107 protein-coding genes, 4 tRNA genes and 1 pseudogene (2 of these 112 running past the window's edge) are annotated in these 112,354 nt (G+C 62.9%); 73 read left to right on the plus strand and 39 right to left on the minus strand.

The genetic code is table 11. The annotated features are described in order from the left end of the window. A protein-coding gene (locus tag HCN50_RS24505; protein ID WP_171712451.1) for a Bug family tripartite tricarboxylate transporter substrate binding protein crosses the window boundary here: on the minus strand, positions 1-921 show its 5' portion. Its footprint begins 84 nt before the window's first position; 921 of the gene's 1,005 nt are visible here — the first part of the coding sequence; it begins with the start codon at positions 919-921; the stop codon falls past the left edge of the window. Positions 922-1,047: 126 nt separating this feature from the next. Further along, positions 1,048-1,533: an outer membrane protein assembly factor BamE gene (locus HCN50_RS24510; RefSeq protein ID WP_171712452.1), complete on the minus strand. Its 486-nt coding sequence runs from the start codon at positions 1,531-1,533 to the stop codon at positions 1,048-1,050. Positions 1,534-1,654: 121 nt separating this feature from the next. Between HCN50_RS24510 and HCN50_RS24515 the strand changes: the two genes are divergently transcribed. The 7 genes from HCN50_RS24515 to HCN50_RS24545 all read left to right on the plus strand — a co-directional run bounded on the left by HCN50_RS24515 (position 1,655) and on the right by HCN50_RS24545 (position 6,402). Next, entirely contained in the window at positions 1,655-2,206 is a 552-nt protein-coding gene (locus tag HCN50_RS24515) for a ubiquinol-cytochrome C chaperone family protein (RefSeq protein WP_171712453.1), read from the plus strand. Further along, positions 2,203-2,790 (plus strand): YceD family protein, encoded by a 588-nt coding sequence (locus tag HCN50_RS24520; RefSeq protein ID WP_171712454.1) that lies wholly within the window; start codon positions 2,203-2,205, stop codon positions 2,788-2,790. Before HCN50_RS24515 ends, HCN50_RS24520 begins: the two co-directional genes overlap by 4 nt. Before the next feature lie 301 nt (positions 2,791-3,091). After that, positions 3,092-4,144 (plus strand): phosphate acyltransferase PlsX, encoded by a 1,053-nt coding sequence (gene plsX / locus HCN50_RS24525; protein WP_171712455.1) that lies wholly within the window; start codon positions 3,092-3,094, stop codon positions 4,142-4,144. Then, positions 4,141-5,118 carry a beta-ketoacyl-ACP synthase III gene (locus tag HCN50_RS24530; protein WP_171712456.1) on the plus strand — a complete coding sequence of 326 codons (978 nt, stop codon included), beginning with the start codon at positions 4,141-4,143 and terminating at the stop codon, positions 5,116-5,118. The genes plsX and HCN50_RS24530 overlap by 4 nt, the downstream gene beginning before the upstream one ends. Positions 5,119-5,249: 131 nt before the next feature. Then, positions 5,250-5,579: an integration host factor subunit alpha gene (locus HCN50_RS24535; RefSeq protein WP_171712610.1), complete on the plus strand. Its 330-nt coding sequence runs from the start codon at positions 5,250-5,252 to the stop codon at positions 5,577-5,579. A 100-nt stretch (positions 5,580-5,679) separates the two neighbouring features. Continuing rightward, on the plus strand, positions 5,680-6,234 hold the full coding sequence (locus HCN50_RS24540) for a MerR family transcriptional regulator (protein WP_171712457.1): 555 nt from the start codon (positions 5,680-5,682) through the stop codon (positions 6,232-6,234). A gap of 90 nt (positions 6,235-6,324) precedes the next feature. Next, positions 6,325-6,402: transfer RNA gene (locus HCN50_RS24545), tRNA-Pro, on the plus strand. 32 nt (positions 6,403-6,434) lie between these two features. Here HCN50_RS24545 and HCN50_RS34300 read toward each other — a convergent pair. Continuing rightward, a complete protein-coding gene (locus HCN50_RS34300; RefSeq protein WP_283812120.1) occupies positions 6,435-6,563 on the minus strand; it encodes a hypothetical protein in 129 nt (42 codons plus the stop codon). Between the two features lie 276 nt (positions 6,564-6,839). On the opposite strand from HCN50_RS34300, the gene HCN50_RS24550 reads away from it, so the two are divergent. The 3 genes from HCN50_RS24550 to HCN50_RS24560 all read left to right on the plus strand — a co-directional run bounded on the left by HCN50_RS24550 (position 6,840) and on the right by HCN50_RS24560 (position 9,609). Next, positions 6,840-7,421, plus strand: coding sequence for a group I truncated hemoglobin (locus tag HCN50_RS24550; protein WP_171712458.1), 582 nt, complete (start codon positions 6,840-6,842; stop codon positions 7,419-7,421). 159 nt (positions 7,422-7,580) lie between these two features. Then, positions 7,581-8,486: a dihydrodipicolinate synthase family protein gene (locus HCN50_RS24555; protein ID WP_171712459.1), complete on the plus strand. Its 906-nt coding sequence runs from the start codon at positions 7,581-7,583 to the stop codon at positions 8,484-8,486. 154 nt (positions 8,487-8,640) lie between these two features. Next, on the plus strand, positions 8,641-9,609 hold the full coding sequence (locus tag HCN50_RS24560) for an SDR family oxidoreductase (RefSeq protein WP_171712460.1): 969 nt from the start codon (positions 8,641-8,643) through the stop codon (positions 9,607-9,609). Positions 9,610-9,663: 54 nt separating this feature from the next. On the opposite strand, the gene HCN50_RS24565 is transcribed toward HCN50_RS24560, so the two are convergent. Next, a complete protein-coding gene (locus tag HCN50_RS24565) occupies positions 9,664-10,152 on the minus strand; it encodes a GcrA family cell cycle regulator (RefSeq protein WP_171712461.1) in 489 nt (162 codons plus the stop codon). Positions 10,153-10,195: 43 nt separating this feature from the next. Continuing rightward, positions 10,196-10,396 (minus strand): hypothetical protein, encoded by a 201-nt coding sequence (locus tag HCN50_RS24570; protein ID WP_171712462.1) that lies wholly within the window; start codon positions 10,394-10,396, stop codon positions 10,196-10,198. A 259-nt stretch (positions 10,397-10,655) separates the two neighbouring features. Between HCN50_RS24570 and HCN50_RS24575 the strand changes: the two genes are divergently transcribed. Then, on the plus strand, positions 10,656-11,033 hold the full coding sequence (locus HCN50_RS24575) for a GrlR family regulatory protein (protein WP_235977190.1): 378 nt from the start codon (positions 10,656-10,658) through the stop codon (positions 11,031-11,033). Positions 11,034-11,042: 9 nt separating this feature from the next. Here HCN50_RS24575 and HCN50_RS24580 read toward each other — a convergent pair whose 3' ends face one another. Next, a complete protein-coding gene (locus HCN50_RS24580) occupies positions 11,043-11,984 on the minus strand; it encodes an acetamidase/formamidase family protein (RefSeq protein ID WP_171712464.1) in 942 nt (313 codons plus the stop codon). Positions 11,985-12,137: 153 nt separating this feature from the next. Here HCN50_RS24580 and HCN50_RS24585 point away from each other — a divergent pair, with 153 nt between their 5' ends. The 3 genes from HCN50_RS24585 (at position 12,138) to HCN50_RS24595 (ending at position 15,098) form a co-directional block, all read left to right on the plus strand. Continuing rightward, the gene (locus HCN50_RS24585) at positions 12,138-12,935 is read left to right on the plus strand and encodes a YdcF family protein (RefSeq protein ID WP_171712465.1); all 798 of its coding nucleotides are present in this window, start codon (positions 12,138-12,140) and stop codon (positions 12,933-12,935) included. Between the two features lie 71 nt (positions 12,936-13,006). Continuing rightward, positions 13,007-13,792 (plus strand): DUF169 domain-containing protein, encoded by a 786-nt coding sequence (locus HCN50_RS24590; protein WP_171712466.1) that lies wholly within the window; start codon positions 13,007-13,009, stop codon positions 13,790-13,792. 127 nt (positions 13,793-13,919) lie between these two features. Further along, entirely contained in the window at positions 13,920-15,098 is a 1,179-nt protein-coding gene (locus HCN50_RS24595; RefSeq protein WP_171712467.1) for a saccharopine dehydrogenase family protein, read from the plus strand. Here the strand turns inward: HCN50_RS24595 and HCN50_RS24600 are convergent. The 3 genes from HCN50_RS24600 to HCN50_RS24610 form a co-directional block, all read right to left on the minus strand. Next, entirely contained in the window at positions 15,049-16,359 is a 1,311-nt protein-coding gene (locus HCN50_RS24600) for an O-antigen ligase family protein (RefSeq protein WP_235977191.1), read from the minus strand. The two genes, HCN50_RS24595 and HCN50_RS24600, sit on opposite strands and share 50 nt — an antisense overlap. A 44-nt stretch (positions 16,360-16,403) precedes the next feature. After that, the gene (locus HCN50_RS24605) at positions 16,404-17,918 is read right to left on the minus strand and encodes an undecaprenyl-phosphate glucose phosphotransferase (protein ID WP_171712611.1); all 1,515 of its coding nucleotides are present in this window, start codon (positions 17,916-17,918) and stop codon (positions 16,404-16,406) included. A gap of 139 nt (positions 17,919-18,057) precedes the next feature. Continuing rightward, entirely contained in the window at positions 18,058-19,191 is a 1,134-nt protein-coding gene (locus HCN50_RS24610) for a glycosyltransferase family 4 protein (RefSeq protein WP_171712468.1), read from the minus strand. Between the two features lie 287 nt (positions 19,192-19,478). Here HCN50_RS24610 and HCN50_RS24615 point away from each other — a divergent pair, with 287 nt between their 5' ends. Beyond that, positions 19,479-21,749, plus strand: coding sequence for a GumC family protein (locus tag HCN50_RS24615; RefSeq protein WP_171712469.1), 2,271 nt, complete (start codon positions 19,479-19,481; stop codon positions 21,747-21,749). Positions 21,750-21,863: 114 nt separating this feature from the next. On the opposite strand, the gene HCN50_RS24620 is transcribed toward HCN50_RS24615, so the two are convergent. Continuing rightward, on the minus strand, positions 21,864-23,054 hold the full coding sequence (locus HCN50_RS24620; protein ID WP_171712470.1) for a GNAT family N-acetyltransferase: 1,191 nt from the start codon (positions 23,052-23,054) through the stop codon (positions 21,864-21,866). Between the two features lie 127 nt (positions 23,055-23,181). On the opposite strand from HCN50_RS24620, the gene HCN50_RS24625 reads away from it, so the two are divergent. Next, positions 23,182-24,234, plus strand: a complete 1,053-nt coding sequence (locus HCN50_RS24625) for a polysaccharide deacetylase family protein (protein WP_171712471.1) — start codon at positions 23,182-23,184, stop codon at positions 24,232-24,234. A 1-nt stretch (position 24,235) separates the two neighbouring features. Here HCN50_RS24625 and HCN50_RS24630 read toward each other — a convergent pair whose 3' ends face one another. Beyond that, on the minus strand, positions 24,236-24,448 hold the full coding sequence (locus HCN50_RS24630) for a DUF2842 domain-containing protein (protein ID WP_171712472.1): 213 nt from the start codon (positions 24,446-24,448) through the stop codon (positions 24,236-24,238). 106 nt (positions 24,449-24,554) lie between these two features. Here HCN50_RS24630 and HCN50_RS24635 point away from each other — a divergent pair, with 106 nt between their 5' ends. Next, complete coding sequence (locus tag HCN50_RS24635; RefSeq protein WP_235977192.1) at positions 24,555-25,646, plus strand: COX15/CtaA family protein; 1,092 nt, start codon at positions 24,555-24,557, stop codon at positions 25,644-25,646. A gap of 151 nt (positions 25,647-25,797) precedes the next feature. Then, a complete protein-coding gene (locus tag HCN50_RS24640; protein WP_171712474.1) occupies positions 25,798-26,610 on the plus strand; it encodes an FTR1 family iron permease in 813 nt (270 codons plus the stop codon). 9 nt (positions 26,611-26,619) lie between these two features. Here HCN50_RS24640 and nadC read toward each other — a convergent pair whose 3' ends face one another. The 8 genes from nadC to HCN50_RS24680 all read right to left on the minus strand — a co-directional run bounded on the left by nadC (position 26,620) and on the right by HCN50_RS24680 (position 34,810). Further along, positions 26,620-27,489, minus strand: coding sequence for a carboxylating nicotinate-nucleotide diphosphorylase (nadC, locus tag HCN50_RS24645; RefSeq protein ID WP_171712475.1), 870 nt, complete (start codon positions 27,487-27,489; stop codon positions 26,620-26,622). Continuing rightward, complete coding sequence (locus tag HCN50_RS24650) at positions 27,486-29,039, minus strand: L-aspartate oxidase (RefSeq protein WP_171712476.1); 1,554 nt, start codon at positions 29,037-29,039, stop codon at positions 27,486-27,488. The genes nadC and HCN50_RS24650 overlap by 4 nt, the downstream gene beginning before the upstream one ends. Continuing rightward, the gene (gene nadA / locus HCN50_RS24655) at positions 29,036-30,022 is read right to left on the minus strand and encodes a quinolinate synthase NadA (RefSeq protein WP_171712477.1); all 987 of its coding nucleotides are present in this window, start codon (positions 30,020-30,022) and stop codon (positions 29,036-29,038) included. The genes HCN50_RS24650 and nadA overlap by 4 nt, the downstream gene beginning before the upstream one ends. Before the next feature lie 54 nt (positions 30,023-30,076). Further along, positions 30,077-31,033: an NUDIX hydrolase gene (locus HCN50_RS24660; RefSeq protein ID WP_171712478.1), complete on the minus strand. Its 957-nt coding sequence runs from the start codon at positions 31,031-31,033 to the stop codon at positions 30,077-30,079. A 36-nt stretch (positions 31,034-31,069) separates the two neighbouring features. Continuing rightward, positions 31,070-31,651, minus strand: coding sequence for a hypothetical protein (locus HCN50_RS34830; RefSeq protein ID WP_376700317.1), 582 nt, complete (start codon positions 31,649-31,651; stop codon positions 31,070-31,072). Between the two features lie 206 nt (positions 31,652-31,857). After that, entirely contained in the window at positions 31,858-33,138 is a 1,281-nt protein-coding gene (locus tag HCN50_RS24670) for an O-acetylhomoserine aminocarboxypropyltransferase (RefSeq protein ID WP_171712479.1), read from the minus strand. Positions 33,139-33,292: 154 nt separating this feature from the next. Further along, positions 33,293-33,877 carry a CoA-binding protein gene (locus HCN50_RS24675; RefSeq protein WP_171712480.1) on the minus strand — a complete coding sequence of 195 codons (585 nt, stop codon included), beginning with the start codon at positions 33,875-33,877 and terminating at the stop codon, positions 33,293-33,295. Positions 33,878-33,985: 108 nt separating this feature from the next. Further along, positions 33,986-34,810 carry an enoyl-CoA hydratase gene (locus HCN50_RS24680; protein ID WP_171712481.1) on the minus strand — a complete coding sequence of 275 codons (825 nt, stop codon included), beginning with the start codon at positions 34,808-34,810 and terminating at the stop codon, positions 33,986-33,988. An 86-nt stretch (positions 34,811-34,896) separates the two neighbouring features. Here HCN50_RS24680 and HCN50_RS24685 point away from each other — a divergent pair, with 86 nt between their 5' ends. The 4 genes from HCN50_RS24685 to HCN50_RS24700 all read left to right on the plus strand — a co-directional run bounded on the left by HCN50_RS24685 (position 34,897) and on the right by HCN50_RS24700 (position 37,869). Further along, a complete protein-coding gene (locus HCN50_RS24685; RefSeq protein WP_171712482.1) occupies positions 34,897-35,325 on the plus strand; it encodes a PaaI family thioesterase in 429 nt (142 codons plus the stop codon). Positions 35,326-35,479: 154 nt separating this feature from the next. After that, on the plus strand, positions 35,480-35,944 hold the full coding sequence (gene rplM / locus HCN50_RS24690) for a 50S ribosomal protein L13 (RefSeq protein ID WP_171712483.1): 465 nt from the start codon (positions 35,480-35,482) through the stop codon (positions 35,942-35,944). Position 35,945: 1 nt separating this feature from the next. Continuing rightward, positions 35,946-36,422 carry a 30S ribosomal protein S9 gene (rpsI, locus tag HCN50_RS24695; protein WP_171712484.1) on the plus strand — a complete coding sequence of 159 codons (477 nt, stop codon included), beginning with the start codon at positions 35,946-35,948 and terminating at the stop codon, positions 36,420-36,422. Positions 36,423-36,654: 232 nt separating this feature from the next. Then, positions 36,655-37,869, plus strand: coding sequence for a GGDEF domain-containing protein (locus HCN50_RS24700; protein WP_171712485.1), 1,215 nt, complete (start codon positions 36,655-36,657; stop codon positions 37,867-37,869). Positions 37,870-37,898: 29 nt separating this feature from the next. Here HCN50_RS24700 and HCN50_RS24705 read toward each other — a convergent pair whose 3' ends face one another. Further along, the gene (locus HCN50_RS24705; protein WP_171712486.1) at positions 37,899-38,720 is read right to left on the minus strand and encodes an IclR family transcriptional regulator; all 822 of its coding nucleotides are present in this window, start codon (positions 38,718-38,720) and stop codon (positions 37,899-37,901) included. A 131-nt stretch (positions 38,721-38,851) separates the two neighbouring features. Here HCN50_RS24705 and HCN50_RS24710 point away from each other — a divergent pair, with 131 nt between their 5' ends. The 8 genes from HCN50_RS24710 (at position 38,852) to HCN50_RS24740 (ending at position 45,955) form a co-directional block, all read left to right on the plus strand. Continuing rightward, positions 38,852-39,775: a dihydrodipicolinate synthase family protein gene (locus HCN50_RS24710; protein ID WP_235977193.1), complete on the plus strand. Its 924-nt coding sequence runs from the start codon at positions 38,852-38,854 to the stop codon at positions 39,773-39,775. A gap of 21 nt (positions 39,776-39,796) precedes the next feature. Continuing rightward, on the plus strand, positions 39,797-41,260 hold the full coding sequence (locus HCN50_RS24715; protein WP_171712488.1) for an FAD-binding oxidoreductase: 1,464 nt from the start codon (positions 39,797-39,799) through the stop codon (positions 41,258-41,260). Between the two features lie 2 nt (positions 41,261-41,262). Next, entirely contained in the window at positions 41,263-42,375 is a 1,113-nt protein-coding gene (locus HCN50_RS24720) for a four-carbon acid sugar kinase family protein (RefSeq protein WP_171712489.1), read from the plus strand. Beyond that, positions 42,372-43,409: a 4-hydroxythreonine-4-phosphate dehydrogenase PdxA gene (gene pdxA, locus HCN50_RS24725; protein ID WP_171712490.1), complete on the plus strand. Its 1,038-nt coding sequence runs from the start codon at positions 42,372-42,374 to the stop codon at positions 43,407-43,409. The genes HCN50_RS24720 and pdxA overlap by 4 nt, the downstream gene beginning before the upstream one ends. A gap of 16 nt (positions 43,410-43,425) precedes the next feature. Then, on the plus strand, positions 43,426-44,556 hold the full coding sequence (locus HCN50_RS24730) for an iron-containing alcohol dehydrogenase (protein WP_171712491.1): 1,131 nt from the start codon (positions 43,426-43,428) through the stop codon (positions 44,554-44,556). A 55-nt stretch (positions 44,557-44,611) separates the two neighbouring features. Beyond that, the gene (locus HCN50_RS34305) at positions 44,612-45,274 is read left to right on the plus strand and encodes a Bug family tripartite tricarboxylate transporter substrate binding protein (protein WP_283812121.1); all 663 of its coding nucleotides are present in this window, start codon (positions 44,612-44,614) and stop codon (positions 45,272-45,274) included. Beyond that, positions 45,229-45,582, plus strand: coding sequence for a tripartite tricarboxylate transporter substrate-binding protein (locus HCN50_RS34310; protein ID WP_311968198.1), 354 nt, complete (start codon positions 45,229-45,231; stop codon positions 45,580-45,582). The genes HCN50_RS34305 and HCN50_RS34310 overlap by 46 nt, the downstream gene beginning before the upstream one ends. A 136-nt stretch (positions 45,583-45,718) precedes the next feature. After that, on the plus strand, positions 45,719-45,955 hold the full coding sequence (locus HCN50_RS24740; protein WP_171712492.1) for a hypothetical protein: 237 nt from the start codon (positions 45,719-45,721) through the stop codon (positions 45,953-45,955). A 9-nt stretch (positions 45,956-45,964) separates the two neighbouring features. On the opposite strand, the gene HCN50_RS24745 is transcribed toward HCN50_RS24740, so the two are convergent. Continuing rightward, a complete protein-coding gene (locus tag HCN50_RS24745; RefSeq protein ID WP_171712493.1) occupies positions 45,965-48,118 on the minus strand; it encodes a carboxypeptidase-like regulatory domain-containing protein in 2,154 nt (717 codons plus the stop codon). Positions 48,119-48,318: 200 nt separating this feature from the next. On the opposite strand from HCN50_RS24745, the gene HCN50_RS24750 reads away from it, so the two are divergent. Continuing rightward, on the plus strand, positions 48,319-48,621 hold the full coding sequence (locus tag HCN50_RS24750) for an antibiotic biosynthesis monooxygenase family protein (protein ID WP_171712494.1): 303 nt from the start codon (positions 48,319-48,321) through the stop codon (positions 48,619-48,621). A 7-nt stretch (positions 48,622-48,628) separates the two neighbouring features. Here HCN50_RS24750 and HCN50_RS24755 read toward each other — a convergent pair whose 3' ends face one another. Beyond that, positions 48,629-49,759, minus strand: coding sequence for an AI-2E family transporter (locus HCN50_RS24755; RefSeq protein WP_171712612.1), 1,131 nt, complete (start codon positions 49,757-49,759; stop codon positions 48,629-48,631). A gap of 295 nt (positions 49,760-50,054) precedes the next feature. Between HCN50_RS24755 and HCN50_RS24760 the strand changes: the two genes are divergently transcribed. Beyond that, positions 50,055-50,825, plus strand: coding sequence for a gamma-glutamyl-gamma-aminobutyrate hydrolase family protein (locus tag HCN50_RS24760; protein WP_171712495.1), 771 nt, complete (start codon positions 50,055-50,057; stop codon positions 50,823-50,825). A gap of 1,123 nt (positions 50,826-51,948) precedes the next feature. Further along, positions 51,949-52,878, plus strand: coding sequence for a TAXI family TRAP transporter solute-binding subunit (locus HCN50_RS24765; RefSeq protein WP_171712496.1), 930 nt, complete (start codon positions 51,949-51,951; stop codon positions 52,876-52,878). A 310-nt stretch (positions 52,879-53,188) separates the two neighbouring features. Here HCN50_RS24765 and HCN50_RS24770 read toward each other — a convergent pair whose 3' ends face one another. Further along, the gene (locus tag HCN50_RS24770; RefSeq protein WP_235977194.1) at positions 53,189-53,719 is read right to left on the minus strand and encodes a DUF992 domain-containing protein; all 531 of its coding nucleotides are present in this window, start codon (positions 53,717-53,719) and stop codon (positions 53,189-53,191) included. 362 nt (positions 53,720-54,081) lie between these two features. On the opposite strand from HCN50_RS24770, the gene HCN50_RS24775 reads away from it, so the two are divergent. Together HCN50_RS24775 and HCN50_RS24780 are read left to right on the plus strand one after the other, a co-directional pair. Next, positions 54,082-54,825: a C13 family peptidase gene (locus HCN50_RS24775; RefSeq protein WP_311968199.1), complete on the plus strand. Its 744-nt coding sequence runs from the start codon at positions 54,082-54,084 to the stop codon at positions 54,823-54,825. A 226-nt stretch (positions 54,826-55,051) separates the two neighbouring features. Continuing rightward, positions 55,052-56,167 (plus strand): TRAP transporter substrate-binding protein, encoded by a 1,116-nt coding sequence (locus HCN50_RS24780; RefSeq protein ID WP_171712497.1) that lies wholly within the window; start codon positions 55,052-55,054, stop codon positions 56,165-56,167. A gap of 50 nt (positions 56,168-56,217) precedes the next feature. On the opposite strand, the gene HCN50_RS24785 is transcribed toward HCN50_RS24780, so the two are convergent. From HCN50_RS24785 to HCN50_RS24800, 4 genes are all read right to left on the minus strand, one after another. After that, positions 56,218-57,753: a TRAP transporter large permease gene (locus HCN50_RS24785; protein WP_171712498.1), complete on the minus strand. Its 1,536-nt coding sequence runs from the start codon at positions 57,751-57,753 to the stop codon at positions 56,218-56,220. Between the two features lie 2 nt (positions 57,754-57,755). Further along, on the minus strand, positions 57,756-58,343 hold the full coding sequence (locus HCN50_RS24790) for a TRAP transporter small permease subunit (protein WP_171712499.1): 588 nt from the start codon (positions 58,341-58,343) through the stop codon (positions 57,756-57,758). A gap of 259 nt (positions 58,344-58,602) precedes the next feature. After that, on the minus strand, positions 58,603-60,012 hold the full coding sequence (glnA, locus tag HCN50_RS24795) for a type I glutamate--ammonia ligase (protein ID WP_171712500.1): 1,410 nt from the start codon (positions 60,010-60,012) through the stop codon (positions 58,603-58,605). Positions 60,013-60,152: 140 nt separating this feature from the next. Then, positions 60,153-60,491 (minus strand): P-II family nitrogen regulator, encoded by a 339-nt coding sequence (locus tag HCN50_RS24800; RefSeq protein ID WP_027537227.1) that lies wholly within the window; start codon positions 60,489-60,491, stop codon positions 60,153-60,155. Between the two features lie 378 nt (positions 60,492-60,869). Between HCN50_RS24800 and HCN50_RS24805 the strand changes: the two genes are divergently transcribed. Next, on the plus strand, positions 60,870-62,369 hold the full coding sequence (locus HCN50_RS24805) for an NAD(P)H-hydrate dehydratase (RefSeq protein ID WP_171712501.1): 1,500 nt from the start codon (positions 60,870-60,872) through the stop codon (positions 62,367-62,369). A gap of 107 nt (positions 62,370-62,476) precedes the next feature. On the opposite strand, the gene HCN50_RS24810 is transcribed toward HCN50_RS24805, so the two are convergent. Together HCN50_RS24810 and HCN50_RS24815 are read right to left on the minus strand one after the other, a co-directional pair. Further along, complete coding sequence (locus tag HCN50_RS24810) at positions 62,477-63,565, minus strand: enolase C-terminal domain-like protein (protein ID WP_171712502.1); 1,089 nt, start codon at positions 63,563-63,565, stop codon at positions 62,477-62,479. A 10-nt stretch (positions 63,566-63,575) separates the two neighbouring features. Continuing rightward, the gene (locus HCN50_RS24815; RefSeq protein WP_171712503.1) at positions 63,576-64,913 is read right to left on the minus strand and encodes a multicopper oxidase family protein; all 1,338 of its coding nucleotides are present in this window, start codon (positions 64,911-64,913) and stop codon (positions 63,576-63,578) included. 137 nt (positions 64,914-65,050) lie between these two features. Here HCN50_RS24815 and HCN50_RS24820 point away from each other — a divergent pair. The 6 genes from HCN50_RS24820 to HCN50_RS24845 all read left to right on the plus strand — a co-directional run bounded on the left by HCN50_RS24820 (position 65,051) and on the right by HCN50_RS24845 (position 72,360). Next, positions 65,051-65,135 (plus strand) — tRNA-Leu (locus tag HCN50_RS24820). A gap of 167 nt (positions 65,136-65,302) precedes the next feature. Continuing rightward, on the plus strand, positions 65,303-66,667 hold the full coding sequence (gene tig, locus HCN50_RS24825) for a trigger factor (RefSeq protein ID WP_171712504.1): 1,365 nt from the start codon (positions 65,303-65,305) through the stop codon (positions 66,665-66,667). A 295-nt stretch (positions 66,668-66,962) separates the two neighbouring features. Continuing rightward, positions 66,963-67,598, plus strand: a complete 636-nt coding sequence (locus tag HCN50_RS24830; RefSeq protein ID WP_171712505.1) for an ATP-dependent Clp protease proteolytic subunit — start codon at positions 66,963-66,965, stop codon at positions 67,596-67,598. Positions 67,599-68,028: 430 nt separating this feature from the next. Beyond that, positions 68,029-69,303, plus strand: coding sequence for an ATP-dependent Clp protease ATP-binding subunit ClpX (gene clpX / locus HCN50_RS24835; protein ID WP_171712506.1), 1,275 nt, complete (start codon positions 68,029-68,031; stop codon positions 69,301-69,303). A 310-nt stretch (positions 69,304-69,613) separates the two neighbouring features. Further along, positions 69,614-72,040, plus strand: a complete 2,427-nt coding sequence (gene lon, locus HCN50_RS24840; protein WP_171712507.1) for an endopeptidase La — start codon at positions 69,614-69,616, stop codon at positions 72,038-72,040. Between the two features lie 243 nt (positions 72,041-72,283). Beyond that, positions 72,284-72,360, plus strand: a tRNA-Val gene (locus HCN50_RS24845). Positions 72,361-72,531: 171 nt separating this feature from the next. Here HCN50_RS24845 and HCN50_RS24850 read toward each other — a convergent pair. Further along, complete coding sequence (locus HCN50_RS24850) at positions 72,532-73,197, minus strand: hypothetical protein (RefSeq protein ID WP_311968203.1); 666 nt, start codon at positions 73,195-73,197, stop codon at positions 72,532-72,534. 900 nt (positions 73,198-74,097) lie between these two features. Here HCN50_RS24850 and HCN50_RS24855 point away from each other — a divergent pair. Continuing rightward, positions 74,098-74,958, plus strand: coding sequence for a class I SAM-dependent methyltransferase (locus HCN50_RS24855; protein ID WP_171712508.1), 861 nt, complete (start codon positions 74,098-74,100; stop codon positions 74,956-74,958). Between the two features lie 12 nt (positions 74,959-74,970). On the opposite strand, the gene pepT is transcribed toward HCN50_RS24855, so the two are convergent. Continuing rightward, the gene (pepT, locus tag HCN50_RS24860) at positions 74,971-76,227 is read right to left on the minus strand and encodes a peptidase T (protein ID WP_171712616.1); all 1,257 of its coding nucleotides are present in this window, start codon (positions 76,225-76,227) and stop codon (positions 74,971-74,973) included. A gap of 100 nt (positions 76,228-76,327) precedes the next feature. After that, positions 76,328-76,627 (minus strand): HU family DNA-binding protein, encoded by a 300-nt coding sequence (locus HCN50_RS24865; protein WP_171712509.1) that lies wholly within the window; start codon positions 76,625-76,627, stop codon positions 76,328-76,330. A 319-nt stretch (positions 76,628-76,946) separates the two neighbouring features. Between HCN50_RS24865 and HCN50_RS24870 the strand changes: the two genes are divergently transcribed. Further along, positions 76,947-77,023 (plus strand) — tRNA-Asp (locus HCN50_RS24870). A gap of 99 nt (positions 77,024-77,122) precedes the next feature. On the opposite strand, the gene HCN50_RS24875 is transcribed toward HCN50_RS24870, so the two are convergent. Together HCN50_RS24875 and HCN50_RS24880 are read right to left on the minus strand one after the other, a co-directional pair. Then, complete coding sequence (locus HCN50_RS24875) at positions 77,123-77,317, minus strand: hypothetical protein (protein ID WP_171712510.1); 195 nt, start codon at positions 77,315-77,317, stop codon at positions 77,123-77,125. A 145-nt stretch (positions 77,318-77,462) separates the two neighbouring features. Next, positions 77,463-77,852, minus strand: coding sequence for a hypothetical protein (locus tag HCN50_RS24880; protein ID WP_235977195.1), 390 nt, complete (start codon positions 77,850-77,852; stop codon positions 77,463-77,465). 274 nt (positions 77,853-78,126) lie between these two features. Here HCN50_RS24880 and HCN50_RS24885 point away from each other — a divergent pair, with 274 nt between their 5' ends. From HCN50_RS24885 to HCN50_RS25010, 26 genes are all read left to right on the plus strand, one after another. Continuing rightward, positions 78,127-78,492 carry an NADH-quinone oxidoreductase subunit A gene (locus HCN50_RS24885; protein WP_171712511.1) on the plus strand — a complete coding sequence of 122 codons (366 nt, stop codon included), beginning with the start codon at positions 78,127-78,129 and terminating at the stop codon, positions 78,490-78,492. Further along, complete coding sequence (locus tag HCN50_RS24890; protein WP_171712512.1) at positions 78,483-79,073, plus strand: NuoB/complex I 20 kDa subunit family protein; 591 nt, start codon at positions 78,483-78,485, stop codon at positions 79,071-79,073. Before HCN50_RS24885 ends, HCN50_RS24890 begins: the two co-directional genes overlap by 10 nt. Before the next feature lie 11 nt (positions 79,074-79,084). After that, positions 79,085-79,696 carry an NADH-quinone oxidoreductase subunit C gene (locus HCN50_RS24895; protein WP_171712513.1) on the plus strand — a complete coding sequence of 204 codons (612 nt, stop codon included), beginning with the start codon at positions 79,085-79,087 and terminating at the stop codon, positions 79,694-79,696. Positions 79,697-79,698: 2 nt separating this feature from the next. Continuing rightward, positions 79,699-80,889: an NADH-quinone oxidoreductase subunit D gene (locus HCN50_RS24900; RefSeq protein WP_171712514.1), complete on the plus strand. Its 1,191-nt coding sequence runs from the start codon at positions 79,699-79,701 to the stop codon at positions 80,887-80,889. Next, a complete protein-coding gene (locus HCN50_RS24905) occupies positions 80,889-81,848 on the plus strand; it encodes an FkbM family methyltransferase (protein WP_171712515.1) in 960 nt (319 codons plus the stop codon). Before HCN50_RS24900 ends, HCN50_RS24905 begins: the two co-directional genes overlap by 1 nt. Before the next feature lie 11 nt (positions 81,849-81,859). Continuing rightward, the gene (gene nuoE / locus HCN50_RS24910; protein WP_171712516.1) at positions 81,860-82,471 is read left to right on the plus strand and encodes an NADH-quinone oxidoreductase subunit NuoE; all 612 of its coding nucleotides are present in this window, start codon (positions 81,860-81,862) and stop codon (positions 82,469-82,471) included. Then, positions 82,468-82,683 (plus strand): hypothetical protein, encoded by a 216-nt coding sequence (locus HCN50_RS24915; protein WP_171712517.1) that lies wholly within the window; start codon positions 82,468-82,470, stop codon positions 82,681-82,683. The genes nuoE and HCN50_RS24915 overlap by 4 nt, the downstream gene beginning before the upstream one ends. A gap of 21 nt (positions 82,684-82,704) precedes the next feature. Further along, entirely contained in the window at positions 82,705-84,030 is a 1,326-nt protein-coding gene (gene nuoF, locus HCN50_RS24920) for an NADH-quinone oxidoreductase subunit NuoF (protein ID WP_171712518.1), read from the plus strand. A 4-nt stretch (positions 84,031-84,034) separates the two neighbouring features. Then, positions 84,035-84,244 carry a hypothetical protein gene (locus HCN50_RS24925; RefSeq protein WP_171712519.1) on the plus strand — a complete coding sequence of 70 codons (210 nt, stop codon included), beginning with the start codon at positions 84,035-84,037 and terminating at the stop codon, positions 84,242-84,244. 14 nt (positions 84,245-84,258) lie between these two features. Further along, positions 84,259-84,747 (plus strand): hypothetical protein, encoded by a 489-nt coding sequence (locus HCN50_RS24930; protein WP_171712520.1) that lies wholly within the window; start codon positions 84,259-84,261, stop codon positions 84,745-84,747. Between the two features lie 7 nt (positions 84,748-84,754). Continuing rightward, a complete protein-coding gene (gene nuoG / locus HCN50_RS24935) occupies positions 84,755-86,830 on the plus strand; it encodes an NADH-quinone oxidoreductase subunit NuoG (RefSeq protein ID WP_171712521.1) in 2,076 nt (691 codons plus the stop codon). A gap of 10 nt (positions 86,831-86,840) precedes the next feature. Next, on the plus strand, positions 86,841-87,911 hold the full coding sequence (gene nuoH / locus HCN50_RS24940) for an NADH-quinone oxidoreductase subunit NuoH (RefSeq protein WP_171712522.1): 1,071 nt from the start codon (positions 86,841-86,843) through the stop codon (positions 87,909-87,911). Between the two features lie 7 nt (positions 87,912-87,918). Next, positions 87,919-88,413 (plus strand): NADH-quinone oxidoreductase subunit NuoI, encoded by a 495-nt coding sequence (nuoI, locus tag HCN50_RS24945; protein ID WP_028345787.1) that lies wholly within the window; start codon positions 87,919-87,921, stop codon positions 88,411-88,413. Between the two features lie 188 nt (positions 88,414-88,601). After that, positions 88,602-89,240, plus strand: coding sequence for an NADH-quinone oxidoreductase subunit J (locus HCN50_RS24950; protein ID WP_171712523.1), 639 nt, complete (start codon positions 88,602-88,604; stop codon positions 89,238-89,240). After that, the gene (nuoK, locus tag HCN50_RS24955; protein WP_171712524.1) at positions 89,237-89,545 is read left to right on the plus strand and encodes an NADH-quinone oxidoreductase subunit NuoK; all 309 of its coding nucleotides are present in this window, start codon (positions 89,237-89,239) and stop codon (positions 89,543-89,545) included. The genes HCN50_RS24950 and nuoK overlap by 4 nt, the downstream gene beginning before the upstream one ends. A 9-nt stretch (positions 89,546-89,554) precedes the next feature. Continuing rightward, entirely contained in the window at positions 89,555-91,618 is a 2,064-nt protein-coding gene (gene nuoL / locus HCN50_RS24960; RefSeq protein WP_171712525.1) for an NADH-quinone oxidoreductase subunit L, read from the plus strand. After that, a complete protein-coding gene (locus HCN50_RS24965; RefSeq protein WP_171712526.1) occupies positions 91,618-93,126 on the plus strand; it encodes an NADH-quinone oxidoreductase subunit M in 1,509 nt (502 codons plus the stop codon). Before nuoL ends, HCN50_RS24965 begins: the two co-directional genes overlap by 1 nt. A gap of 66 nt (positions 93,127-93,192) precedes the next feature. After that, the gene (gene nuoN, locus HCN50_RS24970; protein WP_171712527.1) at positions 93,193-94,629 is read left to right on the plus strand and encodes an NADH-quinone oxidoreductase subunit NuoN; all 1,437 of its coding nucleotides are present in this window, start codon (positions 93,193-93,195) and stop codon (positions 94,627-94,629) included. A 60-nt stretch (positions 94,630-94,689) separates the two neighbouring features. Continuing rightward, the gene (locus tag HCN50_RS24975) at positions 94,690-95,502 is read left to right on the plus strand and encodes a biotin--[acetyl-CoA-carboxylase] ligase (protein ID WP_171712528.1); all 813 of its coding nucleotides are present in this window, start codon (positions 94,690-94,692) and stop codon (positions 95,500-95,502) included. Then, positions 95,502-97,172: a ribonuclease J gene (locus tag HCN50_RS24980; RefSeq protein WP_171712529.1), complete on the plus strand. Its 1,671-nt coding sequence runs from the start codon at positions 95,502-95,504 to the stop codon at positions 97,170-97,172. The genes HCN50_RS24975 and HCN50_RS24980 overlap by 1 nt, the downstream gene beginning before the upstream one ends. Before the next feature lie 68 nt (positions 97,173-97,240). Next, entirely contained in the window at positions 97,241-97,645 is a 405-nt protein-coding gene (gene mce, locus HCN50_RS24985; protein ID WP_171712530.1) for a methylmalonyl-CoA epimerase, read from the plus strand. A gap of 6 nt (positions 97,646-97,651) precedes the next feature. Beyond that, the gene (locus HCN50_RS24990) at positions 97,652-97,939 is read left to right on the plus strand and encodes a DUF1467 family protein (protein ID WP_171712531.1); all 288 of its coding nucleotides are present in this window, start codon (positions 97,652-97,654) and stop codon (positions 97,937-97,939) included. Between the two features lie 12 nt (positions 97,940-97,951). Beyond that, positions 97,952-98,239, plus strand: coding sequence for a hypothetical protein (locus HCN50_RS24995; protein ID WP_171712532.1), 288 nt, complete (start codon positions 97,952-97,954; stop codon positions 98,237-98,239). A 144-nt stretch (positions 98,240-98,383) separates the two neighbouring features. After that, positions 98,384-98,992: a class I SAM-dependent methyltransferase gene (locus HCN50_RS25000; protein WP_171712533.1), complete on the plus strand. Its 609-nt coding sequence runs from the start codon at positions 98,384-98,386 to the stop codon at positions 98,990-98,992. A 139-nt stretch (positions 98,993-99,131) separates the two neighbouring features. Beyond that, positions 99,132-100,439: an S-methyl-5-thioribose kinase gene (mtnK, locus tag HCN50_RS25005; RefSeq protein WP_171712534.1), complete on the plus strand. Its 1,308-nt coding sequence runs from the start codon at positions 99,132-99,134 to the stop codon at positions 100,437-100,439. Between the two features lie 344 nt (positions 100,440-100,783). Continuing rightward, positions 100,784-101,233: a hypothetical protein gene (locus HCN50_RS25010; RefSeq protein WP_235977196.1), complete on the plus strand. Its 450-nt coding sequence runs from the start codon at positions 100,784-100,786 to the stop codon at positions 101,231-101,233. A gap of 90 nt (positions 101,234-101,323) precedes the next feature. Here the strand turns inward: HCN50_RS25010 and HCN50_RS33785 are convergent. Further along, a pseudogene (locus HCN50_RS33785) lies at positions 101,324-101,486 on the minus strand (ABC transporter permease); the annotation flags it as partial. An 85-nt stretch (positions 101,487-101,571) separates the two neighbouring features. Here HCN50_RS33785 and HCN50_RS25020 point away from each other — a divergent pair. Beyond that, on the plus strand, positions 101,572-104,961 hold the full coding sequence (locus HCN50_RS25020; RefSeq protein WP_171712537.1) for an adenylate/guanylate cyclase domain-containing protein: 3,390 nt from the start codon (positions 101,572-101,574) through the stop codon (positions 104,959-104,961). 25 nt (positions 104,962-104,986) lie between these two features. Here HCN50_RS25020 and HCN50_RS25025 read toward each other — a convergent pair whose 3' ends face one another. From HCN50_RS25025 to HCN50_RS25040, 4 genes are all read right to left on the minus strand, one after another. After that, on the minus strand, positions 104,987-106,024 hold the full coding sequence (locus tag HCN50_RS25025) for an ABC transporter permease (RefSeq protein ID WP_171712538.1): 1,038 nt from the start codon (positions 106,022-106,024) through the stop codon (positions 104,987-104,989). Between the two features lie 10 nt (positions 106,025-106,034). Next, positions 106,035-107,537 (minus strand): sugar ABC transporter ATP-binding protein, encoded by a 1,503-nt coding sequence (locus tag HCN50_RS25030; protein ID WP_171712539.1) that lies wholly within the window; start codon positions 107,535-107,537, stop codon positions 106,035-106,037. Positions 107,538-107,543: 6 nt separating this feature from the next. Next, positions 107,544-108,563 (minus strand): sugar ABC transporter substrate-binding protein, encoded by a 1,020-nt coding sequence (locus tag HCN50_RS25035; protein ID WP_171712540.1) that lies wholly within the window; start codon positions 108,561-108,563, stop codon positions 107,544-107,546. Positions 108,564-108,711: 148 nt separating this feature from the next. Then, entirely contained in the window at positions 108,712-109,314 is a 603-nt protein-coding gene (locus tag HCN50_RS25040; RefSeq protein WP_311968210.1) for a globin, read from the minus strand. Positions 109,315-109,575: 261 nt separating this feature from the next. Between HCN50_RS25040 and HCN50_RS25045 the strand changes: the two genes are divergently transcribed. Together HCN50_RS25045 and HCN50_RS25050 are read left to right on the plus strand one after the other, a co-directional pair. Continuing rightward, positions 109,576-109,947, plus strand: a complete 372-nt coding sequence (locus tag HCN50_RS25045) for a DUF2946 domain-containing protein (RefSeq protein ID WP_171712541.1) — start codon at positions 109,576-109,578, stop codon at positions 109,945-109,947. 93 nt (positions 109,948-110,040) lie between these two features. Further along, a protein-coding gene (locus HCN50_RS25050; RefSeq protein WP_171712542.1) for a TonB-dependent receptor family protein crosses the window boundary here: on the plus strand, positions 110,041-112,354 show its 5' portion. 71 nt of this gene lie beyond the right edge of the window; the window shows 2,314 of its 2,385 coding nt (coding positions 1-2,314); its start codon is at positions 110,041-110,043; its stop codon lies off the right edge, out of view.

The following is a 112,354-nucleotide window of genomic DNA, read 5'->3' on the forward strand; positions in this document are numbered from 1 at the left end:
CTGCGGCGTGCCCCAGTCGGCGGTGGCGCCCATATTGCCGATCGTCTTCTTGACGTCCTCGCGCGCCAGCATCGCCTTGATCTCCTTGTTGAGCGCATCAACGACGGGGGCGGGCGCTGCCTTCGGCAGAAAGATGCCGAACCATGATGAGACGTCGAACTTCGACAGTTCGGGCGCGGCCTCGCGCATGGTCGGGATATTGGGTGCCGCCGGGCTGCGTTCGGGCGTTGTCACGCAGAGCGCGTTGAGCTTGCCTTCCTGCGTCTGCGGCAGCGACGGATAGAGGTTGTCGAACAGGATCTGGATATCGCCGGCGAGAGCCGCCTGCAGCGCCGGACCGGCGCCGCGGAACGGCACGTGCACCATCTTCAGGCCGGTAAGCTGCAGGAACCAGGCACCGGTGAGGTGAGGGCTCTGCCCGACGCCGGAGGAAGCGTAGGTCAGCTTATCCGGGTTGGCCTTGATGTAGGCGATCAGCTCGGGGATCGACTTGATGCCGGTCGATGGATGCGCCGACACGATGTTCGGAATCCGGATCATGTTGCTGACCGGCTGCAACTGGTCGGGCTTGTAGGTCATATTCCGGAAGATGCTGTACGCGATCGCGTTCGGGCCGGGATTGCCGACCAGGATGAGGTGACCGTCCGATCTTCCTCGCACGACTTCGGCGGTACCGATGGTGCCGCCACCGCCCGAGCGGTTTTCCACGACCGCGGACTGACCCCAGGCGGTCTGCAGATGTGCGGCCAGCAGCCGCCCCATCACGTCAGTGCTGCCGCCGGCTGCTGCCGGCACGATGAGACGTACGGTCTCGGTCGGACGCCAGTCCGAGCCGAAGCTTGCACGCGGCAAGATGGCCGCCGCTGAAACGGCTGCAGCTCCGGTCAAAACGCGGCGTCGAGAAATAGCTTTAATCGTCACAACTTCACTCCCTGCTGAATCATTGTTTGCAGGAAAGCGTAGGCAGCGCGCATGCAGAGAGCAAGCGGGCGACTTGGCGCATGATTTCCGCGCCACGGAACAGAGTGAATCAGAACTGATCGGGTTCTAGTTAAAACTGAGCAGCTTGAAGAGCGGCGTGAGGTAGCTCAGCTCCTGGCCGGAGGTCGGCGTGGTGCGGCTGATGAAATCGAAGATCTTGCCGTCCTGCAGGCCGTAATTGGCGAGCCGCGTCACCTGGCGGTTCTTGTCGAAATAAATCGCGATCACGCGCTGGTCGACGACCTGCTGATTCATGAAAGCTACTTTGCGCTCGGAGCGTTGCGAGATGTAGTAGAACACCTCGCCGTTCAGCGTCGCGACCGTCGACGGCGTTCCCATCACGATCAGCACCTGATCCTGGCTGGCGCCGATCGGAATCTGCTCCAGCGCGTTGGGCGGCAGGATATAACCCTTCTGGAACTGCTCGCCGGTGCATCCGCCGAGTGCTGCGCAGATCAATGCAACGGCAGCAGCCGCGCGAAAACCGCGCCGGCGCGCAGTCAGACGGCGCCGCGAGGGCACGCAGGTGCTCGGCTGGCTCATCTCGGTCATATCAGGAATTGGTCCGTCCCCTTGCATCGCGCGGTGCGTTGACGTACCGGGCTGCACGCTGAATTGCAACACGCGTGGACTCCGGGCAAAGAATCTGGAGGGCTCGCTTGCGGAACCCACAATGCTTTGGCCGTTCAATCACTTCAGGAAACCCCGGACGCCGTTGCGCGGCACCATCGAGGCCATCTATGGCATGATCGTGACGCAGGCGCGAGAACCATCGCTTTATCGGGACTTTGGGGTTCCAGATACGGTTAATGGCCGTTTTGATCTGCTTTTGCTGCACTTGTGGCTGGTCCTGCGGCGGCTGAAGTCGGCGGAGGGCGGACCGGCCCTGTCACAGGCGCTATTCGACCATTTTTGCAACGATATGGACGATAATCTGCGCGAGATGGGGGTCGGAGACCTCACGGTGCCGAAGCGCATGCAAGCGTTCGGGGAGGCCTTCTATGGCCGGACCGCAGCCTATGATCTTGCGCTTACAGAGGGCCACGAGGCACTGGCGCAGGCGGTGTGCAAGAATATCCTGAATGGCGAGAACATCGAAAAGGCCCGGCTGCTGGCGACTTATGCCGAGGCGGCGATGGCCGCCCTGGATACCCTCGATGAGGCGACGCTGGTGAGCGGTTCGGCCGGGTTTCCCGTGCCGGAAAAGACAGGTACGCAGCAATGAGCAAGATCGGCGCCCCAGAGAAGCCCGACCCGTGGCGTGTTCCCGTTGCGGTCGCGCAAATTCCCGAGACAGGGCTCCACCGCGACATCGAGGCCGATCAGGGCATCCGCAGCGCGGTTGCCGATGTTGGCGGTCTGCGCGAGGTGCTGTCAGCGCAGGCTTCGTTCGACGTGACGCCAAAGAGCGGCGGCCGTTTCCATGTGGCCGGCAACGTGCGGGCGCGGATCGGGCAGACCTGCGTGGTGACGCTGGAAGAGATCGAGAACGACATCGACGAATCGATCGATCTGATCTTCGCGCCGCCCGAACAGATCCCGCTGATGGCTGCGCTGGTCGATGAGGCCGAAGAGAGCGATGAGGAGACGCCCGATCCGCCCGAGCCGATCGAGAACGGAATGATCGATCTCGGCAGGGTCGCCACCGATGCATTGTATCTCGCGGTCGATCCATATCCCCGCAAACCCGGCGCCGTATTCGAGCCGATGGTTGAAGGCCCCGATCCCGAGGATCATCCGTTCGCGGCGCTCAAGGCGCTGAAGGCAGCGCCGAAGAAATCCGGCCCCAGGAAGCCCAAAGGCAAGTAGCGGGCAGCCAAAGTCGTCCCTGAAGCCGCATTCGGGTTGAAGTAGTTGCAACATCTCGCCAGGAATCGTCGACAAGATATTGAATTATCTGGATATATTTCTTACTCTCGATTTCGGGCCACACCGCTTTGCTTTTGCCAAAAGAGCGTGGTCAAGAGGTTGTGTCGGGCCGGGGACACGCTATTGTCGCGGCCCGGCGGAGGTGCGGTATAGCGTTTCGCCGAGCACCGCCTAACGGTGCCATTCCAGTGCGCGGCCGAGCTCTACGAGGGCCGCAAGAGATCAGGTTTCCGGGACGTTCATGCCGCAGAAGGTTCGAATCGCGCTTGACGCCATGGGTGGCGATGTCGGCGCAGCGGTCGTCATTCCCGGCGCCGCCATCTCGTTGAAACGGCATCCCGACAGCGAATTCCTGCTTTACGGCGACAGCAAGCTGATCGACGAGCAACTTGCCAAGTACCCCGAGCTGCAAAAGGCGTCGCGCGTGATCCACACTGACGTTACCGTAAGCATGCACGACAAGCCGAGCCAGGCGCTGCGCCGCGGCCGCAAGACGTCGTCGATGTGGCTTGCGATTGATGCGGTGAAGAGAGGCGAGGCCGACGTCGCAGTCTCCGCGGGCAATACCGGCGCGCTGATGGCGATGGCGCGTTTCCATCTGCACACCATGCAAGGAATCGATCGTCCGGCCATTGCCGGCGTGTGGCCGACAGCGCGCGGCGATTCCGTCGTGCTCGACCTCGGCGCCACGATCGGCGGCGACGCGCACCATCTCGTGGCGCTGGCAGTGATGGGCAGCGCAATGGCGAGCGTGCTGTTGAACCGGGAACGCCCGACCGTCGGCCTCCTCAACATCGGGGTCGAGGAGATCAAGGGCCATGAGGAGATCCGCGAGGCCGCCGAGCTGCTGCGCGCGTCGCAGCTCAATTATATCGGCTTCGTCGAGGGCGATGGGATCGGCCAGGGCGCGGCCGATGTGATCGTGTCGGAAGGTTTTAGCGGCAACATTGCGCTGAAGGCCGCGGAGGGGACCGCGCGCCAAATGGCGGACTTCCTGCGCCAGGCCATGGCGAGCAGTTGGCTATCCCGGATCGGCTACCTGTTCGCCCGCAGCGCGTTCAAGGCGCTGCGGGATAAGCTCGACCCGAATAAATCCAATGGCGGTGTTTTGCTCGGCCTGAAAGGCGTGGTGGTCAAAAGCCATGGCGGAATCAGCGCCGAAGGCTTTGCCTACGCAGTCGATGTTGGCTATGAGATGGTCCGCTGCGATCTCCTCACCAAGATCAATCAGATGCTTAATCGCGACGGAAGTGCGCTGGCTCAAGCGCAGACCGCGCCGGAGGATGTCTCGTGACTGCTAAACGTTCGGTCGTGCTGGGCTGCGGCTCTTACCTGCCGCAGAAGGTGCTGACCAATGCCGAACTCGCCGCCCGGATCGATACGTCGGACGAGTGGATCGTTCAGCGTACCGGCATCCGCGAGCGTCACATCGCAGCCGAAGGCGAGTTCACCTCGCACCTGGCAATCAACGCTGCTCGCGCGGCGCTGGAACACGCCGGTCTCGACGCGCAGGCGATCGATCTGATCGTGCTGGCGACCTCGACGCCGGACAACACGTTTCCTGCGACGGCGGTTGCTGTCCAGAACGAGCTCGGCATCCATCATGGCGCCGCCTTCGATCTGCAGGCGGTGTGCTCCGGCTTCGTGTTTGCGCTCGCGACCGCTGATAATTTCCTGCGCTCCGGCGCCTACAAGCGCGCGCTGGTGATTGGCGCGGAGACGTTCTCGCGCATTCTCGACTGGAACGATCGCGGCACCTGCGTGCTGTTCGGCGATGGCGCGGGCGCAGTCGTGCTCGAGGCACAGGACCAGCCCGGCAAGCCTTCCGACCGCGGCGTATTAACGACGCATCTGCGCTCGGACGGCCGGCACAAGGCAAAGCTCTTCGTCGACGGCGGTCCTTCCACCACCCAGACCGTCGGTCATCTGCGGATGGAAGGCCGCGAGGTGTTCAAACACGCGGTCGGCATGATCACGGACGTGATCGTGGATGCCTTCAATGCCACCGGTACCACGGCCGAGGACATCGACTGGTTCATCCCGCACCAGGCTAACAAGCGAATCATTGATGCTTCGGCGCACAAGCTCCATATTGCGCCGCAAAAAGTCGTGCTGACCGTCGATCAGCACGGGAACACGTCGGCGGCATCGATTCCGCTGGCGCTTGCCGTCGCGGTCAAGGACGGGCGCGTGAAGAAGGGCGATCTGGTGCTATTCGAAGCCATGGGCGGTGGCTTCACCTGGGGTTCCGCGCTCGTGCGCTGGTGAACCTTGAGTAAAAATACCGACTAAAATTGCAGCCTTCTTCATGCTTCTGCATGATGGTCACTGTTGACCATTGCGAGCTAACCTCCTAATTTCAGGCAATAAATTTGTTCGCCGAGAGTGCGGGGCAGGCGATGACCGGGACCGGAAAAACAGTCACACGCGTTGATTTGTGCGAGGCGGTCTACCAGAAGGTGGGCCTTTCGCGAACGGAGTCTTCTGCGTTTGTCGAGCTCGTGCTGAAAGAAATCACGGATTGCCTGGAAAAAGGCGAGACGGTGAAGCTGTCGTCGTTCGGCTCTTTCATGGTGCGCAAGAAGGGTCAGCGTATTGGACGTAATCCGAAGACCGGTACTGAAGTGCCGATCTCGCCGCGTCGTGTGATGGTATTCAAACCATCAGCCATCCTGAAGCAGCGGATCAATGGACACGCGCCCGGCAACGGCGAAAGCAAGACCGAGTAACGACGTCGAGTAGAATGAATAACGACATCGGGTAGAACGGCCGCGTAGCAAGGCGAGTACCGCGTCTTCACCAACTAGATGAGTTGAGAGGAGCTGGCATTTGGACAAGGCGCCGGATGCGTTCCGCACCATCAGCGAAGTCGCTGAAGAGCTCGACATTCCCCAGCACGTGCTGCGGTTCTGGGAGACGCGATTTGCCCAGATCAAGCCGATGAAGCGAAGCGGCGGGCGGCGCTACTACCGCCCCGATGATGTCGACTTGCTCAAGGGCATCCGCCGTCTTTTGTACGGCGAGGGCTACACCATCCGCGGCGTGCAGCGGATCCTGAAAGAGCACGGCATCAAATCGGTTCAGGGACTTGCCGACCAGACTTCGGCCGTCACGTTCGGCGCGGTAGAGGAGGCGATCGGTCTCAGCCTGCAGGAGCCCGACGAGGTCGAGACGCCGGCCGCCGAGCCCGAGGACGAGGACTACGAGACCGACGACAAGGAGATCGACTACCGCTTTGTCGATACCGACGACGACGGCATTTTGCTGCCGTTCGTCAAGGGCAAGCCGGGGCCGTCGGATGCCGATCGCGAGCGCCTGGAGCGGGTGCTGCAGGACCTCATCGCCTGCAAGCAGTTGCTGGACAACGCGCTGAAGGACGGCTGACGGACAGGCGGAACCGGTGGTCTGCCTAGGCGTAATGAAGCCGCTATCCCGCCTTGCGCCGGGCCCTGATCACAGCTAATGGAACGGCATCGGAGCGTGGCGCAGCCCGGTTAGCGCACTAGTCTGGGAGACTAGGGGTCGAAGGTTCAAATCCTTTCGCTCCGACCATTTTCTGAATTGATTAGGGCCTTGGAGCGCCGCTAGATCCCGAGAAGCCAGACGGCAAGGACGGTGCCGAGAACGGCTGCGCCGCTGATGGTCCAGCCTGTCAAGTAGGCTGTGCCATCCGCCTCCGGTTGATCGACCATGGTATCACGCCACCGCGTCATGACGACCTCCCACATCTTGTTTCTCGATGAGTCGCGGCCAAGGGCTCCAGGTTCAAATGTCCCATTGCGGTCGTTGCGCCGGCTGCGGTGACCGAGACCTGGCGTTCACTTTTGCCGGGGACCTTTTTCTCCCAAGACCATCCAACTGCCAGCACAGAGCGCCAGCACGCAAGCTACTCGGCTGCAGCGATGCAATCCGGATCGAGCGGCGTCGGATTATGAGAAGCGCTCACACGCTTTGGAACGCTGATGCCGTTCGAACCATGGAGGGACCCAATGGCAAAGAATGTTTCAACCTCGATTACACGACGTGACGTGGTCGCCGGGATGGCGGTGGCCGCAGCTCCAGGTGTTTTGGCAGACGCGAATAACGCTCACGCGCAGGCCGAACAAAAGACAAAGCCTGAGAACCAGACCAAGTCCGATAAGAGTCTCTATGATCGGCTGGGCGGCGTCTTCGCGATCGCCGCGGTCGTCGATCACTTCAGCGACGCCGTCGTGAAGAATCCCATCGTCGGCCAGAAATCCAAAAATCCGCAACTGCGGGAATGGCACACCAAGAATCTGCAGAGGCTGCCGGGCCTCAAGTTCATGCGCACGCTGTGGGTCTGCAACGTTTCCGGCGGACCATTTCAGTTCACAGCGACCCGGCCCGGGGCGACACCGCTCGGCCTTGAGGAAGCCCACCGCAACCTCAAGATATCGCCGGCGGAGTTCGATGAGGTCGCGGCCGAGCTCGGGCGCACGCTGGATTTTGCGAAAGTGCCGAAACGCGAGAAGGCCGAAGTGCTGGCCGCATTTGCTGCGCATAAGGACGAGGTTACCGCCGGCTACGCCGCGGGCGCCAAGCGCGGCTGAAGCTTTTCGCAGGTGTCATGACTGAGCCGGCATAGCCCGGATCATGCGACCTGCCATGCCAATTCCGCAACTGGATCGCGGCGCTGACCTTCGCTAGGCTCAAAAGCGAGTAGGGGAAACACCCCACCGATCGCGGATGGAAACAGCGAGGGCAGCCCGATGAAAATACGCCCCACCGGCGTGATACCGCCTATGACGACGCCGTTCCGGAAAGACGGCGAGATCGATTTCAAGCAGGTCGCTCCCCAGGTCGACTGGCTGATCGGCGCCGGCAGCCACGGCATGGCGGCCGGCGGCTCGACCGGCGAGGGGCATACGCTTGATCACGACGAATACCGCGACCTTGTGGCGGCGACGGTGGAGGCCGCGAAAGGGCGCGCGCCCGTCATCGCCGGGATCATCGTCGATTCCACCCGCGATGCGATCCGGCGCGGCAGGCTGGTGCGCGACATGGATGTCGCGGCGCTCCAAGTGACGCCGGTGCACTACCTATTCAAGCCGGACGAGCAGGCGATGGTCGATCATTTCCGCCGCATGGCCGATGAAACCGGCATGCCGATCATCATCTATAACGTCGTGCCGTGGTCCTATCTGTCGCCGTCGCTCTTGACGCGGATCATGAACGAAGTGCCGCTGGTCGTCGGCGTCAAGCAGAGCGCCGGCGATCTGAAACTGTTCGCCGATCTGATGATGATGGCGCCGGACAAATTGATCTACAGCGCCGTCGATGCGCTGATGTATCCGTCCTATGCGCTCGGCGCGCATGGGTCGATTGCGGCGATCCTGAGTGCGGCGCCGCATGCTTCTGTCGAGCTCTGGAATGCGGTCAAGGCCGGCAACCACGCTCGCGCGCTGGAGCTGCACAGGAAGCTGCTGACGTTGTGGAATGCGATCGTCTCGGACAATCTGCCGGCGTGCACCCGCTACGCGCAGTCGCTGCAGGGATTGCCGGCAACATTCTCTCGCGCGCCGATGCCGGAAGCTTCCCCCGCGCAACAGGCGGCCATCAGGACGGCGCTGGAGGGACTGGGCACGCTCAGCGGCTCGCGCGAGGCGGCGGAGTAAATTCCGCCGCGCGAAACCATCCGCAAGACAATCGAGCCGCTCGTCTCGCGGGCGGCTTTACCGTCAGTTGCGAGCTGTTACTCTCCTGTCCGCAGGGCTCCATTTTCATGAACGTCCCAATTCAAGAACTGAAAAAACCGAGGTAACGATCTCAATGAAGGACTTTGCCGGAAAGTTTGCCGTGATCACCGGGGGCGGCACGGGCATGGGGCGCGAGCTCGCGCGCCAGCTCGTCGCCGAAGGCTGCAATGTCGCGATGTGCGACGTCTCGGCGGAAGCAATGGCCGAAACCAGGCGGTTGTGCGAGGCGGACAGGCTGCCGCAGGGGTTGCGCGTCACCACCCACGTCGCCGACGTCTCGATCGAGGCTCATCTGCAGCGCTTCCGCGACGAGCTGATCGAACAGCAGACAACCGACAAGATTCATCTGTTGTTCAACAATGCCGGCATCGGGGGCGGTGGCAGCCTGTTCACCAACACGCGCGAGCAGTGGGAGCGCACCTTCAACATCTGCTGGGGCGGCGTCTATCTTGGGGTCCGAACGTTCCTGCCGCTCATGATGAAAGCAGACGAGGCGCACATCATCAACACGTCGAGCGTCAACGGCTTCTGGGCGTCGGTCGGCCTGGGCGTGCCGCACACCGCCTACAGCGCCGCCAAGTTCGCGGTAAAAGGATTTACCGAAGCGCTGATGACGGACCTGCGCCTCAACGCGCCGCACATCAAATGCTCGGTCGTGATGCCCGGGCATATCGGCACCTCGATCGTGTCCAATTCGCGCAAGATTCAGACCGGTTCGGAATCCGACGAACTCAGCCCGAACGAAATCCTGGCGACGCGGCAGCGCCTGAACGGCATGGGCATCGACACCGCGCCGATGTCGGACGACGACATCCAGAAAATCGCGCTCGACCGGGCACGTTCCTTCCGTGAGGAGGCGCCGACCACCGCGGCAGCGGCGGCGAAGATTATCCTCGACGGCGTCAAGGCCGAGCGCTGGCGCATCCTCGTCGGCGACGATGCGCACCGGCTCGACGAGCGGGTGCGGCAGACCCCGGAAACGGCCTACACGGCGGAGTTCTACAAGAGCTTTACGGAAGAGGTCGGCTGGCGGCTCGGCTAGGGGCTATCGGTTCTGATTGAAGCAGAACCGACGCTTCCCTTGCTGACGCGTCTTTCACGCGAATCGATTGCCCGATCCTCGCGAGACGCGCTGGCGCGAGCCGGGGCGATAGGCGAGCCGGGTGTGTCCGGAGCAATAGGGCATGCCTTCCACCGGCGTATTGCCGCAAAAGCAAAAATCCTCTGCGCCCGGGGTGCTGATCGGCCAGCGGCACCGTTCGTTGCTGAGTTCGTATATCGAGCAACGGCGTTCGCTGATGATCGGCTCTTCCTGGAGCGGCTGTGCGTTTTCGTAGACCGCCTGCAGGATCTGGTACTGCAGCCTGGGAACGGATTTCCTGGAGCGCTCTCTGGCGACCTTGGTAGGACGCGGTTCGGCAGGGGCGGGCCCGCGCGTCAATTGAAGCCGGGAGAGCTTGCCGATCACGGCGTTACGGCTGACGCCGATGCTGGCCGCTATCTCGCGGCAAGTGAGGCCGGCTTCAAAATGGCTCTTCAGGAGTTCGACGCGATCGGTGGTCCAGGTCGGTACGTTCGTAAGCATTTTCTCGGTTCCACATTCTGTGAAAACCGCCGCGCTGCTCCCGTCAGGACGCCTTGCCGTTGTCGCGGATCGCAAGCAGCCCATCCTTGATGGCGAGCCGAATGCCTTCCTCGATCAGGGTCCTTGCAACGCCGGGAACACTAGTGCCGTGGGTGCCCTGTCTCACCAGTCTTTCCATGTAAGCGATGGTCGAGAGCGCCAAGGTCACGGGAACGCGGTCGGTTTCGGCTTTTTCTGTAGCCATGAGGAACGCTAACTTTTAAACGATGTACTGAAAAGTTACTATTTCGACTCTATTTAGTTTTGCACACATGAGTCAAACGACTTGTGGATAGCCGGCTATCCATTTGAAAGAATAGGTTAAAAACCGAAAGCGGGCTTGTGGATTGCCTGAGCGCGCCGTGACGCGCTGTTCGTGAGGTCTTAACGGCGGTTGCCGGCGTGGCGAAACGATCTAGCCGCGCGTCCATTTTCCCGATTGCTTCGCGCCGCAGGGAATGCCGATGATGCCCCGGGACGGCGGCAAGGGCGCGATGACGGTAACGAACGGTCTCTACACCATCCAGATCGAGATGACGGACGGCGGGCACGGCCGCGCGCACGGCGTGATTGTGCTGCACGACGGCAAGATCGCCGGCGGCGATTCGTACTTCTATTACACCGGCTCCTATACCGCCGATCGCGGCAAATGGCGCGGCGAACTGATCACCAATGAGCACACGAAATCAGCAGGCAGCCTGCCGTTGTTCGGCGGGCGCGAAGTCACCTGTGGCTTCAGTGGTTCGTACGCCGCCGATGGTGCCCAGGTGCAGGGCAGCGCGTTGGTCGGAAAGACCAGTGTCTTATTTTACGCCAGGCTGAAGCTTCGTTCGGAGTTCTGAACGGCGACGTCAGCCGTGCACCACCGCCTTCGAGATCATGCAGTGGATGCCCTTCGAGCCGTTGACAGTCTGCGTTACGCGCAGATCGGCGGCGAGGCTGCACAGCGTGTAGGCGTCCTCGCGCGACAGATTGCGCTTCTCGCCGAGCAGCACGATCATGTCGCGCAGCGCCCGCACCACGCATTGATCGAGATCAGGATCCATCGCCATCGTCATGTAATGATCTGACGTTTCCGCACGCGGATAATCGAGCCGCAGATCCTTGCGCAGCGTCAGGCGGAAGCGGCCTTGCAGCGCGGTCTCGATCGCGGTGACGCAGACTTCGCCATCGCCCTGCACGCCGTGGCCGTCGCCGCAGGAGAACAGCGCGCCCGGCACGAACACCGGCAGATACAGTTTCGCCCCGGAGCCGAGCTCCTTGTTGTCGAGATTGCCGCCCATCGCACGAGGGATCAGCGAGGTGATGCGGCCCCATGCGGGCGGCGGCGCTACCCCCATCACGCCGAAGAACGGTTTAAGCGGCAGGTCGAGCCCCCACGGCATCCGGCCGACCATACGATCGCGATCGAGCGGAATGTTGAGGATTCGCGTCTCGTGAAAGTCGTCGGGCAGGGTGCCCGCCAGCGGACGGATCAGATTGTAACCCCAGTCCTGCCGAAGCTGGACATCGAGAATATCGATTTCCAGCACGTCGCCGGGCTCGGCGCCGGCAATCGCAATCGGGCCGGTGAGAATATGGCCCGGCAGCATGCGTTCGCTCCGCGCGTGAATATCGGCAAGCTCGGGAGGCACGTGAAACTTGCTGCGGTCAGGCACCACATCGGGACCGCCGGTCACGGTGTCGATGGTGACTTCATCGCCGCTTGCGATGGTCAGGACCGGCTTCAGTTTCGCTTCGAAAAATCCCCAGTGGCAGGTTTCGGGGCCGGAATGCAGGTGATGATGGGCCATGAGCGGGCTTTCTTGCCGGGAATGTCGTGCTCAATTTGTCATTGCCGGATACGATCCGGCAATCCATCATTTTCGAACACGGCTTGTGCGAAGAAGGATGGATACACGCCTCAAGGCCGCGTATGACGAGATTGCTTATCCGTGAGGCTTCCCTTGTTTTTTGTCCTCTCCAAGACGCTCGGCTTTCTGTTGTTGCCGACGAATTTCTTGATCGGCGTGGGCTTCGTTGGAGCCATCCTGATGTTCACGCGGTTTGCGTCGCTCGGCCGCAAGCTGGTGATTGCAGCCGTCTTGCTGCTCGTGATCTGCGGGCTCTCGCCGCTCGGGAACCTGCTGCTCTATCCGCTCGAGCAGCGCTTTCCCCCTTGGGACAGCTCGCGCGGCGCGCCTGATGGCATCATCGTGCTCGGCGCATCGATTGAAGCCGATCTTTCCGCTGCGCACGCCATACCGGTGGTGCGCAGTTCGCCCGATCGTCTGATCGCGGCTGCTGCGCTGGCGCGCCGCTACCCGAAGGCCCGCGTCGTGTTCTCCGGCGGCAGTGCGAACCTGATCTCGAACGACGCCAGGGAAGCCGATTTCGCCGGCGTCATTTTCGAAAGCCTCGGCATCGACAAATCACGCCTGATCATGGAACGGGCCTCGCGCAATACGCAGGAGAACGCGGAATTCTCCAAGGCACTGCTCGCGCCCAAGGAGGGCGAGCGTTGGCTGTTGGTGACGTCGGCATTTCATATGCCGCGATCGGTCGGTCTGTTCCGGAAAGCGGGCTTTGCGGTCGAGCCCTATCCCGTCGACTGGCGGGTCGGTGCACGCAGCGACGCGTTCAATTTCACCAATATCGCGATCGATGGGTTGGGGCGGACCGACCTCGGGGTGCGCGAATGGATGGGCCTGATCGCCTACCGCGCCACCGGCAAAATCGACGAACTGCTCCCGGGCCCGAAGTAGAAGCGGGCCAACCGGCGGGCTACAATCGAAGCACAGGCCTTGTTCAGCGCGCCGATTTGGGAGTTTACGCCATGCAACAGCAGACGCCGCCGGAAGCATTCGATTTGGCCGGCATGGTGGCCGACCTGAACAGCCTGCTCAGACTGAAGACGACGGTCGTCGGCATCAAGATGTTCACCCGCGTCGAGGACATGATGGCGATCCCGAAGATCCGGCGCCCCTCGGCGGTGCATACCACCGACCAGATCGTCAGCATGGCCTCGCGGCTCGGCTGGACCGTCGGCATCACCGGCGATGATCTCGTTGGCGCGCAATGCCGCGCCGTGATTGGCTTGGCGCCGCAGGACGAAAAATGGCTCGCCGGCGAGAACTATGTCGGGGTCTGGCACGGCACGGCCGAGGACGCGCGCAAGCGGCAGGAAGCGCTCGATGTCGTTCCGTTCGGCCAATACCAGGCGATGGCGGTGAGCCCGCTCACCAGCGGCCGACTCAATCCGCCGGATATTTGCCTGGTCTACGCGACGCCCGGCCAGATGATCATTCTGATCAACGGTCTGCAATATACCGGCTACAAGAAGTTCGAATGGGGCGTGGTCGGCGAGACCGCGTGCGCGGATTCCTGGGGCAGGGCACTCAAGACCGGCGAGCCGTCGCTCGCGCTGCCATGCTTTGCCGAACGCCGCTATGGTGGCGTGCCCGATGAAGAGATGCTAATGGCGCTCAAGCCGGAGCACCTCGCCAAGGCCGTTGCCGGCATGAAGCAACTGGCGAAGAACGGCCTGCGTTATCCGATCGCGCCCTACGGCATTCAGGCCGACGTTCGCGCCGGGATGGGCGTGTCCTACGGCAAGAAATAGGCTTGCGAACTGCGGCCAAAGCCGCCATTGCGGGCGGAGCGAAGCAATCCACGCTGCCGCAAAACGAGAGATGGATTGCTTCGTCGCTTTGCTCTTCGCAATGACGAGCCTTGAGGAAAACAAGAACATGTCTTCGTCGAAATTCGACATCGTTATCTACGGCGCCACCGGCTTCACCGGCCAGCTTGTCGCCGAATATCTCGCCGAGCACTACAAGGGAGACGCCAATCTGAAGTGGGCGATGGCCGGCCGCAGCAAGGACAAGCTTGCTGCCGTCCGTGACGCGGTCGGCGCGCCCAAGGACACACCGCTGATCGTGGCAGACTCAAGTGATGTTGCGTCGCTGAAAGCAATGGTTGGGCAAGCCAAATGCGTGATCAGCACGGTCGGCCCTTACCAGTTCTACGGCAACGACCTGATCGCGGCCTGTATCGAGGCTGGCACCGACTATGTCGATCTCTGTGGCGAGCCGGTCTGGATGCGGCAGATGATCGACAAGCACGAGGCCGCGGCGAAAGCGAGCGGGGCGCGCATCGTATTTTCCTGCGGCTTCGACTCCGTGCCATTCGAACTCGGCGCGTTTTTCGTGCAGGAGGAGGCCAAGCGCGTATTCGGCTCGCCAGCACCTCGCGTCAAGGGCCGCGTGCGCGACATGCGCGGCACGCTCTCCGGCGGCACGGCCGCGAGCGCCAAAGCGACCTTCGACGCCGTCGCCAAGGATCTCAGCCTTGTCGCCATTCTCAACGATCCCTTTGCGCTGACGCCGGGATTCGCTGGGCCGAAACAGCCACGCGGCAACAAGCCCGCCTACGAGGACGATCTGCAATCCTGGACTGCGCCGTTCATGATGGCCTTGATCAACACGCGCAACGTCCACCGCTCAAACATGCTGATGGGATTCCCGTATGGGAAAGACTTCGTCTATGACGAGATGGTGCTGACGGGGGCCGGCGAGAAAGGCGAGGCCAATGCCAAGCTTGTGATGGCGGCGAACGCCGAGAAGACCGGCCCGAAAGCACCGAAGCCGGGCGAGGGTCCGTCAAAGGAAGAACGAGAGAATGGGCTCTACGATCTGCTCTATGTTGCGATTGCGCCCGACGGCCGGCACGTCCGCGCGGCAGTGAAAGGCGATCGCGATCCCGGCTACGGGTCGACCTCCAAGATGATCTCCGAATGCGCGATCTGCCTGTTGCGCGACACTCCCGACGTCCCGGCCGGCTTCTGGACGCCGGGTGCAGCGATGCAGCACAAGCTGATCAAGCGTCTGGTCGATCACGCGGGGTTGACGTTTGAGGTAGAGAAGTAGCTTCGGTGCGTAGATGGAGTAACGGCCCCCAGTCCGTCTTCCAGCGTTCGGCGGCGACGAACATGCCCCACATAGTGCCCAGCATCAGCCAGAAGTGCCGCCAATGGTCGGTATCGATGATGAAGCTCTCGCCCACGGTGCCGAGGAATGCGGCGAAGATCGCGAGATAAGTCGGCTGCCAGGGTACGCGGACAAAGACATAGCGGAATCCTGTCCATACGGTGACGAAGACCAGCGCCGGGTAGCACACGCCGGAAAGCCAGCCACCCGACATGAACGCGTTCAAATAGGAATTGTGAGTATCTTCCGGGAAAAAGCGGTGGAACTGTAACGGCCCGATCCCGAGTGGCAGCCCGAGCGCCATTTCGGCGCCGAGAACATGCCGGCCGAAACGTCCGAAGCGGCCTGTGTCATAACTCTGGTCGAAGCTGGCGCGCTGCTTGAACAAATCCGCGACCGAATCGAGCGATAGCAGCACCGCAACCAGCGCCGCCGCCACGACGGCGGCAATCAGCGCCATCACGACGATGCGTGAGCGCTGCGCCTGCGAGCGGCTGGTCAGCACCATCATCAGCAGCATGAAGCCGGCCGTAACGATCAGTTGGCCCCAGGCCGCGCGCGAGAACGAAAGCAGGATGGCCAGCGATATGATAGTGAATGCGACCGCGCTGCGGAGTGATTTGCCGAATCTGTCAGAGACGACGCTTTGCAGCGCGAGCAGCGCCGGCAGGATCAGGAACGCGCCGAGCACGTTGGGATCCTTGAAGGTGCCGCGGGCGCGGTCATACAGCGTCAGCAGGTCGCGCCCGCCGGGGATGAGGTTGAAATACCCGGCGATCCCCGCGAGCGACGCGATCAATGCGCCGACGATGAGCCCACGCCGGAGCATATCGAGCCGGGCGGCGGTATCCTCCGAGATTATCATCGCGAACAGGACGACGGTTACCGCCATGTACCAGGAGGTCGCGATCCAGTTCGGAACGTTAGGCCGGTCGAAAACGGCGACCGCGCTGATGGTATAGCCGATATTGATCAGGAACAAGAGCAGAAGCAGCGGCATGAACACGAGCCGCATTCGCAGGCCGGTTGCGAAAAACACCACCGTCGCCGCCAGCGTGGCCAGCTCATAGGGAGAAGGCTCGATGAAGACGATCGCAACCGATGCACCGACCAGCCACACCAGCGCACGCTGCAAAGCCAGTACGCCGGGCGCGGCCGTCGCCGATGGTAGGGAGCCCCCGGCTGTCGCCGCATAGGTCATCGAATACTCACGCACTCACGCAACGCAACAGTTATGACGCTACCTCAATACGCGTTCTCGCTTTTCGTCATCAGCGCGATCGGCGTCTTGAGCAGGATGTAGAGGTCGAACAGCACCGACCAGTTCTCGATGTAATAGAGATCGAACTCGACGCGCTTCGCAATCTTCTCGTCGGTGTCGACCTCGCCGCGCCAACCATTGATCTGCGCCCAGCCGGTGATGCCCGGCTTGACGCGGTGGCGCGCGAAATAGCCGTCGACGGCTTCGTCGAACAGGCGGCTCTGCAACTTGCCTTGCACGGCGTGGGGACGCGGTCCGACCAGCGACAGGTTCCCCTTGAACACCACGTTGAAGAGCTGCGGCAGTTCGTCGAGGCTGGTCTTGCGGATGAAGCGCCCGACGCGGGTGACGCGGGGATCGTTGCGGGTGACGACCTTGGAGGCGGTCGGATCGGCCTGATGGTGGTACATCGAACGAAACTTGAAGACGTCGATGCGCTCATTGTTGAAGCCGAATCGTTTCTGGCGGAACAGCACGGGCCCCGGGCTGTCGAGCTTGACCGCGAGCGCTACCAGACCCATCACCGGCAATGCCAACACCAGGATGACAATGCCGACGACGTGGTCGAACAGCCATTTCATCACCAGGTCCCAATCAGTGATCGGCGCCTCGAACATGTCGAGGGTGGGCACTTCGCCGACATAGGAATAGGAGCGGGGACGAAAACGCAGCTTATTGGTATGCGCCGAAAGGCGGATATCGACCGGCAGCACCCATAGCTTCTTCAGCATTTCGAGAATGCGGGTCTCGGCGGAGATCGGCAGCGCGAACAGCACGAGATCGATGCGGGTGCGGCGCGCGAACTCGACGATATCGTCGACCTTGCCGAGTTTTGGGCTGCCGGCGCAGGTGTCCATCGCGCGATCGTCGTTGCGGTCGTCGAACACGCCAAGCACCTTGATGTCGGAATCATCCTGGACCTTGAGCGCCTGGATAAGTTGTTCGCCGCTCTCGTCCGCGCCGACGATGATGGTGCGACGATCGAGCCGGCCCTGACGCGCCCAGCCGCGCACTAGCGAGCGCAGGAACAACCGCCCGGTCCCCAGCGCCGCCAAGCCGGTCACGAAAAACGCCGTGAGCCAGAGCCGCGAAATTTCGCTGCCGAGCTTCACGATGAAGGAAGCGCCGATGAACAGCAGAAACACGAATGCCCAGGAAGAAACCATTCGCGTCATCTGGCGAAGATGGCCGCGGAATAGCTGTACCTGGTAGATATCGGCGGCCTGGAAGCAGATCACGGCCGTTGCGGCCACGCCGAAAATCGCTGCGAGAAACTCCCAGTGAAGGCCGTTGAGCGGGACGACGTATCCAAAATAGAGCGCGATGCCGATCGCGCTCAGGATCGTGAAATCGATCACGCGAACCGCGCCCGCGATCACGATCGGCGAGTAGGCGCGGCCGACTTTCTGATCGGCGACGGCGAGCGCCGCTGAAGACAGCCTGCGGCGCCGCTCGACGGGTGGACGGTCCGCGGTGGCAGCCGCCGTGGCGTCGAGCATCGAGCGTGCGTTAATCAGTTCCACTGGTCCACGTCCGTTCTTGTGGCAGGCACATGGGCGTGCGCCTGCTGGTGCGGAATTCCCCACACCACGGCTTACGGGACAAATCGGAAGAAACAGTTACGTTGGTAAATAACGGTTAACGATTGGCAAACGCGTCGCGGTAGCCGGCAAACACACCCTCGACCATCGCCTTCTGCGAAAAATGCATGAGGATTCGTTCGCGCAGCGATTTCGCCCGTTCCTGCACCGCAGCCGGGTCCTTGAGCGCGGCTTCGATGGCGCCAGCCATGGCGGCAACGTTGCTGGGCGCAAACAAGCCGTCGCCATGCGGGCCGAAAATCTCGGGGATTCCGCCGACATTTGCGGCGACCATTGGAATGCCGGCGGCCGCCGCCTCGATTACGACATAGGGCATGGAATCCCCGCGCGAGGGAACCACCAGCAGCGAGCCCTTGGAGAAACCGAAGCGCGCCTTGACGTGGCCGATGAAGCGAACGGTCTCGCCGAGGCTGAGCCGCTCGACCTGGGCCTTCAGGCTCGCGCTCTCCTCACCGTCACCGGCGAGCGTGAGCGTCACAACGCGGCCGTCGGCGCGCAGCCGCGCCACGGCGTCGATCAGGAGGTCTGCGCCCTTGATGTGCCGGAACTCGCCGACATAGACCAGGTCGGTGGCGTCCTCGGCCTTGGCGACGGGATCGAATTCGCCGGCGATGACGCCGTTGAAGACGCATCGCACCAGTCCCTTCGGCGCGCCGATGGTGCGCTGATAGGTGTCGCGGGCAAACGCGCTTTCGAACAGGAACAGGTCGGTGTCGTTCATCAGCGCGCGTTCGACACGGGCGTAGATGTTGCCCTTCAGTGTCGAGAGCGGAAAATGCAGCGAGCCGCCGTGCGGGGTGTAGACGCGGATCCTGTCGCGGCTGGCGGTCCTGAGGCGCATGAAGGTGCCGGCCTTGGCGCCGTGACCGTGCAGCACGTCCGGCTTGAGTTGGTGGATCATGCGCTGGAACTGGGCCCATACCAAAAGATCGCTCGGCAGCGGCTCGCGGCGAATGGCCGTGCGGTGAACGCCGAGTTTTAGGCGCGGGGCGATTTCCGCCAGCGCCTGCTCGGCGCGCTCGCCGCCGGTGAGGCTGTCGGCAATGATGCCGACGTGATGGCCGCGGTCGGCCTGCCCGTTGGCGAGATCGAGGATGTGGCGAAAAATGCCGCCAACGGGCGCGCGCGTCGCGTGCAAAATCCGTAGCGGCTGACCGTCAACACCAGACATCGATGCCGCCTTCAGATGTCAACGCTGCCGGCATTGCCCGGCTCATGCAGCCCGCAAGCGCCAGCGCAGCAACCAGACATTGAGTTGGGAAAAATGCGCAGCGCATTACCTGAGCCCATGAAAAAGTATGCTGCGATTAAGGGCTTTGATGGTTAACAAAAAATGACTGGACGGGCACGGGGCGCCGGTCCGTAAGGCAAACAGGGCAAATTAACCCAGCGGCAACCATAATGAAGTGTAATCAGGCAGGTCGAGTGGACCGATAGTTGCGTCCGCGGGAGTGTGCGATGCGTTTGGCGTTCTGGCGGGCAGGCAACGGCAAGCCGGTGGTACAGCAGGCGAAGGTAAGGCGCGCTCTTGCCGCGCCGGAGGCCGTCGCTACATCCGCATCCGAATCCGGCGATCTTAATCTGCACGCGCTCGGTCAGGTGCTGATGCGCAAGCGGAACTGGATCATCGTTCCGACGGTGCTGGCGCTGGTCGCGTCGCTCGCCGCCGTCAACATGATCACGCCACGTTACAAGTCGGAAGCGCGCATCCTGATTGAGGGGCGCGAGAACGTTTTCCTGCGGCCGAATGGCGAGCGCAACGAGGAACGCAGCGCGCTCGATCCCGAGGCCGTCACCAGCCAGGTGCAACTGGTGCAGTCGCGCGATCTGGCGCGCGAGATCATCAAGAAGAACAGGCTTGCCGAGCTCCCCGAATTCGATCCGGTGCTGCGCGGCTTTTCGCCGATCAAGTCGCTGCTGGCTCTGGTTGGCATCGGCCGCGATCCGTTTTCGCTGACGCCGGAAGAGCGCGTGCTGGAAGCCTACTACGAACGCTTCACGGCCTACGCAGTCGACAAGTCCCGCGTCATCGTCGTCGAATTTCAGTCGCGCGATCCCGAACTCGCCGCGCGCGTCGCCAACTCGATTGCCGAAGGCTATCTGGTGCTGCAGCAGGATGCGCGCCAGCAGCAGGCCAAGACCGCCGGCCAGTGGCTGTCGCGCGAAATCGAGGACTTGCGCAAGAAGGTCGCCGAAGCCGAGGCGCGCGTCGAGGATTTTCGTTCCAAGTCGAGCCTGTTCGTCGGCACCAACAACACCACGCTTTCCAACCAGCAGATGGGTGAGCTCAACACGCAGCTCAACAACGCTCGCGCGCTGAAGTCGGATGCCGAATCCAAGGCACGGCTGATCAAGGAAATGCTTCAAAGCGGCAGGCCGATCGAAGCTTCCGAGGTGTTGAATTCCGAACTGATGCGTCGGCTGTCCGAACAACGCGTGACGCTGCGTGCGCAGCTCGCCGAGCAGTCTTCGACGCTGCTGGGCGGTCATCCCCGCATCAAGGAGCTGAAGGCGCAGCTCGCGGATCTCGATCGCCAGTTGCGCGAGGAGGCGGGCAAGGTGTCGCGCTCGCTGGATAATGATGCACACATCGCCAGCGGCCGGGTCGAGGGTCTGATGAACAGCCTCGAGCAATTGAAGAAGCAGGCTTCCTCGAGCAATGGCCAGGACGTGCAGCTCCGTGCGCTGGAGCGCGAGGCCAAGGCACAGCGCGATCTGCTGGAATCCTATCTCGCCAAATACCGCGAGGCGAATACCCGCGAGAACATCGAGGCAGCGCCGGCCGACGGCCGCATCATCTCGCGCGCCACCGTTTCCAACACCCCGGCCTATCCGAAGAAGCTGCCGGTCGTGTTGATCGCGACGCTTGCGACCCTGCTGCTCACGTCAGGCGCGATTGCGACTGGTGAATTGCTGCGCATGACCGCGCCGGGGTCCTCCGGCTCGGCGAGAGTTGTGCGCGAAGTTGCGCCCGAAATCGTACCCGACATGACCGTGGCTTCGCCGCCGCAAGTCGTGCTCGCACCAGCGATCGCGCCTGAACTTCCCGTTGCGGCCCACCGAGTTTCCGAGCCGACCCTGAGCGAGCCCCGCGCCGATGCGCCTCCCATGAATATTGCGGCAGAGCACGGCGAGATCGAGCAACTGGCTGATACGCTGGTTGGTGGAGGTCCTGCGGCGCGCAAGGTGACCGTGCTCGGCACGGCGCCAAGCGAGAGCATCACGCTGACCGCATTGGCGCTGGCGCGGGTGATGGCGCAGCAGGCGAGGGTCGTAGTCGTTGATCTCGTGGCGTCCTCGCCGGCGATCGCCGCGGCATCGGCCGATCCGATGGCGCCCGGGCTCGCCGAACTGATGCGGGGCGAGGCCTCGTTTGCGCAGATCATCACCAGGGATCGGCTGTCGCGCGCGCATCTCGTGAACGCCGGGCGCCTGGGCTTCGACCGAGCGCAGCTCCAATCGCCGCGGCTGACGCTTGCCATCGATGCGCTGCTGCGGGTCTATGACCATGTGCTGCTGGATGCCGGAACGGCCTCCGATCTGCCGGCCGAATTGCTGACGTCGCAGGCGCAGGCGGTCGTCGTGCCCGACGCGTCGATGGCATCGGATGCGCGCAGGCTGATGTGCGATCAGCTCAAGGCCGTTGGTTTTTCTGACGTGACGATGCTGAGCAAGCCGTGTCAGGCTTCCGATGCCGTCGAGCCGGGCCCGCGCGTGGTGGCGGCGTAAAGATTCTGTAGGGTGAGAAAAGCGTTCTTGCGCCGTGCCCACCATTTCACGACGTCATCTGGATGGTGGGCACGCTTCGCTTTGCCCACTCTACGACAGCAATGGCGGAGCAGCCTAGCTGAACGCGCCGCGCAGCCTTTGCGCCATCTCCAGCAGCGCCGGCTTCTGCTTGACCAGCCGCTTGGTGCGATTGAGGCCCGACATGACGCTGGCGGCAAGCTTGCCGCGTTGGCTGAGCGGGATGAAGCTGTCGAAGATCGGCTCGTCGCTCTTGCAGAACAGCCGCTTGTAGTCGTCGGATCCGATCCCGAGGTCGAGGGCGCGATAACCCTGCCCGGCATAATGATCGATGATATCGCGCATCAAGATCAGGCCGGGGCTGTATTTCGAGTTCGCCGACATCGTGTAGGTGTTGAACATCATCGAGAACCGATGGCCGTCGGCGACGCCGGCGAAGATCGCGAGCGCTTCCTCGTCGCATTCCAGGGCGTGGATATCGATGGCGTGTCTGCCGCCGGCGAGCGCCGCGGTGCAGGCAGTGCGGACAAATTCCTCGATGCCGGAATCGGCGAACACATTCGGCAGCTTCTGCTCGGCCATCCGCAGCGGCTTGACGCGGAAGAACCAGTCGAGCAGCCGCGTGATGTCGGCTTCCGACGACGCAACGTGGCTGCGATAGCCGGGCAGCGACTGCAGTTTGCGTTCCTTGCCCTTGAGGCGGCGACGGAACGAATTGCTGATCAGCGCGACGGGCGTGGCTGCCGGCTCGATCACCAGGAGCGGGCAATCATTGGCCGACGGTTGATGCGGCAGCAAGGCGAGCGGGTTGGGTAGATCGCGCCAGCGTACCGGCTGCTGATGCAGGGCGAGCACGTCGGCTTCAGATCGCTGCGATATCGCCGAGATCAGATGTTCGAGATCGGCCTGCGTTGCACTTGCGGCGAAATCACGGTCGAACAGCGCCATGTTGAAGGTGGAGTGCTTGCCACCCATGAAACTGGCGCAACGTGCGCCATAGGCGTGCCGGAGCGCGAGCGGGAGCAGCAGCAGCGGGCGGCGTTCGGCGTCGTAGGCGATCACGATGAAGGGAACGAGGCCTTCGCGTTCGCCGACGTGCCGCTGCCAGGGATTGAGAAAGTCGAACCGCTGATACGGCGTGAAGAAGGTTTGCGCGCCTTCCAGGCTGCGCCAGATACTTTCTGCCGCGGTGAGATCGTGAACGATGTCGAGGCCGGCGATTCGGCTCGTCTTCGACCACGTATTTCGATCCGCCGTACGGTCTTCAATCGCGGCAGCCATGGTCATCGCAGAGCCCGTGTTATATGAATGTTTACAATTTCGGCTTTGCCGACCTTCGCAGGGAAATGTCAACAAAGGGTAATACAATGCGGCTGCGGCGGGACAGCGCGACCGCATGTGAGAGGCGGGGACGTTGGCGTCGGATATCGGAATTTTGCGGCGGCTCCGGATGGAGCTCGCCTATTTCAGCGGCTATTTCAGACTGAGGCAGCGGGCGACCGGCGGCGCCGGCGTCATTTTGCGGTTCGAGCGCGTGCGCCCGCGCGATTCCCGCGCGTTTCAACCGAACCGGTGGCGTGAAATCTCGCCGCAATTTCTCGACCAGATAATTCGGGCGCTGAAGCGCTGGAATTTCGATCTGGTCACAACGGACGAAGTGTGCCGGCGGGCGGTCACGCTGCCAAAGGCTAACCGATTTGCCTGCCTGACTTTCGATGGCGGCAGCAAGGATGTCATCACGCAGGCTTATCCCGTGTTGTCGAAGCACGGCGTGCCCTTCACCGTCTATCTGCCGACGGCGTTTCCGGACAAGATCGGCGAAGCTTGGTGGCTCGCGCTCGAAGAGGTGATTGCGCGTGAAGAGCGCATCAGCCTGCTGATCGATCGGAAAGAGCGGCGTTTCGCAACGGGGAGCACGTCGGAAAAATATGACACGTTCGATTTTCTGACGAGCTGGCTGCGGACGCTGCCGCCGCCGGATCTTTCGTTCGCGATCCGCGACCTTTGCACGCGCTACTCCGTCGAGCTCGCGGCGCTGTCGCGCGATGCGTCGATGGATTGGGACGATCTCGTGAAACTCGCCGCCGATCCGCTGGTGACGATCGGCAGCGCGTCGGTGAATTATTTCGCGCTGTCCAACCTGAAAGCGCCCGACGCGCAGCGCGAAATGACCATGGGCAAGGCGGTCGCCGAGACCGCGTTGCGCCGCGCCGTCAGCCACTTCGCGTATCCGTTCGGCGATCGGCAATCCTGGCGCCGCGAGCACATGGTCATGGCGCAGGAGGCCGGTTTCGCCAGCGCGGTATCGACGATACCGGGCGTCGTAGAGGCCAAGGGATACACCAATCTGCACGCCCTGCCGCGGATCGCCTGGGACGGACGGCAAGAGTCGCTGCGCATGCTGCGCGTGATGTTATCGGGGATGATGTTTCCGCTGGTCAGGCCGAGCCGCGACAACTGGGTCTAATCTAGGCGGCGCGGTCGGGCCGCGACATCCAGCTCACGATTGGCATCGCCGGCAGCACCCATCCGAGCCCCGCCACGACATAGAAGACCGCCTGCAACAGGCCGGAATTGGCCAGCCACGGCGTCTGGGCGATGGTCATTCCCAGCAGCGACCACACCACGACCAGCGCCAGCAAGGCCAGAGTTCCGAAGAATTTGCGGGTGCGGATCGTCATGGCGGATATGTCGGGCTCGTGGCGGGTTGCGCGCGGGAAGGGGCGGACTATAAGGGGCGCGCCAATTCAATCAAGCGTGTCGCCCCGGCGTGCCAAGATGGGTTTTATGTCCGCTAGTTCCGCACAACAGGCCCCGCATGCCGGCGCTATCCGGTGGTGGCTGATCGCCGTCGCCGCGCTGATCGCGGTCATGGTCGTGGTCGGCGGGGCCACGCGGCTGACGGAATCCGGGCTGTCGATCGTGGAGTGGAAGCCGGTTACCGGCACGCTGCCGCCGCTCAACGAGGCGCAATGGGCGCAGGCGTTCGAGGGCTACAAGGCCATCCCGCAATACCGCGAACTCAACGCCGGCATGACTCTGTCGGAGTTCAAGACCATCTTCTGGTGGGAGTGGAGCCACCGCCTGCTCGGGCGCGTGATCGGCGCGGCCTATCTGCTGCCGTTCCTGTACTTCCTGTGGCGCGGCGCGTTCAGCGCCGAGCTGAAAAAGCGGCTGTGGCTGATCTTTGCCCTCGGCGCGCTGCAGGGCGCGGTCGGATGGTGGATGGTCGCCTCTGGCCTGTCGCAACGGACAGAGGTCTCCCAGTATCGTCTGGCGACGCATCTGGTGCTGGCGCTGATTATCTTTGCGTCAATCGTCTGGACGCTGCGGCGGATGACGGCGCGTCCGCAGCCCGACTTTCCCCAGCGGCTGAAGGTTTCCGGGGTGGCTTTGCTCGCCCTGACGTTCGTCCAGATCTATTTCGGCGCGCTCGTCGCGGGCCTGCGGGCGGGCAGGGTGTATAACACCTGGCCCGAGATCGACGGCGCTTTGATTCCGTCGGCGGCGCGGCTGTGGTTCGAGGAGCCGTGGTGGCGCAATCTGTTCGACAACACGCTCACCGTGCAGTTCGAGCATCGCATGACCGCTTACGCGCTGTTGGCGCTGGCGGTCCTGCATGCGATCGACGCGATCCGGTCGCGGGCCGGCGCGGCCGTGATCAGCGGCGCTTGGTCGCTGGTGGCGGCGATCACGCTGCAGGCCGGGCTCGGTATCCTCACGCTGCTGAATCAGGTGCCGATCGATCTGGCGCTGGCGCATCAGGCGGTCGCCATCCTGGTGCTGGCGCTCGCGGTGCTGCAGACCGAACGTCTCGTTTCACGTCACGCCGCGTACGACCGGCGGAAACCGATTCTGCCACTCGGCCAACCTGGCTGAAAATTGAGCAATTCTAATCTGCCGCCATTTCGGGAAGTGCCCGATTTGCGGGGCTTTCTTGCCGCGCGCTCGCCCTGACGCGTTTGTGTCCGGCTACACCGCTTTACTTGGATGGGCCGGGCGATAAAACGAAGCAAAACGGGTTCGCTTCATGTCGTCTGCATTCATCCAGGCCGCCGTCATCCTGCTTCGCGAGGGGCTCGAAGCCATGCTCGTGATCGCAGCATTGGCGGGCTATTTGACGAAAGCCGGTGCCGGCCATCGCATTCAGGCACTGTATGGCGGCGCGCTCGCGGCCGTCGGCGCCAGCATTGTCGCGGCCTGGCTGTTCGCGGTGCTGAACTCCGGCGAGCACAGCGACGTTCTCGAAGGCATCATCATTCTCTGCGCCGCCGCCCTGATGCTCTATGTCAGCGGCTGGCTGATGGTGAAGCAGGACCCGCGCGGCTGGCAGGAATATCTCTCCCACAAAGCTGACCAGGCGCTGTCGCAGGAGACGGTGTGGGCGGTCGGCGCGCTGGCGTTCCTCGCGGTGTTCCGCGAGGGCGCCGAAACCGTGCTATTCATCAATGCGCTAGCGACGACCGAAGGCGGCTGGAGTGCCGGGCTGTTTGCCGGCCTTGCCGCGGCCACGGCCGGGCTCGCCGTGCTGTTCTATTTCATTAACCTGATCGCGCGGAAGCTGCCGCTACGGCCGCTGTTTATCATCACCTCGGCCTTCCTGTTCGTGATGGCGATCAAGTTCATCGGCGAAGCGGTGCAGGAGTTCCAGGAGCAGGCGATCATTACAGTCACCGAGGTCAAGGGCTCCGCCTTCCTGGCCGCGATCGGCCTCAACCCGTCCATGGAAGCGCTGTCGATCCAGGGCTTGGTGATCCTGTTCGCGTTCGCGACCTATTCGGTGTTCCAGCGTAACAGCCGGTTGACCCGTGAGGACAAGTCCGCCATGCGCGCGGCCGAGTAGCTCGTCGCGCTACGCCGCCTTTTGATTAAGCCCAAGGTAATCGAGCCCGATATCGAGGGCGGCGGAGCTGTGCGTGAGCCAGCCGGCGGAGATCAGGTCGACACCCGTTGCGGCGATTGCCTTGGCGGTTTCGGCTGTAATACGGCCGGAAGCTTCGGTGATCGCACGGCCGCCGGTCATGGCAACCGCTTGCCGCAATTCCTCGAGCGTCATGTTATCGAGCAGGACGGCGTCCACGCCGACCGCAAGGGCCTGTTCAAGTTGAAGCAGTGTGTCCACTTCGACCTCGATCTTGACGAGGTGGCCGGCAAGCGCATTTGCGCGCTCGATCGCGGTTCTGACACCGCCGGCCAGCGCGATGTGGTTGTCCTTGATCAGCATGGCATCGTCGAGGCCGAAACGGTGATTGCTGCCGCCGCCGGCACGGACCGCATATTTTTCCAGCGTACGCAGCCCGGGCATGGTCTTGCGGGTGCAGACGATGCGCGCCCTGGTGCCTTGCGCCGCCGATACCAGCGAGGCCGTCGCGGTGGCGATGCCGCTGAGATGGCAGAGGAAGTTCAGCGCCGTCCGTTCGCCGGTCAACAGCCCGCGCGCCGGCCCCTCGATGGCGGCGATCACATCTCCCGGCGCCACCACGCTGCCGTCAGGCCGCTCGGCGGTGAGGCTGACAGCAGGATTGACGAGCTGAAACGCGCAAGCCGCGATGTCGAGCCCGGCCACGACGCCAGGCTGGCGCGCGCGCAGCACCAGCGAGGCGTTTCTATCGGCCGGAACGATCGCATCCGCCGTGATGTCGCCGGCGCGACCCAAATCTTCGAGCAGGGCGGTTCGAACCAGCGGTTCATACATCAGAGGGAGAAGTGGGGTCAGTGTCACGGCTGGACGCTCCCAATTGACAGAGTTCGGATTTCACTGATTTCGCAGGCAGCGTTGAGCGCTTCCGCAAGTGAGATGGACGACGGCTCGGCCGAGGGCAGGGTCTCGGGGAAGTCGCTGCGGTAGTGCCCGCCGCGGCTTTCCTCGCGCCGCCAGGCGGCGACCGCGATCATCAATCCGACCAGCGCGGGATCGGCAGCCGCGCTACGGCCATTGGCGACCGGATAGAGGATGCGGATCGCACGTTCGATGCCGTGCCGCTCTCGAAGCACGCCGAGGCCCTGCGACAGGATCGGCCGCACGGCGGAAGGGTCGGACGCGGGCGCAGGCGGGCCGGCCGCAGGCGCTTTCGACGGGCGGCGGTTTGTGCCTTGAACGCTCTCCGCGACCCATTGGGCGCAGACGATCGCTTCCATCAGCGAATTGCTGGCGAGCCGGTTGGCGCCATGCAGCCCGGTGCGGCTGACTTCGCCGCAGGCCCAAAGGCCGTCCACGGTGCTGCGTCCCTCGCCATCCACCGTGATGCCGCCCATGTGATAATGCACCGCCGGCCGCACCGGAATCGGATCGGTCGCGGGATCGATCCCGGCCATTTTGCAGAAGGCGGAGATGACGGGATAGCGCTGGGCAAATTCCGCTCCCGGATGTTTCCGTGCGTCGAGGAAAGTTCGATGTCCCTCGGCGCGGCGGCGCCACACCGCGCGCGCGACAATGTCGCGCGGCGCGAGTTCGGCACCTGGCTGGTCCGCCATGAAGCGATTTCCGATGTCGTCGATCAGGATCGCGCCGTCGCCGCGCACGGCTTCCGTCACCAGCGGCATCGGGCGCGACGGGCCGTCGAAAGCGGTCGGGTGAAACTGGATGAATTCGAGATCGGAGAGCAGGGCTCCGGCGCGTGCCGCTAGTGCCAGTCCCTGGCCGAAGCAACCACTTGGGTTGGTGCTGTCGAGAAACAAGCCGCCGATGCCGCCCGCCGCCAGCACCACGCGGGTCGTGTCGATCACAAATGGCCCCTGCGCGTTCACCGCGAGCACGCCTTTGATGGAATTATCTTCGACCATCAGGCTCCGCGCCTCGACGCCTTCAAGCAGGGTGATCGACGGGCAGCGCCGCACGGCTGCGATCAGCGCGCGCATGATTTCGCGTCCGGTGCCGTCGCCGGTCGCATGCACAATCCGGTTGCGACTATGGGCGGCTTCGAGGCCGAGCCGCCAGCCGCCCTCGGGGCGCCTGTCGAAGGCGACGCCAAGTCTTGCCAGATGCTCGACAGCGGCAGGCGCTGCTTGAACGATCCGGCGCGCGATAGCTTCCTCGCACAGTCCAGCGCCTGCCGAAAGCGTATCGGCCAAGTGCAGGGCAGGATCGTCATCGTCGCTCATCGCCGCCGCAAGCCCGCCCTGCGCCCACAGGCTCGACGCCTCCGCGCCGAGTGGCGCCTTTGACAGCAGAACGACCGGCTCGGGCGCCATCTGAAGCGCCGTCATCAATCCGGCCGCGCCGCCGCCGATGATCATGGGACGGTTGGCCAGCGCTGAAATCTCCGTGCTCATATCGCCAGCATCCTTTCGACAGCGTGTCTTGCCGACACCGCGACGGCGGGATCGATCGTCACCTCGTGCTGGCCGGCTTCCAGCGCATGGCGGATGTTCTTCAGGGTGATCCGCTTCATGTGCGGGCACAGATTGCAGGGCCGGACGAACTCCACGTCGGGATGGAGCACCGCGACATTGTCGCTCATCGAGCATTCCGTCAGCAGCACGACCCGCGGCGGCCGTTTTTTGTCGACGAAATCCGACATCGCCGCCGTCGAGCCAGAGAAATCGGCTTCCGCGACCACTTCGGGCGGGCACTCCGGATGGGCCAGTATCGTCACGTCGGGGTGGTTCTCGCGCAGTTGCCGGACGTCGGAGGCCGTAAACAGTTCGTGCACCTCGCAATGGCCCTTCCATGCGATGATCTTCACATTCGTCTGTGTGGCGATGTTCTGCGCGAGATATTCATCCGGCAGCATGATGACGCGCTCCGCGCCGAGCGACTCCACGACCTTGAGCGCGTTGCCCGAGGTGCAGCAGATATCGGACTCCGCCTTCACCGCCGCTGACGTGTTGACATAGGTGACGACGGGGACACCGGGATAGCGCTGCCGCATCAGCCGCACGTCCTCCGCGGTGATGGACTCCGCGAGCGAACAGCCCGCGGCGAGGTCGGGGATCAGCACGGTCTTTTCCGGGTTCAGCAGCTTGGCTGTCTCCGCCATGAAGTGCACACCCGCCAGCACGATGATGTCGGCATCGACCTTGGTGGCTTCACGCGCCAGCAAGAGGCTGTCGCCGACGATGTCGGCAACACCATGGAAGATCTCGGGTGTCTGATAATTGTGGGCGAGGACGACGGCATTGCGCTCTCGCTTGAGCGTCAGAATGGCGTCGACATCCTCTGCGAATACCGCCCATTCAGGCGGCGGGATGACCCGTTTGACCCTGTCGTAAAGCGGGGAGGTGCGGGCGAGTGCGGCGGAGCTGTGGTCGGCCATTTATACTCTCCTTGAGTATATCTTGGCTTATACTTATCCTGAGCATAATCGAAGTCAAGTGCGCGATAGCGGAAGCTTGGTTCCGGCCACGGCCCGCTCGGCCAACACGGCATGGCGGAACCGGAATAATTTGGCCGGGCGGCCCACGGTATCGCCAGCGATTGCGCCAGTTTCCTCAACGAGTTGCTGCTGCTCGATCAGGCGGCGGAAATTCTGCTTGTGGACCAGCCGGCCTGCAAGCGCCTCAACGCTGCGTTGCAGTTGCAGCAGGGTGAACTCCGCCGGCATCAGCTCGAATACCACGGGGCGATATTTGATCTTGGCACGGAGCCGTGCGATCCCGGTGGCGAGAATGCGGCGATGATCGCCCGTCATCGGTCTGCCTGGAATGACCGATGTGGCCGGCGCGCCGTCGCGCACGGCTTCAGGGATCAAGCCGGCCTCGTAGAGCAGCTCATAGCGCTGCAGCACCAATTCCTCGTTCCATTCGCGACCATCGAAGCCGAATGTGATGGCGGCGCGTTGCCAGCGTTCGCGCTGCAGGCTGGTGGTGGCCGCAGATTTCGACCACCCCCGCAGCCGTGACGTCAATGTCTTCGCGAGCGACGCCGGCAGGCCCGCCCGCTGATCCTCCCACGGGAAGTATTCGTACCACCCGGACCAGTGCGCCTCAAAACCCTGGCCAACCTTGTCTTCGCGGGTGAGTCCGAGATAGCTGATCGAAATCGAATGCGGCGACTTCGCACCGCCGGCCCGTCCGCGATCCGCGAACGTATAGAGCTGCTCGACATAGCCGAGGGGATGGCCGGTCTGCGCCTCGACCCACGCCCGCAAACCCGTTTGCAGCGAACGGTGCGCGAATTCGAACGGGCCGCTCGGCAGCGCGCCATCGTTTGCGATGGTCATGATCTTGGGCTCGCCCTCGGTCACGGCGACGAGCACGGCGACCAGATCGGCCGTGATCGCATTGGCTGCGTCCGTCTTTAAGGCTTTCCGCGTTGCCCCTGCCACGTCGTTCGTCCGTCTCCGTTGTTGGCTAGTGCGCGTTTAGCAGTATCCGTACACGCCGCAAGCGTAGGGCAGGCGATTCCAGTACGGCTCATAGGGGCCGCCATAATAGGGGCCGTCATAGCTGTAGGAATGGCTGGTTCCGTAATAGCCGGGCAGGGTCGATGAGCCCGGAAGCAGCGGCGTGCCATTGACGCCTGGGGCAAAGGGTACGACGCCGAGCGGCGCGAATACCAGTTTCTCTTCTTCGACGACCAAGGCGCGGCCGCGCCGCACGTAAAGAGGAGCCGCGGACGGAGGGGAAACCGTGGTTCGGTAATTGTAGTGCGCGCGGGGCAGGCCGGGCGGCAACTGGCTAGCAGCGCGCGCCGCGGCGCGCTTGCCGGTGGCAGCCTTCTCGGCGCGCTTTGCCGCGGCTGGGCTCTGTGCTGTCTTGGCCGCCGTCGGACTGTCGTTCGGCTTGGCGGCTGCCGGATCATCGGCCGATTTGGCGGCGGCAGGGGAAACGGGCGGTTTTGCTGCGGCGGGTCCATCGGTGCTCGGGGTGGCTCCGGGGCTCTGGGCCGCAGCGGTTCCGAATGCGAAAAGCGCGACCAGGAATGGCGTCATCCAGCGCAGCATCATTGGCTCCGAATCATCGAGGGCGGCTCGCTGCCATTTTATGCCGGAATGGCGTTAACGAGAGGCTTGTGATTTCAGGATGGGGGGAACACGTGTTGGCACTCGAGACGTCATTCCGGCGCGATGCGAAGCATCGAACCCGCAATCTCGAAATTCCGGGTCTGGTCTTTCGGACCATCCCGGAATGACGGAATAGTGCGAGAGTCTCAGGCAGACAGCGCCTGCGCCAGATCCCCGATCAGATCTTCCTTGTCTTCAATGCCGATCGACAGGCGCACGACATCCGGTCCGGCGCCCGATCGCACCTTGGCGTCGTCATCGAGCTGGCTATGCGTGGTCGAGGCTGGATGAATCACCAGCGATCTTGTGTCGCCGACATTGGCCAGATGCGAGAACAGTTTCAGGTTCGATACCAGGCTGACGCCGGCGTCATAGCCGCCCCGCAGGCTGAAGGTGAACACCGCACCGGCGCCCTTCGGCGCGTATTTGCGCGCGAGCTGGTTGTACTTGTCGCCGGCGAGACCGGCATAGTTGACCGACGCCACGGCGGGATGGCCCGCGAGGAATTCCGCGACTGCCTTGGCATTCTCGCAGTGCTTCTGCATGCGCAGCGGCAGCGTTTCGATGCCGGTCAGGATCATGAAGGCGTTGAACGGCGACAGCGCCGGGCCGAGGTCGCGCAAGCCCAGCACGCGGCAGGCGATCGCGAAGGCGAAATTGCCGAACGTCTCCTGGATCCTGATGCCGTGATATTCCGGCCGCGGCTCGCTCAGCATCGGATATTTGTTCTCCTTCGACCAGTCGAAGGTACCGCCGTCGACGATGATGCCACCGAGCGAATTGCCGTGGCCGCCGAGAAACTTCGTCAGCGAGTGCACGACGATGTCGGCGCCGTGATCGATCGGACGGATCAAATACGGTGTCGCCAGCGTGTTGTCGACGATCAAGGGCACGCCGGCGTTGCGGGCCACGTCGGCGATCGCCTCGATGTCGGTGATGCTGCCGGCGGGATTGGCGATCGATTCGATGAAGATCGCCTTGGTGCGCGGCGTTACTGCGCGCTCGAAGCTTGCGATATCGTCGGGGTCGGCCCAGGCGACGTTCCAGCCAAAGCTCTTGAATGCATGGGTGAACTGGTTGATCGAGCCGCCGTAGAGTTTTCGCGCGGCGATGAACTCGTCGCCCGGCATCAGCAATTGTTGCAGCACGACAACCTGCGCCGCGTGACCCGAGGCAACCGCCAGCGCCGCGGTGCCGCCTTCCAGCGCCGCCATGCGTTCTTCCAGCACCGCCGTCGTCGGGTTGCCGATGCGGGTATAGATGTTGCCGAACGCCTGCAGCCCGAATAGCGAGGCGGCGTGGTCGGCGTCGTTGAACACGAAGGACGTGGTTTGATAGATCGGCGTCACCCGGGCGCCGGTGGTCGGATCGGGCTGCGCGCCGGCGTGCACGGCAAGGGTTGAAAATCCCGGGAGACGGTCAGTCATTCTTGTTCGTCCTGTTCTCTTGGCTTGCTCGAAAAGCGTTGCCGATGCTGATCGCAGCCGCGTCTGCCGTCAAGGCAAGGGGTTGACGTGTCGCGGATTGGAAATAGAGCTGCTTCGTCAGGTCGCGCCGTCGAAATAATCGTTTTTCACGGCTTCACGTCGGCTCGCTTTTGTTCTTTGCGGCGCGATCCGATGCGGCCGTGGCGCCGCCGCCAACGCTCATCCGGTTCAACGACAGCCGCATGCCCTGAGTCGGGATCGGCGCGCGCTTCGAGCTCAGCGTGCGTGAATTGACGCCCATCCAGGAGATTTCGGACGACAGCCGTCCATACTCGATCTTCGGGCAGCGGTTCATCACCACCTTGATGCCGGCGGCTTCGGCTTTTTCGGCCGCGGCGTCGTCGCGCGCGCCGAGCTGCATCCAGATCACCTTTGGCAAAGGCGACAATGTCAGGACCTCGTCGACGACAGGCATGATATGTGCGGAGCTGCGGAAGATGTCGATCATGTCCACCGGGCGGCCGATATCCGTCAATGATGCCACGAAGGGTTTGCCGAGTAATTGCTTTCCGACATGGCCAGGGTTGACCGGAATCATGTCATAGCCGCGCTGCGCCAGATATTTGAAGGCGAAATAACTCGGCCGCACATTGACCGGCGAGGCGCCGACCATCGCGATCGACTTCACAGAGTTGAGGATGCCGCGGATGTAATTGTCGTCGTAGGCGTCGTGGTTCATCTTAATCCTGCACAGTCGTTCAGGGGCGATGCGCAGCATCGAACCCGGAACCTCAAGATTCCCGGTCTGGTCCTGCGGACCATCCCGGAATGACGACGCTCTGCGTCGTCACTTATCCTGCCACTTCGGCTCACGCTTCTCGATGAAGGCGCCGATGCCTTCCTCGGCGTCGCGCGCCATCATGTTCTCGGTCATTACTTCTGCCGCATAGCGATAGGCGTCGGCGAGGCTCATTTCAGCCTGACGGTAGAATGCCTCCTTGCCGAGCTTGACGGTATAGGCGGATTTGAGCGCCACCTTCTGCGCCAGTGCGATCGCTGCGTCGCGCTCGGTACCGGCGGCAACCACGCGATTGACGAGGCCGATATTCTTCGCCGTCGTCGCCGAAATCGGCTCGCCGGTGAGCAGCATCTCCATAGCCTGCTTGCGCGGGACGTTGCGCGACAGTGCCACCATCGGCGTCGAGCAGAACAGGCCGATATCGACGCCGGGCGTTGCGAAGCCGGCAGCCTCCGAGGCGACTGCGAGATCGCAGCTTGCCACGAGCTGGCAGCCGGCGGCCGTCGCGATGCCCTGCACGGCGGCGACGACCGGCTTCGGCAGATGGACGACGGCCTGCATCATCGCGCTGCAGGCATTCATGATCTGTCCGAAATAGGCGCGGCCACGATCGGGATCGCTGCGGCGTGCGGTCAGTTCTTTCATGTCGTGGCCCGCGGAAAAGGCCGGGCCGTTGGCCGCAATGACGACGGCGCGGACGCTGTTATCGTCATGGATCGCCTTCAGCGCGCCGTGCAACTCGGCGATCAGGCCCTCCGAGAGGCTGTTGCGCGCCGCCGGCCGGTTGAGGGTCAGCAGGCGGATGCTGCCGACATTCTCCTGCAGCAGGATCGGAGGTTGCGGTGTGGCGGCGCGGGCGGTCTGGGCGGGCATTTCCGAGGTTTCCACTCCAGGATTTTCATTTTGGCTTTGATGACAACGTAATGTAACAGGCAGGCTTAATCGAGGGGCAGGGCGGTATGGCGCTAGCGAAAATGAGCGTGGCTGAGCTGGAGAAGTTCCTTCGCGAGGAATTTCCGCAAGCCTTCAGCGACGGCGATATCACCATCGAAAGTGCCGATGGCGAGACTTGCCTGCTACGGCGACGCTATGACGTGCGCATGCTGCGTCCGGGCGGCACGGTGTCGGGGCCGACGCTGATGGCGATGGCCGATTTCGCGATGTATGTGGTGCTGCTCTCGGCGATCGGCCCGGTCGGGCTTGCGGTAACGACCAATCTCAACATCAATTTCCTGCGCAAGGGCCTGCCTGGGCAGGACGTGCTGGCCGCGGCCCGGCTCCTGAAGCTCGGCAAACGGCTGGCGGTCGGCGAGGTGAACCTGCTGTCGGGTTCGTCACCCGATCCGATCGCCCATGTGACGGCGACCTATTCCATTCCAAACAAATAGTGTTTCGAAAGGTAGTATTGCACCATATTTACAAGTTGCTGTTTTTGTTGACCTAATTTCCAAACGTTCGCGTTGACTATCGACATTCCGTTCTCTAGAAACCGGCCAATTCGGCGCATCTGGCGCCGATTTCCATTTTCACGGATTTCCTCACATGAAAACCTATTCGGCAAAACCCGCCGAGGTGACGAAGAAGTGGGTCGTAATCGATGCCAAGGGTTTGGTTGTCGGCCGTCTCGCCACCCTGGTCGCCATGCGCCTGCGCGGCAAGCATCTGCCCACCTATACCCCGCATGTCGATTGCGGCGACAATGTCATCATCATCAACGCAGCGCATGTCGTGCTGACCGGTCGCAAGCGCGACAATAAGGTCTATTACAAGCACACCGGATTCATCGGCGGCATCAAGGAGCGCACCGCGAAGCAGATCCTCGAGGGGCGCTTCCCCGAGCGCGTGGTCGAGAAGGCCATCGAACGCATGATCCCGCGCGGTCCGCTCGGCCGCGTGCAGATGGGCAATCTGCGCGTCTACCCCGGCGCCGAGCATCCGCATGAAGCCCAGCAGCCCGAGAAGGTTGATATCGCTTCGATGAACCGCAAGAACATGAGGGCCGCATAAAATGTCGGATACCATGCAGTCGCTCGACCAGTTGGCGTCGCTGAAGCCGGCCGCTCCGGAAGCGCCGAAATACGTCAAGAAGGTCGACAAATACGGCCGCGCCTATGCCACCGGCAAGCGCAAGGACGCGGTCGCCCGCGTCTGGATCAAGCCGGGCGCCGGCAAGATCACGGTCAACACCCGCGAGGTCGAAGTCTATTTCGCCCGTCCGGTTCTGCGCATGCTGATCCAGCAGCCGCTGGTCGCCGCCGCGCGCGCCGGCCAGTATGACGTCATCTGCACGGTCGCCGGTGGTGGTCTGTCGGGGCAGGCAGGTGCCGTGCGTCACGGCATCTCCAAGGCGCTGACCAACTTCGAGCCGGATCTGCGCGGCGTATTGAAGAAGGGCGGCTTCCTGACCCGCGACTCCCGTACCGTCGAGCGCAAGAAGTACGGCCGGGCGAAGGCGCGCAAGTCGTTCCAGTTCTCGAAGCGCTAATCGCTTCGCTAAATTGCAGCGGATTGCTGCTTCACCAGACGAAAGAGGGCGCCGATCGGCGCCCTTTTTGCTTACCATTTAGTGATCGGTTACCACGGATTTTCGTGAAAACTTGCTTACCCGCACACACGAAATTGGAACACGGCCCTCCTAGTGTTCACGATGCGATGGCGCGAAATTGCATTTTCAGTGTGCGCCGAACAAGTTGCATCACACGCGTTCGGGTGAGCCCATGTCGTTCGATACTTCCACGTTATATTTGTTTGCCACGATGGTCGCAGGCATGCTCGGGGCCATGCTTATGCTGTTCGGCAAGCAGGAAAACATCCCGGCTTTGAAGTGGTGGGGAACGGCCTATCTGCTTGGTGCGGCCTCGGTGGCGATCTGGACCATCGGCGGCGCCAAACTCGGCGAGCCGCTGTTGCTGGCGCTGCATGCGATCGGCTTCGTGGCTTGCGGCATGGTGTGGAATGCTGCGCGCGTCTTCCACGGCCGCAAGCCCAATCTAACGGGGCTGTTGCTGGGCGCGGTCGTCTGGGTCGGCGTGGTGCTGGCGGTGCCATCCTTGAATCCCGCCATGCGACTGATCGTCGGTGCGGTGATCGTCGCGATCTACGCCGGACTGACGGCTTCCGAATTGTGGAGCGAACGACGGCGGACCATGCAAAAGCGCTGGCCGACCATCGCCGTACCCGTGATGCATGGTTGCGTGCTGGCGTTGCCGATCCTGCTCGGCAGCCTGCTGCGCCCGCATGACGAAACCTTCGCCAGCAGCATCTGGGTAACGGCGTTCTCCATCGAACTGATCTTGTATGCGATCGGCACCGTGTTCGTGATCTTCATGCTGGTGTCGGACCGCGCCGTGACGGTGCACAAGACCGCAGCCTCGGTCGATCCGTTGAGCGGAATGTTGAACCGCCGCGGCTTTACGGAAGCCTGCAATGGCGTGATCGAACGCGAGGCCACCGCGGGGCGGCCAGTGACCGTGATGATTTTCGATATCGACCATTTCAAGAGCATCAACGACCGCTTCGGCCATCCCGCGGGCGACGAAATCCTCAAATTGTTCTCCACCGTCGTGATCAGCAATTTGCGCATCAGCGATCTGTCGGGGCGCATCGGCGGCGAGGAGTTCGCGGCGTTATTGGCGTGTCCGTTGGAGGAAGGCGTGATCGTGGCCGAGCGCGTGCGCGAGGCATTCGAGGCATCGAACATCGTCTGCGAGGAAGGCCCGGTCGATACCACCGTCAGCATCGGCGTCGCCGGCGGGCCGGCAGGCACGGAGCTCGAAGTGTTGCTGGCAGCAGCCGACACCGCGCTCTATCAAGCCAAGCGCGGCGGCCGCAATCGGGTCGAGGCTGCGGAAGAGCTGCCGCTGTCGCTGGAGAAGTGGCGGCGCAAGACCGCCGGGCGCGCAGCTTCGCAACGCCCGGCGACAGCGACCTAGCACGGAATCGTGCGCCGGCGGCTGATGCGCTAGCTCGACAGTCCGGATTTGATCGCGAGGTCTTGCACGACGGTGGCGACACGGATCAATTGGGGAAGCGCCTGGTCGCGGAAGGCGGCCATGTCCATCCGCGTCGCGTCGACCGTCACGCTCAAACTCGCAGTCACCGAACCTTGTGCATCGAAGATCGGCGCAGCCAGCGTGCGCAGGCCATAGGCATTTTCGCCGTCGGAGATCGCGTAGCCCTGCTGCCTGACAAGATCAAGCCGGTCGAGCAGGGCATCGAGATCCGTTAGGGTTTTCTCCGACAATTTGATGCGTGGCCGCAATTCCAGCCGGCGGATCTGCTCGTCCCGCGGCAGATGTGCCAGCAGGATATGACCGAGGGCGGCGCTGTAAGCCGGAATACGCGTGCCGGGGCGCCGGTCCATCTTGTGCCGATCGAGGCCGGTACCAACGCGAGCAAGATAGATCACGTCGCCTCCGTCGAGGGCGCCGAGCGAGGCCGCGTCGCTTACCGACGGCACGAGACCGCGCAGCAACGGTTCAGCCAATGCGCGCAGCGTCCCGCCTGACAGCACCGTGTAGCCGAGATCGAGGCAGGCAACGCCGAGCCTGAACCGGCGGCTCTGCGGAACGGGCTGGAGATAGCCGAGCTCAAGCAGGGTTTGGATCAGGCGGAACGCCGTGCCGCGATCGAGATTGGCGCGCGCGGCAATCTCGCTGAGCGTCAATTCGAAAGCGTCACTGGAAAAGCTCTGCAGGACCGCGAAGGCCTTGCCGACGGATGCAACGTAGTTCTTCGGATTCTGCGGCGCGGCGGTCGGCGCGCGCTTTGAGCTCTTTGCCATCTCGTCAATGCCCGCTTGCAAGAACTCCGACCGGCCCTTGACGGCCGCGCCGGTCCGGCTCTAGGAGAGTACAGATCATATAACAAATGTTCGCAATCCGAACAATCGCATACGGGCGGATCGGAGGAACTTTGTCGACATCATCCCTGCATCCTCATGGCGTGTTCAGTGCAGCGCTGACGCCGCTCGACCCCGAGCTCGCGCCCGATCACGCGCGCTTTGTCGCGCATTGCCGCTATCTCCTGAGTGAGGGCTGTGACGGCATTGCGATGCTTGGCACCACCGGCGAAGCCAACTCCTTCTCGGTCGGAGAGCGCAGCGCGCTGCTCGAGGCGGTCGTGCAGGACGGCATCGCGCCGGACCGTCTGCTGCCCGGAACCGGCGTCGCAGCGCTCAGCGACACCATTGCGCTGACGCGGCATGCGCTCTCGCTCGGCGTCGATACCGTGGTGATGTTGCCGCCGTTCTACTACAAGGGCGTCACCGACGACGGCGTCTATGCGTCCTACAGCGAAGTCGTGCAGCGGCTTGGCGACGCGCGGCTCAAGATCGTCCTCTATCATATTCCCCAGATGTCGATGCAGCCGATCTCGCACGCTCTGATCGAACGGCTGCGCGGGGCCTATCCGGCGATTTTCGTCGGCATCAAGGATTCCTCCGGCGACTTCGCCAATATGACTGCGATGGTGGAGCGCTTTCCGGGCTTTGCGGTGCTGACCGGCGCGGATCCGCTGCTCTTGCCGCTGCTGCGCAAGGGTGGTGCGGGGTGCATCACCGCGACTTCCAACCTCGTTGCGCGCGATCTTGCCTACGTCTACAAGCATTTCCGCGACAGCGACGACGATGCCGCGCTTGCAGCCGCGCAGGCGCGTATCGTCAAGGCGCGCGAACTCGCTTCGCGCTTCCCGCAGATGGCCTCGCTGAAGGCGCTGGTCGCGCACCGCACCGGCCATGCCGGATGGCAACGCTTCCGGCCGCCGCTGGAGTCTCTTCCGGCGCCGCTTGTGAAAGAGCTGCTTGCCGCTGCCGGCGCGTCTGCCGCCGCGGTCGTTTAGCGCGACATGGACGACGAGGCGATGTCCGAATCCTCCCAGGATGTCCGTGCCGGATTGGCTGACATCGTCGGCGATAATCACGTCATCGACGCCGCACCTGATCAGGAGGCCTTTGTGGTGGACTGGCGCGGGCGCTATCGCGGCCAAGCCGTTGCGGTCGTCAAGCCCGGCTCGACCGCGGAAGTTGCGGCCGTTGTCCGCTATTGCGCCGACAGACGGCTCTCGATCGTCCCGCAGGGCGGCAACACCGGCATGTGTGGCGCCGCCACGCCGGATAAGGGCGCGTCCAATGTCGTGATCCGACTTGATCGTATACGGCGCGTGCGCGACGTCAGCCCGCTCGCCAATACCATCACGGTGGAAGCCGGATGCATCCTCGCCGAGGTACAGGCCGCGGCCACGGCGGTGGACCGCTACTTTCCGTTGAGCCTCGGCGCCGAGGGCTCCTGCCAGATCGGCGGCAACATCTCGACCAATGCGGGCGGCACGGCCGTGCTTCGCTACGGACCAATGCGCGATCTCGTGCTTGGGTTGGAAGTGGTGCTGCCGGACGGACGCATTTTCAATGGCCTGCGCCCGCTGCGCAAGGACAACACGGGCTACGCGCTCAAGCAGCTCTTCATTGGCGCGGAAGGGACGCTTGGCATCGTTACCGCGGCGGTGCTGAAGCTGTTCGCGCCGCCGCGCAGCTCCGCCCTGGCGCTGCTCAAACTACATAGCGTCGACCAGGCCCTCCAGATCATGCAACGCCTGCGCGGCGCGGTCGGCGACCGGCTCGGCAGCCTCGAAATCATGTCACGCAGCCAGATCGAGGTGATCGCGGCGACCGTGCCGCATGTTGCCATTCCCTTCGAACTCACCACGCCGTGGTATCTGATCGTCGAACTGACCGACACGCTGGCCGGGATCGACCTGAACGAGCCGCTGGCGGCCGTGCTCTCGGAGGCGATGGACGCCGGACTTGCCGAAGATGCCGTGCTGGCCTCGAATCTTGCCCAGGCAAAGGCAATCTGGGCCGTGCGGCACAGCGTTTCGGAGGGCAACAAGCGCAGCGGTTATGTGGTGTCGCACGACAGCGTGGTTCCGCTGGAGCGTCAGGCTGCGTTCGTTACCAATGTCGAGGCCAGGATCATGGTGGCCGTTCCCCATGCGCGCGTGGTGATGCATGGCCATATCGGCGACGGCAATATTCACGTGATCGCCCTGATCGACCGCGATCGCTGCCACGACCCCGCCGCGACCGCCGCGCTGGTGACGGAGATCAACGAAATCGTTGATGACGAGACCGCGGCGCAGGGGGGCGCGATCAGCGCCGAGCACGGCATCGGCATCACCAATCGCGGCCGGCTCGCGCGTGTGGCCGACCCGCTCGATATCGACCTGATGCGTGGTATCAAGCAATTGCTCGATCCGAACGGCCTGAGGAATCCCGACAAGATGTTCGCGAGCGGGCGCCAGGCACCTGGCAGCGCAGGAGCAACATGACGATGGCGAGCGTCCGCCTTCTTGCCGACGATCTCACCGGTGCGCTCGACACCGCAGCCGAGTTCGTGGGCCTGTGCGGACCGTTCGACGTGACCTGGCCGGAGGCGCTTTCGACCAATAAGTCGTCAAGTATAGCGATCGACAGCGGCACCCGCGAGCTGGCACGGGCCGAGAGCGTCGAGATCGTCGGACGGCTGGCGCCGCTGCTTTGTGAAGGCACCATCGCCTACAAGAAGGTCGACAGCCTGTTGCGCGGAGCGTGGGCGGCCGAGCTTGCCGCCTGCTTGCGTAACGGCCATTGGGCCTCCTGCGTCGTTGCACCGGCCTTCGCCTATCAGGGGCGCCGCACCCGCGATAGCCAGCAATTCGCGCGCACGCCGGATGGCGACTGGTATCCGGTCGGCGCCAACCTTCTGGCGCAGCTCAAAGCGGAGAACATCGACGCCCGCCAAGGCCGGCCCGGCACGCTGTCGCATGGCGGCGTCCAGGTCTTCGATGCCGAGAGCGACCGCGATCTCGATCGCGTGGTCGAGATGGGCCATCGGCTTGCGGCACCCGTGCTGTGGTGCGGGAGCGGCGGATTGGCCGGTGCCTTGGCACGCGGCCGCCGCGCTGATGCGCCGCGCCATCTGAAAAAGCCGGTGCTGGGATTGTTCGGCTCCGATCAGATCGTCACCGCGTCCCAGCTTGAGGCGTGTGGAGAGGCTAGCATCACGCTCGCGGAGGGCGAGGCCGAAAGTGCGGCGCGGGTGCGCCGCAAGCTTGCCGGTGAAGGCGTGGCGCTGGTGAAGTTTTCGCTGCCCGAGGGATTGTCGCGCGCCGAGGCGGCACAGCGGATCGCGAATGAAATTACCGCGTTGATTGCGACACTTGATCCTCCCGGCACGCTGCTTGTCGCCGGTGGCGAGACCTTGAAGGCGCTCTGCGTCGCGCTCGGTGCGCAGGCGTTGCAGGTCGCCGGCCGCATCGCGCCAGGCTTGCCACGCTCCATCCTTCAGGGCGGCCGCTGGGCCGGCGTTGACGTGATCTCCAAATCCGGAGCGTTTGGTACAAGGGAGCTGTGGCGCGATCTGCTCCATGACAATCAACTGCTCAGCACAGGGAAACCGACATGACCCCTCGCCATCTTGCGATCACCATGGGCGATCCGGCCGGGATCGGGCCTGAGATCATCGTCAAAGCCTGCATCGGCTTGCAGGACAGGATCGCCAAGGGCGATCTGCGCCTTCTGATCATCGGCAGCGGCGCCGCATTGAGCGCCGCGAAGGCCGCGGCTGGCACCAGCATCGCGATTCCGGAAGTGGGTGCCGAAGACCGCGATTGGCCCAATCTCTGTTTTCTGCAGGCCGACGCCGAGGGCGCGCCGATCCAGCCGGGCGTGCTGAGTGCCGATGGCGGACGGTTTGCCTTCAAGGCGGTCGAGCAGGGCGTGCGGCTGACGCAGGCTGGCCGGACCGCGGCGATCGTCACGGCGCCCTTGAACAAGGAAGCACTCAACAAGGCGGGCTACCACTATCCCGGGCACACCGAGATGCTGGCGCATCTCACCGGCGTACGCGGCTCGGTGATGCTCCTGGCCCATGGCAACATGCGCGTCAGCCATGTCTCAACGCATGTGGCGCTGGAGGATGTGCCGAAGCGCTTGACGGCGGAGCGGCTCCGTCAGGTGATCGATCTCACCGACGATGCGCTGCGCCGGCTCGGCATCGCGCGCCCGAAGATCGCCATCGCAGCGCTCAATCCCCATGCCGGAGAGGGCGGGTTGTTCGGCCGGCAGGATATCGATGTCTCGGCGCCGACCATTGCCAAGGCAGTCGCCGATGGCCTCGACGTCGTCGGGCCGGTGCCGGGCGACACCATCTTCGTCAAGCTGCGCGCCGGCCAGTTCGACGCGGCGGTCGCGATGTATCACGACCAGGGCCACATTCCGGTGAAGCTGTTGGGCTTCCAGGTCGATCCCGCGACCGGCCGCTGGCAGGAGCTTTCCGGTGTCAACATCACGCTGGGCCTTCCGATTATCCGCACCTCTGTCGACCACGGCACCGCTTTCGATATCGCAGGCAAAGGCATCGCCAACGAGCACAGCCTGATCGAGGCCATCGAGTACGCCGAACGCCTGGCGGGCGGCACTTCGATCGCGCCAAAGTGATGAGAGCAGACGCCCAATGACCAATTGCTTCACGCCGATCGAAATCCTTCGTCCCACCATCATCGAGTTCGGATGCGGAACGATTGCCGCAGCGGCACGCTTCGCCGGACGGATCGGCGCGCGGCGGCCGCTGGTGATTTCGGATCCGTTCAACGCGCGGCGCGTCGATCAACTGGCGCTGCCTGGAGCAGTCAAGGTATTCGGCGACGTGAAGGCCGAGCCGGATCTGCCCAACCTCGAAAAGGCGGTGGCGATGGCGCGTGACGCCACGCCCGACCTGATCGTCGGTTTTGGCGGCGGCAGTGCGATGGATCTCGCCAAGCTGGTGGCCGTGCTCTGCACGGGTGAAGCGGTCTTTGCCGATATCGTGGGCGCCGAGAAGGTTGCGGGACGCAGCGTGGCGCTGATGCAGATCCCGACCACGTCGGGGACCGGCAGCGAAGCCGGCACCCGTGCGCTCGTTACCGATCCGGCCAGCCGCAACAAGCTCGCGGTGCAGAGCCGCTTCATGCTGGCTGACATCGCCATCGTCGATCCCGACCTTACGATGACAGTGCCGCGCGATGTCACCGCGGCGACGGGTGTCGACGCGCTGGCGCATTGCGTCGAGGCCTACACCAGCCGCAAGGCGCATCCGGCCATCGACCTCTACGCGATCGAAGGCGCGCGGCTGGTTGGACGCTATCTGCGGCGGGCGGTATCTGATGGCAGCGATCGCGAGGCGCGTGCGGGACTGGCGCTGGCCTCGCTCTATGGCGGATATTGCCTCGGCCCGGTCAATACGACGGCCGGGCACGCGGTCGCCTATCCGCTCGGCACACGGCATCACGTGGCGCACGGCCTCGCCTGCGCGGTGATCTTCCCGCATACGCTGGCGTTCAACATGCCGGCGGCCACGATGAAGACGATCGCGGTGCTGCACGCGCTCGGCCTGCCGGAGCACAATATTCCGGCGGCCGCGTTCGACGCGACTTACGGTTTTTGCGCCGATCTCGGCGTCGAGATGCGGTTGTCCGCACTCGGCGTTCCCAAGGACGATCTCGGCGTCATGGCGGACGAGGCGTACGCCATTCGCCGCTTGCTCGACAACAACCCGCGCGAATTGAGCCGTGACGAGATTCTGAAGATGTACGAGACGGCGTTCTAGCCGATCGGCCCGGGTCTGGACGGCTGCAAATCAATAACAAGCAGAGGAAACTTCGATGAGATTGATGAGGCTTATTGTTGCGTCGGCGATGCTGTTGGCGACGCCACCCACGAGGGCGGAGGAGGTGTATCCTTCCAGGCAGGTGAGCGTGATCGTTCCCTTCGCCGCCGGCGGCACCGCAGATATTTTCGCGCGCATGGTCGCCAATCATCTTCAGGCGAAGCTGGGCAAGCCGTTCGTGGTCGAGAATGTCGGCGGCGCCGGCAGCATCGTCGGCGTGACGCGGCTGGCGCGATCGGCGGCGGACGGGCTGACCCTCGGGCTCGCCAGCACCTCCGCGCTTGCGATCAACCCGTCGCTATACGGTCCGAAGCTCAGCTACCAGCCCGACAAGGATCTGCGGCCGATCATGCAGATCAGCGTCGTGCCCAACGTTCTCGTCGTCAACCCCGATAAGATCAAGGCACGCACCGTGCCGGATCTGATCGCCTACCTGAAGGCCAATCCTGACAAGGTCTCGTTCGGCTCGGCGGGCGTCGGCACTTCGCAGCATCTGGCGGGCGAATTGTTTCAGCAGATGACCGGCACCAAGATGGTGCACGTGCCCTACAAGGGCTCGAGCACGATGCTCACGGATCTGATCAGCGGCCAGATCGACCTTGCCTTCGATATGTGCCGCTGCTGCTGCCGCAAGCCAAGGACGGCAAGCTGGCGCTGATCGCCGCCGCGACGCCCAAGCGCGCGTCGTTCGATCCGAACCTTCCTACCGTCGCCGAGTATCTGCCCGGTTTCGAGGCGGTCGCCTGGCACGGATTCTTCGTGCCGGCGGCGACGCCGAAGCCGATCGTGGAGAAGCTGTCGGCCGAAATCCGGGTCTTTATGCAGCAGCCGGAGACGGTGCAGAAGATGGCCGAACTCGGCGCGGACGCGGTTGCACTGGAGCCTGAACCGTTTGCGGCCTACATCGCGTCCGAGACGGCGCGATGGAAGAAGGTCATCGTATCAGCCAACATCAAGCTGGAGTAGGGAGTGCGGGCCTTCCGGAACATCATCTGGAAACAAAGCGATGTCTCCGGAGATTAATTCGATACTTTCGAAGTGGTCTCCGGATGGACATAATGCGGTAACCTCTCGTTTACCATTCCATCCATATCATCTGCGTATGGATTCACACCGCAGACCAAACCCACAGGCTGCCCTGATGACGCTCGAAGCGGCCGCAGCCTCCGCCCGCGGCGGGTTCGGCTGCAGGTTCTCGAGCTCGGAAGAATACGAGATGGCGCTCATCACCGAGCGCCGTGCGCAGGGGCGTTACGATCAGCGCAGAATGCGCTGGCCTGCCATCATGTTCATCGGCTGCGCGCTGATGGTGACCGGTGCGGTGCTGTTGTTCGGCTGACTGCATCCCTCACTTCGCCAGCGGATCTGGCCGCACCTGAATATGCACCGCCCGCGGCTTTGATCCCTTGCCGCCCTCCATCAGCCAGGGAGTGCGGTCGCCGCTCGAGCTCCACAGACCGCGGCCCTTCCAGCCGGCATTTGGATCATCAATGCGGCCGTCGAGGCCCTTGGCGAAAAAGCCGAGCGGATAGGGGATGCGCAGCATCACCATCTGCCCATCCTTGAGGGCGACGAAGCCGTCGTTGAGGTTGGCGGTGGAGATCGGAATATTTTCGCCGAGACCCACCGTGTTGTGATGATCGACCCAGGTGTAATAGCTCGCTTCGGCGCTGGAATTCTCAAGCCCTTCGAAGCCGGGTCCCGGATATTTGAAGTAGGAGAAGCCCTCCGGGCAGTGATTGCCGGTGGCGTCCGGCCCGTTCAGCGGCGCCTTGCATTTGGTGCGATCGAAGCGGATCAGGCTGCCGTTCGAGCCCGAGCCCCACAGCACGCCGTTCTTGTCAATGTCGCCGCCGCGAACGCCGATGCCTTCCTTCGGAATGGCATAGAATTCGGACAGTTTGGTCTTGGGATCGAAGCGCAGGAAGCCCGGCTGCCCCACGAACACGTTGACGGTGTACCAGACCGATCCATCGGTCGGGTGCGGCATCACGGCGTACGGGCCTGAACCCGCGATCCGCATGTCCTTGCCGGCCTCGACCGGCTTGCCCGGCGCGGTGTAGTCGTCGACCTTGCCGTTGCCGTTGGTATCGAGCACGAACGGCGCCCAACCCTGCGCTTTGACGGCGTCGCCGGTCTCGTCCCACAGCCTGGTGTTGATCCAGCCGGCGACCGGCCCGGTCCCCGAAGTCCAAAGCGTGTCGTCGGCGTCGTAGCCGAATTGCGGGTGATGGGTACCGAAGCAGGTATCGATGAAGCTGTACTTCTGGGTCTTGGGATCGAATACCGTTATCTGCCGGCCGGAGCGTTCGAGCGGGAAGGCCTTGGCCGACGGGTGGTCGGACCCTTTGCGGCAGTAGGCCGGATTTTCAATGCCGCGCACGGCGGCCGCCAGCCAGACGCGGCCCTTCTTGTCGAACATGCTGTTGTGATTGTTGGCCCGCTGGCTCCAGATCTTCTCTTCACCCCAATAGGCCGAGGGGCTGACCGGATTGAGAAGGGCCGTGCCATGGAGCGGAGGCCCGAACGATTCCGGCGCATTGGGATCGGCGACCGGCATTTTCGAGAATGTCACCCTGTGCGTCTTCGGATCGAGGATCGGCATGTCGTCCGACGAGTACTCGTTCGCGCCATACAGCGGGCCGTAGGCGTTGACGGTCGGGTAGCGCCGATCTGACGAGATCAGATCGTGGACGAAGTGTTTTTCGGTCGCCCATTCCCAGGACGAGATGACGACATTGCGCTCGATGCCAGTCGGCCGCGGCGGTTTTTCTTTCGGCAGCTCGCCCTTGGCGACCCGGTCGGTCCAGTCGCCGAAATATTTGAACGGCACGCCGCCCATTTGGCCAGCGAGCCGGTTGACCATCCATTCGCCCGTTTGCCCCGAGGAGACGCGGCGCATCCAGGCTTCCTCGTGCGAATTGAATTCGCCGAACCCGCCGGGGATCGTGCGCGTGGATTCCTGGCCAAGCTGATGGCAGCCGATGCAGTCGACATTGTTCATCCGCTGGCGCCAGATGTCCTGCGTGATCTCCTTCGGGATCTCGGTCGTGCCGCCAAAATCCTTTGCCGGCGGGATCTTCATCATTGTGTACCAGTAGATCGCCGAGTAGTAGTGGGCGGCTGCCGCCTCGTTCGGCGCCGGCACCGCCGTGAGATTGACTTGTTGGCCGGGCTTGGCCCGCAGCTTCGGCGAATCCACCAGCCCATAGCCGCGGACCCAGATGGCGTAGTTCACGCTCCGTGGCAGATCCGGGATCACGTAACGCCCCTGATCGTCAGTGACGACGATCTTGGCGAATTTCGTCGGCAGCTCGGTGGTCTCCGCGATCACCCAGACGCCGGCCTCCGGCCCGTTCGGGCCTGATACCACGCCGCCGATATCGTCATTATCGATGGCGACCGCCGCCGGTTGTTGCGCATACGATGGTCCGACCGACGTACCGAGGACGCCCGCCGCTGCAGTCATCGTGAATGCGAATAGGGCCCGACCGAGATTCATTGTTTGTCTCCCCGTGACCGTGAGCTTCCCGCTCTTCGGGGAAGCGTACATCAAACGAGGGTTGAGGCGGGAGCATGTCACGCGCGCGATTTCCTCATGCTTGTGCGTCTGGCCAGTGTGCGTCGCAGCAGCGCGTGCGTGTCTTTTGCTTTTCGGCAAGCTGGGTTAGACACGGCAATCTGATGGGAAGGCGTAATCAAATGATCACTGAAATCGCACAAATCGACGTCAAGCCGGGCACCGAGAAGGATTTTGAAGCCGCCGTCGCCAAGGCGCGCCCGCTGTTCCTGCGCGCCAAGGGCGGCAAGGGGTTTGAGCTGCACAAATCGATCGAGAAGCCGCAGCGCTATCGGCTGGTGGCGAAGTGGGAGACGCTGGAAAACCACACTGTCGATTTTCGCGGCTCGGAGGACTTCACCGCCTGGCGCGCCTTGGTCGGGTCGTATTTTGCTTCGCCGCCCGAGGTTGAACATACCGAGACGGTGCTGACCACGGCGGATTGACACCGTTTCAGGCCGCCGCCGTGATGGCGACGGGGGCGCCCTCCGCCTTGAAATGGTCGATCATCACCTTGGCGATCGCCATTAGCGGCAGCGCGAGCGCCAGCCCCCAGATGCCGAACACGACGCCGAGCAGGATCTGGAACGCAAACAGCGTCGCCGGCGGAATGTCCAGCGCTTGGCGCTGGATGATCGGCGTCAGCACGTAGCTTTCCAGCGCGTGCACGCCGAGGAACAGGATGAAGGCGGAGAGCCCCGCGACCCATCCGGAGGCGAGGCTCGCCAGCACCACGATCAGCCCGCCGAGGATCGCGCCGACCGTCGGGATGAAGGCGAGCAGGCCGGCCTGGATGCCCAGGATGAACGAGCTCTGGATGCCGATGATCGAGAGCCCGAGCCAGGTCACCAGGAACACGGCTGCCATGGTGATGATCTGCGCGATCAACCAGCGCTCCAGCGTCTCCCCGATCCGGTCGACGATCATGATCGCGCGCGTGCGGTGTCTAGCCGGCGCCATGAACAGCAGTCCGTCGCGATAGACGCCTGGCTGGGTCGCGAAGGCTATTCCCAAGAACAGCACGATGAAGAAGTTTCCGACTGCACTGGCGGTGCCGAGAATCAGTTTCAGGCTCTGGCTGAAGATGGCGCCACCGCTGGCCGCGATCGTGCCGGCGCTCGGAAGCGCGTGCGGCGCCGGCGTCGCGGCGGGCGTCGACGCGGCATCATCTGAGGTCGACGACACGGTGCCAAAGTCGAACAAGCTGGTGTCGATGCCGTTCCGCTCCAGAAAGCCCTTGACGTTGACGAGCTGCGATTTGAGCGTGTTGCTGAGCGCCGTGGTCTGCTGGGCGATCGTGGTGCCGCCGAGGAAGACGATGCCCGACAGCATGCCCGCGACCACCAGGCAGACCACCGTCAGCCGCAGCGCATGCGGCAGCCGCACCACGCGCCCGAGCAGGTTGCTCATGGCGTTGAGGGCGACGCCGAGCAGCATGCCGGTAAACAGCAAGAACAGCGTCGCGGCGAAGTGCCAGGTGAAGGCAAGCAAGGCAGTAAACAGCACGACGCCGATGCCGCCGACCGATATCGCCCACGCCAGATCGCTGCGGGCCTGAAGGCGATTGTCAGCCGGACCGGTCACGTTGATTCCTTCTCGTAGAATAATTGCCGGCAAGTCATTGGCCAAAATGGCGCCGGGATCAAGCGCGAGCGCGCCGGTTGGCTCAATGGTGCCGACACGTCGGCGGCCACCGCGCTCCGGGCGGCCGATCTGCCCGGCGTCGATGCCCGGGAGGGCGTGCGCGCGGAAATAGCAGGGCAGGTCCGCAGGCCGCTGCCGGATATTGATCCGCCGCCCGGCCGCAGGCATTATCTTCTGCAATCATGACCCAACCCAGAAGATCCTTGCACGGGACGATGACAGCGGAAAACTTGCGATGAAGCGGCCCGTGGTCGGTGTGATCGGGAACGCCTATCGCGTCGAAAATCGTTTCCAGACTCAGATGGTCGGAGAGCGCAATTTGCGCGCGGTCGCCGATGTCGCGGGTGCACTGCCGCTGATGTTTGCCGGCTCGCCCGAGATTACCGATATCGGGGCGCTGCTCGATGTCGTCGATGGCATCGTGCTGACCGGCGCGCGGGCCAATGTTCATCCGACGCGTTTCAAGACCGAACCGCATGAGAGGCATGAGCCCTACGACATCCACCGCGATGACGTCGCGCTGGCGCTGACAGAGGCCTGCGTCGCCCGCGGCGTGCCGATCTTCGGCATCTGCCGCGGCCTGCAGGAGATGAATGTCGCCTTTGGCGGTTCGCTGCATCCGGAAATCCGCGAGATTCCCGGCCGTATGAACCATCGCATGCCGCGGCTCGAGAACGGCGAAATCCATCCCGATCCGACGGTGGTGTTTGCCGACCGGCACGACGTTCACCTGACGCCGGGCGGCACATTCGCCAACCTGCTCGGCTGCGAGACCATCCGGGTGAACTCGCTGCACGGGCAGGGCATCCTCGAACCGGGAAAGCGCGTCGTTATCGAAGGCATTGCCGAGGACGGCACCATCGAAGCGATCAGGATAGCGGACGCCCCGGGCTTTGCGCTCGGCGTGCAGTGGCACGCCGAATACGACCCGCAGCGCAATCCGATCAATCGCAAGCTGTTCGAAGCGTTCGGGGCAGCGCTCAAGGCGCACCAGCGGGCGAACTGATCGGGCGCGCGCCCAATGACGTGGAGGTAGTGACGCACACACCGCTGTCATCCCCGCGAAGGCGGGATCCAGTACGCCGCGGCTTCTCGATTCGATCACTAGCGTCTCTGGAATACTGGGTCGCCCGGTCAAGCCATGACAAGTGAGTGTGTGTCCGCGATCTCGCGACGCATTGCTTTCAACTTCCCGCCCTCTCCAATTCAGAGGGCGCGGGGAAGACCGGGTGCGCGCCGCACCCGCGGTCTCGTGTGCTGCTTGCGCATAAAGAAAATGCACACGAGCATACAGGTTCGGCGGAAACACTCCGGCCTTCCCTGCGCAATGGCTTTACGGCTTACTTCGTGCTCTCCCCGGAGAACGGCTCTTTTGCCTCCGTCGCCCCTGAGCAGCTTTCGCTCCTTAAGGACTTAACGCCAGCACCGCGGCGCCCGAACCACACGACTTCGCCGTACGCTTACCGCGCGCAACGTCTCTCGCGCCATCCGCGTCCATCGCACCCCACCGCGCGTTCGTGACGTTCGCGAGCGCCCCTCATCTGCGGTGAGACGGGCGGAGTTATGCGACTGATTTGGGTGCGAACGAAAGCGGAATATTTTTGATTTGCGGGCTTGACACGATTTCTGAAAATCAGAAGTGATTTGCCGTCGTGTTGATCTGTCGCAGCTCTCATCGCGAGATCGCGCTTGCGCCGGAGGCAAATCAGCATGTCGCGCGCAATGCCTCGACTTGCGCTGCATGGTGCCGAGACCGACGGCAGTTAGACGGAAACATTAGACAGCCGTAGGTAGATCTATCCTGCTTTTACGCCCTAGACTCGCCGCAATTATCTCACCAGATCCGCACAGCTATGTCCCCTGAAATCGCCGTACTCCCGTCACAGCCGTCAGTTTGTAGGTTCCCGTATTCGGCCAACGTCATCCGTCACGTTCCGCAAAGCGTGATCGGGCTGACGAACGAAAAAATCGCATGGCAAAGGCAGGAATATCACGACACCGCCCGGTGTTCATTGAGCCAGGCTCGCCGGCCAAGCGAGCAAAGTTCCACATCGGAAACCTAAACGTGCTTCTAACGCGCCGTCATAATACGCGATTTGCGACTTGGTTATAACGCTAGGTAGTAAGTGATGAAGCTTCCTGTTTTGGCCGTTGTGCTTGCTATGTCCCTCTCGGCTGCGCCGCAGATGGGAATTGTCACAGGTGGTGTAACTGGCACCTACATCAAGATTGGCGAGGACATCAAGAAGATCGTCGAGCCGAGCCACATCTCCTTGCAGGTTTTCGAATCGGCCGGCTCTATTCAGAACGTATTCGACGTTCGCAGGAAGCGCGGTGTCCAACTCGGCATCGTGCAGTCGGACGTGCTCGATTATATCCGCGACATTTCTGATGACCATGAACTGAAAGCTATCGCGGCCAAGCTTGCTGCCGTTTATCCGCTTTACAAGGAGGAGGTCCATGTCCTCGGTGATCTTTCCTTGAAATCGCTGCAGGACTTGCACGGCAAACGGGTTGCGATAGGTCCTCAAAGAAGTGGCACATACCTGACCGCAAAGACGATTTTCTTCCAGACGGGGATCACTCCTTCGAAAGAGGTATTTCTCGGAGGCAAGGAAGCCCTGGACTCACTGCGCAAGGGCGAAATTGATGCAATGTTCTATGTGGCTGGCGCGCCGGCAACGCTATTTTCGGAGAACACAACGGGCGATGATAAATTCCAGCTCATCGGAGTGGACGACAAAGCCCTCGACAGCTATCTGACGACTGTCATCCCGGCGGGCACATACAAATGGCAGGAATCCGAGGTGAGAACGGTAGCGGTCAAAGCCGTTCTGATAACGTTTAGCTACGCCGGCGAGCAGTGCCAAAACGTAGCCAAAGTGGCCAAGATTATCCGCGAGAACAAGGATTGGCTGGATGTGAACGGCCATCCGAAATGGCGCGAAGTGAATCTCGACGAGCGATTACCGAAGTGGCCGCAATATGAATGCGTGGCGGCAACGCAGGAGCAGCCGCAGCCCAAGCCAAAGGGCCCGAATATCAAGATCGTGCGCTAGATTGAACGGTTGCCCTCGGGCATCTTCTTCCTCTTTTTGCTGATCGGGCATCCCAGCGCTAAGCCTCAAGACGTACGTTCGCTTTCGAATGATGAAGAGGACATGCCATGCCGAGGGTCTGGCGACCGGCAAAGTAGCCCGCATGAGCGCAGCGACATGCGGGTCTGGTGCCAATCCCGAAGCTATCGTTCCGCTCATCCAGGCTACGCTTGCTGAATAACCAAAAGGCGCCCCGAATGGGGCGCCTTTCGCATCTTGCGACAATGATCCCGGCGGCAAGCCGCCGACTAGCTCACCGGCGATGGTGTCGTCACTGGGCCGTGCGACGTGCCGGAGCTGCGGCCGGCCGCAGCTCCATTGTGGATACGCCTGCGGCAACGTTCACGCCCGTCTGTCCCTGCACGGACAGCGGCTGCATGATGACGGTGCGGTCCGAGCCTCCAACCAGGACGTTGGCGCTCGCTCCGGCGCCGACCGTGCCGCCGGCGGTCGCGCCCGTATAGGTTCCCGCCAATGCCGCCCGGCGCAACGTGGTGGGCGCAAAAATCGCCCAGGCCAACTGGCCGCCGGTCGTGGCACCGATGTCGAGGCCAAGCGTGCTGACGGTGCCCTCGTAGGCTTCGCGCCCTCTGCCTCTTGCTGACGTGTAGATGCAGCTCAGTTGCCGCTGGCCCGCGACAATAAGGCCGACACCGGGCGCTATGTTGCAGGTGAGCGTGCCGACCCTCGTCCGCCCGGTGTCCTGAGCCGTGGCCGGAGCCATGGTAAGGGCGAGCGCCAGGGCGGCACATGTGGTTGCGAGACCACTCAACGATGTTCTATTAAGGGTTGTATAATTCATGGGCGTTCCTCCATCGATGCAATGGACCCCCTCAACGCACAGCGACATCGCGATGTTCCCGTTCCAGATCTCGCTTCGGCTATAACGGCCCTTCAGGTGGTAGATCATTTGGATGTGCTGGACGGTTGACCGGCCGTAGAAACATGGTCCAGCGATCGCTTGCAGCCATATGACCGAATTCTTAGCAGCGTTCAGCCGGGCAAAATCGCGGCATTGCCGGCAATGGGACTGGACTACCCTCATACTTGCGGCTGAGGGTGACATGGTTCTAGCTGGCCATGGCTGATTGGCCGCAGGTAAACTGCTTGGCCTGACGCACGGTCGTTGTCGCACATGGATGGACTGGGGCAAGAGGTGAAGTCGTGCACCCACGCTGGATGAACTGGCTCAGCGCGCTGCTTGTCGCTTTTGTTGTGACCGTTGTGTCGTCGGTTTCGACGGTGCACGCCGCTAAGGATGCGCGCAGGGTGAGCGTGGTATCCTTCGGCCTTTTCGGCGATCAGGGCGTGTTTAGAAGTGAGGCGACCGGGGCAGCACAGGTCGTGGCAAGCCGCTTCGGCGGCGGCCCGATCCGCGTGCAATACAATTCGAAGAAAGGCGGAGGTGCGACGATTGAAGGCCTGGCCACGTCCTTGCAAGCGGCGGCGAATGGGATGGACGCCGAGAACGACATTCTGCTTTTGATCCTAACCTCGCATGGCTCGCCCGCAGGCCTCGCAGTCAAAGCGGGCCGGCTTGAGCAAACGCTCACGCCGTCCAATCTCGCCTACATGCTGGCGCGCACCGGCATGCGATATAAGGTGGTGGTCATCTCGGCCTGCTATTCTGGGGTCTTCGTTCCTCGTCTCGCGAATCCCGATACGCTCGTAATCACGGCGGCCGATGCCGACCATCCGTCATTCGGCTGTCAGGACAAAGCCAAGTGGACCTATTTCGGAAATGCCTTCTTCAATATCGCACTCCGGCAGGCTAACACGCTGAAGGACGCTTTTGTTGTTGCGCGCGCGCTCGTCAAAAAGCGGGAACTGCGCGAGCGCTTCGAGCCATCTAATCCCCTGATGTCAGGCGGCGAAAACGTACAGCCGTTGCTCATTGCGCGTCCTTGAGCGAGGCCAACGACTGTGTGCCGGAAACTGCATCCGGATGATTTCGCGACAGTGCAATTGCGCTCCGTTGACGTCATGGTCATTGGAGCTGATGGAGCGCGTCAAAAGATGTGCAGCCAAGCCATCCCATCTGCGGTAGGATTGTTCGCGGGCGGAGCCCCGATGGGCTCGCCTGCAGACGGTGTTAGAGGGAGGAAAATACTCAACGCTAGGGAGGAGCTAAACAATGAAAATCAGTTCGCTTACGCGGATGGCTCTGGTCGCTGCAGTCTCTGCCACATTGGTGCTAGCCGTCACGGCGCACGCGCAGCAGGCTCGAACGATGAAGATCCAATCGGCAGTGCCCCCGTCATCCACGACGCAGGATGCCTTGAAGTTTTTCGCTGACCGGGTGGACAAGCTGACAGCGGGCCAACTCAAGATCGAGGCCCTGCCAGGCGGCGCCATCGTCCCGCCGTTCGAGATTCTCGATGCAGCGCACAAGAAGGTCATCGACGGCGCCTGGGGCATCTCCTATTGGTGGTTCGGCAAGAACAAGGCTGCGACCCTGTTCGCCAATACCCCCGCGGGCATCGCCGGTATGGATCCTGTCGATTTCATCGGCTGGGTTTACGAGGGCGGCGGCCTCGATCTGTGGAACGAGTTCTACCAGAAGGAGCTCAAGCTCAACCTGGTCGCCTTTCCCAGCATGCCGCCGAGCCCGCAGGCGCTCGGTTGGTTCAAGCGTCCGATCAAGGACCTCAACGACTTCCGGGGCATGAAGTGCCGACAGACGGGCATCGTCGCCGAGCTCTACTCCAAGATGGGCATGGCCGTGGTCAACATGCCGGGCGGCGAGATACTGCCTGCGGCCGAGCGCGGCACCATCGACTGTGCCGAGTGGGTCGGCGGCATCGAGGACCAGCGGCTGGGGCTGCATACCGTGTGGAAGTACCACTACACGCCTGGCATGCACGAGAGCGCATCGGTGGCTGAGATCGCCTTCAACAAGGAAGTATGGGACAGCCTCCCGCCCCAGAACAAGGAGGCCATCAAGTCGGCGGTTTCAGAGACGTTCCTCCGCTGGTGGGCGAGCTACCAGCGCCAGAACGCGGATGCGATTGCCGAATTTGCGGAGAAGCACGGCGTGAAGCTGTTGACCACGCCGCCGGAGGTGAACCAGGCTTTCCTCAAGACCTGGGATGAATTCGCGGCCGCCGAGTCGGCCAAGAATCCGTTTTTCAAGAAGGTCTACGACTCCCAGAGGGCCTATGCCGCCAAGGTGGTGCCGGCCAAGCGCTTCATGTTCCCGCCCTACGCTTTTCAGGCGGACTACTACTGGCCGCCGAAGGAGGGCAAGTAGCACCAGGAGAGCATCAAACCGATGGGCGGCGGCCGCGCCACCCCTTCTTGCTATCTTACTGCATGGGGTAGCCACAGGGCGATTTGCGGCCACAGCAGCAGCAATATGAGCACGAAGACCTGGATCACCATGTAGTCGGCCATACCCTTGTAGATCGTGGCGAGACTCCAGTTCGGCACGACGTTGCGCAGATAGTAGGCCGACATGGCTACGGGCGGACTGAGATAAGCGGTCTGCATGTTGACGGCGGTGAGCGTGCCGAACCAGATCAGCAGGTCGAGCTTGCCGAGGCCCAACTGCAGCTTTTCCACCACCGGAAGGGCGATCGGCAGGAACACCAGGATGATCACGGGCCATTCGAACGGCCATCCAAGCACGAAGAAGATCGCCATGATGAGGGCGAGCTTCCACCAGTCGCCCAAGGGAACGGCGAGCAGGTAGTTGGTGATCAGATTGGCCGAGCCGAGCTTGGTAAAGACGGCACCGAACACGGTTGAGGCCACTGCCAGGAACAGCACCATGGCGGAGGTCACCATCGTGCCGATGCCGGCATTGGTGAGCGACTGCACGCTGAGCCGGCGGTACACGAGAGCCAGGATGGCGGCGCCGAACGCTCCACAGGAGGCAGCCTCGGTCGGCGTTGCCAAGCCGCCGACGATGGTGCCAAGAGTAAAGCCGATCAGCGCGCTGAGTGGTGCGACGCCCAGCACGATCGCGCGGAAATAGGCGTTGCGGACATAGGCCCACGCCGTCAGTAGTGCCGGCGCCAGTGCCGCTATCGACACGCTGATCCCGCCGATCGTCACCGGAAGAGTCGGCGCGCGGGTAGCCCCGAGCAACAGGTAGACAAGCAGATAGACGATCGCCATGAGGCAGAGAAGCGCCAGGATCAGTACCGGCATTCCCACCTTTTCTGTGGTCATCTCCTTGTAGGCGGCCACGCGCTCCTCGACCGTCATGGCCGGGCCGAGCTTGGGGGCCAGGAAGCTTCGGGTCAGCGTGTAGGCGATGTAACAGCCGGCGAGCAGGAAGCCGGGGCCGAACGCGGCCGAGTACAGCAGGTTGACGGGAACGCCCATGACCGGGCCCATCACCACCAGCATGACGCTGGGCGGAATGAGAATCCCGAGCGTGCCGCCGGCAGCGATGGCCCCCGAGGACAGCCGGGCGTCGTAGCCGGTCTTGATCATCATCGGCGCGGCCATGATGCCGAGCACCGTGACCGCCGCGCCGACGATGCCCGTCGCCATGGCGAAGATCGTCGCCGTCAGGATCACCGCCAGATAGAGCGAGCCGCGTACCGGTGCGAGCAGGCTGCGCATCGCGCCGAACAGGCGCTCCATCAGCCCGGCCTGCTCGGTCATGTATCCCATGAAGATGAACAGCGGCACGGCCGGAAAGATCTCGTCCTTCATCGTGCCCCAGATCTGCAGGTAGCTCAGGTTGAAGGTCTGCTCCCAGCCCAGTCCGAAGCCGCCAAAGATAATCGCGAGAAACAGCAGCGTGAAGGAGATCGGGAATCCGATGAAGATGACCGCGACCATGCAGACCAGCATGATGAGGCCCAGGAGCTCGGAATAGCTCATGTTCAGACCTCGATCTTCTCGTGCTTAGTCAGAAACTCGCCGGTGCGCCATGCCCACAGGCTCTTCATGAGCTCCGAGATGCCCTGCAGGGACAGCATGAACGCGGTGAGCGGAATAACACCGCGCAGCGGCCATAATATCGGCGTCCAGGCCCCGGAGCTCGAGCGCTCGTCTATCGAGATCGAGTAAAGGAAGTCATCGATCGAGATGTAGAACAGCACGGCCATCGTCGGCAGGAAGAACAGGATGAATGCGAGGCTGTCGATCATGCCTTTGGTGCGGTCCGAAAACCCCTCCCACAGCATGTCGGTGCGCACGTGAGCGCCCTTGAGAAGCGCCAGCGCCGATCCCAGCATGAAGAGGGCCGCATACGACATGGTCGTTACGTCGAGCGCCCAGACGGTGGGACTCTTCAGCAAGTAGCGGGCGAAAACCTCGATAACGTTGGCGAACACGAGGGGAATGATGAGGAGCATGAAGAGTTGGCCGCTCCAATCCGTGAACTTGTCGATGGTGCGGATAACGGCCAAATAGCCCCGGGGAGGCGTCGGCTTTGGCGGCGAGGAGACGCTGGTCATTGCATTGGCCATCAGCTGACCCTCAGAGGCAGCCCCTGTCGTGGACCCGTGCCGCACCATCCAGTGCGATCGATCAGTCCCCGTCGAGCGGTCGATAGAATGTTACTTTAGCGGCGATCTCGGCGCCAGCGGCTGGATAGCCGTCGTCGCCGCCCAGGCCCGCGGACGGCCATCCAGCCGCCAGACGAACTGCAAAAAGAAAAGGCGCCCCGCAAGGAGCGCCTTTCGCCTTGATGGACGATGAACCTCGCAGCGCGAGCGCCGCGCAGGATCACTGCGAATAATACATCTCGAACTCGACCGGGTGCGGGGTCATTTCGAAGCGCTCGACTTCGGTCATCTTCAGCTCGATGAAGCTGTCGATGAAGTCGTCGTCGAACACGCCGCCGTTCTTCAGGAACGCGCGGTCCTTGTCGAGGTTTTCCAGTGCCTCGCGAAGCGAGCCGCATACGGTCGGGATCTGCTTCAGCTCTTCCTTCGGCAGATCGTAGAGATCCTTGTCCATCGCCGGACCCGGATCGATCTTGTTCTTGATGCCGTCGAGGCCGGCCATCAGCATCGCGGCGAAGCCGAGATAGGGGTTGGCCATCGGATCGGGGAAGCGGACTTCGACGCGCTTGGCCTTCGGGTTTGCCGTGTAGGGAATGCGACAGGAGGCCGAGCGGTTGCGCGCGGAGTAGGCGAGCAGCACCGGAGCTTCATAGCCAGGGACCAGACGCTTGTAGGAGTTGGTCGACGGGTTGGTGAAGGCGTTGATCGCTCTGGCGTGCTTGATGATGCCGCCGATGTAGTGGAGGCAGGTCTCCGACAGGTCGGCGTATTTGTTGCCGGCGAACACCGGCTTGCCGTCCTTCCAGATCGACTGGTGGCAGTGCATGCCCGAGCCGTTGTCGCCATAGACCGGCTTCGGCATGAAGGTGGCGGTCTTGCCGTAGATGTGCGCGACCTGGTGGATGCAGTATTTGTAGATCTGCATCTGGTCGGCCATCAGCGTCAGCGTGTCGAACTTCATGCCCAGCTCGTGCTGGGCGGAAGCGACTTCGTGGTGATGCTTCTCGACCTTGACGCCCATCTTGGCCATGGCGCCGAGCATTTCCGAGCGCATGTCCTGCACCGAGTCCTGCGGCGGAACCGGGAAGTAGCCGGCCTTGGTGCGGATGCGGTGACCGAGATTGCCGCCCTCATATTCGGTGTCCGAATTAATCGGCAACTCTGAGGCATCGAGCCTGAAGCCGGTGTTGTAGGGAGTGGTCTGGTAGCGCACGTCGTCGAACACGAAGAACTCGGCTTCGGGGCCGAAGAACACGGTGTCGCCGACGCCCATCGACTTGACCATCGCCTCGGCCTTCTTGGCCATGCCGCGCGGGTCGCGATTGTAGGGCTCGCCGGTGGTCGGCTCGAGCACGTCGCAGATGATGACCATGGTGGTTTCGGCGAAGAACGGATCGATCGTCGCGGTAACGGGATCGGGCATCAGGTTCATGTCGGATTCATTGATCGCCTTCCACCCGGCGATCGAGGAACCGTCGAACATCTGGCCTTCGGCAAAGGTGTCCTCTTCGATCATGCTGACGTCGAAGGTCACGTGCTGCCACTTGCCGCGCGGATCGGTGAAGCGCAGATCGACGTATTTTACGTCGTTGTCCTTGATCGACTTCATGACGTCTTTGGCGGTCTTCATGAATACCCCTTTTGGCTACGGACGGTTTCCAGGACGCGACATTTCGCAGACGATCGTTTAGAGATGCCGCGAACGAAATCGGGCTGCTGAAGCAGCCCTTTTCTTGCTTTTTAGCCGCAAAATTCGGGATACCACCCGGCTTAGATAGCGTCCAGCCCGGATTCGCCGGTTCTGATCCGGATCGCTTCCTCGATGTTGGAGACGAAGATTTTGCCGTCGCCGATGCGCCCGGTCTGGGCGGCACGGCGGATCGCGTCGATCGCCTTCTCGACCAGTTCGTCCGAAATCACGATCTCGATTTTCACCTTGGGCAGGAAGTCGACGATGTATTCCGCACCGCGATAGAGTTCGGCATGACCCTTCTGCCGGCCGAAACCTTTGGCCTCGGTGACCGTGATACCCTGCAGTCCGACCTCCTGAAGCGCCTCTTTCACCTCGTCGAGCTTGAATGGCTTGATGATCGCTTCAATCTTCTTCACTGAGCGCCTCCCGGGCATTTCCAAAATTGCAGATAGGTCGATGTCGCAGCCTGGTGAATTTCCCTGGCGCCGTCTGGTTTGATCCTTGCATCCGGCAAAGCCGGACTGCTCATTATTGCCGCTGACTGCGACGATCTTGAGCCCGGTCTCGTAACCGCTTCCTGAAAAGCAGGGTCTATGCCAAGTTGTTGATGCGCCTGATTTCGGAACGTTATCAGACTTTTAACAGGCAAATGAAAGAGGTTGCGCCGACCGTTGCATGATAGCGAAGCCTGCAAAATAGGCAAATCGATCAATTGGTGTGCAAACGAGGTGGCGCGGGCCGCAGGACGCGACGGAATATGCCTCCAGAAAAGGCTGACGGATCGAGGATTCGGCATGGAAGTTTTGACCACGGGTGAGATGGAGCGTGCCGACCGGCTCACGATTGCCGCCGGCACGCCCGGCTTCGCGCTGATGATGAGCGCGGGCCAGGCGGTGGCCGAAGCCGCGATGGACCTCGTCGAGGAGGGGCCGATCGTGGTCGTTGCCGGCCGCGGCAACAATGGCGGCGACGGTTTCGTCGCAGCCGCCGAACTCGCCGCGCGCGGCCGCGAGGTGTCCGTCATCCTGCTCTGCGAGCGCGACAGTCTGCAGGGCGATGCCGCGCTCGCCGCACGCGGCTGGAAGTATCCGGTGCTGCCGTTCAACCCACAGGCGATCGGCAAGCCGGCCCTGATCGTTGATGCGCTGTTCGGCGCCGGGCTCAATCGTCCCATCAAGGGCGATCCGCTGGAGATGATCGAGGCGATCAACGCCAACGGCGCGCCGGTGCTCGCGGTCGATCTGCCCAGCGGCATTAATGGGACCACCGGCGCCGTGATGGGCGCGGCGATCAATGCCGTCGAAACCGTGACGTTCTTTCGCCGCAAGCCGGCGCATCTGTTGATGCCCGGGCGGAAACATTGCGGACGCGTGCGCGTCGCCGATATCGGCATCGAGGCGCATGTGCTCGAGGAGATCCGGCCGCAGACGTTCGAGAACATTCCGCAGAACTGGCAGAAATCTTTCCCCGTGCCTGCGATCGACGGGCACAAATATGCCCGCGGCCATGCCGTCGTGCTGTCGGGGGAGCTGGCGTCGACCGGTGCGGCGCGGCTCGCGGCGCGTGGAGCGCTGCGGGCAGGGGCCGGGCTGGTCACGGTAGCCTCGCCGCGCGATGCGCTCGCGGTCAACGCCGCGGCGCTGACGGCCATCATGGTCCGCCCCGTCGATAACGTCGTCCAATTCGCCGAGATGCTCGATGACAGGCGGCTCAGTTCAATCGTGATCGGCCCGGGGGCCGGCATCGGCCCCCGCACGCGCGATTTCGTTCACACCGCGCTGTCGACCAAGCGCTGCCTCGTGCTCGACGCCGACGCGCTGACGAGCTTTGCCGAGGCGCCGGACCGGCTGTTCGAGGCGATCAAGGCGAGCGAGGACCCGCAGGTGGTCCTCACCCCGCATGAAGGCGAGTTTCCGCGCCTCTTCAGCGACATCAGCAACAAGCATCCCGGTCGCTCCAAGCTGGAGCGGGTGCGCGACGCCGCCCAACGCGCAAGCGCCGTGGTGCTGCTGAAGGGGCCGGATACCGTGGTGGCCTCGCCCGATGGCCGCGCCAGCATCGCCTTTAACGCGCCGCCCTGGCTCGCCACCGCCGGCGCCGGCGACGTGCTGGCCGGGATCATCGCAGGCCTGCTGGCGCAAGGCGTGCCGGCGTATGAGGCCGCCAGCATTGGCGTCTGGATGCATGGCGAGGCCGCCGGCGAAGCGGGGCCGGGGTTGATCGCGGAAGACTTGCCTGAGGTGCTGCCCGCCGTGTTCAGGCGGATCTATGATGGGTTGGGGATTGAGTATTAGAACAGCCCGATCCCTAGGATGGGTAGAGCGCGCAAGCGAAACCCATCAAGTCCTCGCGCGGAGAGGCGATGGGGATCGCTTGCGCTCCCCCATCGGACGACACTGCGTCAATACAAGATCAGGTACTTCGCCACCTCGGCCTCGTTCCATTCAAGCCCAAGACCTGGCCCTCGCGCGGTTACCGTGCCGCCAACGATCTCGGCGGGATGGGCGAGGATGACGCTGGCGAAGTCCAAATATTCGAGCCAGTGCGCGGTTGGCGTCACTGCCAGCATGTGGGCGCTGGCTTCCGCAAACAGGTGGCTCGACATCGGGATGTTGGCGGCCTCGGCTTGGGCTGCCACCTGCAGCCAGCCGGTGACGCCGCCGCACTTCATCAGGTCGGGCATGATGAAGTCGCTGGCACCAGCTTCGATTGCCTCCGCAAAGCCGCGCGGGAACCACCAGTTTTCGCCGGCCTGAATCGGCGTCGGCGAGGTCTCGCGCACCTTGGCGTGCCCGCAGAGGTTTTCCTGCGGCACCGGCTCCTCGATCCAGTGCAGGTCGTAGGGTTCGAGACGGGCGATGCGGCGCGTGGCTTCTGCGGCATCGAGCGACTGGTTGAAGTCGATCATCAATGCGATGTCCGGACCGATCAGCGCGCGAACGCCCTTGACCACGCGCTCGTCGTTGGCGGCATCGCCATCGCCGCCCTTGATCTTGATGCCGCGAAAGCCCTGTTCGAGTGAATCGCGCAGCGCCTTCTCATCGGCCACGGGATCGACCACGCCATAACTATCATACGCCCGGATCGGTTTTGGTGAACCGCCGAGCAGTTCAACCGCCGGCTTGCCGGCCAACTTTCCGAGCGCATCCCAATAGGCCATGTCGAGGCCGGATACCGCCATGCCGACCAGACCCTGCCAGCCGAGCAGGCGAAATTTTGCATCCATCGTCTTCATCAAATCGACCGGCGCCACCGGCTTGCCGATCAACTCGCGGCCGATCTCCTCGACCAGGTGCACCAGGGGCTTCAGCGCCAGCTTGCTGTAGGCGAAAATGTAGGCGTGACCTGTAACGCCCTGATCGGTCGCGACGTCGATCAGGACCAGCGGGCCGACATCGATCACGCCGAAGGCGTTCTTCACGGGACGCTTGAGCGGCACGACAAGGCCGCGCGCCTTGACGCTGCGGATCGCGGGAATGGGTTTGCTCATGGCTTGCTCCTCATTCGACAGCGTACCACCGCACCAGCCGCGGCGCCGCCCAGTCGGCCGCGGCGGACTCGATCAAGTAGCGTCCGGCATGTTCAGCCAAAAAGGCGATGCGCTGGGTCTGGCCGGGCTCGATCGCCAGCGTATCCAGCCAGAACGGCTTCCAGCCGTCATCGAGCCGGTCGAGCAGGCGGAAGTGGTGGCCGTGGAGGTGGAAGACGGTGGCGATGGCGGCGCGGTTGGTCAGTGCCAGCACCACGGTGCGACCCGTCTTGGCGCGGAAGGCAGGGGCGCTCGTGGCGGTAAAGCCGGCCGGTGTCATCCAATCGCCCGCGGCGCCACCAAGGGCGAGATCAACCCGGGTTGCGCCCTTGAGCTCAATCCGCTCGGGTAAGCCGTTCGACGGCAGCGGCGGGGCCGGCGGCAACGGGGCGGGGCGGATCGGCGGCTCGCTGGAGACGACGAGTTTGCCAACCGGGCGGGCCTCCTTGCCGTCGTGAAGTAGGATTGCCGAGGAAGTGCCCGCGGGCCCTGTCACATCGATGAAGGCATCGGCCCGGCTGCCCGGCGCCAGCACCAGTGCACCGTTGCGGGCCTGGAACGGCTCGGACGGCTGGCCGTCGATAGCCATCACGCGAACGTCGAAATTCTCTATTTTCGTTGCAATAACAGCGCGTTGACACGCGCTAATAAAGCGGAATCTGACGCGCTCATTGGTTCGGACTGAGATTTCGAATGAAGTTCTGCCGTTGACGGTATGAATCGGCATCGCGTCTTTCGGCTCGACGCCGGGCGCCATCGCGGTGCCGTCGGGGAGGACCCGCCAGTCTTCGATCAAGAGCACCTCGTCGCGATCGACGGCGATGGCCTCACTTTCGCGGACCACCACCGCTCGGGCCCGCGGCGGCCGCGCCTGGCCGTCTCCGAGCAGCCCGAGGTCGCACAAGAAGGTCCCGGCATCGCGCAGCGGCAGTTGCAGGCTTTGCTTGCCACCCGCGGCGAGCGGCGCGCGGCCGGTCAGCGGTTCGGCCGCCGAGGCGCCGTCGATTCCGCGCCAGTTCAGTACCGCAGGCGCGGGTAGCTCGTTGGCGAATGCCACCTCCAGCGTGTCGCCTCGCTTGAAGCTGAGTTCCGGCCCCTGCAGCGACCAGACCGGCGTCGGCGGGCCGTCACGCAAGGCGAGGGCGTCGGCCCGGGCCTGGAGCGCGACCGACAGCCCCGCTTGAACCTGTCCTTGAGCCCGGCCCGTGGCAGGCCATGCCGGGATGAGCGCGGCGGCTCCCAAACCGGCCATTAGGTCGCGTCTATTCAGCGGGAGTTTGGGACTTGCCATCGGACCGATGCGGACCATTTTTTGATGTATCCATGCTAGCTGTGACGCCTTGCCCCGGTGCTGTCAAAAAGGGCCATTTTTTTGCTGCGGAGATGGTGGCTCATGTTATAAGCCCGCCGCCCGCGGCATCGCGGCCGGGTATGGATGCTTTTCACGCGGGCGTGGCGGAACTGGTAGACGCGCTGGATTTAGGTTCCAGTGACGAAAGTTGTGGGGGTTCGAGTCCCTCCGCCCGCACCAAGCGCTCTATCCAAGCGTTTGCATAAGAATACTGGAGGGCCAGTTTCCCACGCCGGGGAACGAAAGCCCGCCGAACCACCGGCGTCAGGCTTGCCAAGGCCGCGCCTCGAATAGTTGACACTGCCGGGCCGCTTCTGGCCCGGCGCAAGCGGAAGAAGATTGACACAATGCAGGTCACCGAAACCCTCGCCGAGGGATTGAAACACGAGTTCAAGGTCAGCGTTCCCGCATCGGATCTTGACGCCAAGGCGGATGCCAAGCTGGTCGATCTCAAGGACAAGGTGCGCCTCAACGGCTTCCGTCCCGGCAAGGTGCCGGTCACCCATCTGAAGAAGGTGTATGGCCGCTCGGTGATGGCCGAGGCCATCGACCAGACCATCCGCGATACCAACACGCAGATCTTCACCGAGCGCGGTTTCCGCCTCGCGACCGAGCCGAAGATCACCATGCCGACCGAGACGAAAGAGGTCGAGGAGCTGCTCGCCGGCAAGACCGATCTGACCTACACGGTTGCGATCGAGGTGGTGCCGACCATCCAGCTCGCCGATTTCAAGACCTTCTCGGTGGAGAAGCCGGTGGTGGAAGTCACCGATGCTGAGGTCGACGAGGCGATCAAGCGGATTGCCGATCAGAACCGTCCCTATGCGGCAAAGGGCGAGGGCGCCAAGGCCGAGAAGGGCGATCGCGTCACCATCAACTTCAAGGGCACCATCGAGGGCACCCCGTTCGACGGCGGCACCGGCGAGGGCATCCAGGTCGTGATCGGCGCCGGCCAGTTCATCCCGGGCTTTGAGGAACAGCTCGAAGGCATCGGGGCTGGTGAGACCCGTACGCTGAAAGTGTCGTTCCCGAAGAACTACGCCAGCGAGAAGCTCGCCGGCCAGCCCGCCGAGTTCGAGACCACCGCAACGGCGATCGAAGCGCCCGGTGAAACCAAGATCGACGACGAGTTCGCCAAGACGCTCGGCCTGGAATCGCTCGACAAGCTGAAGGAAGCCGCGCGCGAGCGTCTGGTCGCCGAGTTCGCCGGCGCCACGCGCCAGCGCGTCAAGCGCGCGCTGCTCGACCGTCTCGACGACAGCCACAAGTTCGAGGCGCCGCCGTCGCTGGTCGAGGAAGAGTTCAACCTGATGTGGAACTCGATCAAGGCCGAAATGGAATCCTCAGGCAAGACCTTTGCCGACGAGAACACCACCGAAGAGGCGGCCAAGGAAGAGTACAGGAAGATCGCCGACCGGCGCGTCCGGCTCGGTCTGGTGCTGTCGGAAATTGGCGAGAAGAACAAGATCACCGTGACCGACGACGAAGTCGGCCGTGCGGTGATCGAGCGGGCGCGTTCGATGCCCGGCCGCGAGAAGGAAGTCTGGGACTACTATCGCAACAATGCCAATGCGCTGGCCCAGCTTCGTGCGCCGATTTATGAAGACAAGGTCGTCGATTTCATTCTCGAACTGGCCAACGTGACCGAAAAGAAGGTCACGCGCGAGGACCTGTTCAAGGACGACGAGGCCGACGAGAAGAGCGCAGCCTGATCGATCCGGTCAGGCGGACGTTAATGATGAGCGGCGAAAGCGGCGGGGCCCAGGCACCCGTCGCTATGAGATCGCCTGCGAATCAGCTTGAACTCGCCTCGTTCGGCTTGCGATTGTCCGGCCTTGTCGGGAGGAAATTGGCTCATATCTGTGAGCGGCTCGCAGAAGCGAGTTCTGAGTTGAAGTCTGCATCACGGGACGTTCGTCCGCGCGCGGCAATCATGCCGACTGAAGCGATGGATGTTCGTCCCCGCCTGCTCTTGACCTAACCCTCTACCAACCCTTGGGGTAACTAATGCGCGATCCCGTTGAGACCTACATGAACCTCGTTCCGATGGTGGTCGAGCAGACCAACCGCGGTGAACGCGCCTACGACATTTTCTCCCGGCTTCTGAAAGAGCGCATCATCTTCGTGACCGGTCCGGTCGAAGACGGCATGTCGACGCTGATCGTCGCGCAGCTCCTGTTCCTTGAGGCGGAAAATCCGAAGAAGGAAATCTCGATGTACATCAATTCGCCCGGTGGCGTGGTGACATCGGGTCTTGCGATCTACGACACCATGCAGTTCATCCGTCCGCCGGTGTCGACGCTGTGCACCGGGCAGGCGGCATCGATGGGCTCGCTGTTGCTCGCGGCCGGTGAAAAGGACATGCGCTTCTCGCTGCCGAACTCGCGCATCATGGTGCATCAGCCCTCCGGCGGCTTCCAGGGCCAGGCCACCGACATCATGCTGCATGCGCAGGAGATCCTGAATCTCAAGAAGCGCCTCAACGAGATCTATGTGAAGCACACCGGACAGACCTACAAGGCGATCGAGGACGCGTTGGAGCGCGACAAATTCCTCACCGCCGACATGGCTCAGGACTTCGGCATCGTCGACAAGGTGATCGACAAGCGCCCGGAAGAAGTGACGCCGGTGAAAGTCCCGTAAGGTAACGGGTAGCGGACACGCCGCATTCACCTTAACGGTTGGTTGAGCCGGCAAATATGGCCGAAAGCGGCGTGCCCGTGCCTCCGCACGGGCCGAAAGTTCCGCTTCCGTGCGGTTTTGCGGCGTGGCAATACCGCAACGCTCGGTCGATTTCGTCAACTTCTCCCCGTGCGAACGCCACAAATCACGGTATTGTCACGGGTAGCCATTCGGGCCCCGATTAGCGAATTCTTGATAGTCGGGTGTCAGCATGGTTGGCTGTGTGGGCTGGGTTAAGATCGCGGGGGATTCGAGAAGCCGTGATTCGCACGGTGGGTAATTGAGTTAGGGTCTTTTCTGGTACGGAATTTGCTCTATCTACCTTCAGGTCCGGCGTGAGTGCCGGAATGGGTCGATCGGGTAACGGATCGAACGGCGGACGGAGACAGGAATGAGTAAGGTTGGCACGAGCGACTCCAAGAACACGCTGTATTGCTCGTTCTGTGGCAAGAGCCAGCACGAAGTCCGCAAACTCATCGCGGGGCCGACCGTATTCATCTGCGACGAGTGCGTCGAACTCTGCATGGACATCATCCGTGAGGAGAACAAGTCATCGCTGGTGAAGTCGCGCGACGGCATCCCGACGCCGAAGGAAATCTGCAAGGTGCTGGACGACTACGTGATCGGCCAGAGCCATGCCAAGAAGGTGCTCTCGGTTGCCGTTCACAACCACTACAAGCGCCTCAATCATCAGACCAAGCACAATGACGTCGAGCTTGCGAAGTCGAACATCCTGCTGATCGGTCCGACCGGTTCGGGTAAGACGCTGCTGGCGCAGACGCTGGCGCGCATTCTCGACGTGCCGTTCACGATGGCGGATGCGACGACGCTGACCGAGGCGGGTTACGTCGGCGAGGACGTCGAGAACATCATCCTCAAGCTGTTGCAGTCGGCCGACTACAATGTCGAGCGTGCGCAGCGCGGCATCGTCTATATCGACGAGATCGACAAGATCAGCCGCAAGTCCGATAATCCGTCGATCACCCGCGACGTGTCGGGCGAGGGCGTGCAGCAGGCGCTGCTGAAGATCATGGAAGGCACGGTTGCCTCCGTGCCGCCGCAGGGCGGCCGCAAGCATCCGCAGCAGGAGTTCCTGCAGGTTGACACCACGAACATTCTGTTCATCTGCGGCGGCGCCTTCTCGGGTCTCGAGAAGATCATCTCCGCGCGCGGCCGTTCCACCTCGATCGGTTTCGCCGCCCAGGTGCTGGCGCCCGAAGATCGCCGCACCGGCGAAATCTTCCGCCATGTCGAGCCGGAAGACCTGCTGAAGTACGGCCTGATCCCGGAATTCGTCGGTCGTCTGCCCGTCGTGGCGACGCTGGAGGATCTCGACGAGAACTCGCTGAAGAAGATTCTGACCGATCCGAAGAACGCGCTGGTGAAACAATACCAGCGGCTGTTCGAGATGGAGAACATCGAGCTCACCTTCGCCGACGAGGCGCTTGGCGCGGTTGCCCGCAAGGCGATCGAGCGCAAGACCGGCGCGCGGGGCCTGCGCTCGATCCTCGAGAGCATCCTGCTCGAGACCATGTTCGATCTGCCGGGTCTGGAAGGCGTCGAAGAGGTCGTGATCTCGCGCGAAGTCGTCGAGGGAACCGCCCGTCCGCTCTACATCTACGCGGACCGTTCGGACCGGGCCGTCGAGAGCAGCGCCAGCGCCTGATACGGTCGCGCCGGCTTGAACTCATCACTATCGACAATGCGGTCGCCGAACCCTTCGGCGGCCGTGTCGACGCCAGCGTTTTTCGCGCGTTGACCCGCAATTTGCGGTCATTTTCCGTGACTTGACACCCCCATACCCGATAGCCACCTAATGCCCATGGTGGCGGAAATCACGTTCGAGATTCGTCGCAATTTCATCCGGTGAGAGGCGGCAGCGAAGGCCGCCGAGCGATCCGGAACTCCCGCACCTTGTGGCGGTTGCGCTAGCCAAGCGGACTGCGTGCAAGGGGGCAAAACAAAAGGACAAGGCCATGACCACCCCAAAAACCCGGCCAACCATCGTTCTCGGCGAAAGCCACGCCTACCCGGTGCTGCCGCTCCGTGACATTGTCGTTTTTCCGCACATGATTGTGCCGCTGTTCGTCGGCCGCGAGAAATCGATCCGCGCCCTCGAAGAGGTCATGAAGAATGACGCGCTGATCCTGCTCGCGACGCAGAAGAACGCGTCCGACGATGATCCGAGCCCGGATTCGATCTACGAGGTCGGCACGCTCGCCAGCGTGTTGCAGCTCCTGAAGCTTCCCGACGGCACCGTGAAGGTGCTGGTCGAAGGGCTGGAGCGCGCGCGCGTGCAGAAATATTCCGACCGCATCGAATATTACGAAGCGACCGCGATCGCGCTCGCCGATACCGACGCCAATTCGGTGGAAGCCGAAGCCCTGGCGCGCTCGGTCGTGTCCGACTTCGAAAGCTATGTGAAGCTGAACAAGAAGATCTCCGCCGAAGTCGTCGGCGTGGTTCAGGCGATCACTGACTTTGCCAAGCTGAGCGATCAGGTCGCGCAGCACCTGGCCGTCAAGATTGCCGATCGCCAGGGCATCCTGGAGACGTTGTCCGTGACGCAGCGCCTGGAGAAGGTGCTGGGCCTGATGGAGAGCGAAATCTCGGTGCTGCAGGTCGAGAAGCGCATCCGCTCGCGCGTCAAGCGCCAGATGGAGAAGACCCAGCGCGAGTATTACCTGAACGAGCAGATGAAGGCGATCCAGAAGGAGCTCGGCGACGACGAAGGTCGCGACGAGTTGGCCGATCTGGAAGAGAAGATTGCCAAGACCAAGCTTTCCAAGGAAGCGCGGGAGAAGGCGCAGCACGAGCTCAAGAAGCTGCGCCAGATGTCGCCGATGTCCGCGGAAGCAACCGTCGTGCGCAACTATCTCGACTGGCTGCTGTCGATCCCGTGGAACAAAAAGTCCAAGGTTAAGAAGGACCTGGAGCAGGCGCAGGCCGTGCTGGACAGCGATCACTACGGGCTTGAGAAGGTCAAGGACCGCATCGTCGAGTATCTAGCGGTGCAATCGCGCGCCAACAAGCTGACTGGCCCGATCCTGTGCCTGGTCGGACCTCCGGGCGTCGGCAAGACCTCGCTCGGCAAGTCGATCGCGAAGGCGACGGGGCGCGAGTTCGTGCGCGTCTCGCTCGGCGGCGTGCGCGATGAAGCGGAAATCCGTGGTCACCGCCGCACCTATATCGGCTCGATGCCCGGCAAGATCATCCAGTCGATGCGCAAGGCGAAAACCTCGAATCCGCTGTTCCTCCTGGACGAGATCGACAAGATGGGCGCCGATTTCCGCGGCGATCCGTCGTCGGCGCTGCTTGAGGTGCTGGACCCCGAGCAAAACTCGACCTTCAACGACCACTATCTGGAGGTCGACTACGACCTGTCGAACGTCATGTTCATCACGACCGCGAATACGCTGAATATTCCCGGACCCTTGATGGACCGCATGGAGATCATCCGGATCGCCGGCTACACCGAGAACGAGAAGGTCGAGATCGCGCGCAAGCACCTGATCCCGAACGCCATCTCCAAGCATGGCCTCGACTCGAAGGAATGGTCGATCGATGACGATGCGTTGCTCTTGATGATCCGCCGCTACACCCGCGAGGCGGGCGTGCGCAACCTGGAGCGTGAGCTCTCCACACTCGCCCGCAAGGCAGTGAAGGAGCTGATGATCTCCAAGAAGAAGTCGGTCAAGGTCACCGAGAAGACTCTCGAAGACTTCCTCGGCGTGCCGAAGTACCGCTTCGGCGAGATCGAGAGCGAGCCGCAGGTCGGTATCGTCACCGGACTTGCCTGGACCGATGTCGGCGGCGAGCTGCTGACGATCGAAGGCGTCATGATGCCCGGCAAGGGCAAGATGACGGTCACGGGCAACCTGCGCGACGTGATGAAGGAGTCGATCTCGGCGGCGGCGTCCTACGTCCGCTCGCGGGCGATCAACTACGGCGTCGAGCCGCCGCTGTTCGACAAGCGCGACATCCACGTCCACGTGCCGGAGGGCGCAACACCGAAGGACGGACCGTCGGCGGGTGTCGCGATGGCGACTGCGATCATCTCGGTCATGACCGGCATTCCGGTCCGGCACGATGTCGCAATGACCGGCGAGATCACGCTGCGTGGCCGCGTGCTGCCGATCGGCGGTCTGAAGGAGAAGCTCCTGGCTGCCGCCCGCGGCGGCATCAAGACGGTGCTGATCCCCGAGGACAACGCCAAGGATCTCACGGAGATATCCGATGCGATCAAGGGCGGCATGGACATCATTCCGGTTGCAAGGCTGGATGAGGTGGTCGCCAAGGCGCTGGTCCGCACGCCCACGCCGATCGTGTGGGAAGAGGACACCAAGGTGGCCGTGAAGCCCGACGCAGGCGAGGAAGCCGGCGGCGGTCTGACCGCCCACTGAGCCCGATCAGTCACAAAATGATAAACGGCGCCCCCGGGGGGCGCCGTTTTTGTTGGTACGCGTCCGCCAACGCGGCGAGCTCAAGCAGGCGCGACAAATCTGGTGCGTTCCGCTGTGCTGTGGATCCGCGATATCAAGGGGTTGCCGGGGCGATCTGAGGACCCGGCGTTTGAACACCCGATACGTCAACCCTTATTCCAACCCTTGCACCAAGGGGGGCCGCAGGGCTAAACAGGCGGTCACGGGCGGCTAGCTCAGCTGGTTAGAGCATCTCGTTTACACCGAGAGGGTCGGGAGTTCGAATCTCTCGCCGCCTACCAGCCTTCGCGGCTAGCGGGCTATGGCTGGGCAAGCCAGCCTTCGCGGCGGTGGTGCCACGTATGCTCGCCCCACAGGGCGAAGGCTGTCGCGCCGAATCTCGAAGAGAAGGCGTACCGGCTAGGCGCGGGACCGAGCCTTACGCCTCGCTCTCTTGTTCTTCAGCCTTTTCTTCAGCCTTGCGGACTTGGCGTGGTCGCCGGGAGACTTAGCGGGGCTCCTCCGAGCGAAACAGGTCCTACAGGTCCCACAGGTTTCGACTGCCGAACTATCTTTTTGCGCGTCGCTTGGGATAGCCGGTTACGAGCGTGCCCTGTGCGAATGGAGGAAGTCACTTCCGGGGTTATCGCATTTTGCAGCGAGTCGACCTTCGCCATAAGCCTGGAAATCTGAGCAGAGATCTTCTTCACGTCTTCATGCTCATCCGCAATCTGCGCAGATAACTTCTTCACGCCGGCCTGCTCATCCACGACGCTCTGTCTTAGAGACGCAAGCGTAATTGAATCCTGCTGAAGAAGAGCTGTGTTTTGCTGCAATAAGAAGTTGTTCTCTTGCAGCGCGGTAACGTGTTGCTGCTGGGCCGACTGAATATCCTTCAATGCGGCGACAGCCGGATCCGGTGTCGGATCGGAAGCTTTCTGGTGTGGAAGCAGTTCGGCCAAACTACTGAGATCAGGCAGGGCAAAATCGGACGGCGCCATTGTATAGACGGCCGCAGCACTGTTTATTCCAAGAGCGAACACCGCCAGTGCCAAGACCGATTTCCGGCTCGACGGCTTGCTCGGTGCGGTGGCTTCGGGTTGTTCGGTTTGGCTCTGCTTTTCCGATGTCGTGGTCACGTGCACTAACCTCAAATGAGTGAAACAAAAAAGAGCCGTCGCTGGATCGTCCCTTGCGACGGCTCCTTTACGCGACACTCAACGAGAACTACCGGCGATAATAAGCTGATGAGATTAATTCGGCGTTAGCGCGTCAGTCGTCTGACACGGACTGCAAGCGGCTGCTGGTCGCGCTGCTGTTGCGCCGAAGCTCGAAGGCGGACCTGATCGACAGCGAACCAACGTTCCGATCCCGCAGCGCAAACGCCACCGCCGGCCACTCAAAATGCTGACAGGTGGCAGCGCGGGGCGGTGCCGAGCGATGTTGCACCACCCCGCAACACTGTACCTCTAGAATTGTCCTCTACAAGTCTGGCGATATCGACGGCAATTTCCCTCGCCGCGTTCACCCAACGCATCCTTGTTGAGGCAAGCATATCTCAATTCGGCGCAGACATCCCTGCGAACCGGTCGTCCGCAGGCCTCCCGATATCTGCGGCAATTTCCTTCGCCCCGCTCTCCCAGCGCGTCCTTGTTTTCGCAGGCAAGCCTTAGTTGCTCGCATCGCCCACCTCCTCGATCCACGCGGACGCCTCCCGGTCCGATTTCAATGGACTGAGCAAAGGCCGAAATCGGAATCACAAAAAGAGCGGCTGCCGCTACGGCGCCGAAGGTATATTTGCGCATTCCACTCATCTGATCCCTCCAGGTGCTAGTGTCGGTCATTGCCTTGCGGCAATAGATCACGCGAAAAGCGGGATATCGTTCCGAAGGGAATGCACGAAAGTGTATTTATGGGCCGATATCTTAGGGTACATGAACGAACGAAGCGGCATCACGGCAATGATGCGGCGATGACACGGCGTGAATGGTCTGGCGCAGGCGCGAGCGGGCGTTCAAAATCGAAGAAGGAGCGTGCAAATGGAAGCACCGGCAAGCCACGATCAAAACGCCGACCAAGTCGCTTACTGGAATGGGCCGGCCGGCCAACGCTGGGCGGAGCGGCAGGCGGCGCAGGATGTGCTGCTCAAGCCGGTCGCCGACCTCGTCGTTGACCGGGCGCGGCTGACGCCGGGCGAGCGCGTCATCGATGTCGGTTGCGGCAGCGGTGCTACCGCGATCGCATTCGCACGAGAGGTCGCGCCATCGGGCCATGTGCTCGGCATCGACGTATCCGGCCCGATGCTGGAGCGGGCGCGGCAGGCTGCGCCGAAGGATCTGCCGATCGATTTCGTTCTCGCCGATGCCACGGTCTATCCGTTTGAGCCCAACAGTTTCGATGTGCTAGCCTCGCGGTTCGGCGTGATGTTCTTTGCCGACCCCGCGGTGTCGTTTGCGAACATGCGCAAGGCGCTGAAGCTTTCGGGCCGGCTGGCATTCGCGTGCTGGCGCGAGCCGCGCGAAAATCCGTTCTTCATGGCGCCGCTTGCGGCTGCCTACAAGCACGTGCCGAAATTGCCGCAGCTTGGGCCGCAAGATCCCGGGCCGTTCGCGTTTGCCGCGGAGGCGCGGGTGCGCCGCATCCTTGGCGAGGCCGGCTTTACCGGCGTCGAGATGGAGGCGTGTCCACTCTTGCTGGATGCTGCGATCGGCCGCGGCCTCGATGGCGCGGTGCAGGGCGCGATGCAGATCGGCCCGGTGAGCCGGGCGCTGGAGGGGCAGCCGGACGACGCGCGCGCTGCCGTCGCCGCTTCCATCCGTGAGGCGCTGACGCCGTTCGCCAAGGGTGATGCGGTGCTGCTGCCCGCGTCGGTCTGGATCGTGACCGCAAGGGCGTCGTAATTCGTATCGAAGCTACGTCCGTTCTTCGCAGATCATCGCCAGGTGCACGATGGTCTCTGCGGCCTTTTCCATGTCCTGGCGGCTGACCCATTCCAGCCGCGAGTGGAAGGCGTGCTCGCCGGCGAAGATGTTGGGGCAGGGCAGGCCCATGAACGACAGCCGCGAGCCGTCGGTGCCGCCGCGAATCGAGCTTCGCACCGGCGTTAGCCCCGCACGTTTGATCGCTTCGATGGCGTAATCGACCGTCTCGGGATGGCGGTCGATCACCTCCTTCATGTTGCGGTATTGCGGCTTGACTTCCATCCGCCAGGTCGAGTGCGGATAGTCCTTCATCACGGCTTTGACGATGCCTTCGAGCAGGGCTTCCTTTTCGTTCAACCCTTGCTCGGTGAAATCGCGCACGATGAAGCCGATGGTGGCTTTCTCCAGCGCGCCCGAGATGCCGATCGGATGCAGAAAGCCCTCCTTGCCCTCGGTGGTTTCGGGCGAGCAGGTGTCCTTGGGCAGGCGGTCGATGATGGCGGCGGCGATCTTGATCGCATGCTCCATCTTGCCCTTGGCGAAACCGGGATGAGTCGAAACGCCCTCGATGGTGATGGTGGCGCCGTCGGCCGAAAAGGTTTCGTCTTCGATATTGCCTGCGGTTTCGCCGTCCATCGTGTAGGCGAAGTCCGCGCCAAGCTTCTTCAGGTCGACCTTGTCGACGCCGCGGCCGATTTCTTCGTCCGGTGTGAACAGGATCTTGATGGTGCCGTGCTTGATTTGCGGATTTTCGATCAGGAACCGGGCCGCATCCATGATCTCGGCGAGACCGGCCTTGTTGTCGGCCCCGAGCAGCGTGGTGCCGTCAGTCGTGATGATGTCATGTCCAATCTGGTCGGCGAGGGCGGGATGGTCGGCCGCGCGGATCACCTGCGTGGCATCGGCCGGCAGCACGATGTCGCCGCCCTGATAATTCTTCACGATTTGGGGCCTCACGTTGGTGCCGTTGCAGTCCGGAGACGTGTCCATGTGCGAGCAGAAGCAGATCACCGGCACCTTTTTGTCGCTGTTGGCCGGAATCGTCGCGTAGACATAGCCGTGCTCGTCGAGATGGGCGTCCTTGAGCCCCAGCGCCTGCAGCTCCGACGCCAGCAGGCGGCCCAGATTCTTCTGCTTCTCGGTGGAGGGGCAGGTCGGCGAGGCCGGATCGGATTGGGTGTCGATCACAACGTAGCGCAGGAAGCGCTCGGTGACGTCGTGGGTGAAGGCTATCGGCGAGGCCAGCATGACGATCCGGAAGAGTTGCACAGGAAAGCGCTCTATAACAGAAAAGCGCCATTCCGGGTCCCCGCCGGAACGGCGCTTTTCGCGTTAGCCGGGCGGTCGGTCAGACTGCTTCCTTGAGTTCCTTGGCCGCACGGAAAGCGACCTTCTTGCTGGCCTTGATCTGGATCGGTTCCCCGGTCGCGGGGTTGCGGCCGACACGGGCGGCACGCTTGCGAACCTGGAGGATGCCGAGCCCGACGATGCGGATCCGCTCGCCCTTCTTCAGGTGCTTGGTGATCTTGTCGACCATGTCGGTCAGTATGGCTTCCGCGGCCTTCTTCGACAGTTCATGTTCCTCAGCGAGATCTGCCGCCAGATGCTTCAATGTGATGGTGGCTGGAGCCGCCGCTTTCTTCGCCATGTCTGGCCTCCTCCTTGCTTGAATGGCTTTTGAGCGCGTTGTCGATGCCGGCGCGCCGGGAAATGCATCATGTAGCGACTTGAAACCCGGGAATCCGCAGCAATCGGCTCGCGGACGGTTTCAAGAAACCCAGATGTAGCAGGCCTTAAACGATTCGGAAGAATGCTGCCCACGCTGTTTTGGCCGAAAACAGGCCGTTCTTTGCATCGGAATCGCAGAATTGCCCATCCCGCGCCGGGATTCGCAACGTCCTTGACTAAGCGGAAGCGGGCCTTTATGCCCTCGGTTCTGCGCGGATCAGGATCTGATTACGGCATCCGCGGGAGTAGCTCAGTTGGTTAGAGCGCCGCCCTGTCACGGCGGAGGCCGCGGGTTCGAGTCCCGTCTCTCGCGCCATTTTTCAATGGCTGGATGTCGATCTCCGGACTGCTGCAAACAGGCTGCAAGCAAAAAGGCCGCCCCCGGGCGGCCGTTTTTATTCCGATACCCTATCGTTTAACGCACCGTGGATGTGCTCGAGCTGGTGACGACTACCGGCTTGCCGGCCTTCACGACCTGGGCGGTCTGCTCATAGTCCGCACCGGTCCGGGCCGAGATGCCGAACGCTGCCACCGCGATGCCCGCCACGAGCGCGACGACCACGATCTTCAGATGGGTACTGCGATCCGCCGAGTGGAGTGAGTGGTTCATGTGGTGCCTCCCGGACGCCTTTGACGTCCCGTGTTGGTGAGAGACATACGCCCGATCTGTTTCAGGATCGTTTCGCGATTTCGGCAAAATGGTTTCATTCGGGCTGTTTTTGGCCGGTTTCTCGCCAAATCATCCGTGATGTAGATCACATACACCCGCGAGGCCGAGATCGACGCGGAGGGGCGGCAGCATGTCGGCAGGCTCCGACCGTGGTCATGACAGCGGCCGACAGCAGCGAATAGCGCACGGCTCGGGCGCCAAAGTCATTCTTCAGGGCGTCGTTGAGCTCGCCGACGGTCGACGGGCCGACGCCCTGGCCGAAGCCGGCGGCGGTCAGCGGCATGATCGCGGAGGCCAGCGCCCGCATGCTCGGCCTGGCCACGTCTGCGCGATCGCAAAGATCGGGCCGAGAGCCATGCCGCAGAACACCGTCATCGCACTCCAGAACGCCAGCGCGACGGAAACAATGTTGCGGTTGAAGCGGTCCGCGATGCGCGATCGGGATGCCGAGCAGCGAATAGAACAGCACGCTCAAGGTGCTCCTGGACCAGATCGACCGCCTGACGGAAACGGCCGCCCAAATGCTTGCGGATGAGAAGCATTTGAACTGAAATGTCGGCACCATGCCGGCCGTCCCGCGTTGGTTGGGCGAGGCAGGAACGCAACACCTTTCCGCCTTCTGCCGACGCATCGGGGGCGGGCAAAGGCGCCGAGGTGGCTTGTCTTGCGCCCTCTGTTGCGCTGCGCTAAGCCAAGAATAATTCCAATCAACGAATCTGCGGCCAAATCCGCAGGAAAAGGCACCGCCGATGTCCGGCATCCTGCAAAATTACCTTCCGCTTGTCGTGTTCGTCGGGGTGGCGAGCCTGATCGGTCTGGCGCTCCTGATCGCCCCATTCCTGGTCGCGTTCCAGCAGCCGGACCCGGAAAAACTCTCCGCCTATGAATGCGGATTCAACGCATTCGACGACGCCCGCATGAAGTTCGACGTCCGCTTCTACCTGGTCGCAATCCTTTTCATCATCTTCGACCTCGAAGTGGCGTTCCTGTTCCCGTGGGCGGTCGCGTTCGGCAAGCTCGGGGCCACCGGCTTCTGGTCGATGATGGTGTTTCTGGCCGTCCTAACGGTCGGCTTTGCTTATGAGTGGAAGAAAGGCGCGCTCGAATGGGATTGAGCCAGACAATAACGGGCTCTTCGCCTGATATCGCGCCGATGCCGAAGGGCATTCTCGACCCCTCGACCGGGAAGCCGGTCGGAGCCAGAGACCCGTTCTTCCTCGAGGTCAACCACGAGCTCTCGGACAAGGGCTTCTTCGTTGCCGCGGCCGACGACCTGATCACCTGGGCGCGCACCGGCTCCTTGATGTGGATGACGTTCGGTCTCGCCTGCTGCGCGGTCGAGATGATGCAGGTGTCGATGCCGCGTTACGACGTCGAGCGCTTTGGCTTTGCGCCGCGCGCCTCGCCGCGGCAGTCCGACGTGATGATCGTGGCGGGCACGCTGACCAACAAGATGGCGCCGGCGCTGCGCAAGGTCTACGATCAGATGCCGGAGCCGCGCTACGTGATCTCGATGGGCTCGTGCGCGAACGGCGGCGGCTACTATCACTATTCCTACTCGGTCGTGCGCGGCTGCGACCGCATCGTGCCGATCGACATCTACGTGCCCGGGTGCCCGCCGACGGCGGAGGCGCTCCTCTACGGCGTGCTGCTGCTGCAGAAGAAGATCCGCCGCATCGGGACCATCGAACGCTAAGGTTTTAGGTAATGGACGACGGCAAGCTCGACGCCCTTGGGCAGACGATTGTTAGCGCGCTCGGCGGCGCGGCCACTGCCCATGCGGTCGCGTTCAACCAGCTCACCGTGACCGTCGAGGCGGCAAAGATCGTCGAGGTGATGAAGCACCTGCGCGACGATCCCGCGCTGCGCTTCGTCAACATCACCGACGTCACCGCGGTCGACTATCCGAGCCGCGAGAAGCGTTTCGACGTGGTCTATCATCTGTTGTCGCCGACCCTGAACGAGCGCATCCGCATCCGTGCCGAGGCCGACGAGACCACGCAGGTGCCCTCGATCATCGACGTGTTTCCTGGCGCCGACTGGTTCGAGCGCGAGACCTACGACCTCTATGGCGTGATCTTCACCGGCCATCCCGACATGCGCCGGCTGCTGACCGATTACGGCTTCGACGGCCATCCGCTGCGCAAGGATTTTCCGCTCACCGGCTTCGTCGAGGTCCGCTACGACGACCAGGAGAAGCGGGTGCTCTATGAGCCGGTCCGCCTCAACCAGGAATTCCGCAAATTCGATTTCCTCTCGCCATGGGAAGGCGCGGACTATCCGCTGCCGGGCGATGAGAAGGCTGAGCCGAAGGCCTGACCATGAATGAACAGAACCTGCGTAACTTTACGATCAATTTTGGACCGCAGCATCCTGCGGCCCATGGTGTGCTTCGTCTCGTCCTTGAATTGGACGGCGAAGTCGTCGAGCGCGTCGATCCGCATATCGGTCTCTTGCACCGCGGCACCGAGAAGCTGATCGAGCACAAGACCTACCTCCAGGCGATCCCGTATTTCGACCGGCTCGATTATGTGGCGCCGATGAACCAGGAGCACGCGTTCTGTCTTGCCGCGGAAAAGCTGCTCGGCATCACCGTGCCGCGCCGTGGACAACTGATCCGCGTGCTCTATTGCGAGATCGGCCGCATCCTGTCGCATCTGCTCAACGTGACGACGCAGGCGATGGACGTCGGCGCGCTGACCCCGCCGCTGTGGGGTTTCGAAGAGCGCGAAAAGCTGATGCAGTTTTACGAGCGCGCCTCCGGCTCGCGCATGCATGCGGCCTATTTCCGCGTCGGCGGCGTGCATCAGGATTTGCCGCAGAAACTGATCGACGATATCGATGCCTGGTGCGAACCGTTCCTGCAGGTCGTCGCCGACCTCGACACGCTGCTGACCGGCAACCGTATCTTCAAGCAGCGCAACGTCGACATCGGCGTGGTGTCGCTGAAGGAAGCCTGGGAGTGGGGCTTTTCGGGCGTGATGGTGCGCGGCTCGGGTGCGGCGTGGGACCTGCGCAAGGCGCAGCCCTATGAGTGCTATGCCGAGATGGATTTCGACATCCCGATCGGCAAGAACGGTGACTGCTACGACCGCTACCTGATCCGCATGGAGGAGATGCGCCAGTCGGTGCGCATCATGAAGCAGTGCATCGCCAAGCTGAACTCGCCTGATGGGCAGGGTCCGGTCGTTGTCGAGGACAACAAGATCGCGCCGCCCCGCCGCGGCGAGATGAAGCGCTCGATGGAAGCGCTGATCCATCACTTCAAGCTCTATACCGAAGGCGTGCACGTGCCGGCCGGCGAAGTCTATGTCGCCGTGGAAGCGCCGAAGGGCGAATTCGGCGTCTATCTGGTCTCCGACGGCACCAACAAGCCCTACAAGTGCAAGATCCGCGCGCCAGGCTTCGCCCACCTGCAGGCGATGCACCACATCTGCAAGGGCCATCTGCTTGCCGACGTCTCGGCGATACTGGGCTCGCTCGACATCGTGTTCGGAGAGGTCGATCGGTGATGGCGCAGGCGCCCATCCAGTTTGACCGGGCATCGGGCGCACTCGAGGGTGCGAACGCGTGGGAGCGTTTGGCCGCGGTGGCGCTGGTGCTGGGGTCGAAGGTGGCGTCGAATTTTTCGCACCGCGGCTACAATATGTGCGCCAATCTGTTGCGCACGACGCTGCCCGAGCGCGGTATCCAGATCAAACTCAATCCCGACGCTGTTTTCGAGTTTCCCTATGGGGACGGCTACTGGAGCAAGCTGCTCAATCGCGCCTACACATATGAGGACGAACTGGAACTGCTGTTCAAGGACTCCGCCGACGTCGACTATACGCTGCTCGATTGCGGTGCCAACTACGGCTACTGGTCGGTCCTGGTGTCGAGCAAGCCGTTCGGCTCGCACAAGGCCATCGCGATCGAGCCGTCGGGGCAGAATTTTCCGAAACTCGCCAATAACGCTGCGATCAATGGCAATCGTTTCGAGACGATGAAATGCGCGATCGGGGCCGCGCGCGGCACCGCCCGGCTGTCCGGCAGCAAGCATGAAGCCTTCAGCATCGCCGGCGACCAGTCCGGTGGCGAGGAGGTGCCGGTCATCGCGCTGGATAACCTTTTGGACGACGGCAAGATCGCGCCCGGCGGCAAATATCTGATCAAGCTCGACGTCGAAGGCGTCGAGATCGAGGCTATGAAGGGTGGCGCGCGCCTGATGCAGGGAGATAGCGTCTTGTTGTGCGAGGAGCACGGCAACGACCCTGAGCATACCGTGTCGCGCTATATCCTCGAACAGACCCCGCTGAAGCTGATCGTCTACGATCCGCGCAGCCATCGCCTTGAAACCGTAACCGATCTTTCAATTCTGGATCGGATCAAGGTTTCAACCCATGTCGGCTACAACGTGTTCGGCACCGCAAGCGCATTCTGGCTCGCCCGGATCGATGCGCTCAATGCGAAAGCCGCGCGCCGCGTGCAATGAGAGACTGAACAATGTCCGTCCGCCGCCTCGCACCGAAGGAATTGCAGCCCGCGAGCTTCACGTTCACGGATGAGAATCTCGCCTGGGCCAAGGCGCAGATCGCAAAATATCCGCCGGGTCGTCAGGCCTCTGCGGTGATCGCGATCCTTTGGCGCGCGCAGGAGCAGCATGAGGGATGGGTGTCGGAGGCCGCGATCCGCGTCGTCGCCGACCTGCTCGAAATGCCCTACATCCGCGTGCTGGAAGTGGCGACCTTCTACACCATGTTCCAGCTTCAGCCGGTCGGCAAGAAGGCCCATGTGCAGGTCTGCGGCACCACGCCGTGCCGCCTGCGCGGCGCCGGCGACCTGATCGAGGTGTGCCAGAGCCGCATCCATCACGAACCCTTCCATCTGTCGAAGGACGGCAATTTTAGCTGGGAAGAGGTCGAGTGCCTGGGCGCCTGCGTCAACGCACCGATGGTGCAGATCTGGAAGGACACCTACGAGGACCTGACCAAGGAAAGTTTCGGCAAGGTGCTGGACGGCTTTGCCTCGGGCAATCCGCCGAAGCCCGGACCGCAGATCGACCGACAGTTCTCGGCGCCGCTGGGCGGGCCGACGACGCTGAAGGAATCCACATGATGCGAGACGGCACGTTGCCCGTGAGCGGGCCGGGGAGGGTCGGCGCGATGAAGAACTGGCGCTATATCGGCATGCACGCCGTTGCGGCGGCGACCTTCATCTTTCTGCTGCAGCGTTACGGGCTGAACGCAACGCTCGAATCCAGCCTGTTGTGGGCGCTGACCTTTGGCGGATGCGCCGCGGGTCTCGCCTATGCGCAGTCCAACCGTTGATCCGCTAGGAAGCTTCAAGTCATGCTCGACGACAAGGATCGCATCTTCAAGAACCTCTATGGGCTCCACGATTGGGGACTGGAGGGCGCGCGCCGTCGCGGCGCGTGGGACGGCACCAAAGCGATCATCGACAAGGGCCGCGACTGGATCATCAACGAGATGAAGGCCTCCGGCCTGCGCGGCCGCGGCGGGGCGGGCTTTCCGACCGGCCTGAAATGGTCGTTCATGCCGAAGGAATCCACCGACGGTAGGCCGAGCTATCTCGTGGTCAACGCCGACGAATCCGAGCCGGGCACCTGCAAGGACCGCGAGATCATGCGGCATGATCCGCACCTGCTCGTGGAAGGCTGCCTCTTGGCAAGCTTCGCGATGGGCGCCCATGCCTGCTACATCTATGTCCGCGGCGAGTTCATCCGCGAACGCGAGCGCCTGCAGGCCGCGATCGATCAGGCCTATGACGCCAAGCTGATCGGCAAGGACAACGTCCATGGCTGGCCGTTCGAGCTCTATGTCGCGCATGGCGCCGGCGCCTATATCTGCGGTGAGGAAACGGCGCTGCTCGAAAGCCTCGAAGGCAAGAAGGGCCAGCCGCGGCTGAAGCCCCCATTTCCGGCCAATGTCGGCCTCTATGGCTGCCCGACCACCGTCAACAATGTCGAGTCCATCGCGGTCGCACCCGACATTCTACGCCGCGGCGCGGCGTGGTTCGCCGCGATTGGCCGGCCGAACAATGTCGGCACAAAACTGTTTTGCGTCTCTGGTCACGTCGAGCGGCCCTGCAATGTCGAAGAGGCGATGGGGATTCCGTTCCGTGAGCTGATCGAAAAGCACTGTGGCGGCATTCGCGGCGGCTGGGACAATCTGAAGGCCGTGATCCCCGGCGGCTCGTCGGTCCGCATGGTGCCGGCCGAGCAGATCATCGACACGCCGATGGATTTCGACTCTCTCAGCAAGCTGCGCTCCGGGCTCGGTACTGCCGCCGTGATCGTGATGGACAAGTCGACCGACCTGATCCGGGCGATCGCGCGCATCTCTTATTTCTACAAGCATGAGAGCTGCGGCCAGTGCACGCCCTGCCGCGAAGGCACCGGCTGGATGTGGCGCGTGCTGACCCGCATGGCTGAGGGCCGCGCCCACAAGCGCGAGATTGACATGCTGCTGGAAGTTACAAAACAGGTCGAAGGCCACACCATCTGCGCGCTCGGCGACGCTGCCGCCTGGCCGATCCAGGGCCTGATCGCGCATTTCCGTCACGAGATCGAGGCGCGTATCGACCAGTATTCGCACAAGGCCGACATCGACGACATTGGCGTGCGCGATCCCGTGAACATGATCGCGGCGGAGTAGAGCGATGGCAGACGAGCCCGACAGCATCATCCTGACGATCCTGCGCAAGATCGATCAGCGAACCGAGAGGATGGCCGAGGATCTTCACGACCGGAAGACGCGCGTCACTTCCGTCGAGGAGGGACTTGCCGGTGTTAACTGCCGGCTCGACCGTCTTGAAACGCGCGTCGATCGAATTGAGAAGCGCCTAGAATTGACCGACGTAACGCACTGAGACAATGGGAACCGATGTCGCAACCGAGCTTCTGGTGGCAGAGATACGGGACGCTGGCGCAGATGGCGCAGGCGGCCGTGGCGCTGCTCGGCTTTGTTGCGATCTTGTTCCAGATCAACGAGATCCGCACCAACAACCGCGCCGCCAGCGCGCGGCAGGCGTTTCTCGGCTACACCGACCTGGCGTTCAAGAATCCGAAATTCGCGCAGCCGGACTACGAGCAGATCAAGGCGGCCGGGCGCGACGAGCAGGTACAGTACGAGAGCTTCGTCACCTACTTCCTTTACGCCTGCGAGGAAGCGATCAGCGCATTCGCAGGAAAACGCGAATGGCAGGCATCCTGCGACTACGACCTGAAGCCGCATCTGCCGTTCCTGTGCGAGAAGAACGCGGCGCAACCGGCCTATCTCGCCACCTATGGCGCCGAGACCCAGCAATGGATCAAGACGTCGCTGAAGACCGCCAGCGTTACACCGCCAGACTGCAAGCTGGGAAAGACTTGAGACAGCAATGACCAAACTCATCATCGACGGCAAAGAGATCGATGTGCCTGCGGAGTACACGCTGCTGCAGGCCTGCGAGGCTGCGGGCGCCGAAATTCCGCGCTTCTGCTATCACGAGCGGCTGTCGATCGCCGGCAATTGCCGGATGTGCCTCGTCGAGATCAAGGGTGGCCCGAAGCCGGTCGCAAGCTGCGCCTGGGGCGTGCGCGACTGCCGGCCCGGCCCGAAGGGCGAACCGCCGGAAATCTCGACACGTTCGCCGATGGTGAAGAAGGCGCGCGAAGGCGTGATGGAATTTTTGCTGATCAACCATCCGCTGGATTGCCCGATCTGCGACCAGGGTGGCGAGTGCGACCTGCAGGACCAGGCGATGGGCTATGGCGTGGACACTTCGCGCTTCGCCGAGAACAAGCGCGCGGTCGAGGACAAATATCTGGGCGCGCTGGTCAAGACCTCGATGAACCGCTGCATCCAGTGCACGCGCTGCGTCCGCTTCTCCGCCGAAGTCGCCGGGGTCCCGGAGATGGGCGCAACCGGCCGCGGCGAGGATATGGAGATCACGACCTATCTGGAGCAGGCGCTGACCTCCGAGCTGCAGGGCAACCTCGTCGACATCTGCCCGGTGGGCGCGCTCACCTCAAAACCCTACGCATTCGCCGCTCGCCCGTGGGAGCTCGGCAAGACGCAGTCGGTCGACGTGATGGATGGCGTCGGCTCCGCGATCCGCGTCGACACCCGCGGCCGCGAGGTGATGCGGATCCTGCCGCGCATCAATGAAGCGGTGAACGAGGAATGGATTTCCGACAAGACCCGTCACATCGTCGACGGCCTGCGCACGCAGCGCCTTGATCGACCCTATGTCCGCGAGAACGGCAAGCTTCGCGCCGCGTCGTGGCACGAGGCTTTCGCAGCCATCGCGGCCAAGGTCAGGATGAGCGACGGCAAGCGCATGGGGGTCATCGCCGGCGATCTCGCCGCAGTCGAGGAGATGTTCGCGTTCAAGGACCTCATGGGCAAATATGGCTCCAGCAATCTGGCGGTGCAGGGCGGCGACGCCTTTGACCCCAAGCTCGGCCGCGCGACCTATATCTTCAATCCGACCATTGCCGGGATCGAACAGGCCGACGCGCTCTTGATCATCGGCTCCAACCCGCGCAAGGAGGCCGCCGTCCTCAACGCGCGGATCCGCAAGCGTTGGCGCACCGGTCAGCTCAGGGTCGCTGTGGTCGGCGCCAAGGCCGACCTTACCTATGACTACGATTATCTCGGCGCAGGCACGGATACGCTCAGCGAACTCGCCAGCGGCAAGCATTCGTTCACGGGGGTGCTGAAGGGTGCCAAGAACCCGATCGTGCTGGTCGGCGCCGGGTCATTGTCGCGGCATGACGGCGCGGCGGTGCTTTCGCTGGCGGCCAAGATCGCGGTCGGCACGGGCGCGCTCAAGGACGACTGGAACGGCTTTGCCGTGTTGCACGATACTGCTTCGCGCGCGGGCGCGCTCGACATCGGTTTTGCGGCCGATAAAGACGGGCTCAGCCTGGCCCAGATGACGACTTTCGGCACGCTCGATGTGCTGTTCCTGCTCGGCGCCGACGAGGTGAAGGTGCCGGACGGGACCTTCGTGGTCTATATCGGTACCCATGGCGACCGCGGCGCGCACCGCGCTGACGTGATCCTGCCGGGCGCTGCCTATACGGAAAAATCCGGCCTCTACGTCAACACCGAGGGCAGGGCGCAGATCGCCAGCCGCGCGGCGTTTCCGCCCGGCGAGGCGCGCGAGGACTGGGCGATCGTCCGCGCATTGTCGGAGGTGCTCGGCAAGAAACTGCCCTATGACTCGCTTCAGGCACTGCGCCAGGCCTTGTTCAAGGCCGTCCCGCACCTGATGCGGATCGACCAGATCGAGCCCGGCAAGGCCGAGCAGGTCAAGGCACTGGCGGGCAAGGGCGGCAAGACCGACAAGAGCCCGTTGAAATCGTCCGTCGAGGATTTTTATCTGACCAACCCGATCGCACGGGCCTCGGCGGTGATGGCGGAATGTTCCCGGCTGGCGGCCGGGCGAATGCTGACGGCAGCGGAGTGAGCGTGATCTGATGGCTGATTTGTTCGCAAGCTCGTTCTGGACCGGCTTTCTCTGGCCGCTGATCGTCATGGTCGCGCAGAGCCTGCTCCTGCTCGTCGTGCTGCTGATCGCGATCGCCTACATCCTGCTCGCCGACCGCAAGATCTGGGCGGCGGTGCAGATCCGCCGCGGTCCCAACGTGGTGGGTCCCTGGGGCTTGCTGCAGTCCTTCGCGGATCTTCTGAAGTTCGTGCTGAAGGAGCCGATCATTCCGTCGGGCTCCAACAAGGGCGTGTTCCTGCTGGCGCCTTTGGTGTCCTGCGTGCTGGCGCTCGCCGCCTGGGCTGTCATCCCAATGGATTTCGGCTGGGTGATCTCCGACATCAATGTCGGCGTGCTCTACATCTTCGCGATCTCGTCGCTGTCGATCTACGGCATCATCATGGCCGGCTGGTCATCAAACTCGAAATACCCGTTCCTCGCCGCCCTGCGCTCGGCGGCGCAGATGGTATCCTACGAAGTCTCGATCGGCTTCGTTATCATCACGGTGTTGCTGTGCGCCGGCTCGCTCAACCTTTCGGCGGTGGTGGAGGCGCAGAATGCCCGTGGCTTTGCCAGCGTGATCGGCCTGCCGCAACTCACCATTCTGAACTGGTATGTGTGGCCGCTGTTCCCGATGTTCGTGGTGTTCTACGTCTCGGCGCTGGCCGAGACCAACCGTCCGCCGTTCGATCTGGTGGAAGCGGAATCGGAGCTGGTCGCCGGCTTCATGGTCGAATACGGCTCGACGCCGTATTTGCTGTTCATGCTCGGCGAATATGTCGCGATCACCACGATGTGCGCGATGGCGACGATCCTGTTCCTCGGCGGCTGGCTGCCGCCGGTGGCGCTGCCGCCGTTCACCTGGATCCCGGGCGTGGTGTGGTTCGCGCTGAAGCTGTTCTTCATGTTTTTCCTGTTCGCGATGGCGAAGGCGATCGTGCCGCGCTACCGCTACGATCAACTGATGCGACTCGGCTGGAAGGTGTTTTTGCCGCTGTCGCTGGCGATGGTGGTGATTGTGGCTGGCGTGCTGCAGTTCGCCGGCATCGCACCGAAGTGAGGCCATCATGAGTGTCAACGTCAACGCAACGGCCCGCGCGCTTCTGTTGAGCGAGTTCGTATCGGCGTTCTTTCTCGCCATGCGCTATTTCTTCAAGCCGAAGCCGACCATCAACTATCCGTTCGAGAAGAACCCGATCTCGCCGCGCTTCCGCGGCGAGCACGCGCTGCGCCGCTATCCGAACGGCGAGGAGCGCTGCATCGCCTGCAAGCTGTGCGAGGCGATCTGCCCGGCGCAGGCGATCACGATCGAGGCGGGCCCGCGCCGCAACGACGGCACGCGCCGTACGGTGCGCTACGACATCGACATGGTGAAATGCATCTATTGCGGCCTGTGCCAGGAAGCCTGCCCGGTCGATGCCATCGTCGAGGGACCGAATTTCGAATTCGCGACCGAGACCCGCGAGGAACTCTACTATGACAAGGCCAAGCTGCTCGCCAATGGCGACCGCTGGGAGCGCGAGATTGCGAAAGCAATTGAGCTCGACGCGCCGTACCGGTGAGGTGAGGGCATGATCCAGATTTCAACGTCATTCCGGGGCACGCCAACGGGTCCGCGCCAAGCGCGGCCCGATGACAAGCTCCGCGCGAACCCGGAATGTCGCGCCATCACCTCTGGATTCCACAATGCGCAATTGCGCATTGGGATTCGCGGATTGCGTCCGCGCTCCGGAATGACGGGGGATGACCGATGATCCTTCCCGCGCTGTTCTTCTATCTCTTCGCCGGCGTCTGCGTGGCCTCGGCGGTGATGGTGATTGTGTCGCGCAATCCCGTGCACTCCGTCCTGTATCTGATCCTGGCCTTCGTCAACGCCTCCGGCCTGTTCGTGCTGATGGGCGCCGAATTCCTCGGCATGATGCTGATCGTGGTCTATGTCGGCGCGGTCGCCGTGCTGTTCCTGTTCGTGATCATGATGCTCGACGTCGATTTCACCGAGCTGCGCGAGGGCTTTCTCGAGTATCTGCCGATCGGTCTGGTGATCGGCGGCATCTTCCTTGCCGAGCTGCTGCTGGTCGCCGGCGGCTGGGTCATGAAGCCCGATGCCGCGAAATCGATCACCGCGGCGATCCCGACCAATGTCAGCAACACCGAGGCGCTCGGGCTGGTGCTCTATACGAAGTACATCCATTACTTCCAGCTTGCCGGCATGGTGCTCTTGGTCGCCATGATCGGCGCGATCGTGCTGACGCTGCGGCACAAGGCGAAGGTCAAGCGGCAGGACATCAACGTGCAGAATGCGCGCACGCCGGAGCTCGCGATGGCTATCCGCAAGGTGGCGCCGGGGCAGGGACTGCAGGATTCGGACGCGGCGGAGTGGGTGAAATGACGATCGGTCTGGGACACTATCTCGCGGTCGCCGCCATCCTGTTCACGCTCGGGATCCTCGGCATCTTCCTGAACCGCAAGAATATCATCGTCATCCTGATGTCGATCGAGTTGATCCTGCTCGCCGTCAACATCAACCTGGTGGCATTCTCGACCTTCCTCGGCGACATCGTCGGCCAGGTGTTCGCGCTGCTGGTGCTGACGGTTGCCGCTGCTGAGGCTGCGATCGGTCTTGCGGTACTGGTGGTGTATTTCCGCAACCGCGGCTCGATCGCGGTTGAAGACGTCAATCTGATGAAGGGCTAGGGCGCAGCTATGGTTCAGGCAATCGTCTTTCTGCCGCTGCTGGGCGCCATCCTGGCCGGCCTGATCGCGTTGTTCGGGGCGCATGCGCGCAATCCGAGCGGTGATGAGGTCAAGCATCACGATCACGGGCCCAGCGAACATGCGCACGCCGTCGAGGCCCATGGCCATGACGATCACGGCCATGACGATCATCATATCGCAGAGCCAGCGGCGCAGGGATCGCGCGCGGCCGAACTGATCACAACAGGGCTGCTATTTGTGTCGGCGGCGCTGTCCTGGGTGGTGCTGGTCAATGTCGGCTTCATGCATCAGGACGCGCTGATTGCGCTGTTCCCGTGGATCAATTCCGGCGATCTGCAGGTGTCGTGGGCGCTGCGCGTCGACACGCTGACCGCGGTGATGCTGGTGGTGGTCAACACCGTCTCCTCGCTCGTGCACCTCTATTCCATCGGCTACATGGACCAGGATCCGTACCGGCCGCGCTTCTTCGGCTATCTGTCCCTGTTCACCTTCGCGATGCTAATGCTGGTGACGTCGGACAATCTGGTGCAGCTCTTTTTCGGCTGGGAAGGCGTCGGTCTCGCCAGCTACCTTCTGATCGGCTTCTGGTACCAGAAGCCGTCGGCTAATGCGGCGGCGATCAAGGCCTTCGTGGTCAACCGCGTCGGCGATTTCGGCTTTGCGCTCGGCATCTTCGCCGTGTTCATGCTGCTCAACACCACCGATTTCGAGACCATCTTTGCCGGCGCGCAGGGCCTGTCGGGCAAGACCATCAACTTCTTCGGCTGGCATGCCGATGCGCTCACCCTGACCTGCCTCCTGTTGTTCATGGGCGCGATGGGCAAATCGGCCCAGTTCCTGCTGCACACCTGGTTGCCGGACGCGATGGAAGGTCCGACGCCAGTATCAGCGTTGATCCATGCCGCGACCATGGTCACCGCCGGCGTGTTCATGGTGGCGCGGCTGTCGCCGCTGTTCGAGCTGGCGCCGAATGCGCAAGCCGTGGTGATGTTCTTCGGCGCCACCACCGCCTTCTTTGCCGCAACCGTCGGCCTTGTCCAGAACGACATCAAGCGCATCGTGGCCTATTCGACCTGTTCGCAGCTCGGCTACATGTTCGTGGCGATGGGGGCGGGGGCCTATTCGGTCGGCATGTTCCATCTGTTCACGCATGCCTTCTTCAAGGCGCTGCTGTTCTTGGGGTCAGGCTCGGTGATCTATGCGATGCATCACGAGCAGGACATCCGCAACATGGGCGGTCTGAAGGACAGGATTCCCTACACCTATAGCGTGATGGTGATCGGCACGCTGGCGCTGACCGGCTTTCCGCTCACGGCCGGCTATTTCTCCAAGGACGCGATCATCGAAGCCGCCTATGTCGCGCACAATCCGTTCGCCTATTACGGCTTCGCAATGACCGTGGTCGCGGCCGGCCTGACCTCGTTCTATTCGTGGCGTCTGATCTTTAAGACGTTCCACGGCGAGCCGCACGACCAGCATCACTACGAGGCGGCCCATGAATCGCCGATGTGGATGCTGGTCCCGATCGGCATTCTCGCCGCAGGCTCGATCCTGGCCGGCTTCCCGTTCAAGGAAGTGTTCGCAGGTCATGGCGTGGAGGAGTTCTTCCGCGACTCGCTGAAGATGCATCCGCACATCATCGACGAGATGCACCACATCTCGCCGGTGGTCGCATTCCTGCCGACGATCATGATGGTGCTGGGCTTCCTGGTATCGTGGCTGTTCTACATCCGCAGGCCCTACATTCCGGTCCAGCTCGCCAATGAGCACCAGATGCTCTATCAGTTCCTGCTCAATAAATGGTATTTCGACGAGCTCTATGAGCTCATCTTCGTCCGTCCGGCCAAGTGGATCGGCTACCAGCTCTGGAAGAAGGGCGACGGCTTCGTCATCGACGGCTTCGGTCCGGATGGCGTCTCGGCGCGCGTCCTCGACGTCACCCGCAACGTGGTGAAGATCCAGACCGGCTATCTCTATCACTATGCCTTCGCGATGCTGATCGGCGTCGCCGGGCTGATCACCTGGTTCATGTTCGGCTTGGGGGCCCAGTAATGACAACCTGGCCGATTCTTTCCGTCGTTACCTTCCTGCCGGTCATCGGCGCGCTGGCGATCTACATCACCCGCGGCGACGACGAGGCGGCGCGGCGCAATGCGCGCTGGATTGCGCTGTGGACCACGCTCGTCACCTTTGCGGTGTCGCTGATCCTGGTCTGGCGCTTCGATGCCGCCAATCCCGACTTCCAGTTCATCGAGAAGGCGAGCTGGCTTGCCAGCGGCATCACCTACCACATGGGCGTCGACGGCATCTCGCTGCCTTTTGTGATCCTGACCACCGCCTTGATGCCGCTCTGCATCATCGCGAGCTGGAAATCGGTCACGGTGCGCGTGCGCGAATACATGATGGCGTTCCTGCTTCTGGAAACGCTGATGGTCGGCACTTTTTCGGCGCTGGATCTCGTGCTGTTCTATCTGTTCTTCGAAGGCGGCCTGATCCCGATGTTCCTGATCATCGGCGTCTGGGGCGGCCCGCGCCGGGTCTATGCGTCGTTCAAGTTCTTCCTCTATACGCTGCTCGGCTCGGTCCTGATGCTGCTGGCGATCATGGCGCTGTACTGGAATGCCGGCACCACCGACATCCCGACACTGATGCACACCGCCGTGCCGCGTAGCTTGCAGACCTGGGCGTGGCTGGCGTTCTTTGCCTCCTTTGCGGTGAAGATGCCGATGTGGCCGGTGCACACCTGGTTGCCAGATGCCCACGTCGAAGCGCCGACCGCGGGCTCGGTGATCCTGGCCGCGATCCTGCTGAAGATGGGCGGCTACGGCTTCCTGCGTTTCTCGCTGCCGATGTTCCCCTTGGCGTCGCATGATTTCGCGCCGCTGATCTTCTCGCTGTCGGTGATCGCCATCGTCTATACCTCGCTGGTGGCCTTGATGCAGGAAGACATCAAGAAGCTGATCGCCTATTCGTCGGTCGCCCATATGGGCTTCGTCACCATGGGCATTTTTGCGGTGACGACGCAGGGCGTTGCCGGCGGCGTGTTCCAGATGGTGTCGCACGGCATCGTCTCGGGCGCGCTGTTCCTGTGCGTCGGCATCGTCTACGACCGCATGCATACCCGCGAGATCACGGCCTATGGCGGCCTGGTGAACCGGATGCCGCTGTATGCGATGGTGTTCATGGTCTTCACCATGGCCAATGTCGGTCTGCCCGGCACAAGCGGCTTCGTCGGCGAATTCATGACGCTGCTCGGCACCTTCAAGGTCTCGATCCCGACGGCGACCTTCGCCACGTTAGGCGTGATCCTGTCGGCGGCTTACGCGCTCTGGCTCTACCGCAAGGTGGTGTTCGGCGCGCTGACCAAGCCGTCGCTCGCCAGCATCAAGGATCTGACCGCTCGCGAATGCCTGACGCTGTTCCCGCTGGTGGCGCTGACCATCCTGTTCGGCGTCTATCCGAAGCCGGTGCTCGACATGTCGGCGGCCTCGGTCCAGCAGCTCGTCAACAATTACAATGCCGCCGTGACTGCCGTGAAGGCAGCCGCGTTGATCCAGTAACGTAGCGTTTCAAGCGAAGTGGGAACCGGTTCGCGTGAAGAAAACGCGTCAAGGAAATAAAGCGCCATGAGCTTTTCCAGTGCAGGTTATCAGTTGCTGCCGGTGCTGCCGGAGCTGGTGCTGGCGGTCGGCGCCATGGCGCTGCTGATGCTCGGCGCCTATCGCGGCGAGGAGACCACGAGAATTGTCACCAGCCTCGCGGTGGTGCTGCTGGTCGTCACCGGCGTGCTGGTGCTGATGCTGCCGGCCGGCAAGCTCACGACCTTCGGCGGCAGCTTCATCGTCGACGACTTTGCCCGTTTCCTGAAGGTCCTTGCGATCATCGGCTCGGCGGCGACGCTGATCCTGTCGGCCGAGTTTTTGTCCGATCCGTCGCGGCGCGTGTTCGAATATTCGATCCTGGTGCTGCTCTCCACGCTCGGCATGATGGTGCTGATCTCGGCCGCCGACCTGATCATGCTCTATCTTGGGCTCGAGCTGATGTCGCTCGCGCTCTATGTCGTCGCTGCCTCCAACCGCGACAATGCCAAGTCCACCGAGGCCGGGTTGAAGTATTTCGTGCTCGGCGCGCTGTCCTCCGGCATGCTGCTCTACGGCGCCTCGCTGGTCTATGGATTCACCGGCACGGTCGATTTTGCCGGCATCGCCGCCGCCGTGAAGACCGGCAGCGTCGGCATCGTGTTTGGCCTGGTGTTCCTGCTGGCCGGGCTCTGCTTCAAGGTATCCGCCGTGCCGTTCCACATGTGGACGCCGGACGTCTATGAAGGCGCGCCGACACCGGTCACGGCGTTCTTTGCCTCCGCGCCGAAGGTGGCGGCGCTTGCGGTGTTCACCCGCGTGACCCTCACTGCGTTCCCGGGCATCGTGCCGCAATGGCAGCAGATCCTCGTGTTCGTCGCGATCGCCTCGATGGCGCTGGGCTCGTTCGCCGCGATCGGGCAGAGGAACATCAAACGCCTGATGGCCTATTCCTCGATCGGCCATATGGGCTTTGCGCTGGTCGGCCTCGCGTCGGGCACGGTAGAGGGCGCGCAGGGCGTGCTGGTCTATATCGCGATCTATGTCGCGATGACGCTGGGCTCCTTCGCCGTGATCCTGTCCATGAAGCGCAACGGCCAGCCGATGGAAGAGATCAGCGATTTCGCCGGGCTGTCGCGCACCAACCCGCTGCTGGCGTTCTTCTTCGCCATGCTGCTGTTCTCGCTGGCCGGCATTCCGCCGCTCGCGGGCTTCTTCGCCAAATGGTACGTGTTCGTGGCTGCCATCAAGGCGGGCCTGTTCACGCTCGCCGTCATCGGCGTGCTCACCAGCGTCGTGGGCGCGTTCTACTATCTCACCATCGTCAAGGTGATGTATTTCGACGAGCCCGCCGGCCAGATCGAACCGATGCGCATGGAGTTGCGCACGGTGCTGGCGGTGGCCGGTATCTTCAACATCTTCTTCTTCGTCTATCCGGGGCCGCTGGTCAGCGTCGCCACGGCGGCAGCGAAGTCGCTCTTTTAGGCGCATGATCTGCGAAAACCGACGTTCGGTTTTCGCGCGGATCATGCGCAGAAACTGGAAATGACCTTCTCGCTCGGTCCCCAAGCCACATCGGCCGGCTATCGTCTCGCCGCCTTCGACCAGATCGGTTCGACCAATGCCGAAGCCATGGCGCGCGCCCGCGATGGCGAGCGGGGGCCGACATGGTTCGTGACGACGGAACAGACGGCAGGGCGCGGCCGCCGACAGCGCGCCTGGGTCGCGCCGCGCGGCAATCTCGCCAGCAGCGTCCTCGAAGTCATGGACGTCTCGCCGGCGGTCGCGGCGACACTGGGCTTTGCTGCGGGGCTGTCGCTGGAAAGCGCACTGCAAAGGCTCAGTGTCGAGGCCAATCTGCGCCGCGCCGGGGCGGAGCCGCTGAAATTCGCGCTGAAATGGCCGAACGATGTGCTGGCCGAACGGCAGAAGCTCTCTGGAATCCTGCTGGAAGCGGAAGCGGTGGCCGGCGACCGGCTTGCGGTCGTGGTCGGCATCGGCACCAACGTCATTGCCGCGCCCGCGGGCACGCCGACGCCGGCGACCTCGCTTGCAGCCCTCGGGGTCCATGTCGGCGCCGAGGAGCTGTTCAAGGCGCTGGCGGAAGCCTGGGTCGAATTCCGCGGCATCTGGGACAATGGCCGCGGCTTTGGCGAAATCCGGAAAGCCTGGCTGGCACGTGCCTTCGGCGTCGGCGAGCCCGTTGTGATAAAGACCGGAACCACGACGGTGGAAGGCACGTTCGATACGATCGACGACACCGGCTGCCTGATCGTCCGCACCGCGGAGGGCAAGCGCGTGGCCATCACGGCCGGCGAGGTCTATTTCGGCACCGCGGCATCAGTGGGAGCGGCCTGATGGCGCGGCCGGATGAATTGACCTTTGCCCCGCTTGGCGGCGTCGGCGAGATCGGCATGAACCTGTCGATCTATGGGCTCGGCAACCGCCACCAGCGGTCCTGGCTCGCGGTCGATCTCGGCGTCTCCTTCGGCGACGAGGAGCACCTGCCCGGCATCGACCTGATCATGCCCGACATCAGCTTCCTGGAGAAGGAGCGCAACAACCTGATGGGCCTGGTGCTGACGCACGCCCATGAGGATCATTTCGGCGCCATCATCGACCTCTGGCCGATGCTGCAATGCAAGGTCTACGCGACCAAGTTCAGCGCCGCGCTGTTCGAGGCCAAATGCGCCGCGGAGCGCAATCCGCCGAAAATTCCGGTGACGGTGGTGCCGTCGGGCGGCCGCGTCAACCTCGGTCCGTTCACCGTCGAATTCATCCCTGTCGCGCATTCGATTCCCGAGTCGCATGCGCTCGCCATCCATACGTCCGCCGGCACCGTGCTGCACACCGGCGACTGGAAGATCGATCCGACGCCGATCATCGGTCTTCCGACCGACGAGCGCCGGCTGCGTGAGCTTGGCGATGAGGGCGTGCTGGCGCTGGTCGGCGATTCCACCAACGCGGTAAGGGACGGGCGCTCGCCATCGGAAACCGAGGTCGCCGCCACCATCGCCAAGCTGGTGAAGGCGGCCAAGGGCCGCGTCGCCGTGACGACCTTTGCCTCCAACGTCGCGCGCGTGAAAGCGGTGGCGGATGCCGCCAGGGCCGCCGATCGTGAGGTGGTCGTGGTCGGCCGCGCCATGGAGCGCGTCGTACAGGTCGCCCGCGAGACCGGTTATCTCGAGGGCGTGCAGAATTTCCGCAGCGCCGATTACTATGGGCACTTCCCGCCGGACAAGGTGCTGGCGCTCTGCACCGGCAGCCAGGGCGAGCCCCGCGCGGCGCTGGCGCGAATTGCCAACAACGACCATCCGCAGGTGACGCTGAACAAGGGCGACAGCGTGATCTTCTCCTCGCGCACTATTCCGGGCAACGAGAAGGCGGTCGGCGCCATCATCAACGGGCTGGTTGTACAGGGCATCGAGGTCATCACCGACCGCACCGATCTCGTCCACGTCTCCGGCCATCCGCGCCGCGACGAACTGCGCGACATGATCTCGTGGGTGCGCCCGCAGATCCTGATTCCTGTCCATGGCGAGGCGTTGCATCTGTCGGAGCATGCCAAGCTGGCGCGCGCCGCCGCGGTGCCGAAAGTATTGACCTGCCGCAACGGCGACCTGGTCAAGCTCGGCCCTGGCGACCCCGGCATCATCGACGAGTTGCCGTCGGGGCGGCTCTATAAAGACGGCGCGATCCTTGAGGATTCAAAATCCCGCGCCGTGGTGGAGCGGCGGCGGATGGGGTTTGCCGGCTGCGCCTTCGTGGCGATCGCCATGACCCAGCAGGGCGAACTCGCCGACGATCCCGAGGTTGATCTCGTCGGCATCCCCGAGAAGAATGTGGCCGGCGAGATCATCGACGAGATCGTGTTCGACGTGGTGGTTTCGACGGTCGAAGGCCTGCCGCGGCCGCGGCGGCGCGATCCGGACGCAACAGCGGAATCGGTACGCCGCGCGGTGCGGGCGGTGATCAACGAGCAATGGGGCAAGAAGCCGATCTGCCTCGTTCATGTTCTGATGGTTTGAGGTAGAGAGAGTTAGCGGACCGCGCGGATACCTCGCGACGACGCATCGAAGCAGGGGAGTGGAGTGTCATGCTGGGCCGGCTCAATCACGTGGCGATCGCGGTCAAGGACGCGGAAAAGGCCGCAAAAATCTATCGCGGCGCATTCGGCGCCGAAATCTCCGGTGCGGTGCCGCTGCCGGAACATGGCGTCATCACCGTGTTCGTGACGCTGCCCAACACCAAGATCGAGTTCATCCAGCCGCTCGGCGACGCCTCGCCGATCGCCAAATTCGTCGAGCGCAATGCCGACGGCGGCATCCATCACATCTGCTACGAGGTGCCCGACATCATCGCCGCGCGCGACAGACTGATCAGCGAGGGTGCGCGCGTACTCGGCGACGGCGAGCCAAAGATCGGCGCGCACGGCAAGCCGGTACTGTTTTTCCACCCGAAGGATTTTTCGGGCGCACTCGTCGAAATCGAACAGGCGTGAATCCTGATGGCCTATAGCGTCTCCACCGCGCTTGCGATCTACTTCGTGCTCTGGTGGGTCGTGCTGTTCACGACGCTGCCGTTCGGCGTCCGCAGTCAGCATGAGGACGGCGAGGGCGCGGACCAAGTTACTCCTGGCACCGATCCCGGCGCACCGGTGACGGCGCGAATGGGCTGGAAACTGATGTGGACCACGATTGTTTCAGGCGTGATCTTCGGCATCGGCATGTGGGCGTATCAGCAAGGCTATCTGAATATCGAGCGGCTATCGAAGCTGATGGGACTGCCGTTCTAGGAATCGGGCATCATGGTGCGCGGCGTAATTCCAGGGATTTTGCTGCTTGCATCGGTCGGCGGTCCGGCTGCCGCGATGGATCCATCCGCCATGGAGGAAACCAATTGCCTGATGGCCTGCGATGCCAATCAGGAGAACTGCGGGGCAGGGCAGGCTCCTTTGAACAAAAGCCATGCGCTTGCCGCCCATTCTTCGCAGCGAAAAACGAACTTGTCTCTGGTTCCGGGCGCGCACCGGACGACCGGACTTTCGATGACCAATGAAAGGACGAGGTCGCATCCAAGCGAAGGCAGGCGCTAGCTTGCCGGGGCACCTTGGCGGCCCGGCCGGTGGCCATCGCCCTTCGAGGGGCCGCGCTGCGCACGGCGGCCTCAGGGCGACGGATGATTCCGGTTCACGATCATGCTCAATACTCGGCCAATCCGTAGCCCGTGAGTTTCGCAAATGGAATCGGAAGAGGCCGCCCGGATCATCGATCTCTACCAGCGCAAGGCGTCGGACTGGATCAGGAGCCGCGCCCGCACCAAACTTATTGAAAAGCCCTGGCTTGACCGCTTCTGCGCACTGCTTCCGCCCGCGGCAGCACTCCTCGATCTCGGCTGTGGCTCCGCCGAGCCGATGGCTGCATATCTGATCGGTCTCGGCCATCCCGTCGCTGGCGTGGATTCTTCCCCGACCATGATCGACGCCTGCCGGAAACGTTTTCCGAAGCAGGAATGGATCGTCGCCGACATGCGAAAGCTTGCCTTACGACGGACGTTTTCCGGCGTCCTTGCCTGGGACAGCTTCTTTCACCTGTGCCACGACGACCAGCGCCGGATGTTTCCGGTGTTTGCCGCGCATGCGGCGCCGAACGCAGCGCTGATGTTCACAACCGGCCCCGCGCATGGCGAGACAATCGGGCATTTCGCAGGCGAGTCGCTTTATCATGCGAGCCTCGACCCCGCCGAATATCGTTCACTGCTCGATCGGAATGGATTTCGTGTGATCTCGCATGTCGTCGAGGACCCTGACTGCGGCGGCCACACCATCTGGCTCGCGCAGCGCATTTGAGACGCTGGAGCAAGCCGAGCCAGCGAAGATGCTGGCCGCCGGCACTGCCTGATGGCTATGATCCCGGAAAGGAAGAGCCGGATCAAAATTCGAAACGGGAGTGAACCGAAACTCCCATACCGGCACGGGGGAGACCACGATGAGTTCACAGCGCCGATCATTGGTTGATTCGCGGCATGGCGAATATCGAGTCCTTCATGAAGCCGATCTGCGGGATTACCTCGCAGCACTTCCCGAGGTCGCTGCTCGTCTTGGCGGCGCTCCGGCTTCGTGGTCGATCAGCGAGGTCGGCGACGGCAACCTCAATCTCGTCTTCATCGTCAAGGGCGCGGCGGGCGGCGTCGCGGTCAAGCAGGCGCTGCCATATGTGCGGCTCGTCGGCGAGAGCTGGCCGCTGCCGCTGTCGCGCTCGCATTACGAATATCTGGCGCTGACGCATCAGGCGCGGCTGGCGCCCGGCCTGGTGCCCGATGTGCTCCACCACAACGAGGCGCTCGCGCTGGTCGTCATGGAGCTGCTCGAGCCGCACATCATCATGCGCAAGGGGTTGGTGGCCGGCACGACCTATCCGCGCTTCGTCGATGATATCACGACTTTTCTGGCCCGGACGCTGTTCCTGTCATCCGACCTCGCTGTAACAGCCGCCGAGAAGAAGGAGGGGATCGCCGCCTTCGCCGGCAATCATGCGCTCTGCAAGATCACCGAAGACCTGATCTTCACCGATCCCTATCGCATCGTCGAGCAGAACCGCTGGACCCAGCCCTGGCTCGATGCGATCGCGGCGGCCTTTCGCGAAGACCTCGACTTGCACGTCGCGATCTCGCGGCTGAAACTGAAATTCCTCAACGCTCCGGAAGCCCTGATCCACGGCGATCTCCACACCGGATCGATCATGGTGACGGAAAGCCAGACGAAGGTGATCGACCCCGAGTTCGCATTCTACGGTCCCATGGGCTTCGATATCGGTGCCGTCATCGCCAATCTCTTGATGGCCTATCTGGCGTCATCAGGCCACAAGCGTTCGCCCGGCGATCGCCGCGCGTTCGAGGCGTGGGTGCTGGAAACGGTCGAGGGCGCGTGGACGGACTTCGTCCGCAAGTTTCTGGAGCTGTGGCGCACTGAGGCCAAGGGTGATGCCTATCCGGTGACGCTGTTCGGAGGCGAGGCCGGCGCAGCGCGGCTGGAAGCCGAACGGCAGGTTTATATGGCGCGGCTATTCCAGGACACGGTCGGCTTCTCGGCCGCAAAAATCATACGCCGCATTCTGGGGCTGGCGCACAACATCGATTTCGAATTGATCGAAGACCCGAAGCGGCGGGCGATCTGCGAGGCGCGCAGCCTACGGCTGGCGCGTGCGATGATGGTGGATGCGGCTTCGTTCCGCACGATCGGTGCGGTGACGAAAGCGGCACGGGATGCGCGCGACTGGCAGCCGGATTTTGCCTGATTGCTTCAGGTCACTCCCGCCTCATCGTCAAGGCCCGAGCTTTTCCCGGCCATCCACCTTCGTTTAGCGCAGAGATCAAGGTGTGGATGCCCGGGACAAGCCCGGCCATGACGGGGTCTGTTGGATCATCGTAGGTACTATCCTGCAGGCCGCTAGCGCAATCGGTTCCCGAATTAACCTGCAGCACTGATATCAAGGTTAAATAGCAAGCTTACCATCGGGTTTCGGTTGCCTGCTTCCCCCGGCAGGCTAACCGTCCATGTCAGATCACGAGAGATTTTGGTGTCTGCTCGCATTTTCATTTAAGGAGCACCCCCATGGTACGTGCAGTAAAACCGCCGATTTTGGACGCGATCGATCTCGAGCGCGAGATTGAAAAAGAATTTCGCAAGCTGCCCCAGCACGAATCCCAGCCGACCGATTTCGCGCCGCCTTCCGTGCGCGCTCCGGATCTGGGAATGCCGGACTATGTAGAGCACAGCGACGGAGCAACCGAGATCGGCAAGCTGTCGGCGGAAGCTGTTGTCCGCGAATATGAAGCTGCGGCAAAAGACATCGAAGCTTTGGGTGACGAGCTGACCGAGCGGGCCAAGCAATGCGAGGCCATGATGCGCGAGGCCCTCGTGGTGACCGAAGAACTGAAGGAAACCGCAGCGCGCTATCGCGCGGAAGCCAAGCGCGTCTTCCTTCAAATCGAGAGCTGTTCGTTGCTGACGGCGGAAGTCCGCAAGATCTGCGAGGAAATGAAGGACAGAATCGCAACTCCGGCCACGGTCGAAACCAGGGCGGACTGAAAGCCCAAGCCAGCCTGTATAGCGTTCTGGGCGCCGACCGATCGAGGCATCACAGCGGGCATGCGCTCGCCTTCTCACAACCTCACCGGGCGCAGCGCGACAAACAGTGTCGCGGATCAAGATCTTCCGAAAACTGTCGATATCGACGTGGTCGAGTCCATTGTCGAGGACACCGAGCACCAACAGGCCGACGATGGTATTATCGATACCGCCGCGGCCCGCCGAACAGGCTGGCGCGGACAACGACGTCGGCTCGTCGTGTTTCCCAGTGCGATCTCGGCCATTTTGCAGTAGGATTAGCTACCTGGTGCTCTGAAGACGAGAGCCGGGAGGCGCCCATGGACGTCGCGGCCTGGCTGTGTGGTTTGGGGCTGGGACAGTACGAACAGGCGTTCCGGGAGAACGACATCGACGCCAAGGTCCTCATGGACCTTACGGCCGAGGATCTGATCGGGCTCGGCGTCGTCTCGATCGGCCATCGCCGCAAACTGCTCGCCGCCATTGCTGCCCTGCGCGCCGGCTCAATGTCGGCGATCAGCCCCGTCACGGTCGCACCCGCCGCTGTCTCGGGGACGGCGGAGCGTCGCCAGCTCACCGTGATGTTTGTCGACCTGGTCGATTCGACGGCGCTCGCGGCGCGGCTCGATCCGGAGGAGATGGCCGAGGTCCTGCGGAGCTATCACAGTGCAGTGGCCGGCGCGATCGCGCGGTTCGAAGGGCACGTGGCGAAGTACATGGGAGATGGTGTGCTGGCCTATTTCGGCTATCCGCGCGCGCATGAGGATGAGGCCGAACGCGCGGTGCGGGCCGGGCTGGCCGCGGTCGCGGCGGTGCATAGCCTGGGATCGGCGCATGGCGAGACGCTGGCGGCCCGTATCGGCATCGCGACCGGCGCAGTAGTCGTCGGCGAGTTGATCGGCGAAGGAGCGGCGCGCGAGGAGACGGTGGTCGGCGACACGCCGAACCTCGCGGCGCGGCTGCAAACCCTGGCCGACCCCGACACGGTGGTGATCTCCGCCCGCACCCGGGAGCTCGTTGGCGGGCTATTCGAACTCGCCGAGCTCGGCCTGCAGATCTTGAAGGGATTTCCCGTTCCGGTGCGACCGTGGCGCGTGGTCGGTGAAGGCACCGCCGAGAGCCGGTTCGAGGCGTTACACGGGGCAGGCCTGACGCCGCTTGTCGGTCGCGACAATGAGATCGGCCTGCTGCTCGAGCACTGGGAACGAGCCAAGGAGGGTGAGGGCCAGGTGGTGCTGCTGATGGGCGAGCCTGGCATCGGCAAGTCGCGCCTGGTGCGGGCGCTGCGCGAACGACTTGAAAATGAGCCGCATACGCACCTGAGCCACTACTGCTCACCGCACCATCAGACCAGTCCGCTTCATCCGGTGGTTGGCCTGCTGGAGCGAGCAGCGGGCTTCGTCGCGGACGATTCCGCCGCAACGAGGCTCGACAAGCTCGAGGCGCTGCTTGCGCTGTCGACTGATCAAGTCACCGCAGCGGCTCCGCTGCTCGCGGCATTGCTGTCGCTCGAGACGGCCGCGCGCTACCCGCCGCTCGACATGAGCCCGCATCGGCAGAAGGAGCGGACACTCGAGGAACTGGTCAATCAGGTGTTGGGCCTCGCAACGCGCCGGCCTGTCTTGGCCCTGTACGAGGACGTGCACTGGGCAGATCCGACCTCGCTCGAGCTGCTCGATCTTCTGGTCGACCGAGTGCAAGGCGCGGCCGTGCTCGTCCTCATCACCTTCCGGCCCGAGTTCGAGCCGCCCTGGATGCGCTATGCCCATATCAGCGCGCTGACCCTCAGCCGGTTGAGTCGCCGGCAGGGGGCGGCCATGGTCGCGCGGCTGAGCGGCGGCAAGGCGCTACCGCCTGCGGTGCTCGAGCAGATCGTCGCCAAGACGGACGGCGTGCCCCTGTTCGTCGAGGAACTGACGCGGACCGTGCTGGAGACCAATCTGCTCCAGGATGAGGGCGACCACTACGCGCTCGCAGGACCGCTGCCGCCGATGGCGATCCCAACTACGCTCCAGGAGTCGCTGTTGGCCCGGCTCGACCGGCTGGCCCCGGCCCGTGAGGTGGCCCAGGTCGCGGCCGCGATCGGCCGAGAATTCTCGCACGAACTGCTCGCGATAACGGCGGCGCTGCCGGAGAGCGACCTCCAGGCGGGGTTGGACGACCTCGTCGGCTCGGGCCTAGTGTTTCGGCGCGGGACCCCGCCTCGAGCGACCTACAGCTTCAAGCATGCGCTCGTGCAGGACGCGGCCTATGCGACCCTGGTGCGCACGAAGCGGCAGCGCTTGCACGTCCGGATCGCCGCCGCGCTCGAGCAGCATTTTCCGGAGACAGTGCTGGCGCAGCCCGAACTTCTAGCCCACCATTACACGGCGGCAGGGCTGGCCGAACCGGCAATCGACTATTGGCTGAGGGCGGGACAGCGAGCCATCGCCCGCTCGGCTATGGCCGAAGCGCTTGCGCAGTTACGGAACGGCTTGAAGCTGCTCGTAGGCCTGTCGGAGGCCGATCGGAGGCGGCGAGAACTTGACCTGCAGGTAGCGTTGGGCGTGGCGTTGATGGCCACGCAGGGCTGGGCATCGCCGGAGGCCGGGCGTGCCAACGCCCGTGCCCGCGAGCTCTGCGAGCAGATCGGGGCGACCGGCCAGCTCTGGCCCGTGCTCTACGGTCAGTGGGTGTTCCACGGCGTGCGCGGCGAGCACCACGCGGCGCGCGAAGTGGCAGACGAGCTTGTGCGCCGGGCGCAGGACTATCAGGAGACTTCCGCAACCCTGGTGGCTCACCGCATCAGCGGGACGGGTGCCTTCTGGCGCGGCGAGGTGACCGCTGCCCGCCCCCATCTGGAGCGGGCGCTCGCTCTTTATGACGCGGAGCGGCATCGCTCGCTCGCCTTCCTTTACGTGCAGGATCCGCGCGTGGCGGCGCTGTCGGCGCTTTCGTGGACTTTATTTGCGCTGGGCCATCCGGAGCAGGCCCGCGCGCGAAGCCGCGAGGCGCTCGCCGCCGCCAGCGAACTCGCTCACCTCAACACGCTGGCGTATGCCCTGTTGTTCGCGTGTTTCTTCGAGCAGTACCGCCAGGCGTGGCGCGAGGCAAAGGACCGAGCCGAAAAACTAATTGAGCTCGCGACCGAGCAGAACTTTCCGCATTTTCTGGCGGCGGCCACGGTGATCCGGGGATGGGCGCTGACTCAGTCGGGTGAGCTGGCGACAGGGCTCACACAGCTTCGGCAGGGTCTTCCGGCGTGGCGCGCCACCGGAGCTGGACTCTATGAGCCGTATTTCCTCGGTCTTCAGGCCGAGGCGCTCGGCCGTTCCGGCGCAGCGGGGGAGGGTTTGGATCTGGTCGCAAAGGCGCTGGAGCGCGTGCAAGCGACCGGCGAGGGGTGGTTCGAGGCCGAACTCCATCGGATCATGGGCGAGCTGATGCTGCGGGTGCCGAAGCCCGATCTGATCGGCGCGGAAGCACGATTTGGGCAAGCAGCTGCAACCGCGCGCCAGCAAGGCGCCAAGCTGTGGGAATTGCGCGCGGCGACGAGGCTTGCAGGATTGTGGAGAGAACAGGGTCGGCGCGGCGAGGCTCGCGACCTGCTCACCCCGTTGTATGGCCATTTCACTGAGGGTTATGAGACACCGGATCTGCAGGCCGCCAGCGCAATACTGCAAGAGATCACTGCCACCTCCGAGCCGAACATGGATCCCAAATACCAGTAGTGGATCTGCATACGAGCATGGCGCCTTAATCCGCCGTTCGCTCCCGCAAGCGCTGCGCATAGACGTTGATGACGAGCGCCGCCAGCAGGATCAGGCCGCGGATCAGGATCTTCAGAAAGCTGTCGATGTTGACGTGATCGAGCCCGTTGTTGAGGACGCCGAGCACGAACAGGCCGACGATGGTGTTGCCGATGCCGCCGCGGCCGCCGAACAGGCTGGTGCCGCCGACCACGACGGCAGCAATCGAATCCAGCAGATACGTGTCGAACTCGTTCTGCTGCGCGCTGCCGAAATGCGCGACCCCGAGCATGCCGCCGATGCCGGCGCAGACGGCCGAAATCACCATCACGCTGCCGAGGATCAGCTTGACGTTGAGGCCGGAATATTCTGCGGCCTCGCGATTTCCCCCGACCATGTAGACGTAGCGGCCGAAGCGCGTATAGGTCAGCACCAGATGGCCGCCGAGCAGCATCAGCGCCGCCACGATCACGATCCAGGGGATGCCGCCGATCGAAGTCGATCCCAAGGTTGAGACCAGCGGCGGCACCTTGTAGGCGATTTGCCCGCGCACCAGCAGCGCTGAGATGCCGGCCGCGATCTGCATCATCGCCAACGTCATAATGAAGGAGGGGATGCCGATCACCGTCAGCCCGAACGCATTGACGAGGCCGAGCAGGGCGCAGAGCGCCAGCGCCAAGAGGATCGCGGCCCAGCCGGGCATCGGGACGTTGGCGATGTTGACGTAGGATTCCTGCAGCGTGAAATAGGCGACCGCGATCCCGGTGACGTTGGCAATCGCAGCGATCGAGAGATCGATTTCGGCGCAGAGGATCACGAAGGTGAGCCCGACGGCGATGATGCCGGTGACCGAAATCTGCGTCAGGATGTTGCCGAGATTGTCGAGCGTCGCAAACGACGGGCTGGCGGCGGCGAAGAAGCCGAACAGGCAGATCAACGTCAGGAACGGCGCGATATTGCGCATCTGGGAGCGCAGTATCGCGGCGAATCGCTGCGGGCGTTTGCGATCCGAAACGGGGACTGTCACGCTTTCACCTGACGTCATGTCGGTCTCCTCACGCCGCTTCGAGCAGGCGGTCCTTGCTGATCCGTTCGTTGGAAAATTCCCGCACCACCGCGCCACGCTTGAGCACGATGACGCGGTCGGCGAGCGAGAGCACCGTCTCCGGCTCGGTGGAGAGCACGATGATGGCAAGCCCCTTGGCGCGCAAATCCCTGACGATATGGATGACGTCGTTCTTGGCGCCGACATCCATGCCGCGGGTCGGCTCGCACAGCACGAGCAGGCGCGGCGGATAGCTCAGCCATTTCGCCAGCGCCACTTTCTGCTGGTTGCCGCCAGACAGCATGCCGAGATCGAGCTCGACGGCCGCCGGGCGGATCCGCAGCTGCTCGACCTGCCGGGTAGCGATTGCGCGTTCGCGCGACGGCTTGAGCAGCAGGGATGAGATCCGGTCGAGGACGCTGATCGAGATGTTCTTGTAGACCGGCTCCTGGTGGAACAGCATGTCACGCCGGCTCTCGGGCACGAACGCAATGCCGGCGCGCCGGGCATCGGCCGTGCTGCGGAAGGCTTTCTGTTCGCCGGCGACGGCCAGCGTGCCTTGGTCGGGCCTGAGCTTGCCGAACAGGATACGCGCGAGCTCGAGCTGGCCGCAGCCCATGAACCCGTAAATGCCGAGCACCTCGCCGGAGCGGACGTCGAACGAGACCTCGCGCAGGCTGCGCGCCAGCGAGAGCCCGCTGGCATTTAGCACCACCGGCTTCTCGGCTGGCGGCGGCAGCATGATATCGTGCGTATAGGTCTCCTCCAGCGCCTCGCGGCCCTTGCCGATCATCGCCTCGATCAGCGCGGGCTTGCTGGTCTCGGCGGCCCTTGTCTCCGCGACCTTTCGGCCGTTGCGGAACACCGTTACCAGGTCAGAAACGCGCAGGATGTCCTCGATGAAGTGGGAGATGAAGACGATGCTGGTGCCTTCGTCCCGTAACCGCTTCAGCGTCGCGAACAGGCGCTCCACTTCGGGCGGCGACAGCGCCGAGGTCGGCTCGTCAAGGATGATGATGCGGGCGCCCGAGAACAGCACGCGGGCGATCTCGATCAGTTGCTGCAGACCAATCGGCAGGTCGCCGAGCCGCGACATCGGGTCGACGTCGATGCCGAAGCGCTTGAGCTGCTCGCCGGCTTCGCGGGCCATGCGCCGCCATTGCACGAGACCGAGGCGGTTGGTCGGTTGATTGCCCAGGAACACGTTTTCGGCCACCGACAGGTCGGGGGCAACGCTGAGCTCCTGATGCACCATTGCGATGCCGGCCGCATGCGCGTCGCGCACCGACCGGAAGCGGGTTTCCCGGCCGTCCAGGATAAAGCGGCCGGAAAAATCCGCATGCACGCCGGCAATGATCTTCATCAGCGTGCTCTTGCCGGCGCCGTTCTCGCCGACGAGACCATGGATCTCGCCGGGAGAAAGCGCGAAGTCGACACCACGAAGCGCTTCGACGCCGCCGAAGGCCTTCGTGATGTCGTGCAGTTCGAGGATGGGCTTAGGTCCCGCGGGCATGCTGGCTCAGATCAGGAAGTGGTCCTCCATCCATTGCATGCCGGCGGCATTGGCTTTCGTCACCACCGGGCCGTCCGTGATCACATGCTTCGGGATGCCCTGACCGCTCTTCTCGCCCGCAGTCACCGCAGCGACGCCAGCGATGATCGCGCCGCCATGGATGCGGCAGGAGGGGTTGCGAACGGTCGCGAACATACGGCCTTCGCTTACCGCCTGGATCGCCGGCGGCATGGCGTCGACGCCGCCGATCAGGATGTTGGTGCGGTTGCGCGCCTTCATGATGTTGTAGGCGGCCAGCGCCATGTCGTCATTGTGGAAGAACGCCGCATCGATCTGCGGGTGCTTGGTCAGATAGGTCTCCCATAACCGAGCTGTCTTCGAGACGTCCCAGTCGGCGGGCTGGGTGTCGAGCACTTCGATGTTCGGGAACTGCTTGACGACGGACTCGAAGCCCTTGGCGCGGCCCTGGGCGCCGGTGTGGCCGAGCGCTCCCTGTGTCATGATGATCTTGCCTTTGCCGCCGAGCGCGTTGCAGAGTGCCTGCGTCACCGAAGCGCCCATGAACTCGTTGTCGGGCGCCAGGAATGAATGAACTTTGATCTGGTCGAGCGGTGCGATCAGCGTGTCCATGTCGATCACGGGAATGCCGGCATCGATCATCTTCTGCACGGGCTGGGTCAGCGTGCCGATGCCGAACGCCTGGATCGCGACGAAATCCCATTTCTGCGAGGCCATGTTGTCGATCGCGGCGCGCTGCTTGACGGCGTCGAGCTGGCCGTCGAACCAGGTGACCTCGACGTTGAACAGCTTGCCCCACCATTCCGCCGCCTGCTTGCCCTGGGCGCACCAGGTCGCCTGCAGGCCTGCATTGGAGAACGCGGCCTTCAACGGCTTCTCCGAGCGCGCGGCTGCCGCCAGCGCTGGGTTTATACCCAGTCCCCCGAGCAGGGCGCTCGCTGCACCAGCCACGCCTGCCGCCTGAAGAAGGTCGCGCCTGGTCGTTGCGGATTTGTCAATTCCGGACATCGTTTGCTCCCTCGCTTGTCTTTGTTATCGCCGTCGGCGTCGATTGCACGCACCGCGGATCGAGGCAGTCTTTCACACTCGGCGGGTTCGCGCCACCGGCTGACTTGATCGTCCGTATCAATGAAGGTCAGGCGACTCTGCTGATCGCTTACTGCGCTGCAATGAGACTTTCGATGTCACCGAGCAATTTCCGCCACGCCGCATCGATGTCATCAGACCAGTCCGGCTCGATGACGTCGCGCAGCGTCTGCGCGATGATGCCAAAGAACGCGACGAACAATTTTCGCGGCGTACCGTAGGCATCGTGCGAGTAAACTTCCGATCCGATCAGGCGGAAATGACCACTGCGCTCACCGGCAAGATCCAGAAGCGCATCGATCGCCAATGCCAGCATCGAGCCCCTGACCAGTTCGCTACCCTCGGTGCGGAACATCGTCCGCGCTTCGGGATGCATGTCAAACAGACGGCGATAGACCAGCGGCGTCAGGTCCGTGCAGCGTTCGGCGGCCAGCTCAAAGCTTCGTTCGATTGGATTTGACGATGCGGTCATTGCCGTTTGCGATCGTCTCAAAAAAAAAGAGCAGGGCTCGGAGCCCTGCTCAAAAATTGTGTCGACCCTTAATTTCCTCGAAAATTGAGATTTGATCTTGATTGTCGAGGCGACGCTGCTTGTGCGCGTCAGGGCTCCTCCCGAGACTTGGACCACCAAGCTTTGCCTCTCGGCCAGCCTGAGCCTGAATTGGTAGACCATCTTTTTCGTCTTGTCACCAATTTCGGCAACCTTTGTTCAAAATTCCAGCACTCTGCGAAATCATTGGCAATTTGCTACTGACGGTTGTGGATTTAGCTACACTACGCCCGTGACTTGGTATCATGGTAGGACGCCGTTCAAATGCTGCAAAACGCATCGCTTTTTGCCGACATTACTCCTTGAAGCGGCAACATAGTTCCGGGAACCTGATCTCGACTTCGGCTTCCAGAGGTGATTAAGGTCCGAAGCGGATAGGTAGCGATGCGCCGACGGCTGAAGAATTTTCTGCCAATTGTCCTGATTGCCCTGGTGGTGCAAATTTTTGCACCCATTGGCGCATGCTGGGCAGCGAGCATCGCGGCCTCCGATCCGCTTGCGGGTGCCGTGATCTGTCACGGCAACGGCGCACCCGGTACCGGGCAGGCCGACCAGATTAACCATCGCGCCCATGACGGATGCTGTTCGGTTTGCAGCGTGCTGCAGACCGGCGCGCCGATCGATGTGCCGCAGACCGCGGCAATCGACGTCGATCGGGTTGCTGAGCAGGTGGCTTGGTTCGATTTTGCCTTCCGGCTAACGAACGCTCGCGCCGGTTCGCACGCACAGGCGCGCGCACCTCCCTCCATTTCCTGACGTCTGAACACCCGAAACGACCGGCGCGGCGCAAGCCGTGCCCGCTAGTGCAGTCAATCAAGCCGGCCAGAGAGCTGGCGTCAGGAATGTTCTATGTACCCCCATCGTGCCTTGGGGAGCGCGAGCCTGCTGGTGCTCGGCAGTGCGCTGTCCCTTGATCCCTCGAACGCGACGGCGCAAACCGCGTTGCCCCCGGTAACCATCGAGGCGCCGCGCGCCACGGCCGCCCGACCTGCGGCCCGCAAGCCGGCCACTCGCTCGGCAAGTCGGACACAGGCTAGGCCGCCTGCGGCCAACCCGGCGCCATCAGCCTCGCTCACGGCAGGCATTACGCCCAGCGTGGCGCGCGCACTGCTTTACCAGGCGCCCAACGGCCAGACCGAGACGACCATCGACCGCAGCCGGTTCGAGAACCGGCCGGCGTTCTCCGTGGCCGATGTGCTGCGCGAGAGCCCCGGCATCTCGGTAAAACAGGGCAACGGGCCGCGCGACATCGGCATCTCGATCCGCGGTTCCAATGCCCGCAACGGTTTTGGCATCCGCAATCTCGTCATTTTCGAGGATGGCTTTCCGGTCACGCAGCCGGACGGGCTCTCCCGCAGCGACCTGATCGATCCGCGCGCCTATGGCGCGATCGACGTGATCCGGGGACCCTCGTCCGCGCTCTACGGCAATTATGCCACCGGTGGCGCGCTCAATTTCCGCACCCGTCCGGGCGGCACGATCGATGGGGTCGAATACGGCGTCGATGGCGGCAGCTTCGGCTATCTCAACAATTATCTGGCCGCGGGCAAGAAGGCCGGCAATTTCGAGTACTCGCTGTTCGCCAGCGACGCGCGCGGCGACGGGTTTATCCAGAACAGCTGGTTCAATACTCAGACCGTGAACTTTCTTGGCACACTGCACGCGACGCCGGATGACCGTTTCACGGTCAAGTTCATCAACAACAATCTCGATACACGACTGCCGCTCCGGCTGTCGCTGAATCAGTACCATCAGAATCCCTTCCAAGCGGGCTGCGACATGGCCGGTGTTACCGGCTGCGCCTCAGTTCCCCTCTTCAACAACGGCTTCAACGGTGCAAAGACGCCGATCACCGCGGTGCAGGCCGGGCTTGGCCGCGAGGATCGCCGCACCATCGTCGGCGGACGATGGGAGCACGACTTCGACAACACGACCACCTGGCGCAACCAGTTCGTATTCGACGACCGGAACATCAACCAGCCGACGGGCGCAACCAGCGCGATCGGCGATTTCCCGTCCTACAATTACATGAGCGACGTAACCAAGCGCGGCGAAATCCTCGGCATGGAATCGACGACCTATTTCGGCGCGTTCTACAACACGCTGACGGCGTCGAGCGATACACGCAACGTTATGCCGGGAGGCAATGCAAAGCTCGGCCTGCTGGCGAGCAACACTTTCAGCGATACATCGAACTACGGCGTTCGCGCGCGCGAAGAGCTCAAGCTGACGCCGAACCTGACGGCGATCGCCGGCATCGGGTGGGAAGCCACCCATCTGAAGGGGATTAACACCTCCTACGCCTACAACACGCCCAATGTCCCGATCGCGACGCCGGGACTGCCTGTTATCGCCGATCGGCAATTCCAGAACACCGCGCCCGAGCTGGCGTTGCTCTACAAGCTGAATCCCGAGTGGCTGTTCCGCGCACGCGTCGCCACCGGATACGGCACGCCGCAGGTGGGAAACCTGTTCGTTCTCTCGAACGGTCAGAACGGCAACAATACGCAGCTAAGGACCCAGAAGAACATCGGCTACGATCTCGGCTTCGACTGGACGCCGAACAGCACGCTCAAATTCAGCGCGACCGGCTTCTACGAGTTCTTCAAGGACGAACTGGTTACCCAGGCGACCCAGGTCGGCGCGCCCAATGCAAGCTACACTTTCAATGCGCCGCGATCGGAGCATCGAGGCGTCGAGCTGGCGGCCGACTGGAAGTTCCTGCCGGGCTGGCGATTGACGGCGGCGTACACCTATCTCGACGAGGTCTACACTCAATACACTGAGAATATCGTCAACGGCGCAACGTTCAGCTTCAACCGAGCCGGCAACAAGATTCCCGGCATCTCGCCGCACGAACTCACGGCACGCCTTGGCTACGACCAGTTGTGGGGTCCGCTTGCCGGCCTCGGCGCATTTGTTGAAGTCCAGTGGAAAGATTCGTTCTACATGGATAATGCCAATTTCCTGAAAGCGCCGGGTTACGAACTGGTCAATCTCAACGTTCACTACACGACCGATCTCGCGTCCGATTACTTCAAGTCGCTGAGCATGTATGTCGAGGTCAGGAATGTATTTGATCGGACCTATGTGGCCTCCGCGAACAACATCGCAAACTCGGTGACGGCCGGCGGTATCCCAAATCCCGCCAGCGTATTGGCGA

Origin of the sequence: Bradyrhizobium archetypum, assembly GCF_013114835.1 — a bacterium.
In the GTDB taxonomy this organism is placed as follows: Bacteria; Pseudomonadota; Alphaproteobacteria; order Rhizobiales; family Xanthobacteraceae; genus Bradyrhizobium; species Bradyrhizobium archetypum.

Bases quoted from the DNA above. Each gene is read 5' to 3' on its own strand.
- HCN50_RS24510 (WP_171712452.1), bottom strand. From the start codon at position 1,533: ATGACCGAGATGAGCCAGCCGAGCACCTGCGTGCCCTCGCGGCGCCGT.
- HCN50_RS24515 (WP_171712453.1), top strand. From the start codon at position 1,655: ATGCTTTGGCCGTTCAATCACTTCAGGAAACCCCGGACGCCGTTGCGC.
- HCN50_RS24520 (WP_171712454.1), top strand. From the start codon at position 2,203: ATGAGCAAGATCGGCGCCCCAGAGAAGCCCGACCCGTGGCGTGTTCCC.
- plsX (WP_171712455.1), top strand. From the start codon at position 3,092: ATGCCGCAGAAGGTTCGAATCGCGCTTGACGCCATGGGTGGCGATGTC.
- HCN50_RS24535 (WP_171712610.1), top strand. From the start codon at position 5,250: ATGACCGGGACCGGAAAAACAGTCACACGCGTTGATTTGTGCGAGGCG.
- HCN50_RS34300 (WP_283812120.1), bottom strand. From the start codon at position 6,563: ATGACGCGGTGGCGTGATACCATGGTCGATCAACCGGAGGCGGATGGC.
- HCN50_RS24550 (WP_171712458.1), top strand. From the start codon at position 6,840: ATGGCAAAGAATGTTTCAACCTCGATTACACGACGTGACGTGGTCGCC.
- HCN50_RS24555 (WP_171712459.1), top strand. From the start codon at position 7,581: ATGAAAATACGCCCCACCGGCGTGATACCGCCTATGACGACGCCGTTC.
- HCN50_RS24560 (WP_171712460.1), top strand. From the start codon at position 8,641: ATGAAGGACTTTGCCGGAAAGTTTGCCGTGATCACCGGGGGCGGCACG.
- HCN50_RS24565 (WP_171712461.1), bottom strand. From the start codon at position 10,152: ATGCTTACGAACGTACCGACCTGGACCACCGATCGCGTCGAACTCCTG.
- HCN50_RS24570 (WP_171712462.1), bottom strand. From the start codon at position 10,396: ATGGCTACAGAAAAAGCCGAAACCGACCGCGTTCCCGTGACCTTGGCG.
- HCN50_RS24575 (WP_235977190.1), top strand. From the start codon at position 10,656: ATGATGCCCCGGGACGGCGGCAAGGGCGCGATGACGGTAACGAACGGT.
- HCN50_RS24580 (WP_171712464.1), bottom strand. From the start codon at position 11,984: ATGGCCCATCATCACCTGCATTCCGGCCCCGAAACCTGCCACTGGGGA.
- HCN50_RS24590 (WP_171712466.1), top strand. From the start codon at position 13,007: ATGCAACAGCAGACGCCGCCGGAAGCATTCGATTTGGCCGGCATGGTG.
- HCN50_RS24595 (WP_171712467.1), top strand. From the start codon at position 13,920: ATGTCTTCGTCGAAATTCGACATCGTTATCTACGGCGCCACCGGCTTC.
- HCN50_RS24600 (WP_235977191.1), bottom strand. From the start codon at position 16,359: ATGACCTATGCGGCGACAGCCGGGGGCTCCCTACCATCGGCGACGGCC.
- HCN50_RS24605 (WP_171712611.1), bottom strand. From the start codon at position 17,918: ATGCTCGACGCCACGGCGGCTGCCACCGCGGACCGTCCACCCGTCGAG.
- HCN50_RS24610 (WP_171712468.1), bottom strand. From the start codon at position 19,191: ATGTCTGGTGTTGACGGTCAGCCGCTACGGATTTTGCACGCGACGCGC.
- HCN50_RS24615 (WP_171712469.1), top strand. From the start codon at position 19,479: ATGCGTTTGGCGTTCTGGCGGGCAGGCAACGGCAAGCCGGTGGTACAG.
- HCN50_RS24620 (WP_171712470.1), bottom strand. From the start codon at position 23,054: ATGACCATGGCTGCCGCGATTGAAGACCGTACGGCGGATCGAAATACG.
- HCN50_RS24630 (WP_171712472.1), bottom strand. From the start codon at position 24,448: ATGACGATCCGCACCCGCAAATTCTTCGGAACTCTGGCCTTGCTGGCG.
- HCN50_RS24635 (WP_235977192.1), top strand. From the start codon at position 24,555: ATGTCCGCTAGTTCCGCACAACAGGCCCCGCATGCCGGCGCTATCCGG.
- HCN50_RS24640 (WP_171712474.1), top strand. From the start codon at position 25,798: ATGTCGTCTGCATTCATCCAGGCCGCCGTCATCCTGCTTCGCGAGGGG.
- HCN50_RS24650 (WP_171712476.1), bottom strand. From the start codon at position 29,039: ATGAGCACGGAGATTTCAGCGCTGGCCAACCGTCCCATGATCATCGGC.
- nadA (WP_171712477.1), bottom strand. From the start codon at position 30,022: ATGGCCGACCACAGCTCCGCCGCACTCGCCCGCACCTCCCCGCTTTAC.
- HCN50_RS34830 (WP_376700317.1), bottom strand. From the start codon at position 31,651: ATGCTGCGCTGGATGACGCCATTCCTGGTCGCGCTTTTCGCATTCGGA.
- HCN50_RS24670 (WP_171712479.1), bottom strand. From the start codon at position 33,138: ATGACTGACCGTCTCCCGGGATTTTCAACCCTTGCCGTGCACGCCGGC.
- HCN50_RS24675 (WP_171712480.1), bottom strand. From the start codon at position 33,877: ATGAACCACGACGCCTACGACGACAATTACATCCGCGGCATCCTCAAC.
- HCN50_RS24680 (WP_171712481.1), bottom strand. From the start codon at position 34,810: ATGCCCGCCCAGACCGCCCGCGCCGCCACACCGCAACCTCCGATCCTG.
- HCN50_RS24685 (WP_171712482.1), top strand. From the start codon at position 34,897: ATGGCGCTAGCGAAAATGAGCGTGGCTGAGCTGGAGAAGTTCCTTCGC.
- rplM (WP_171712483.1), top strand. From the start codon at position 35,480: ATGAAAACCTATTCGGCAAAACCCGCCGAGGTGACGAAGAAGTGGGTC.
- rpsI (WP_171712484.1), top strand. From the start codon at position 35,946: ATGTCGGATACCATGCAGTCGCTCGACCAGTTGGCGTCGCTGAAGCCG.
- HCN50_RS24700 (WP_171712485.1), top strand. From the start codon at position 36,655: ATGTCGTTCGATACTTCCACGTTATATTTGTTTGCCACGATGGTCGCA.
- HCN50_RS24705 (WP_171712486.1), bottom strand. From the start codon at position 38,720: ATGGCAAAGAGCTCAAAGCGCGCGCCGACCGCCGCGCCGCAGAATCCG.
- HCN50_RS24715 (WP_171712488.1), top strand. From the start codon at position 39,797: ATGTCCGAATCCTCCCAGGATGTCCGTGCCGGATTGGCTGACATCGTC.
- HCN50_RS24720 (WP_171712489.1), top strand. From the start codon at position 41,263: ATGGCGAGCGTCCGCCTTCTTGCCGACGATCTCACCGGTGCGCTCGAC.
- pdxA (WP_171712490.1), top strand. From the start codon at position 42,372: ATGACCCCTCGCCATCTTGCGATCACCATGGGCGATCCGGCCGGGATC.
- HCN50_RS24730 (WP_171712491.1), top strand. From the start codon at position 43,426: ATGACCAATTGCTTCACGCCGATCGAAATCCTTCGTCCCACCATCATC.
- HCN50_RS34305 (WP_283812121.1), top strand. From the start codon at position 44,612: ATGAGATTGATGAGGCTTATTGTTGCGTCGGCGATGCTGTTGGCGACG.
- HCN50_RS24740 (WP_171712492.1), top strand. From the start codon at position 45,719: ATGGATTCACACCGCAGACCAAACCCACAGGCTGCCCTGATGACGCTC.
- HCN50_RS24745 (WP_171712493.1), bottom strand. From the start codon at position 48,118: ATGAATCTCGGTCGGGCCCTATTCGCATTCACGATGACTGCAGCGGCG.
- HCN50_RS24750 (WP_171712494.1), top strand. From the start codon at position 48,319: ATGATCACTGAAATCGCACAAATCGACGTCAAGCCGGGCACCGAGAAG.
- HCN50_RS24760 (WP_171712495.1), top strand. From the start codon at position 50,055: ATGAAGCGGCCCGTGGTCGGTGTGATCGGGAACGCCTATCGCGTCGAA.
- HCN50_RS24765 (WP_171712496.1), top strand. From the start codon at position 51,949: ATGAAGCTTCCTGTTTTGGCCGTTGTGCTTGCTATGTCCCTCTCGGCT.
- HCN50_RS24770 (WP_235977194.1), bottom strand. From the start codon at position 53,719: ATGAATTATACAACCCTTAATAGAACATCGTTGAGTGGTCTCGCAACC.
- HCN50_RS24780 (WP_171712497.1), top strand. From the start codon at position 55,052: ATGAAAATCAGTTCGCTTACGCGGATGGCTCTGGTCGCTGCAGTCTCT.
- HCN50_RS24785 (WP_171712498.1), bottom strand. From the start codon at position 57,753: ATGAGCTATTCCGAGCTCCTGGGCCTCATCATGCTGGTCTGCATGGTC.
- HCN50_RS24790 (WP_171712499.1), bottom strand. From the start codon at position 58,343: ATGGCCAATGCAATGACCAGCGTCTCCTCGCCGCCAAAGCCGACGCCT.
- glnA (WP_171712500.1), bottom strand. From the start codon at position 60,012: ATGAAGACCGCCAAAGACGTCATGAAGTCGATCAAGGACAACGACGTA.
- HCN50_RS24805 (WP_171712501.1), top strand. From the start codon at position 60,870: ATGGAAGTTTTGACCACGGGTGAGATGGAGCGTGCCGACCGGCTCACG.
- HCN50_RS24810 (WP_171712502.1), bottom strand. From the start codon at position 63,565: ATGAGCAAACCCATTCCCGCGATCCGCAGCGTCAAGGCGCGCGGCCTT.
- HCN50_RS24815 (WP_171712503.1), bottom strand. From the start codon at position 64,913: ATGGTCCGCATCGGTCCGATGGCAAGTCCCAAACTCCCGCTGAATAGA.
- tig (WP_171712504.1), top strand. From the start codon at position 65,303: ATGCAGGTCACCGAAACCCTCGCCGAGGGATTGAAACACGAGTTCAAG.
- HCN50_RS24830 (WP_171712505.1), top strand. From the start codon at position 66,963: ATGCGCGATCCCGTTGAGACCTACATGAACCTCGTTCCGATGGTGGTC.
- clpX (WP_171712506.1), top strand. From the start codon at position 68,029: ATGAGTAAGGTTGGCACGAGCGACTCCAAGAACACGCTGTATTGCTCG.
- lon (WP_171712507.1), top strand. From the start codon at position 69,614: ATGACCACCCCAAAAACCCGGCCAACCATCGTTCTCGGCGAAAGCCAC.
- HCN50_RS24855 (WP_171712508.1), top strand. From the start codon at position 74,098: ATGGAAGCACCGGCAAGCCACGATCAAAACGCCGACCAAGTCGCTTAC.
- pepT (WP_171712616.1), bottom strand. From the start codon at position 76,227: ATGCTGGCCTCGCCGATAGCCTTCACCCACGACGTCACCGAGCGCTTC.
- HCN50_RS24865 (WP_171712509.1), bottom strand. From the start codon at position 76,627: ATGGCGAAGAAAGCGGCGGCTCCAGCCACCATCACATTGAAGCATCTG.
- HCN50_RS24875 (WP_171712510.1), bottom strand. From the start codon at position 77,317: ATGAACCACTCACTCCACTCGGCGGATCGCAGTACCCATCTGAAGATC.
- HCN50_RS24885 (WP_171712511.1), top strand. From the start codon at position 78,127: ATGTCCGGCATCCTGCAAAATTACCTTCCGCTTGTCGTGTTCGTCGGG.
- HCN50_RS24890 (WP_171712512.1), top strand. From the start codon at position 78,483: ATGGGATTGAGCCAGACAATAACGGGCTCTTCGCCTGATATCGCGCCG.
- HCN50_RS24895 (WP_171712513.1), top strand. From the start codon at position 79,085: ATGGACGACGGCAAGCTCGACGCCCTTGGGCAGACGATTGTTAGCGCG.
- HCN50_RS24900 (WP_171712514.1), top strand. From the start codon at position 79,699: ATGAATGAACAGAACCTGCGTAACTTTACGATCAATTTTGGACCGCAG.
- HCN50_RS24905 (WP_171712515.1), top strand. From the start codon at position 80,889: ATGGCGCAGGCGCCCATCCAGTTTGACCGGGCATCGGGCGCACTCGAG.
- nuoE (WP_171712516.1), top strand. From the start codon at position 81,860: ATGTCCGTCCGCCGCCTCGCACCGAAGGAATTGCAGCCCGCGAGCTTC.
- HCN50_RS24915 (WP_171712517.1), top strand. From the start codon at position 82,468: ATGATGCGAGACGGCACGTTGCCCGTGAGCGGGCCGGGGAGGGTCGGC.
- nuoF (WP_171712518.1), top strand. From the start codon at position 82,705: ATGCTCGACGACAAGGATCGCATCTTCAAGAACCTCTATGGGCTCCAC.
- HCN50_RS24925 (WP_171712519.1), top strand. From the start codon at position 84,035: ATGGCAGACGAGCCCGACAGCATCATCCTGACGATCCTGCGCAAGATC.
- HCN50_RS24930 (WP_171712520.1), top strand. From the start codon at position 84,259: ATGTCGCAACCGAGCTTCTGGTGGCAGAGATACGGGACGCTGGCGCAG.
- nuoG (WP_171712521.1), top strand. From the start codon at position 84,755: ATGACCAAACTCATCATCGACGGCAAAGAGATCGATGTGCCTGCGGAG.
- nuoH (WP_171712522.1), top strand. From the start codon at position 86,841: ATGGCTGATTTGTTCGCAAGCTCGTTCTGGACCGGCTTTCTCTGGCCG.
- nuoI (WP_028345787.1), top strand. From the start codon at position 87,919: ATGAGTGTCAACGTCAACGCAACGGCCCGCGCGCTTCTGTTGAGCGAG.
- HCN50_RS24950 (WP_171712523.1), top strand. From the start codon at position 88,602: ATGATCCTTCCCGCGCTGTTCTTCTATCTCTTCGCCGGCGTCTGCGTG.
- nuoK (WP_171712524.1), top strand. From the start codon at position 89,237: ATGACGATCGGTCTGGGACACTATCTCGCGGTCGCCGCCATCCTGTTC.
- nuoL (WP_171712525.1), top strand. From the start codon at position 89,555: ATGGTTCAGGCAATCGTCTTTCTGCCGCTGCTGGGCGCCATCCTGGCC.
- HCN50_RS24965 (WP_171712526.1), top strand. From the start codon at position 91,618: ATGACAACCTGGCCGATTCTTTCCGTCGTTACCTTCCTGCCGGTCATC.
- nuoN (WP_171712527.1), top strand. From the start codon at position 93,193: ATGAGCTTTTCCAGTGCAGGTTATCAGTTGCTGCCGGTGCTGCCGGAG.
- HCN50_RS24975 (WP_171712528.1), top strand. From the start codon at position 94,690: ATGACCTTCTCGCTCGGTCCCCAAGCCACATCGGCCGGCTATCGTCTC.
- HCN50_RS24980 (WP_171712529.1), top strand. From the start codon at position 95,502: ATGGCGCGGCCGGATGAATTGACCTTTGCCCCGCTTGGCGGCGTCGGC.
- mce (WP_171712530.1), top strand. From the start codon at position 97,241: ATGCTGGGCCGGCTCAATCACGTGGCGATCGCGGTCAAGGACGCGGAA.
- HCN50_RS24990 (WP_171712531.1), top strand. From the start codon at position 97,652: ATGGCCTATAGCGTCTCCACCGCGCTTGCGATCTACTTCGTGCTCTGG.
- HCN50_RS24995 (WP_171712532.1), top strand. From the start codon at position 97,952: ATGGTGCGCGGCGTAATTCCAGGGATTTTGCTGCTTGCATCGGTCGGC.
- HCN50_RS25000 (WP_171712533.1), top strand. From the start codon at position 98,384: ATGGAATCGGAAGAGGCCGCCCGGATCATCGATCTCTACCAGCGCAAG.
- mtnK (WP_171712534.1), top strand. From the start codon at position 99,132: ATGAGTTCACAGCGCCGATCATTGGTTGATTCGCGGCATGGCGAATAT.
- HCN50_RS25020 (WP_171712537.1), top strand. From the start codon at position 101,572: ATGGACGTCGCGGCCTGGCTGTGTGGTTTGGGGCTGGGACAGTACGAA.
- HCN50_RS25025 (WP_171712538.1), bottom strand. From the start codon at position 106,024: ATGACGTCAGGTGAAAGCGTGACAGTCCCCGTTTCGGATCGCAAACGC.
- HCN50_RS25030 (WP_171712539.1), bottom strand. From the start codon at position 107,537: ATGCCCGCGGGACCTAAGCCCATCCTCGAACTGCACGACATCACGAAG.
- HCN50_RS25035 (WP_171712540.1), bottom strand. From the start codon at position 108,563: ATGTCCGGAATTGACAAATCCGCAACGACCAGGCGCGACCTTCTTCAG.
- HCN50_RS25040 (WP_311968210.1), bottom strand. From the start codon at position 109,314: ATGGTCTACCAATTCAGGCTCAGGCTGGCCGAGAGGCAAAGCTTGGTG.
- HCN50_RS25045 (WP_171712541.1), top strand. From the start codon at position 109,576: ATGCGCCGACGGCTGAAGAATTTTCTGCCAATTGTCCTGATTGCCCTG.